The following is a 109,177-nucleotide window of genomic DNA, read 5'->3' on the forward strand; positions in this document are numbered from 1 at the left end:
TGGTACCAGGAATGCCACCGCGTCTTCCGCGAGGAAGAAGGGCGCGATCCCTATGATTTGATGGGACGGACCGCGGCTGCTGCGTGAATCCTCCCCCCACGGGGGAGGGGGACCATGCTCTGCATGGTGGAGGGGCAACCGCCGAAAGCGACATCTTATGCGGCCTGTGCCCCTCCACCACCTTCGGTGGTTCCCCTCCCCGTGCCGGGGAGGATTTCAGCGCTCCATCAATTCGGCGAAGAAGCTCTCATTTGCGGCGCGCAGGTCATCGAGCGAAATTCCCCGCATGGAGGAAAAGCCAATGAAATCGCCACCCGTAAAGCCGAGCAAAGTGACCGGTATGCGAGCAATGAACGCCGTCTGCTGGAGATTGTAGAAATCCCTTGTGGTAACGACATACCGACCCTGGTCTTCCGAAAACCAGTGGCGAGGATCATATCCATGGAAGGGCGCAGCCGTAAGCTGGGCGCCGATATTTCCTGACAGAGCCATTTCCGCGATGGCGACCAACAAGCCACCGTCGGATACGTCATGGACTGACGTCAGCAAGCCAGAACCGATCAACGAGCGAACGAACTCGCCGTGCTCTGCTTCCTGATACAAATCGACTGAGGGGGGCGGGCCGTCCTCGCGTCCATGTATTTCCCGCAACCAAAGCGATTGTCCGAGATCGCCGTAGGTTTCGCCGATCGCAAAAATGCCTTCCCCCTCCGCCTTGAACGCCACCGTCGCCATTGTCTCGATATCGTCGAGCAGGCCGATCGCGCCGATGGCGGGCGTTGGCAGGACGGGTGTCGCCTTGCCGTCGGCGCCCGTCGTTTCGTTGTAGAGCGAAACGTTGCCGCTGACGATCGGCATGTCGAGCGCGGCGCAGGCTTCGGCCATGCCTTCGATACAACCGACGAACTGACCCATGATCTCGGGCTTTTCGGGGTTGCCGAAATTCATGCAGTCGGTGGTCGCGAGCGGCTTGGCGCCGACGGCGGAAAGGTTGCGATAGGCTTCGGCGATCGCCTGCTTGCCGCCCTCGACCGGATCGGCCTTGCAATAACGCGGCGTGCAGTCGGTGGTGATGGCAAGGCCCTTGTTCGTGCCGTGGACGCGCACGACCGCCGCGTCGCCGCCGGGGCGCTGCACGGTGTCGGCCATGACCATATGGTCATATTGCTCCCAGACCCATTTGCGCGAGGCGAGATCGGGCGATGCCATGAGCTTGAGCAGGTCGGCGCCGATATCGTCGCTCTCCGGGATGTCGGTCAGCGGTTCGGGCTTCGGCGTCGGGACGTGCGGGCGATCGTAATTGGGTGCATCGGCGGCGAGCGGCCCGAGCGGGATGTCGCAGACGGTTTCGCCCTGCCAAGTCAGCACCATATGGCGGGTGTCGGTGACTTCGCCGATGACTGCGAAATCGAGCTCCCACTTCTCGAAGATCGCGCGCGCCATGTCCTCGCGGCCCGGCTTCAGCACCATCAGCATGCGTTCCTGAGATTCGCTCAGCATCATCTCATAGGGCGTCATGCCCTCTTCGCGGCACGGCACGGCGTCCATATTGAGGACGATGCCGACTTCGCCATTGGTCGCCATCTCGACGCTGGAGCTGGTGAGGCCCGCCGCGCCCATATCCTGGATCGCGACGATCGCGTCGGAGGCCATCAGCTCGAGGCAGGCCTCGATCAGCAGTTTTTCGGTGAAAGGATCGCCGACCTGGACGGTGGGACGTTTCTCTTCCGAATCCTCGCCGAACTCCGCGCTCGCCATCGTCGCACCGTGGATGCCGTCGCGCCCGGTCTTCGAACCGACATAGACGATCGGATTGCCGACGCCGCTGGCGGCCGAATAGAAGATCTTGTCGGTATCGGCGATGCCGACCGTCATCGCGTTGACGAGAATGTTGGTGTCATAGGCCGAGTGGAAATTGACCTCGCCGCCGACCGTGGGGACGCCGACGCAATTGCCGTATCCCCCGATCCCGCGCACGACGCCCGAAACGAGGTGCCGCGTCTTGGGATGGTCGGGCCGGCCGAAGCGCAGCGCGTTCATGTTGGCGACCGGTCGCGCGCCCATCGTGAAGACGTCGCGCAAAATGCCGCCCACACCCGTCGCCGCGCCCTGATAGGGCTCGATGTACGAGGGGTGGTTATGGCTCTCCATCTTGAAGATCGCCGCCTGTCCATCGCCGATATCGACGACCCCGGCGTTCTCGCCCGGTCCGCAAATCACCTGCGGCCCCGTCGTCGGCAGTTTCTTCAGGTGCCGGCGCGAGCTTTTGTACGAACAATGCTCTGACCACATGACCGAGAAGATGCCGAGCTCGACGAGATTGGGCTCGCGTCCCAGCGCCGCGAGGATGCGGTCATATTCTTGCGCGTTGAGGCCGTGTTCGGCAACGATTTCGGGCGTGATGTCGGACATGGCCTGCGCCTTAGCGGCGGCGCGCCGATCCCGCTAGAGCGAAGCGCCGCGAAGCTGTCAGAAGTTATCGCACGCGGACAGTGGACGATACGCGATTGAGGTCTTCCGTGGTCGTCTGCAACGCCAGAAGCTGGTTGATCAGCGACACGACCGACAAGGTCGTGCCGGTGTCGGCAGCATGGGTTCCGCCATGTTCGGGGATGAAATAGCGTGTCCCGCGATAGCCGACATCGACGGCGGCGCGGCCGCCGCCTTCCGACAGGCTGAAAAAGCGCGCCAATTGCTGGCGGACCGGGTCGCCCGCAGGGCGGGATCGCTGCTCGCGCAGGACTTCGCCGATATAGTAGATGACACCTTCGGTGGAACGGAAGACGACGCGAAGACGCGCGCCTTCGTTCGAGGATTCGGCGCTCTGCGCGACATTGGACTGGGCCTGGCAATGGTTCGCCAGGTCGCGCCGCTGCTCCTCGCTGAGCGCTTCCGGCAGGGCAACCTCGACCCCCTGGCGATCGCGCATGGCAATCGAGACATGTTCCCTGGTCGATTCGGCGATGGATTCGCGCCGCCCGTCCCGGCCGTTCCAGCCATGGGCGACGTCGAACTCGGCGCTGCGATCGGCGGCAAGGAATCCGGCAAGGTCGCTGCCCGCCAGCACGATGTCGTACCGTTCGCCGCTGCTGACGCTTTCGCGCATCTGGAGGAACCGGAAGAAATCGAAATCCCAGACGCCGTCATAATTTTCGGGGTCGTTCTCGATCACGAAAATCGGTGTTCGGGATTGCGAGGCTGCCGCGCTGCCCGCGGCGGGCAGGCACTCGATTCGCTCGATGAAGAGCGGCGCCAGCATGGAGCTGTTCCACCCTTGCGACAGGAGGAGGAGCATCGTGTCCTCGCGGATCGGAGACAGCGCGCCGCGGACGAATTCCTCAGTGTTGAGCGGGATGACGGTGAAGGAGGGATCGCTGGTGGCGCTGACGCCGATCGACCCGCCATAGGTGCGCGCCAGATCGATGCCATCGTCGCCGGTGATCGCGAATTCCGACCCCGCCCCGGCATTGGTGCTGAGCTCGATCGATCCGTTGATCTCCGAAACGCTCGAATAATAGATCGGCTCGCGATGCTGCGCTCGCAGGATATTGAGCAGGATCATCTGGTTGCGCGTATCGGCGATGGCCCGGTTATAATCGGTCGCGAAGTTCGTGATCGGCGTACGCAGCGATGTTGTGCACGCGGCAAGGCCGAGTGCGCAAGCTGCGGCCATCGTCGCCTTCGGCAAGGAAAGAGCCATCTGAATTCCCCCTTTTCAGATGAGATTGTGAATTCTGAAGAAGTTATGCCGGCCATCGGGCGATGGCAATATCGTCCGCCCCAGCCGGGGCGGAACGAAAAAGGGCCGGCACGCCATCGGCGGACCGGCCCTCGATTACGGGTTGGCTATGCCGATCAGGCGCTGCAGCTCTGTCCGTTATAGGTGATGGTATCGCCGGTCCCAACGAGCGTCTGGCCTTCGCCGGAGAAGGTGATCGGACCTCCCGTTTCGGCGGGAGCTTCCGCTTCCGCGTCGCCCTCGGCATCGGTTTCGGCCGCCGCTTCGTTCTGCAGGATCGTCTGCGGTTCGGCACGGTCGCCGCGAACGCCGACCTGCGTGTCACCGGTGTAGAAGGTCACATAGACGACGCTGCCATCGTCGCAGCGATAGCTGTTCGAGGCGCGCTCCATCGGGGGAAGATCGACAGGCTCGGCATCGGCAAGCTCTTCGGCCTGCGGATCAGCCATGTTGCCGACTTCGGTGGGTTCGCTCTCACCACAGGCGGCGAGAGAGGCGAGGGCGACAAGGGATGCCGCCGCGAGGGGGATCATTCGGTTTTTCATAGCGACGGGCTTTTCGCGAGTGCACAACGGGTCGTCAAGTGGAGAAATCGACGGAGTCTAAGGAAATTCGACGAATGCCATGCTGGGACGCAGCATTTGCCGATTGCTGGCTGTCTCGATCGCGCGGTGACGCAGGCGATGCGGGATGATAGCAGGCCGGCATGACTCACATTGCCAAAATCATGCTGTTGGGATCGGGCGAACTGGGGCGGGAATTCGTCATCTCGGCCAAAAGGCTCGGCGCTTATGTCGTCGCCTGCGATTCATATGCCCATGCGCCCGCGATGCAGGTCGCGGATGAGAGCGACGTCTTCTCGATGCTCGACGGGGACGCGTTGCGCGATGCCGTTGCGCGCCACGATCCGGACTTCATCGTGCCCGAGATCGAAGCGATCCGGACGGAGATCCTGGCCGAAGTCGAGGCAGAGGGCAGGGTGGTCGTCCCGTCGGCACGGGCGACGCAGATGACGATGAACCGCGATGCGATCCGCGACCTGGCGGCGAACGATCTCGGCGTGCGCACGTCGCGCTATCGCTATGCCGAGAATTTCGAGCAGGTTCGCGCCGGCGCCGAAGCGGTCGGGCTGCCGCTCGTGATCAAGCCGGTCATGTCGTCGAGCGGGAAGGGTCAGAGCACAGTGCGCGATGCGGACGAGCTCGAGGCCGCCTGGGATTATGCCGTCGCCAATATGCGCGGCGACCGCAAGCGCGTGATCGTCGAGCAGTTCATCGATTTCGAATACGAGATCACGCTACTGACCGTGCGGACGCGCGACGGCGTCATCTTCTGCCCGCCCATCGGCCATCGGCAGGAACGCGGCGACTATCAGGAAAGCTGGCAGCCCGCGCCGATGGATCCCGCGCATCTGGCCGAGGCGCAGGCCATGGCGCGCAAGGTCGTCGACGATCTGGGCGGCTATGGCCTGTTCGGCGTCGAGTTCTTCGTCGCGAAGGACGGCGTTATCTTTTCCGAGCTTTCGCCCCGGCCGCACGATACCGGAATGGTCACGCTGATTTCGCAGCATCTGAGCGAATTCGATCTGCATGCCCGCGCGATCCTCGGACTGCCCATCCCCGAGACCGAGATGAGCGCACCGGCTGCGGCATCGGCCGTGGTCCTCGCCGATCGCGACTCCGACTCGTTCCACTATGCCGGGCTGGCGAAGGCGCTCGCCGGAGAGCCGGACGCGTCCGATGCGCGCATCGATGTGCGGATCTTCGGCAAGCCCGTGACGCGGCCCTATCGGCGCATGGGCGTTGCGCTCGCGACCGGCCAGACACCCGACGCCGCGCGCAAATCTGCACGTGACGCCGCGAAGAAGGTTCGTATCCTCTACGATTGAGCGTGAAGCAGCCTCTAGGGGCGCCGTTGCGGCTCCGACGTCTCGCGATCGCCTTGCCTCGAATCGGTCGATGTTCCAGCCGGGCGCGATTGCGTGCGCGGCAGCCGGATATCGGGCAATCCGCGCTCGCGCAGCCGGTCGACCGCCGATTCGATCTGCTCGCGCGTCGGGAGGGGAACGCGTGTTCCGGGGTCGGGCGCTGTGCCGGGATCGGCCTGCGTGCCCGTTGCGCTCTCCGGGGGCGTGCTTGGCTCGCGCGGCGGGCGAGTCTCGGGCTCGGGCGGGCGGGTCGTCGCGCCGCCGTCTCGATCCGGCTGGACGATGGCGGGCGGCGGTTCGACGGGGCGGACATTCGGATTGACGACTCGCGGCCCGCCGGCAGAGCCGCCATTGCCGGGCTCTATCGGGTCGGGACCGCTCGGGCGGGGATCGGGCGGTTCGACGGTCTCGTCTTCCGGACCATCAATCGCCTCGATATCGGGTGGCGTTTCCACGACCTCGTCGGCGTCGTCCTGCCCGGCCGCCAGGGCATCGCGTTCCGCGATCAGCGCGTCGCGCTCGGCCTTCAGATCGGCAACGGCGAACACCGCCCATGCCGTCACGCCGATGGCGATCGCCGCCAGCAGCAATTGCAGCCAGAGCAGCCGGGTGCCGGTGCGAACGAAGCGCTCGAAACGATTGGCCATCGCTGTCATCCTCTCCGTGTCGCGGCGAGCGTGCGAACAAGTTTGAGGCCGATCATCATGCCACCCAGTAGTGCCGCGCCAAGCCCCGCCATCGCCGCGCCGCGATAGAGTTCGACGGACAGTGCGTCGCCGGCCAGCGCCACCGTCGCCAGCGCGAACAGGATCGCAACCAGCCCGAGCGCGAAGCCGATCACGACCGCCGGCCCCAGCCCCTGCATCTGTCCGCCCGGCACCGATGCGGCGCCAGGCGCTTCGGGCAACGATGCCGCGCCCGTCTTCTGCGCGACTTCGCGATCGAGCTCCGGCCAGGGCACGTCACCCGTCCCGCCGGGCCAGCGGCTGAAATCGATCATCTGGATCATGTTGAAGGGGAGCGGCATCCGGCTGCCATCGATCTTGAGCTGGACGAGCTTGCCGGTGTCGAGCGCCTCGGTCGCCTCGGCGCGGACCCAGAGCGATTCCTTGGCCTCGGCCGACCAGCAGACGACGACGCCGCTCGCCTCGGCGATCTCGGCCTCGATCACATTGGCATAGCGATCGCCGGCTTTGAGAAAATCGTCCCACCACAGCGAATAGCCGGTCGATTGCAGGCCGCCGGCGATCTGCGCGGCCCGATCCGCGTTCTTGCTTGCATAGGAAAGGAACAGCTGCGCCAATGATTTCCCCCTGCCGCGCTCATATCCTATCCACCCCGGCAAGTCATGTGAGCCGCGTCACAGATGGTCGGCGATCGCGGCCCAGCGCTCTTTCTTTTCCGCAAGCGGCATCGCGGCATAGGCGGGACTGGAAGAGGGGAGGTCGACCAGCCTGATATTACTCGCGCCATCGGCGAGAAGCTTGCGGCCTTTCATTCCGGCCTTGCGACCATTGAACGCGACGGCTCGCAGTTTCGGCAGGCTTGTCACCAATGCCGACAGATCATTGGGCGCAGCATCGCGGATCGCGCTGTCGAGGCTACCGGCGCGCGCCGCATGGGCGATCACATCCCACAGCCCGATCCGATGCCGGAGCAGGATCTGCAAGCGATCCGCATAGGGAAGCGGCCTGAGCGGCGTGCCGATGGCGGTTCCGACAAGTTCCCAGAACCGGTTTTGCGGATGGCCGTAATATTGGCCGCGCCGCAGCGATTCCTCGCCGGGCAGGCTGCCGAGGATCAGCATCCGGGTTTCGTCATCGGCGACCGGAGGGAAACAGGCCTTGCGCTCCATGGGTGGACGATGGGGCCGGACAAGGACGGGATCAAGCATCGCAAGACTGGAAACGGCCCCGCTCGCGCTTTGCGCCTGCCAAGCCAAGATTGCTTGCTCCGGCAAAGCGCGCTCGGCTAAGCTTCCGCCATGACCATCGTTCCCAATCCGCTCGCCCTCATCGGCAACACGCCGCTGGTCCGATTGGCCGGTCCTTCGGAAGAGGCCGGATGCGACATTCTCGGCAAATGCGAATTCGCCAATCCGGGCGGATCGGTGAAGGATCGGCCGGCGCTGTTCATCGTCGAAGAGGCCGAGGAGCAGGGGCTGCTCAAGCCCGGCGGCACGATCGTCGAGGGCACGGCGGGCAATACCGGTATCGGGCTGGCGCTCGTGGGCAACGCCAAGGGCTACAAGACGATCATCGTGATGCCCGACACACAGAGCCAGGAGAAGATGGATACGCTGCGCGCGCTCGGTGCCGAGTTGGTGCTCGTCCCCGCCGCGCCCTATTCCTCGCCCTGCCATTTCGTGCACCAGTCGCGCCGGATCGCCGAGGAGACCGAGAACGCGCTCTGGGCGAACCAGTTCGACAATATCGCCAACCGCCGTGCGCATATCAAAACCACGGCGAAGGAGATCTGGGAGCAGACGGGGGGCAAGGTCGATGGGTTCACCTGCGCGGTCGGCACCGGCGGGACGCTGGCCGGGGTCGGGCTCGGGCTCAAGGAATTGTCCGAAGATGTGACCATCGCGCTGACCGATCCGCATGGCGCGGCGCTGTATGAATATTACGCGCATGGCGAATTGAAGTCGGAAGGGTCTTCGGTGGCGGAGGGGATCGGCCAGGGGCGGATCACGGCGAACCTGGAAGGTGCGCCGATCGACGACCAGTTCCGCATATCGGACGAGGAAGGGCTCGCCTGGGTCCGCCGGCTCCTCAAGGACGAGGGGCTTTGCCTCGGTCTTTCATCGGGGATCAACGTCGCGGGCGCGGTCGCGCTGGGGCGCAAGCTGGGACCGGGCAAGACGGTCGTGACGATTCTGTGCGACAGCGGCTTTCGCTATCTTTCCACCCTTTTCAACGGCGACTGGTTGGCGCAAAAAGGGTTGACCGTTCCGCCATGGCTGGGACCGGAGGCTTGAATGAACGCCAGCCCGATCGAGACGCAACAGGACGTCCGGCACGAACGCCAGACGCGCATTCGCGTCGGCGCGACGGGGCTCGCCTTTATCGTCCTCGTCGTGCTGCTTGCCGCGACCTTTTCGGGAACGGCCAGCAACGAGCCTGAACTGACGCCCGAAGCGATGGCGGAAGACGCCGCCAGCGAGACCGCGGAGGCGGAAGTGCCGGCCGAACCGCAGGAGCCGCTCGCCGAAATCGGCGTCATGCCGACCACGACGCCCGAAGCCGAACCGGGCGGCCAGCAAGGCGGCGGCGAAGCGGCCCCGGACCCCGAGTGATTCGGCGGATGGCGCCGTGGCCATCCCACTTCATGGTTCCGGCTGCCTCGAGCGGGCAATTCAACGCAATTTTCCCTGACAAAAGGGCGATATCGTGCGCGGAAAATCCTCGTCGATCCGGCCATGAACAAAAAACGAACAACGGCAGTTTTCCACAGGTCCTTGATAGTATAGCCATCCATGGCGTGGTATGAAGTTCCTTAACTAACCCATAATTTCCCATTGCTTCCCCTAGGGAATCGCGATACCGAAACTGTTCTAAGTACGGGGCAGGGCTTTCCCCTTTTGTGTTTTTTAACGCCGGGCGGTGCGCGCTTCGGTGGACGGGAGAGCTCGCGCCGAGGGGAGCGTCGGCGTGGAAACACCGATTCCATTTTCGAGCTACGCGCTGAACGCGGTCGACAAGAAAGGCCGCGTATCGCTTCCTGCCGAGATGCGTTCGACCATCGAAGAGCGCGCCGGGCTGGCTGAAAAGCACGGCCTCCAGTCCAATCCCAATCTGCTGTTGATCCGGAAGGACCCGAGCGTTCCCTGCCTGCTCGGTGTCGATCAGACCGATCATTTCCGGATGGCGCAGCTGATGGAGCGGGCCGAAAGCGAAGCGTTCGTCCCGGGTTCGGACCCCTGGGCGCGCGGCAATGACGGCCGGTTCTTCGGTACCTTCGAGCGCACGCCGTTCGACAAGGCCGGCCGCATGGTGCTCAATGCCCGGCTGCGCGACCGGGTCGAGATCGGAGAGCACGCCTTCTTCCTCGGCACGCGCCGGGGTATCGAAATCTGGAACCCGAAGAACGCGCATTCGCAATATACGGCCGAAGGCGCGCTCGATGTCGTCGACATCATCGAATATCTGTGCGCCGAAAAGGAAATTGCGCTGTGAACGCCCCGGCGCACGATCCCCGGCACGACCCCGTTCTCCTCGCGGAGGTGATGGAAGCCCTGTCCATCTCCAAGGACGAACGCCATGTCGACGCGACGTTCGGCGCGGGCGGCTATAGCCGGGCGATGCGCGATCGCGGCGCGGTGGTCTATGCCTTCGATCGCGATCCGGATGCCATTGCCGAGGGCAAGGCGCTGGCCGAGGAGCAGGACGGACGGCTCATCCTGATCAATCGCCGATTCTCCGAACTGGCCGACGCGCTTGCCGAAGCGGGCGCAATCCCGGTCGACGGCGTGACGTTCGACATCGGCGTGTCATCGATGCAGCTCGATCGTGCCGAACGCGGTTTTTCATTCCAGGCTGACGGCCCGCTCGACATGCGGATGGGGCAGGATGGCGAAAGTGCCGCTGACTTCGTCAACGAAGCCGACGAAACCATGATTGCCGATATCATCTACGCTTATGGCGAGGAGCCGCGCTCGCGCCGCATTGCCCGCGCCATTGTCGCCGCGCGTCCGATCGAGACGACGGGCGAGCTCGCCGATGCCGTTCGCAAGGCGGTCGGCTATCGCAAAGGGGCGCCGAAGGATCCGGCGACGCGTACTTTCCAGGCGATCCGCATCCACCTCAACCGTGAGCTCGATGAATTGCGCGAAGGTCTCGATGCGGCCGAGCAGGTGCTCGCGCCGGGCGGGCGGATCGCCGTGGTCACTTTCCACAGCCTCGAAGACCGTATCGTCAAACGCTTCCTGCGCGAACGATCGGGTTCGACGCCCGGCGGTTCGCGGCATCTGCCCGATGCCGGCGATACCGCTCCCGTACCGACCTTTGCCAAACCGCCCAAGCCCGTTCGCCCCGGCAAGGACGAACTCGCCCGTAATCCGCGTGCTCGCTCGGCCACGCTGCGAAGCGCGACGCGCACCGCAGCCGCACCATGGCCCCAGCAAAGGAGTGTCCAGGCATGACCATCACCCGCAAATTCCGGTCCGTCACCTGGGCCGCCGCCGTCGCTTCGGCGGCGCTCACCTGCTATCTGATCTCCTATCGCGTCTCGGCCGAAAGGATCGCGCTCGAAGAAGTCGAGGCCGATATCGATGAGGCGCGCGGCGATATCGTCGCGCTGGCGACCGAATTCGAAACGCGCAGCCGGATGAGCCAGCTCGAACGCTGGAGCCGCCGCGATCTCGCGCTCGCCGCGCCCGATGCCGGACAATTCGTCGAGGGCAGCGTCGAACTGGCCTCGCTCTTCGGGCACCAGATGCCGGGCGGAAGCGATGTTCGCGCCGCCGCGGCGCGCGATACGCTGCGCGACGACCGGCGTGTCGACGAGGATGTGTTCGAAACCCCCGATCTCGATGCGCCGGCGCCCGAACGCGTCCATGCCGTCAGCTATACCGTGCCCGATCAAGGCGATGCCCGCGCGCGCCTCGCCCTGTTCGATGCGCGCGTCCAGCGCGAGATCGCCGCCGAGGCGGCTGCCGAGAATGCCGGGGAGACCGGCCCCGACTGATGCCAACCCCGCCCGCGCCTTCGACCGAAATTGCCCGATCCGGTCTGCGGCAGCAGATGATGGCGCTCGTCCAGCAGCGGCTGATGATGGTCATGCTGCTGCTGCTCTTCGGCGTGGTTGCTCTGACGGTGCGCATCGGCTGGCTGACGGCGACGGCCGGGATCAGCGCCAACGCCGCCGGCGCCGATGCGATGCTGCCCGCGCGCGCCGACATCACCGACCGCAACGGCGTGACGCTGGCGCGGACGATCGACGCCTGGTCGATCGCCGTCCACCCGGACCGGCTGCTCAACGATCCCGAAGTGCTCGCACCGCAGCTGGCCGAACTGATGCCCGAGCGGACCGAGGCGGAATATCTGGAAATCCTGCGTTCGGGCCGCAGCTTCGCCTATCTGGAGCGCCGCGCGCTTCCCGAGCTGGTGTCCGAGGTCAACGCGCTGGGCGAACCGGCAATGGAATTCCTGCGCGAGCCGGAACGGCTCTATCCGCAAACGAATCTGGCCGCGCATATCCTGGGCTGGGTCAACCTCGATGGCCATGGCGTCACCGGCATGGAACAGGTGCTCGAAGACCGGTTGATGGATCCCGCGCATCGCGGCGAGCCTGTGGCGCTGTCGATCGATGCGCGCGTGCAGGCTGCTGTGCAGGGCGAACTCGCCGCCTCGATGCAGCGGTTCGATGCGATCGGCGCTGCGGGGATCGTGCTCGATGTGCATACAGGCGAAATTCTCGCGCTGACCTCGCTCCCCAATTTCAATCCGAACGATCCTGACCGGACGAGCCACCGTGCGCGCTTCAACCAGGCGACGATGGGCTTTTACGAGCTGGGGTCGACGTTCAAGCCGATCACCGTGGCCGCTGCGATCGAAGCCGGGGTCGTGACCGACATCTCGCGCCGCTACAATGCCGAGGAGCCGTTGCAGGTCGGGCGCTACAGGATCAGCGACGATCATCCGCAACGCCGCTATCTCAACGTGCCCGAGACTCTCGTCCACAGCTCCAACATCGTTACCGCGCGTATTGCCGATGAAATGGGCGCCGAACGCATGCAGCATGTGTTCCGGCAACTGCATTTCGACGATCCGGTCGATATCGAGCTGCCGGTCAGCGGCCGTCCGATCTGGCCGGATTACTGGGCGCGGACGACGGTGATGACGGCGGGTTACGGTCATGGCATCGCGGTTTCGCCGCTGCACCTCGCCAACGCCTATGCGACGCTCGTCAATGGCGGCATCTACCGGCCGATCACACTCCTGCGCCGTTCCAGCGAAGAGGTGCCCGCAGGCGAACGCGTGTTCAGCGAGTCGACCAGCGACCAGATGCGCGGCCTGCTTCGGCTGATCGTCGAGGAAGGCACGGGCCGCAATGCGGATGCCGAGGGATATCGTGTCGGCGGCAAGACCGGGACGGCCGAGAAGGCGGCGGCCGGCGGCTATCGGGAGCACACACTCGTCTCGACCTTCGCTGCAGCCTTCCCGATGGACGACCCGCAATATGTCATCGTCATCATGCTCGACGAACCGCGCGGCGATGCCGGGACGGGCGGCGCGGCGACCGCCGGCTGGACGGCGGCGCCGACGGTCCGCAACATCGTCGAGCGGATCGGGCCGATGCTCGGCGTGATCCCGAGCGAGACGCGCGACATCGACACGGCGAACCTGCGCTCCATGCTCTGGCGCCCGCCATCGGAGCGTGAAGGATGAGGCTGGGTGCGTTGATCGGCGGCGAGGACGGCCCCGTAGTCACAGGTTTCGCGATCGATCATCGCAAGGTGGCGCCGGGCACGGTCTTCGGCGCCTTTCGCGGCGCAATGTTCAACGGCGAGGATTTCATCGCCGATGCGGTCAAATCGGGTGCGGTGGCGGTCGTCGCCCGGCCAGAAGCGGCGGTCGAGGGTGCCGCGCGCGTCGCGGATGAGGAGCCGCGCCGGGCTTTTGCGCAGCTAGCCGCCAAGTTCTTCGCGCCTTTTCCGGCGCATTGCGTTGCCGTCACCGGGACGAACGGCAAGACGTCGACGGTCGAACTGACGCGGCAGCTCTGGCGGATGGCGGGGCATCACGCGGCCTCGATCGGAACGCTGGGCGTCAAGACGGCGGACGAGGAAGTGAAGACGGGTCTGACCACGCCCGACATCGTCACCTTCCTCTCCACCTCCGCCGGTTTGCAGCGCGAGGGCGTAACGCACCTCGCCTTCGAAGCGTCGAGCCATGGCCTCTCGCAATATCGCACCGAGGGACTGCCCGTGCAGGCCGCCGCCTTCACCAATTTGTCGCGCGACCATCTCGATTATCACGGCACGATGGAGGCCTATCTCGATGCCAAGATGCGGCTCTTTGCCGAGGTACTCGACGATGACGGCGCGGCGGTTATCTGGGTCGATGACGAGGCGGGGCGCAAGGTTGTGGATCAGGTCCGGGAGCGGGGTCTCCGGGCGCTGACGGTGGGCGTGGGCGGCGAGACGATTCGCCTCGTTTCGCGCACGCCCACCAACCTTGGTCAGACGCTGGAGGTCGAGGCCGAAGGCGAAATGCGGACGATCGATCTGCCACTGATCGGCGCCTATCAGGCGAACAACGCGCTGGTCGCCGCGGGTCTTGTCTGGACGACGGACGGCGATCTCGCCGAAACGCTCCGCAATCTCTCTCGCGTCCAGCCGGTGCGGGGGCGATTGGAAAGGGCCGTCATCACCAAGACCGGCGCTCCGGTCTATGTCGATTACGCGCACACGCCCGATGCGCTCGAAGCGGCGATCGAAGCGCTGCGCTGGCACGCCAAGGGGCGGCTGATCACGGTGTTCGGCGCGGGCGGCGACCGCGACACCGGCAAGCGCCCGTTGATGGGCGAAGTGGCCGTGCGGCTGTCCGACCATGTCATCGTCACCGACGACAATCCGCGCAGCGAGGATCCGGCGGCGATCCGGGCGGAGATCATGGCCGGCGCGACCGGCGCGGTCGAAGTGGACGGACGGCGGGAAGCCATTGCCGCAGCCATCGCCGAAGCGGCGGCCGAAGACATCGTCCTCCTCGCCGGCAAGGGCCACGAACAAGGGCAAGAGATTGCCGGGCGCATGCACCCGTTCGACGATGTGACCGTGGCGCGGGAGTGCGCCTCGTGATCGCGCTTTGGACCTCGAGCGAAATCGCCCGCGCCGTGGGCGGCGAGGCGCATGGCGATTTCACCGTCAACGGCGTCGCCTTCGACAGCCGCGAGGTCGGCGAAGGCGATCTCTTCATTGCGTTGAAGGGCGAGGCCACCGACGGCCACAAATTCGTCGAGGGCGCCTATGCCAATGGCGCTGCCGGTGTGATCATATCGGAGGAGGTCGAGGGACCGCATATTCGCGTCGCCGACACGATGGATGCGCTGAACGCGCTCGGCGCGGCGTCGCGCGGGCGCACGGAAGCACGGATCGTCGGCGTGACCGGATCGGTCGGCAAGACCGGGACGAAGGAGGCGCTGTTCCAGTGCCTCGACCGGACGCTCCCCGGCGGTGCGCACCGGTCGGTCAAATCCTACAACAACCATACCGGCGTGCCGCTGAGCCTTGCCCGCATGCCGGCCTATTGCGACTATGGCGTGTTCGAGATGGGCATGAACCATGCCGGCGAACTGGCCGCGCTGACCCGACTCGTGCGCCCGCATGTCGCCATCGTCACCGCCATCGCGCCGGCGCACAGCGAATTCTTCGAAAGCGAGGCTGCCATCGCCGATGCCAAGGGCGAAATCTTCCAGGGGCTGGAGCCGGGCGGCACGGCGATTGTCCCGTTCGACAGCCCCCATCGCGACCGCCTGATCGCCGCTGCCGAACCACATGCCGGAACGATCTGGACCTTCGGTCTTGGCGAAGGTGCCGACATCCGCGCCCGCGAGGTCGCACGCGAGCGGACCGGGACGCTGGTGACGGCCGAGCTTCCGGGCGGCGAACTCACCTTCACCATCGGCCTCCCCGGCAATCATTGGGTATCGAACGCCCTCGCAATCCTCGGCGCGGTCGAGGCGGTCGGTGGCGATCTGGCGCAGGCGGGCCTTGCTCTAGCCGAAATGGCGGGACTGCCGGGACGCGGCGAGCGCCGCACGATTCCGCTTAACGGTGGCGAAGCGCTGCTGATCGACGAAAGCTACAACGCCAACCCCACTTCGATGCGTGCGACGCTGGCGACGCTCGCGCAGGAGGATGCCGGACGCCGCATCGCTGTGCTCGGCGCGATGAAGGAACTGGGGGAGCAGTCGGACGACTTCCATCTCGGCCTCGCCGAACCGATCCGCGAGGCGAAGGTCGACTATGCGGTGCTCGTGGGCGACGAGATGAAAGTGTTGGCGGGCGCCCTTCACAACTGGGTCGAATGCGTTCATGTGCCCGACGCCGCAGCGGCGCTCGAAAGCCTGGAGGGCCGGATCGGCCCCGGCGATGCCGTGCTGGTCAAGGGTAGCAACGCAATGGGGCTGGCCGCCGTCGTCGACGCGCTGGCCGCCGGGAAGATTACATGTTCGAACTGATCGCAGAGAGCCTCGATTTTGCCGGGCCGTTCAACCTGTTCCGTTATCTGACGTTCCGCGTCGGCGGCGCGACGGCGACGGCGCTGCTGATCGGCCTGCTGATCGGCCCGCGCTTCATCGGCTGGCTGCGGATCAAACAGGGCAAGGGCCAGCCGATTCGCGAGGACGGCCCGATCACGCACCTCAAAAAAGCCGGCACGCCGACCATGGGCGGGCTGATGATCCTCGCCTCGATGACGATCTCGCTATTGCTCTGGATGGATCTCGAAAATCCGATGGTCTGGGCCTGTCTCGCCGTCACGCTCGGTTTCGGCTTCATCGGCTTTCTCGACGATTTCGACAAGGTGACGAAGCGATCGCATCGCGGGCTTTCGGGCAAGGTGCGGCTGCTGGCCGAATTCGCGATCGCCGGGGTCGCCTGCTACATCATCCTGCGCAACACGGGCACCGATCTCTACCTCCCCTTCTTCAACGGGCCGGTCGGCGATATCGGCTATGTCTATTATCTCTTCGCGATGCTCGTCATCGTCGGCGCCGGCAATGCGGTGAACCTGACCGACGGCCTCGACGGCCTCGCCACCATGCCCGTCATCATCGCCTCGGTCGCCTTCATGATGATCGTCTATCTTGTCGGGCGTGAGGATTATGCCAGCTATCTCGGCATCCCCTATGTCGAAGGCGCGGGCGATCTCGCCGTGGTTTGCGCCGCCATCGTCGGCGCGGGTCTCGCCTTCCTGTGGTTCAATGCGCCGCCCGCGGCCGTCTTCATGGGCGACACCGGCAGTCTCGCGCTCGGAGGAGCGTTGGGTGCGATCGCCGTGACCGCGCATCACGAGGTCGTGCTCGGCATCATCGGCGGGCTGTTTGTGCTCGAGGCGCTCTCGGTCATCATCCAGGTGTTCTTCTACAAGCGGACCGGCCGCCGCGTCTTCAAGATGGCGCCGATCCACCACCATTTCGAACAGATGGGCTGGTCCGAACCGACCGTCGTCATCCGCTTCTGGATCATCTCCTTCATCCTGGCGCTGGCCGGGCTTTCGACGTTGAAGCTGCGGTGAAGACGGCGCGCGCCTTTGCCGGCAAACGCTATGTGGTGCTCGGCCTGGCGCGCACCGGCGTGTCGGTCGTCGACTATCTGTGGGATTCGAGCGCCAGCCTCGTCGCCTGGGACGATCGCGAGGAAGCCCGGGCACGGGTCGAGGGCAAGGCGCGGCTTGCCGATCCGATGGAGCTCGATCTCTCCAAGTTCGAAGCCATCATCGTCTCGCCGGGCGTGCCGCTCAACACGCACCCCCTCGCCGAAAAAGCCCGCGAGGCCGGGACGCCGCTGATCGGCGATATCGAGCTGTTCGCGCAGGCGCGGCCCGAACTGCCCGATCACAAGGTCGTCGGCATCACCGGCACCAATGGCAAGTCGACGACGACGGCGCTGATCCACCATATCTGCCAGACGGCGGGCGTGCCGTCTCTGATGGGCGGCAATATCGGCAACCCGATCCTCGCCGAGCGCGAACTGCCCGAGGGCGGCGTCTATGTGCTCGAACTGTCGAGCTTTCAGATCGACCTGACCTACAACCTCGATTGCGACGCGGCGATCCTGCTCAATATCACACCCGACCATCTCGATCGCTATGCCGATTTCGAGGCTTATGCCGCCTCCAAGGCTCGGCTGTTCGCGATGCAGGCGTCCGAGCATCCGGCGATCATCGCGGTCGACGATGCACCTTCGGCCGAGATTGCGGCCAGCCTGAACGCCGATCCCGATCCGGCGCTCTGGAAGAAGTTGCGCGGCCAGAAGCGAGCCATCGCAAAAGCCAAGGCCAAGGCGCGGGCGGCGAAGCGCAAGGTGATCAAATTCTCGGCCGGCGGTTGCATGGATCAATCGGCCTGGCCGGCGCTGCAGGGACCCCACAATGCACAGAACGCCATCGCCGCGATGACGGCGGCGCGCGAAATCGGAATTTCCGAAGACGCGATCGACGAAGGGCTTCGCACCTATCCCGGCCTGCCGCACCGCATGGAGCGGGTCGGCGATCGAAGCGGCGTTCTCTATATCAATGACAGCAAGGCGACCAATCCGGAATCGACGGCGCCTGCGCTTGCCGCCTATCCGCACGTCCACTGGATCGTCGGCGGGCGGCCCAAGGGCCCGGACCTGGATGCGTGTGCGCCCTATTTCGATCATGTGTGCGCCGCCTATACGATCGGCGAAGCCGCGCACATGTTCGAGGAACTGCTCAGGCCGCATATGGAAGTGCGCAACTGCTTCCAGCTGCGCAAGGCGGTCGAACTGGCTGCCGAAACGGCAAAGGACGGAGAGACCGTCCTGCTCTCGCCCGCCTGCGCCTCCTACGATCAATATGCCAGTTACGAGGAACGCGGCGACGAATTTCGCGGCATCGTGAGGGGGCTCGCATGAACATGGAACCGGTCACCGTCCGCCAGCGCCGCCAGTTCGGCGATTTCGTCGGCCGCTCGCAAAAAGGTCCGATCGGCGAATGGTTCTGGGAGATCGATCGCGTCCTGCTGCTGCTGGTCACGATCCTCATCTCGATAGGCCTGATCGCGATCGCCGCCGCCGCCCCGGCGGCCGCCGAACGCTATTCGGGCGCCGGCTTCCAATATGCCGAGCTTTATTATTTCTACCGCCAGCTGATGTGGCTGGGCGTCGCGATCCCGACGATGCTGGTCATCTCGACGATGCCCAAGGAATTGGCCAAGCGGTTCGCGCTGGGCGGGGCCGTGTGCTTCCTCGTGCTGCTGATCTTCGTGCCGTTCATCGGCAACGAGGTGAACGGCGCACAGCGCTGGCTCGGCTATGGCCTCGCGACCTTCCAGCCGTCGGAATTCCTCAAGCCGTTCTTCATCGTCGCCTGCGCCTGGCTGCTGTCGCTCCGGATCACGCAGGACCCCGGCCTCCCGGTTGTCGCGGCGACGGGGATACTGACGGGGATCATCGGATTGCTGCTGATGCGCCAGCCCGATTTCGGGCAGACGGTGATCTTCGGCGCGGTCTGGTTCGTGCTGCTGATGCTCTCGGGCGTGTCGGGCAAGCTGCTTGGTGCGCTGTTCGGCGGCGGGATCGGCGGGTTCGTCGCCGCCTATCTCTTCTATCCGGTGGCGACGACGCGCATCAACGCCTTCATCTATGGCGAGGGCGACACCTTCCAGACGGATAACGCGATGGGCACGCTGACCAATGGCGGCTTCTTCGGCACCGGTCCGGGCGACGGCGTGATGAAATACAACCTTCCCGAACCGCATACCGATTATATCTTCTCGGTAATCGGTGAGGAATTCGGGCTGATCGCGTGCCTTGCCGTGGCGCTGCTCTTCGCCGCAATCGTCGTGCGCGTGTTCGTCAAGCTGCTCAACGAAGAGAATGTCTTCTACCTGCTCGCCTCGGCCGGGCTGGCGACGCAGTTCGCGATGCAGGCGTCGATCAACATGGCGGTCAATCTGGGCATGGCGCCGTCCAAGGGCATGACGCTGCCCTTCATCTCCTATGGCGGGTCGTCGCTGATTGCGCTGTCGATCGGCTTCGGCCTGCTCCTCGCCTTCACCCGGCGTAATCCGCACATGAACGCGCGCGATCGGAGGATCGGATGAGCGGCGCACGGCATTTCGTTCTCGCCGCGGGCGGCACGGGCGGGCATATCATCCCCGCCTTCGCGCTTGCGACCGAGCTGAAGAAGCGCGGCCATCATGTCGCGCTGGTGACCGACGAACGCGGCGCGAAAATCCCCGGCGCGTTCGAGGGCGACGAGAAACACATCCTGCCCGCAGGCCGCGTGACGAAGAATCCGCTCAGCTGGCCCAAGGCGGCGAAGGCGATCTGGCAGGGCCGCGCGATGGCGCGCCGTCTGTACGAGAGCTTCAAGCCCGAAGCGGTGATCGGCTTCGGCGGCTATCCGGCGCTCCCCGCGCTGCTCGCGGCGATCAAGGATGACATTCCCTGCGGCGTGCACGAGCAGAACGCCGTGCTGGGCCGCGTCAACCGGCTGCTGGCGGGGCGGGTCGACGCGATTGCGACGGCTTACAAGCAGGTCGGGCGATTGGCCGAGGGGCATCGCGGCAAAGTCCATCTCGTCGGCAATCCCGTGCGCGGCGAGGTTCTCGATCTGCGGAGCAAGCCTTTCCCCGAACTGACCGAAGACGGCATCTTTCGCGTGCTCGTGACCGGCGGCAGCCAGGGTGCGAGCATCCTGTCGGACGTCGTGCCGGACGGGCTGGCGCTGCTCCCCGTATCCTTCCGCCGCCGGATGCAGGTCACCCAGCAATGCCGGGAAAGCGATATCGAAAACGTCCGTGCGCGCTATGCCGAGCTCGGCATTCCCGCCGACCTTGCCACCTATCTTCCCGACCTGCCCGAACGGCTGGGCTGGTCGCATATCGTGATCGCGCGCGCCGGCGCCTCGACGATCGCCGAACTGACGGTCGCCGGGCGCCCCGCGATCCTCGTGCCGCTCCCGATCGCCACCGACGATCATCAGACCGCGAATGCGCGCGAGATGGCGGCATCGGGCGGGGCGCGGGTGATCAAGCAGACGCAGTTCACGCCGAAGGAACTCGCCAAGCAGATGCAGAAGCTGGGCCTCGAACCCGAAGCGCTGATGAACGCCGCGGGACGCGCGCGCACCGCCGGCTATCCCGATGCGACGCGCGATCTGGCCGATCTCGTCGAGCGGCTCGGCAGCGGCCGGACCGGCGCCGATGTTCCCGTCGGCCGGGCGGAACCCGTGCGTGCGCGGATGGGACGGGCGACATGAAGGGGTTCGGCACCGATATCGGGACGATCCATTTCGTCGGCATCGGCGGCATCGGCATGTCGGGCATCGCGCGCGTCATGAAGAATCTCGGCTATAGTGTGCAGGGCTCCGATATTGCCGAGAACGCCAATGTCGTCGCGCTGCGCGAGCGCGGCATCACCGTTCATATCGGCCACGCGCCTGCCAATATCGACGGCGTGTCGGTCGTGGTCGTGTCGACCGCGATCCAGCGCGGCAATCCCGAGGTCGACGCGGCGCTCGACGCGCGTATCCCGGTCGTCCGGCGGGCCGAGATGCTGGCCGAGCTGATGAAGCTCAAGGCCACCGTTGCGATTGCCGGGACGCACGGCAAGACGACCACGACCTCGCTCGTCGCGGCGATGATGGACGCGGGCGGGTTCGATCCGACCGTCATCAATGGCGGTGTCATCAACGCCTATAAATCGAACGCACGGCTGGGTGAGGGCGACTGGATGGTCGTCGAGGCCGATGAGAGCGACGGCAGCTTCCTGAGGCTCGACGGGACGATCGCCGTCGTCACCAATATCGATCCCGAACATCTCGATCATTACGGTTCGTTCGACGCGGTGAAGGACGCCTTCATCGCCTTTGTCGAAAACGTGCCATTCTACGGCGCGGCCCTGCTCTGCCTCGACCATCCCGAAGTGCAGGCGATCATCCCGCGCGTGCGCGACCGGCGGATCGTGACCTATGGCTTTTCCGCCCAGGCCGATGTGCAGGGCGAAAATATCCGCCCCGAAAATGGCGGCAATGTCTTCGACGTCGTGCTGCGCGATCGCGATGGCGGCAAGCGACGGATCGACGGCGTGCACCTGCCGATGGCCGGCCGGCACAATGTGCAAAACGCGCTCGCCGCGATCGGCGTCGCGCTCGAACTTGGCATGGACGAAAGCGCCATTGCCAAGGGTTTTGCCAGCTTCTCCGGCGTCAACCGCCGCTTCACCAAGGTCGGCGAGGTCGCGGGCGCGCTGGTGATCGACGATTACGGGCATCATCCGGTCGAAATCCGTGCCGTGCTCGCCGCGGCGCGCGAACGCGCTTCAGGCCGCGTCCATGCCGTGATGCAGCCGCATCGCTATTCGCGATTGAACGACCTGATGGAAGATTTCGAAAGCGCCTTCAACGACGCCGATTCCGTCTATGTCACGCCCGTCTATGCGGCGGGCGAAGAGCCGATCGAGGGCATCGATTCCGAGGCGCTTGTCGCCGGGCTGAAGGAGCGCGGCCACCGGTCCGCCCGCACCATCGTCAACGACACCGAACTGGCGGCGGCCCTGGCCAAGGATATCGGCGAGGGCGATATCGTCATCTGCCTCGGCGCCGGCGACATCACCAAATGGGCAGCGACGCTGGCCGACAAGATCGCGGCGGTGCGCGGATGAGCGCGGCGCTGGCCGTCGAACAACTCCCCGCACTGGCGGGCGAGGCGAAGCCGGGCGGCAGCCTGGCCGACTTCATCTGGTTCCGCTGCGGCGGACCCGCCGAATGGCTGGTGCGCCCGCGCGATGTCGACGATCTCTCGCAATTTCTCGCCGCACTCGACCCCGAGGTTCCGGTGCTTCCCGTCGGCGTCGGCTCCAACCTGATCGTGCGCGACGGCGGCGTGCCCGGCGTCGTGATTCGGTTGCCGAAGAGCTTTTCACAGATTTCGGTCGAAGACGGCAGCCGCGTTCGCGCGGGCGGCGCAGCCATGGGGATCACCGTCGCCAGCAAGGCGCGCGATGCGGGGATTGCGGGGCTCGAATTCCTGCGCGGCATTCCCGGTACGACGGGCGGCGCGGTTCGGATGAACGCCGGCGCCTATGGCCGCGAGGCCATGGATATCCTCATCGAGGCAACGCTCGTGCTGCGCGACGGGACGATCGAGACCTGGCCGGTGGAGCGCTTCGGCTACACTTATCGCCACTCCGAAACGCCCGAGGGTGCGGTCGTCGTCGAGGCGCTGTTCGAAGGAACGCCCGGCGATCCCGCCGTGATTGCCGCCGAGATGGATCGCATCGCCGCCGAGCGCGAAGCCTCGCAGCCGCTGCGTTCGCGCACCGGCGGCTCGACGTTCAAGAACCCCGATGGCGACAAGGCCTGGCGGCTCGTCGACGAAGCCGGCTGCCGCGGGCTGACCATCGGCGGCGCGCAGGTGTCCGAAAAGCACACCAACTTCCTGCTCAACACCGGCGATGCGACGTCGGCCGATATCGAGGCGCTCGGCGAAGAGATCCGCCGCCGCGTGCGCGAGAGGAGCGGGGTCGAACTGCAATGGGAGATCCAGCGCGTGGGAGAGAGGGCATGACCGGCAAATTGCATATCGCCGTGCTCATGGGCGGCTGGTCGGCCGAACGCGAAGTGTCGCTGATGAGCGGCACAGGCGTTGCCGATGCGCTCGAAAGCCTCGGCCACAAGGTGTCGCGCGTCGATATGGATCGCACGGTCGCGGCGACGCTCGCGGCGCTCAAGCCCGATGTGGTGTTCAACGCCTTGCATGGTTCTCCCGGCGAGGACGGAACGGTGCAGGGAATGCTCGAAATCCTCGGCATCAAATATACCCATTCGGGCGTCACCGCCTCGGCCATCGCCATCGACAAGGAACTGACCAAGGCGATTCTGTGCCCGCACGGCATCCCCATGCCCGACGGCATGATCGTCGAGAGCGAGAGCCTCTACGCCGCCGATCCGATGCCGCGGCCCTACGTTCTCAAACCCGTCAACGAAGGCTCTTCGGTCGGCGTCGCCATCGTGACCGAGGACGGCAATTACGGATCGCCCATCGGCCGCGGCGTGACCGGCCCGTGGCAGGAATTCGACCGGTTGCTCGCAGAGCCCTTCATCAAGGGGCGCGAACTGACGACGGCGGTCGTCGGCGAGGAGGCGTTCGGCGTCACTGAGCTCATGCCGACGCGCGGCTTCTATGATTATGACGCCAAATATACCGAGGGGCTGACGCAGCATGTCTACCCCGCCGAGATTCCGGCGGACATTGCGGCCCGTTGCGAGCAGATCGCGATCGACGCGCACAATCTGCTCGGCTGCAAGGGCGCGACCCGCTCCGATTTTCGCTGGGACGAGGAGCGCGGCGCGGACGGCCTCTTCCTGCTCGAGGTCAACACACAACCGGGGATGACGCCGCTGAGCCTCGTCCCCGAACAGGCCAAGCACCGGGGTATGGATTACCCGGCGCTGGTCCAGCGTATCGTGGAGGAAGCGTTATGACGAGTGCCACCGTTCGCCGGGGATCGCAGCCGCGCCGACGCGCGCCGGCCAAAAAGACGACGCGAGCCAAGAAGAATGCGAGCTTCTCCGCACAGATGGCCGAGATCGTTCCGCTCAAGGAAGCGACGATCCGCCGCCTCGCCCATTGGGCGGTGATCTGCATGATCGCGCTGTTCCTGCTGATCGCGGCGATCTTCTTTCGCGTGCCGCAGATGATCGGCTGGCAGATCGGCGAGGGCGTGGGCAAGCTCGGCTTCACCGTCGAGCGCGTCGAGATCCAGGGCATCGACCGCATGGAGCGGCTACCCGTCTACGCCGTCGCGCTCGACCAGGAATCGATGGCGATGCCCAATGTCGATATCGACGAGATCCGCCGCCGCGTCGAAGCCTTTCCCTGGGTCGGCGAGGCGCGCGTCTCGCGCCGCCTGCCCGACACGCTGGTCGTAGCGATCACCGAGCGTGTCCCTTCGGCGATCTGGCAGCACAATCAGCAGCTCTTCCTCGTCGATACCGAGGGCGAAGTGCTCGAAGAGGTGCCGCTCGACGCGATGCCGGACCTGCCGTTGATCATCGGCCCCGGCGCCAACCGCCAGGTCGCCAATTTCGAAACGCTGATGGACCGCGCGCCCGCGCTCAAGCCGTTGCTCGAAGGTGCGACCTGGGTCGGCAACCGGCGCTGGGATCTGCGCTTCAGTTCGGGCGAGGTGCTGGCGCTGCCCGAGGGGCAGGAAGAGGCGGCGCGCGCTCTTGTGCGCTTTGCGCGGATGGACGGCGTGACCGGACTGCTCGGCGAAGGCGCGCAGCGGTTCGACATGCGCGTGCCCGAACGCTTCGTCGTCCGGGTGCCGCAGGAACAGGAAACGATCGCCGAACCGTCGGCGGAAACCAGCGAAGAAGAAACCTGACGGGGGAAGGGGGAAGCGAAGACCATGGCACAGGGTAAGAACGAAGAGATCATCACCGTCCTCGATATCGGGACATCGAAGATCTGCGCGATGATCGTGCGCAATCCCGATGGCGGCGATTTGCAGGTGCTCGGCACCGGGCAGCGCGAGAGCAAGGGCGTGCAGCGCGGCTATATCGCCGACATGGAAGAAACAGAGTCGGCGATCCGCGCCGCGGTCGAACAGGCCGAGCGGATTGCCGGCATGAATATCGAGCGCGCCTGGGTCGGCTTTTCGGCCGGCGGGCTCAAGAGCAAGGTCGAGACGATGGATGCCGATCTCGGCGGCCATCGGATCGAGGCGGCGCATATCCGCGACCTGCACCTTGCCGGGCTGCGCGCCATCGACCCCGAGGGGATGGAGCTGCTGCACGCGCATCCCACGCTGTATACGATCGACGGGCTGGGCGGGGTGAAGAACCCGCTCGGGCTTCATGCCGACCAGCTCGCGGTCGACATCCACGCGGTGCTGACCGAGCGCTCGCCGCTCAGGAATCTCGATCATTGTGTTCGCAGCGCCTATCTCGGCGTCGACGGCATTGTCGCTTCGCCGGTCGCGACGGGCCATGCCTGCCTGACGGCGGAGGAGCGCGAGCTTGGGGTTGCGCTCGTCGAGCTCGGCGCCGGCGTGACCAACGTCTCGCTGTTCGCCGGCGGGATGCTCGTCGGGCTGACTTCGATCCCCTTCGGCGCGAGCGACATCACCGATGCCATTGCCACCGAATTCGGGATGCGGCGCGCGCAGGCGGAACGGATCAAATGCTTCCACGGCTCGGCGACGACGAGCCCGCGCGACAATCACGACATGATCGATATCGCACCCGCCATGGCCGAAGAGGGCGCCGACCAGCCGCGGATCAGCCGCGCCCAGCTGATCACCGTCATTCGCGACCGGCTCGACTTTCTGATGGGTGAGGTCGGCACCGCGCTCGATGCCATGGGCTTCACCGGGCCGGTCGGCCGGCAGGTCGTGCTGACCGGAGGCGGGGCGGAGCTGAAGGGCGTTGCCGACTATGCGCAGGGCGCGCTGGGGCGGACGGTTCGCACGGGCCGTCCGGCGCCGTTGCCGGGCCTTCCGGAGGCGCATTCGGGACCGGCCTTCGCGACATTGTGCGGCCTGGCCCGCTTCTCCGCCGAAGGGCCGGCGGACCTGCGCGTCATGCAGAGCCAGGCGCAACTCGTGATCCAGTCCGAAGGCGGCAGCATGTGGTCGGGCTGGGCGGAACTGTGGCGGCGCTTCGTCGCTGCGTTCAGGAGTGAGTATTGAGCGATGAAGCGAGGAATATCCACGAGTCGCTGCGCATTAGGGGTAGCCCCTGCGAGTCACACTGTTGTAAGATTTTCTTAAGCCTAGGGCCGGAGCCGGAAAACCAAGGGGAGTCAGGCGCATGAGCATCGAATTTACGAGGACCGAAGTGAACGAACTGAGACCCAAGATCGCCGTCATCGGCGTCGGCGGCGCGGGCGGCAACGCCATCGCCAATATGATCGAAGCCGAAGTGCAGGGGGTCGAGTTCCTGGTCGCCAATACCGATGCCCAGGCGCTCAACAATTCCGACGCCGCGACGCGGATCCAGCTCGGTCCGAAGATCACCGAAGGGCTGGGCGCCGGTTCGCGTCCCGAAATCGGCCGCGCCGCCGCCGAGGAAACGCTCGCCGCGATCGACGATGCGCTCGAAGGTTGTCACATGTGCTTCATCGCTGCCGGCATGGGCGGCGGCACGGGCACCGGCGCGGCGCCGGTGATCGCGGAAGCCGCGCGCAAGAAGGGCATCCTGACCGTCGGCGTGGTGACCAAGCCGTTCAGCTTCGAAGGATCGCGCCGCGGCAAGGCTGCCGATGCCGGCATCGAGGAGCTGCAGAAGCATGTCGACACGCTCATCGTCATCCCCAACCAGAACCTGTTCCTGATCGCCAACCCCGACACCACCTTCAAGGACGCCTTCAAGATGGCGGACGAGGTGCTGCAGCAGGGCGTTCGCGGGATCACCGACCTGATGGTCATGCCGGGCCTCATCAACCTCGACTTCGCCGACGTCCGTTCGGTGATGGAGGAAATGGGCAAGGCGATGATGGGCACCGGCGAGGCCGAGGGCGACGACCGTGCGCGCGAAGCCGCCGAACAGGCGATCGCCAACCCGCTGCTCGACGGCGTGTCGATGCAAGGCGCCAAGGGCGTCATCATCTCGATCACCGGCGGCGAGGATATGCGCCTGATGGAGGTCGACGAAGCGGCGAACCACATCAAGGAACTCGTCGATCCCGACGCGAACATCATCTGGGGTTCGGCATTCAACAACGATCTCGAAGGCAAGCTGCGCGTGTCTGTCGTCGCGACGGGCATCGAGGCCGATGCGAGCGAGGCCGCGCGGCCCGAACCGGCCCGCGTCTTCACCTTCCCGTCGGCGCGCGACACCGCCGAGGGCGACGTTGCGGCGGACGAAAAGCCCGCCGAGGCCGCGCCGATCGCCAAAGACGACACGCCCGAAGAGGCAGAGGCGCCGGCTGCCAGCGACACTCCTGACGAAGCCCCGGCCATTGCTGCGGAAAGCGATACCGACGTCGCTGCCGCCGAAACGCCGGAGCCGAGTCCCGGCGTGACGACGCCCGAACCCGAGCCCGCTCCGGTGCGGATGTTCGACGATACCGCCGGTATCACGCCCTCCGATCGCCCGCGTGCTGCGCCACGCCCGTCGTTCACCGTCCGGGCTCGTGACGACGAACCGCGCACCGTAAGCAGCGCCGATGCCGCGAAGCCGGCGGCCGCGGCCCCGACGAGCACCGAGGACGACGAACTGCTTCTGGGCAGCGATGCGATCGTCCCCGAAGAAAAGCCTGCCGGTGCGACGAAATGGGCGCCGGCCGAGGAGGCGAAGACCGAAGAGGCCAAGCCTGCCCGCTCCGGCGGCACGCTGTTCGAGCGGATGTCGAACATCGCGCGCGGCGCGGCCAAGGTCGACGACGGCAAGAAGGCTGCGAGCGGCGGCGACCGTTCGTCGAGTGGCAAGGATTCGCTCGACATCCCGACCTTCCTCAACCGTCAGAACAATCAATAGGATAAGGTTTCCTCGGGCTTCCGAGGGTCGCAGGAAGGGCGCCTGCCGCAAAACGCGGCGGCGCCCTTTTTCTTTGCTGCGGAGAGACCACCCACAATCGTTACAATCAGACGAGCAGTGGCGACTCGTCGACCGGGCGCGTCGCTCTGCCGCGCGGGGCCTCCCGGTTCATGGTGCGTTTGGCGCAAAGCATCGCTAAGAATGTCATAATGTACCCTGTCAGGCGATTCCCTTCCCTTCGTTTCGCATTGCTGCCCCTGCTAATGGCGGGGACGGCGGCACCGCTTCATGCGCAGCAGAGCGCCGCCTTTCCGTTCATGAATCAGGGCGGGACGCCGCCCTCTTCGCGGCTGGCGGCAGCACTCAACCAGCTCGCCGACAATCCCAACAACGTCGAAGCGCTGATCGGCGCGGGGCGCGCGGCGCTGGCGCTCGGCGACGCGCAGGCAGCCGTCGGCTTCTTCGTTCGCGCGAACGATCTCAGCCCCCGCAACGGGCGGGTGAAGGCGGGGCTTGGCGGTGCGCTCGTGCGCTTGGAGCGGCCGCTGCAGGCGATGCAACGTTTCCGCGAAGCGGAACAATTTGGCGTGCCCCTGATCGAATATGTCGCCGATCGAGGCTTTGCTTACGATCTTCTCGGCCAGCCCGAACGCGCCCAGGCCGATTACCGGATGGCGCTCGAACGCGGCAACGATCCGGAAATCGTCCGGCGGCTGGCGCTCAGCCTCGCCATTTCGGGCAATCGCGACGAGGCGCTGCAATTGCTCGAGCCGCAGCTGCGCGAGCAGACCGTGGTCGCCTGGCGAACCCGCGCCTTCGTCATCGGCCTCACCGGCGATGTGCGCGAGGCGGTCGAGGCCGCATCCACGATCATGCCGCGCCGCGAGCTTGAGATCCTGACGCCTTATCTCGGCCAACTCGCCGGGCTGAGCGACGCCGGCAAGGCGCAAGCCGTACATTTCGGTACCTTCCCGACGAGCGGAACAGGGCCCCGCTACGCGCTGTCCGATTTCCCCGAACTGGCGGCGGCGAACACACCGGGTGCAGGGCTGGTTCCGCAGGGCGAAGCGTTCGGCCCACAGGCAGGAGCCGAGCAAACGCGTGTCGATCGCCGCGAGGAGCGCCGTCGCGCCCGCCAGCAGGCGCGAGAAGAACGCCGAGCCCAGCGCGCCAACCGCTCCCGCCGCCGCCCCGGCGGGTCGCAGCCGACCGAAATCGCACAGGCACCGGCACCGGCGCCTGTTCCCGCACCACCGCCTCCACCTCCACCACCTCCACCACCACCACCACCACCGCCGCCGCCACCGCCGCCGGCACCCGTCCCGGTGCCGCCCCCACCGTCGCCTCCAGCCCCGGCGCCTGTACCTGTCCCCCCGCCGCCGTCCCCGGCGCCCGCTCAAAGCGCGCCGGTTGCGACCGCCGCGACCGATCCGCGTCCCGGTTTCTCGGCAGCGCCCGTCCCTTCGACGGGCAGTTCGTCCTCCGCAGCGGACTCGGGCACGCTTTCATCGACGCGCTTCTCGCTCGCCGATTTGCGTTCCGAGCTGCAGCAGCGTGCCCAGCGCGAAGTCCGTTCCGGAACGGTCGCGACGACACCGTCCGCCGGGGCTTCCGCGCCACCTTCTTCTTCGCCGCCCGCCGAACGGCCTGAATCCATTCTGCCTTCGGCGCTGGCAAGCGCTCCGCTGCCGCCCGCGCCCGCACCCGTGCAGGCGGCCCCGGCACCACCGCCGCCGCCTCCGGCCGGTCCGACGCCCGAAGACATCGCCGCCCATCCGGCACGCCATTGGGTCCAGATCGCGACCGGCCCCACGATGGACGGTATGCGCTTCACCTATCGCCAATATGCGCGCGCCAACGCGGCCTTTCAGGGACGCGAAGGCTGGACGACGCCGCTTGGCCGGACCAACCGGCTGCTCGTCGGTCCGTTCGTGAGCGGCAGGGATGCCGACAGTTTCGTGGCCGCGCTGCGTGCCAACAACATCGACTCCTATCGCTGGCGCAGCGAGGCCGGGCAGGAGATTGCGCGGCTCTACGAGGCCGGGCAGTCCCCCCAGCCGACGGCGGAGGCGATGGCGCGGCCGGCGGGTGCAACGGCGGCCGAGGAAGCAGCGCCGGAGCCTGCTGCCGCCAGCCACCCTGCACGGCAATGGGCGCAGGTTGCGATCGGGCAGGATGTCAGCGCGCTCCGCTTTACCTATCGCCAGTTCACGCGCGCCGCGCCGCAGGCGTTCGAAGGCAAGACCGGCTGGTTCACGCCGCTCAATCAGACCAACAGGCTCCTCGTCGGCCCGTTCGACAATCGCGCCGCTGCGCAGGCGTTCCTGGATGCGGCGCGCGATGAAGGCGATATCCAGGGGCTGCTGTTCCGCAGTTCGGAAGGCCAGGAAGTCGAGCGGCTAAGTCCGAGATAGATTGTCAGAATTTTCCTGACGGAAAGTCGCCGCACCGGCCCTCTCCCCCTCCCGGCCTCCCACGAGCGTACACTGAATGGGAGGCCGGGTGGGGGAGAGGGCTGGTGCGGCGCCATGGCGATAGCCAAGGTCTCACAAATCAAGCCGGTCCGTCTCTCGTCCGTCCCCCTGTTCCCGTCTCCGCTCAACTCCCCTAGAGCCGGTCTCATGCCGCTCGCGCCATATGCCTCCGATCCCGCCGAGACGCGCGGCCGCCTGTACGATGAGCAGCGCGGAGAAACGCGGGGGCCGCGCGACGCCTTTCAGCGCGATCGCGACAGGATCATCCACTCGGTCGCCTTTCGGCGGCTGCGCGGCAAGACGCAGGTTTTCGTCGCGCCCGATGGCGATCATTTCCGGGTTCGGCTGACGCACAGCCTCGAGGTCGCACAGATCGGCCGGACGATTGCGCGCGCTCTCGGGCTCAACGAAGACCTGACCGAGGCGCTGTGCCTCGCGCACGATATCGGCCATCCGCCCTTCGGCCATGCCGGGGAGGACGCGCTGGAGGTTGCGCTCGCCGATCGCGGCGGGTTCGACCACAATGCCCAGACGCTGCGGATGCTCACGCGTCTCGAGCGGCGTTACCCTCGTTTCGACGGGTTGAACCTGAGCTGGGAAACGCTGGAAGGGCTGGCCAAGCATAACGGCCCCGTCGCCAATCCGCCTTGGGCGCTGGCCGAAGTCGATGCCGAATTTCCGCTCGATCTCAAGAGCTTCGCAAGCCTCGAAGCGCAGGTGGCGGCACTGGCCGACGATATCGCTTATGACAATCACGATATCGACGATGGCCTGCGCGCCGGGCTCCTCGATCTCGATGCGCTGATGGCGCTGCCGGAAATCGCGGACTTGTGGCGGCGGGCGGAAAGGCGTTTCCCCAATGCCCCGCGCGCGGTGCTCGCCTCCGAACTGATCCGCGAGCAGATCGGACTGATGGTCAACGACATGATCGGGGAGACGGAGCGGAACATAGCGGCGGCGGAAGTTGACGATGTTGCCGCGGTGCGCGCAGCGGATCGGGCGCTCGCCGCCTTTTCTCCGCCGATGGCGCGTCACGAACGCGCGCTCAAGCGCTTCCTCTACGACCATATGTACAACCATCCGCTGCAGGAGGAGGTCGCTTCGGCCGCGCGCGATATCGTGGCGCGACTTTTCGCCGCCTATCATGCCGATCCGGCGCTGATGCCGGCGGACTGGCGGCAAGCGCTGCCCGAAAGCGAGCCCGGCCGTTCGCGCCATATCGCCGATTTTATCGCCGGAATGACCGATCGTTACGCGATCGCGCAATATCGTGCGGCGGTCGGCTCGATCGAACTCCCCGAGGGGTTCTGACGCCACGGCCAGCCAATAGGCCGTTCAGCGCCGGTTGTGGTAAGGGCCTCAATATCGTCGCGTTTCCGCAGTGGAAGGTCGCCAATCCATGCCCAACAGCGTCATCGCGGTAAATCGCTTCGGTCTCGGCGGACGCCCGGATGACCGGCTGCCGGGCGATCCCGAGCGTTGGCTGCTCGATCAGTTCGCCCGCTACGACCCCGTCTCCGCTCCGATTGCCGCCGCCCCCCGGCATCGCGACGTCATGCGTTATTTCGGCGAAAGCACCGGCGAATTTCTGGTCGAGAGCGAGAGGATTCGCGAGATCAATCTCGCTGCGCGGGACGGCGAGGCCATGCCCGCCATGGACGACCGGCGTGCCGAAATGCGCCGCGCCATGCTTCGTCAGGGCCGCGATTTTCACGAGGCGCATATCGCCGCTCGCGTCGCATCCGCGCTGACCAGCACGACGCCCTTTATCGAGCGGCTCGTCCATTTTTGGGCCAACCATTTTGCGGTCTCGATCGATAAGCGCGAAACGCTCGGCTATGCCGGTCTGCTCGAGTTCGACGCGATCCGGCCGCATGTGCTCGGCCGGTTCGAGGATATGTTGCTGGCCGTCGAACAGCATCCGGCGATGCTGCTCTATCTCGACCAGACGACCTCGATCGGCCCGGCTTCGGAGTTCGGCGCCCGCCTCGGCAACCGCCCTCGCCGGACGCTCGGCCTCAACGAGAACCTCGCGCGCGAAGTTCTCGAACTGCACACGCTCGGCGTCGACGGCGGTTACGATCAGACCGACGTCACGGAGTTCGCCCGGGCGCTCACCGGCTGGACGGTCAACGGCCTGATGCGGCAGCGCTATATCACGCGCTTCCTCTCGCCCGACGCCGCCCCCGGCAGCTTCGCCTTCGCGCCCGAATTGCACGAACCGGGCGTGCGGCGGATCATGGGACAGAGCTACGACCAGGCCGATGCGGCGCAGGCGCGCGCCGTGTTACGCGATCTGGCGCGCCACCCGTCGACGGCCCGTCATCTCGCGACCAAGCTCGCCCGCCATTTCGCCGGAGACGAACCACCGCCCGCGCTGATCGACCGGCTCGCGTCGGCCTATCGTTCGATCGATGGCGACCTTTCCGCCGTCTATCGCGCGCTGATCGCATCGCCCGAAGCCTGGGTCGAGCAGCCGGTGAAGTTCAAGACGCCCTGGGAATGGCAGGTCTCGGCCTCGCGCGCGCTCGGGCAGGATGCTTTGCCCGATACCAATGTGACGCGGCTGTTCACCCAGCTCGGCCAGCCGGTATGGGAATCGGGCTCGCCCGCCGGATATGACGATCTGGCGGGGCCATGGGCCGTGCCCGATGCGCTTGTCCGCCGTGTCGAGCGGGCCGGAGCGATGGTGCGCGCGGCGGCGGACGGGCGCGACCCTCGCCAGCTGGCTGAAGCCTTGTTCGCCGACCGGCTGAGCACCGCCACAGCCCAGACGATCGCGCAGGCCGAGAGCAACGGGCAGGGGCTCGCGCTGCTGCTCGTTTCGCCGGAATTTCAACGGAGATGAGCATGATCGACAGGCGCCGTTTCCTCTCCCATTCGATCGCCGGCGGTGCGACGCTGGCCTTCGCGCCGCAACTCGCCTGGGCGCGCGCGGAGACCGATCGAAAGCTGGTCGTGATCGTGCAGCGCGGCGCTGCCGACGGTCTTGCGACCGTGATCCCGGCGGGCGATCCGCAATTTGCCTCGCAGCGGCGCATCTTCGCCGAAGAGGCCGATGCCGCGCTGCCGCTCGATGGAATGTTCAGGCTCCACCCCGCGCTCGAACGGCTCAAGACTTTCTATGATGGCGGCGAGGCGCTGTTCGCACACGCCGTCGCCTCACCCTATCGCGAGCGATCGCATTTCGACGGGCAGAATGTTCTGGAAACCGGCGGTGCCGAACCGTTCGAACTGCGCGATGGCTGGCTCAACCGGCTGCTGACGTTGTTGCCGGGCAGGGACAGCCGGGCGCTCGCGCTTGCCGTCACGGTGCCGCTGATCCTGCGCGGCGACAATCGGGTCGGCAACTATGCGCCCTCGGTGCTGCCCGATGCCAATGAGGATCTGCTGATGCGCGTCGGGCGGCTCTACGATGCCGATCCGGAACTGCATGCGTTGTGGAACGCGGCGATGGATACCGAAGCGCGGGCCGGGGAAACCGCCGCACGGCGCAGCAATCCGGCGTCGCTCGGCGCGCTCGCCGCGCGCCTGATGACGGGAGCGGATGGCGCGCGGATCGTGACGATCGACACCGATGGCTGGGACACCCATGCCAACCAGACCGGCCGGCTGCGGCGCGAACTGACCGGCCTCAACGCGATGATCGGCGCGCTGCGCGACGGGCTGGGGGACGAATGGCGCGACACGCTCGTCGTCGTCGCGACCGAGTTCGGGCGGACGGTGGCGCCGAACGGAACGGGCGGCACCGATCACGGGACCGGATCGGCGGCGATGCTGCTGGGCGGAACGGTCGTGGGCGGGCGCGTCCATGCCGACTGGCCCGGCCTTGCGACGGCGCAGCTATACGAGGGCCGCGATTTGCGGCCGACACTTTCGATGGATGCGCTAGTGGCCGGTGCGGTCGCGGCGCATTTCGGCATCGAACCGCAGCGCGCAGCGCGGGTCTTGTTCCCGGACACCAATGCGCGGCCGATCGAGGGGCTGGTGCGGGCCTAGCGCCATATCGACGATGGGCCCGCTCGCGATCACGCCGCTTCAATTGCGCGCCGCAATGGCCTATGCGCCCGGCTCGCTCGAACCAGCAACGGAAATGCCATTATAGTGACCATCTACGCCCAATTTGCCGCGCATATCGACGCGATTCTCGACAGGCTCGAAAGCGAGGGCACGATTCCGGCCGGGATCGATCGCCGCAATGTCGCGGTCGAGCCGCCGCGCGATGCGTCGCATGGCGACCTGGCGACCAATGCGGCGATGGTGCTCGCCAAGCCGGCAGGGATGAACCCGCGCGAACTGTCGATGAAGATCGCGCCGCTGCTCGCGCGCACGGGCGGCGTTGCCGGGACCGATGTCGCCGGGCCGGGCTTCATCAACATCCGGCTCGATCCGGACGCCTGGCGCGACGAACTGCGCGCCATTGCCGATGCCGGCGACGCCTATGGCCGGTCGGATATGGGGGCGGGCAAGACGGTGAACGTCGAATATGTGTCGGCCAACCCGACCGGGCCGATGCATATGGGCCATTGTCGCGGCGCGGTGGTCGGCGATGCGCTGGCGAATCTGCTCGAATATGCCGGGCATAAGGTGATCCGCGAATATTATGTCAACGATGCGGGCGGACAGGTCGATTTCCTCGCCCGGTCGGCGCATCTGCGCTACCGCGAGGCGCTGGGCGAGGATATCGGCGAGATTCCCGAAGGGCTCTATCCGGGCGACTATCTGGTGCCGGTGGGGCAGGCGCTCGCAGAAAAGCTCGGCGATGCCCATGCCGACGCGCCTGAGGAGGAGTGGCTTGCGCTGTTCCGGGCCGAGGCCGTCGCGGCGATGATGGACCTGATCCGCGCCGATCTCGCGCTGCTCGGCATCCATCACGACGTGTTCGCGTCGGAAGCCGATGTCGTTGCCGCGGGCAAGCCCGAAGCCGCCGAGGCCGAGCTGCGCGGGCGCGACCTGATCTATGACGGCGTGCTCGAGGCGCCCAAGGGCAAGGCGCCGCCCGAGGACTGGGAGCCGGTCGAGCTGCCGCTGTTCCGCTCGACGAAGTTCGGCGACGACCAGGACCGGCCGATCCGCAAGTCGAACGGCGCCTGGACCTATTTCGGCAACGACCTCGCCTATCATTTCCAAAAGGCGGAAACCGCCGACATGCTGATCGACATCTGGGGCGCCGACCATGCGGGGACGGTGAAGCGGATCAAGGCGGCGGTCGCGGCACTGACCGAGGGCAAGACCGAATTCGACGTCAAGCTCGTCCAGATGGTCCGGCTGCTGCGCGACGGCGAGCCGGTGAAGATGTCGAAACGGTCGGGCAGCTTCGTGACGCTTGCCGAAGTAGTGCAGGAAGTCGGCAAGGACGTCGTCCGTTTCACCATGCTGACGCGCAAGGCCGATGCGCAGATGGACTTCGATTTCGCCAAGGTCGTCGAAGCCTCGAAGGACAACCCCGTTTTCTACGTCCAATACGCGCATGCCCGCATCCGCTCGGTGCACCGCAAGGCGGCCGCCGAGGGGATCGAGCCGGGCGGCGCGGACCTGTCGCTGCTCGATGGCGAGGAGCTGGCGCTGGTGCGGCTGGCGGCGCAGTTTCCGCGGATCGTGGAAGCCGCGGCCAAGGCGCATGAGCCGCACCGGATCGCCTTTTATCTCAATGATCTTGCAGCGGAATTCCATGCGCTCTGGAATCGCGGCAACGACGTTCCGGAAAAGCGGCTCCTGCTCCCCGATAACGCGCCCTTAACCAAGGCGCGGCTAGCCTTGGCGGACGCGATTGGACAGATTATCCGTAACGGCCTGGCGATCATGGGAGTCGAGGCCGTCGAGGAGATGGAATGATGACCGAGGATACATGGGACCAGCCCGGCAACGCAGGCGAGGACCGCCTGCCCTGGCTCGAAGCGGTCGAGGAAGACGATGAGGACGGCATCGGCCTGGGCAAGCTGATCGCGGGGATTCTCGCCGCCTTGCTCCTGATCGCCGTGGTCATCGGCGGTATCTTCTGGCTCCGCTCGAACAGCGGCAATGACGGCGACGGCGCCGAACTGATCGCCGCGCCCGAAGAAGATTATCGCGTCGCGCCGAGCGAGGCCGGCGGCATGGAAGTCGAAGGCGAGGGCGATGCCGCCTTCGCCGCGAGCGAGGGCGAGAGCCCCGAAGGCCGGATCGATCCCGGCGCCGCGCCCGAAGCCCCGGTCGAAGGCCGTCGCATCGAGCGCTCCGAACAGGCGCGCCGTCCGGCCGCCGAGGGCGACGGCGATGGCGAGGCCAGTGCGCGCATTCCCGCCACCAACCGCCGCCTCGCCGAATCCGCGCCGCAAAGCGGTAGCGAGAGCAGCTCGTCCGGCAGCGTGTCCGCATCGAGCGGCCGGCTGATCCAGCTCGGCGCCTTCTCGTCCGAAGCGGCGGCGAACCAAGCCTGGTCGCAAATTCGCGGGTCGAACAGCGCGCTCGGCTCGCTCAACCGCTCGGTCACGACGGTGCAGGCCGGAGGACGCACGCTCTATCGCCTGCGCGCCGCCGCAAGCTCGCCCGACGCCGCACGGCAGATTTGCGCAACTCTGCGCAGCGCCGGTCAGGCGTGCAGCGTGGTGGTGAATTAGGGCCGCATTATTTCGTCATTGCGAGCGTAGCGAAGCAATCCAGGGCCAAGCAGCATATCGCTTGCGGCTCTGGATTGCCGCGTCGCCTTCGGCTCCTCGCAATGACGCACCGCCAAAGGGCTCAAAGCCTTCCCAACCCTGCGCCCTTCGCCTAACCCGCGCGCATGAAACCCGTGATTTTCGGTTGCGAGGGGCCGTGCCTCACCGATGACGAGCGCGCCTTTTTCAAGGATGCCGAGCCCGCGGGCTACATCCTGTTCGCGCGCAACGTCGAGGATCGCGAACAGCTCCGCGCGCTGACCGATTCGCTACGTGAAATCGCCGGTCGTGACGATCTGCCGATCCTGATCGATCAGGAAGGCGGCCGCGTTGCCCGGATGAAACCGCCGGTCTGGCCTGAATTCCCGGCCTGGGGCGTGTTCGACAAACTCTACGACGTTGCGCCGATGTCGGCGATCGAGGCGGCGCGGTGCAATGCGCACGCGATCGGGTTGACGCTGGCCGAGGTCGGCGTGACCGTCGACTGCCTGCCGCTCCTCGACGTGCGCCAGCCGGGCGCGAGCGACGTGATCGGCGACCGCGCGCTGGGCAGCGAGCCGATGCGGGTGGCGGCGCTCGGCCGGGCCGTGCTCGACGGACTCGCGCTTGCCGGGATCGCCGGGATCATGAAGCACATCCCCGGCCATGGCCGCGCGATGGTCGACACGCACAAGGACCTGCCCCGCGTCACGGCGAGCGCCGGGGAGCTGGAAAGCGATATCGAGCCGTTCGCCAAATTGTCGAACACCAGAATGGCGATGACCGCGCATATCGTGTTCGAGGCGTGGGATCCGGACCGCTGCGCCACCTTGTCGCCGATCGTGATCGAGAAGGTCATCCGCGAAAGGATCGGTTTCGACGGCCTGCTCTTCTCCGACGATCTCGACATGAAGGCGCTGAGGGGCGACCGGGCCGGACTGGCGGCCAAGGTGGTCGAGGCCGGTTGCGACATCGCGCTCAATTGCTGGGCGCGAATGGACGAGATGATCGCGACCGTCGAACGGCTTCCCGATATCGCCGAAAAATCCCGCAAACGCCTCGAAACCGCGATGGAAGGCATCCGGCCGGACTCACAGGCGGGCGACCTTCAAGAATTGATCGCCAAGCGGGATGCTTTACTCTCCCACGCATGAACGACCTGTCGATCGAGAATTTCGAGGACGCGCCCGAAATCGCCGAAAGCCAGCGGCTGACGCTGGATATCGACGGCTGGGAAGGCCCGCTCGACCTGCTGCTGAGCCTCGCCCGCTCGCAAAAGGTAGACTTGCGCGAAATCTCGATCCTCGCGCTGGTCGAGCAATATCTCGCCTTCATCAACGATGCGAAAGCGCTGAAGCTCGAAATCGCGGCCGATTATCTCGTGATGGCGGCGTGGCTCGCCTATCTCAAAAGCTGCCTCCTCCTGCCGCGCGAAGAGCAGGAGGACCCGAGCCCCGAGGAACTGGCGCTGCGGCTCCAGCTTCGCCTGCAGCGGCTGAACGCGATGCGCGAGGCCGGCGCCCGGCTGATGGCGCGCAACCGGATCGGCCGCGACGTCTTCCTGCGCGGTGCGCCCGAAGGCCTGCGCGTCATCCGCAAGAGCCAGTGGCAGGCCGATTTTTACGACCTGATTTCCGCCTATGGCCAGATCAAGGCGCGGACCGAGCCTGCCGTCCATGTCATCGCCCACCGCCCGGTGATGACGCTGGAAGATGCGCTGGTGCGGCTCGAACGGATGATCGGCACCGTGCCGGGCTGGTCGACGCTCAAGAGCTTCATGCCCGAGAGCGCCGATGGCGGCTATCGCAAGTCGGCGCTCGCCTCGAGCTTCGTCGCCGCGCTCGAACTGGCCCGGATGGGCAAGGCGCAGCTGCGGCAGGAAGAGGCGTTCGAAGACCTGATGGTCCGCGCGGCGTGACGGACGAACCCAACGACGCCATCCGCGCCGTCGAGGCGGCGCTGTTCGCGGCTGAGGACGCGCTGACGCTCAACGACATCCAGCAGGCGGTCGGCCCCGATATCGAGGTCAAGGCCGCGCTCGAAACACTGGCCGAACATTATGCCGGTCGCGGCATCCATCTCGTCGAGCGCGGCAAGCGCTGGCATTTCGAAACCGCGCCCGATCTCGCCCATATCCTGCGCCGCGAGCGCGAGGAACCTCGCAAACTGAGCCGCGCGGCGACCGAGACGCTCGCCATCATCGCCTATCACGAACCGGTCAGCCGGGCCGAGATCGAAGCCATTCGCGGGGTGCAGATTTCCAAGGGTACGCTCGACGTATTGATGGAGGCGGGCTGGATTCGCCCCGCCGGCCGGCGAGAAACGCCGGGAAGACCGTTAATTTACGCAACTACCCCTGTTTTTCTCCAGCATTTCGGGTTAGAGCATCGGCGCGACCTACCCGGTCTTGATGATCTCAAAGCTGCCGGGCTGCTCGATCCCGTGGATGAGGCGTTCGAATCGCTCGAACTGGAATCCGCCGAAGGGGACGACTAACTAGGCTGCGGATAAGGAGAAATTTTCAATGGCTATAGGTCCGTGGCAAATTGTGCTGATCGTTCTGCTCGTCGTCCTGTTTTTCGGGCGCGGCCGGATTTCCGAAATGATGGGCGATCTCGCCAAAGGCATCACCAGCTTCAAGAAGGGGCTGCGCGAGGATGAGGAAACGACGCGTTCGGACGGCAGCGAGCCGCCGCGTATCGCGCCGCAACCCGCTCCGCCGGCGCCCGATTCCGCCGAAACGCGGACGGAAGACCGTCAGGCCAGCTGATTTCGGCTGAACCGGCGAGGGGGTGAAGCGATCGGCGACGGTCGCCCTTCCATCCTTTTGCATTAGCAGGACGGCGCATTCGGCATGTTCGATATCGGTGCAACGGAATTGCTGCTTGTGGCGATTGTGGCTCTGGTCATCATCGGCCCCAAGGACCTGCCGCTCGCCATGCGCACGGCCGGTCGCTGGATCGGGCAGATTCGCGGGATGACCAAGCATTTTCGCGTCGGCATCGACGCGATGATTCGCGATGCCGAGATCGAGGAGCAGGAAAAGGAATGGGCCGCGCGCAATGAGAAGATCATGCGCGAGCATCCCGAGGGCGCGCCTGCCGAGGCGGCCGAAGGCGCCAAGCCCGCCAGCGATGCGCCGGTCATGAAGCCGCTCCCGGCGGATGCGGCTGCACCGGACCAGCCGTCCGGGGTGGAAAACAGTGATGAGCCCCTGCCGGATGGAGCCCAGCCGGAAGCGGATGCGTCGCCCGCGTCGCCCGCCAAACCGGCCGATAAAGGCGATCGGTCATGAGCGCGCGCGACGACGAACTCGACGACAGCAGCGCGCCGCTGCTCGATCACCTGATCGAACTCAGAAACCGGTTGCTCTGGTGCATCCTGGCCTTCGCCGTTGCCTTCGGCGTGTGCTTCTATTTCGCCAGCGAGATTTTCGAATTCCTCGTCCGCCCGCTGCAGGAGGCATTTGGCGAGGGTGAAGGGCGGCTGATCTATACCCAGCTCTACGAAGCCTTTTTCGTCGAGATCAAGGTGGCGGTCTTCGGCGCATTCGTGATCGCCTTTCCGCTGATCGCGATGCAGCTATGGGCGTTCATCGCGCCCGGCCTCTACAAGAACGAGAAGCGCGCCTTCCTGCCGTTCCTTTTCGCGACGCCGGTCCTGTTCACGCTTGGCGCGGCGCTGGCCTATTATATCGTCATGCCGACGGCATTCCGCTTCTTCCTCAGCTATCAGGGCGATGTCGGGGGCGTGGACCAGGAAGCGCTGCCTGCGGTCGGCGAATATCTCTCGCTCGTGATGCGCTTCATCATCATCTTCGGCCTGTCCTTCCTGCTGCCGGTGTTGCTGCTGCTGCTGAACCGCGCCGGGATCGTGCAGCGCCAACAGCTGGTAAAGGCGCGGAAATATATCATCGTCGGCGCGTTCATCATCGGGGCGATCTTTACGCCCCCCGATCCGATCACCCAATTGATGCTTGCAGTGCCGCTATGTCTGTTGTTCGAAATCACTCTGCTGATCATCCGGATCACCGACCGGCGACGCGCGAAAGCGGAGACGGCATGATCGCGGACGCCCTCTTCCTGAAAGAGGGCGAAGGGGGCGATACTCCCTATCCACCGCGCGACGGGTGCAAGGTCAAGCCGCTGATCGAAGCGGCCGAAATGTATCCGGTGCTCGAGCGCGAAATCCTGAATGCCGAAAACAGCGTCTGGATTGCCTTTCGCGTTTTCGATCCCACCACGAAATTGCGATCGGACGAGGCGAAAGCGGCGGGCCATGAGATCTGGGCCGACCTGATCGAGGCGTCGGTGAAGCGCGGGGTCGAGGTGCGCATCCTGCTCACCGATTTCGAGCCGGTTCTGGCCGACTATCTCCATGCCGAAAGCTGGGCGAGTTTCCGCGTGTTCAAGGACCGGATGGACGGGTTGCCGGACGAGGTGCGCCGCCGGTTCCAGATGATCGTGATCCAGCATGAGGGCGAGATCGGATGGACCTGGCGGCAGTTGCTCCGGCTGAACCTGCGCAAGCGGATACGGCGCAAGATCTCCAAGCTGCTCGGCCGCCACAAGGACGATGAAGAGGTGTTCCATACACGGCCCGGCCTGTGGCGCTGGCTCGGCTGGGACGGCGACAAGCCAAACCGCTGGAAGCCGGGCCCGCCGCCGCGGCTTTGGCCGGCCACCTATCACCAGAAATGCGCGATCATCGACAACCGGTGCGCGATCCTGGGCGGGCTCGATCTCGACGAGCGTCGCTGGGACGATGCGCGCCACCGGCAGCGCGCGGACGAAACCTGGCATGATGTCTCCTCGCGGGTCGAGGGCCGCATCGCCTGCGACGCTGCCGATCATTTCGTGACATTGTGGAATGAGGAGCTGCCGCGCTTTCGCGAGATTGTCGGCGAATGGACGAACGGTGCCGGCCGCCAGCTCGATCTCGATCCCCTCGACGAAATCGAACGGTGCGAATGGGAAGGCCAACCCGTTGGCGAGGCACGCTGCCAGTTGCTGCGGACGCGTTCGCGGTATTCGGGCTCGACATTCGCCATGGGCCCGGTTCCCCATATCCGGGAGCTTGAGGAAGCGCACAAGCGGATCATCCTCGGCGCCCGCCGCTGCCTCTATATCGAGGCGCAGTTCTTCCGATCGACAAAGGCGGCGAAATGGGTGATCGAGGCGCTGCGGCGCAATCCCGGGCTCGAAGTCATCATCCTGATCGCCAATGTGCCCGAAGAGATCGCGTTCGAAGGACAAAAGCGCCATCCCGTGCACAAGCACGGCGAATATCTTCAGGCACGCGCGCTGGGACGCATCTTCAAGGCGGGCGGGAAGGACAGGGTGGGTCTGTTCAGCATTGCCAAGCAGGAAAAGGCCAATGGCAAAGAGCGTCGCTACGAGAATAGCAGGGGAACGGCCTTCGGCTCCGGCGTGATCCATATTCACGCCAAATTGCTGATCGCGGACACCGATGCCTGCCTGTTGTCATCGGCCAATATCAACGGCCGCAGCTTCGAATGGGATACTGAACTGGGTTATCTCTGGACCGAAGCCGGCGATGCGATCGCGCAGTTCCGGCGGCGGCTATGGCGCCAGCTGTTCGATGGCGATGTGGGCGAGGGCGCCTGCCTCGCCGAATGGCGACAGGTTGCCGAGCAGAACAGGACGGCAGAGCCCGGCGCGCGTCAGGGTTTTGTCATTCCCTATCAGCGCGGCCGGGCCCGGCGTTATGGGAACCCCTATTTCTGGATCCCCGATCGGCTTGTCTAACGCGCGCCTATTCGGCTGCGTCCGTCACGGTTTCGCCGACGCTTTCGACATCTTCGCCCGCGCCTGCGATCGTGTTGCAGGCGGATACGAGAACGGCGCCGGCAATCATGGCGGCGGTGGCGATTTTCTTGATCATTTCGAACTCCTTGCGACCTTGAACGGGGCGACGGTGTCGCCTGTACCCATCAATGCGGGGATGCCGTGTTCGGTTCCCGCATACGGCAAGGAAATGATTGAAAAGGAGCGGAAAAATGTTGGGCCCGAAGGCGTTTCCGGGGGGAGGTAAACGCTTTCGGGCCCAATAAGCGGATAGCAAGAGCGGGGGGGCAAAAGGTCGCTATCCGAACAAGAAAACGAGCCTCGGCCCTGTTGGTTCCCCGGCAGCGCAAAAAAATCGCCTCAAATGCGAAATTTTTTAAAAAAACGCCATATTTCAGAGAATTAGAGTATTGGAATTTTGATCTCATAACGCGTTTCCGCGCTGTTCTGCTCGACCGGAGCGCGCAACTGGCGTGCCAGGCCCTCGATAACACGCCGGTATCGCGGATAGGCGGGAATATCGGGGGCCGCTTTGAGAGCCTCGGATTCGAGCGTCAGACTTGCGCACTCCTCGTCGATCGGCTCGAGCTTGATCGACAGGTCGACCGCCTCGGCGCAGAAGAAGGACAGTTCGACCAGTTCGGTCAGGTAGAAACAGACCGCCACGGCGATCTCCTGCGCCACCCGCACATCGACGATATCGAGCGATATCGATACCCGGACATGTTCGGGGCCGCCCTGTTGCAGCGTGGAAACCAGTTCTGAAACGATCGGCCGAAGCGACGTGCCGTCCGCCGCACCGTGATCGCCGAGCAGGTTGCGCTGGACGATCGCCAGCGCGTCGACGCGCCGTTTGATCGATGCATAGGCCGTTGCCGTGTCGGCGTTGACCGCCGAACGCGCGTGAAGGTTCAGCAGGCTCGCCACGATCTGCAGGTTGTTCTTCACGCGATGATGGACTTCGCGCGTCAGTCTCGCCTGCTCTCCCAGCGCGTTCGCCATCGCCGTTTCGTTGGCCTTGAGATCGCTGACGACGGCGTGGAACGCGGTACCGAGCTCGCGGATCTCGGCGGCGGGCGAGCGTGTCGCAGGCACGATAAAATCGCCTTCGTCATGGTTGAAGCGGGAGACCGCGCCCTGCAGCCGCGCCAGCGGCCGCAGGACAAGCCGGTTGACGGCGAACCAGCCGAGCAACGCGCCCGCCGCCCACATCAGCAGTGGCAAGATGATCGCCACCCATTCCGACGTTCTCAGCGGCACGACCTCGAACGCGGCGTCGAACTCGATCTGGCCGTCGGCGAGCTGCTGCGTGCTGCGGACGGGGTTGGATGGAGCATCGCTCGACCAGGGGTGGACGAGGAAGCTCGTATCGCCCTGGCGGAGAGTGAACAGGTAATTTTCGATCTGCTCGATCGGCCGGGTCCGTTCGGCGACCGTGGACCGCGGCAGGATGGCAAGCCCGAAGGTACGGCCGTCTTCGGAGTTGACCCGGATGCGGATCGTGCCGGTTTCGCTGTCGAGCTGGGTGACGGCGAGGCGTCCCGGCGGGGCATCGAAGCGCAATGCCGCCGGGAAATTGTTGCTCGCGCAGATGAGTTCGCCGTTGCGGCGAAAGATCGCCAGCCGGACCTCGGCCTGTTCGATGTTCGAGAGCGTCGCCAGCAATTCCCGGCATTCGCCCGGGCTCGCGGCGTCGGGATCGACCGCTGTCGAAGCGACGCGCAGGCTGAGCGTGCTTCGCTCGATCGTCTCGGTCATCCGCCGCGCGGCCAGTTCGGTGATCAACCGTGCCTCGTCGATCCGTTCGCCGCGGGCGTTGGAGGAAGCATCCCATGATGCGAACAGGGCGATCAGGCCGAGCGGAAACAGCGCCACCGCGAGCAGGATGAACGTCTTGATGCCTGTTGAAAGTCGACTCAGAAAGGAGATAGGACCGGGCCGCTCCTTCATCGCCAGTGGCGCCATGATGCAATGGCCGGCGGGTTAACTGAGCTTGCCGAGGAGGTCGAGCATTTCGCTGGGGATTTGTTCCTTGGCCGCCTCGTCATAGACGCTGCGCAGGGCACTGGAGATATCCGTCCTGCCATTCGTTCGATGCCGCCGCGTACGCGCTGCGGATTTCGCATCATTCGCACCCTGACTGGTACCTGCTTTGCCGCCTGTCGCCAATGCTTGTCCCCGTACCCTTACCTGATGCGATCTAACCCTAGCCGCATCTTTCCTAGCACCGCAACAGTCAATCGACCGTTACACAATACCGTTTTTTCGCAGACCCTGGAACGGATGAAACCATTTGCGCCGACGATTGTTCCATCCGGGAGCGGGACAATCTGCCCGCCGGCGATCCTGCCGGCAATGGGGACCGAGGAGATTGCATTCGCTCATCCGGCCAGCCATGTGGGAGGCCGTAAAAAAGGGAGAAACACGCATGTCATCGCTCGGCCAGCAACTCGCGCCGCATTTGCCTTTGCTCCGCAGGTTCGCGCGCGCCCTGACCGGCAGTCAGCACCATGGCGACACGTTCGTCCGGGCGACGCTGGAATCGATCGTTGCGGCACCCGACGAATTTCCCCGCGACGTCGATCCGCGTCTCGGCCTATATGCAAGTTTCCTGAAAATCTGGAGTTCGGCAGAATTGTCGGACGATCTGGCGGACACGCTGGCGGGCACCGGTGATCGCGCCGATGTCGCCTCGGCGCGCCTTGCGATGATCGACAAGCGGTCGCGGCAGGCGCTGCTGCTGACCGAAGTGGAGGGATTCTCCCGCGAAGACGTCGCCTATCTGCTCGAGGCCGATCTCGACGAGGTGTCCGGTCTGGTCGAAACGGCGCGCGAGGAAATCGACAATCAGCTGCGTACGCAGGTTCTGATCATCGAAGACGAACCGATCATCGCGATGGACCTGGAGGGGATCGTTCGCGATCTCGGCCATGACGTGGTCGGCATCGCCGTGACGCATCGCGAGGCCGTCGATCAGGCCAAGGGCGAAACGCCGGGTCTCGTGCTCGCCGATATTCAGCTCGCCGACGACAGTTCAGGGATCGAGGCGGTGCAGGAAATCCTGACCGACATCGATATTCCCGTCATCTTCATCACCGCTTTCCCCGAACGATTGCTGACGGGCGAACGCCCCGAACCGGCCTTCCTGATTACGAAGCCGTTCCAGCATGCTACGATCAAGGCGGCCATCGCGCAGGCATTGTTCTTCAACAAGACCACATTGCCGGCCTAGCGGCGGGCGACAGCCACGCCTAAGTCAGAACGAGAAAAGGACGCCACCATGACCGAAGAAGATCCGCATCTTTCGAAAACGGAGGCGCGCGCAGGCGCGACCCCGCATATGACGCGCGTGATCCTCGCCTTCTCGCTCATTCTGATCGTGGGAATTTTCGTGCTGCTTTACCTGTTCTGGAAAAACTAGATTTTTCCAGTAAATACAATGCACTGGGCTTTGTCATCGCTTGGGTTTATGACAAAGGGAACGCGCGCCGAATCGGCAAGCGCTAGGCGGGGCTGACGAATTGGCGAAAAATTCCAACACAGCCGATAAGGGCGGCGAGGCAAAGGAAAAGCCGACGCCGTTGCCCGATGACGAGTTCAAGGTCCAGCTGGGCCAGGTGATCCCGCATCTTCGCGCCTTCGGCCGGTCGCTTTCGGGCAACCGCGAGACCGCCGACGATCTGGTGCAGGAGACGCTGCTCAAGGCATGGGCGGCGCGCGAGCGTTTCCAGGCCGGCACCAATATGCGCGCCTGGACGTTCATCATCCTGCGCAACCTGTTCCTCTCCCAGATGCGGCGCGCCCGGTTCAAGGGCGAATGGGACGAAATGGCCGCCGACAAGCTGCTCGCGGCGCCGGCGAGCCAGGACCGTCATATCGAATTGAACGACATGCAGCGCGCGCTGCTGAAGCTGCCCGAACCCCAGCGCGAAGCGCTGATCCTCGTCGGTGCGGGCGGTTTTGCCTATGAAGAGGCGGCGGAAATCTGCGGCTGCGCGGTCGGCACGATCAAGAGCCGCGTGGCCCGGGGCCGGTCCGCGCTCGAAGCGTTGCTGGAAGAGGGCGATCTCAATCCCCGATCCGAAACCACCGGAAAATCCGATTTGAGCGCGCTTCAGGAAATCATGGACGAGGTCGACGAACTCAGCAACCGCTGAGCCGGCCTAGGTGATCAGGCCGAGCAGGCGGTCGAATTCCTGGGCGTTTTCGTCCTTGTTGTGCTGCTCGCCAAAGGCCTTGCGCAGCACTTCGCCTACCCGGTTCGTCGGTTTCGCTTCGAACCGGATATGGCGCGGGTTTTCGCGCCCGGATTCAGATCGGGATGGCTTTTCACGCATAGAGAACATTGGAACGCACAAATGGCGGTGAAGGTTTCCACTTTGCATGTTTGACCGGAACTGATGCACAAAAGCGACATGGAAACGAACGGCGATCCGCCCGATTTCGGTTCGGTCTGGGACAGGGCCCGGGCCCATGCGCCGTTCCTCGCGCGCCTCGGCGAACGCAACCCCGACATGCTCGAACGCGCGCGGGCCGGTGAGTGGGTGCCGGAATGGACGGACGCGGGCGATACGCCGGATCGCGTCGCCGAAACTCTGCGGCGCGACAAGCAGCGGCTCGCGCTCGGCGTGGCGCTCGGCGACCTTGCGGGCGCGCTCCCGTTCGAACGTGTCGTCCATGCGCTCAGCGACTTCGCCGATCATGCGACAGCGGCGGCGATCGCGGCGGCGATGCACGAGGTGACGGGTGCGGACGGTGTCGAGGGGATGAGCGTGCTCGCGCTCGGCAAGCATGGCAGCCGCGAACTCAACTATTCGTCGGACATCGATCTCGTCCTGCTGCTCGATCCCGATCGCCTTGCTTCGCCCAAGGGCGATCCGCGCGACACCGCCGTGCGGATCGGCCGCAAATTCGTGGGGCTGCTGCAGGACCGGACGCAGGACGGCTATGTCTTTCGCGTCGATCTGCGGCTGCGGCCCTCGCCCGAGGTGACGCCGATCGCGCTGCCGGTGAATGCGGCGATTTCGCATTACGAAACGATCGCGGAAGCCTGGGAGCGTGCGGCCTTTATCCGTGCACGGCATGTCGGCGGCGACGCGTCGATCTCGGCCTATTTTCTCGATGCGCTGCGGCCCTTCGTCTGGCGCAGCGCGCTCGATTTCGGCACGATCAGCGAGATACGCGGTATCTCCAAGCGCATCCGCGATCATCATTCGCGCGGCCAGACTTTCGGTCCGGGCTTCGATCTGAAGCGCGGCCGTGGCGGCATCCGGGAAATCGAATTTTTCGCGCAGATCCACCAGCTCATCCATGGCGGCCGCGATCCGTCGCTTCGCGAGCCGGCAACGCTCGATGCGCTGGCGGCGCTCGCCGATGCGGGCTGGATCGGCAATGGGGAGGCGGAAACGCTGTCCGCGCATTACCGATTGTTCCGGACGATCGAACACCGGCTGCAGATGGTGGAGGACCAGCAGACGCACAGGCTGCCCACCGACGGGGCCGCGCTCGACAATGTCGCCCGGCTCCATGGGCTTGCCGATGGTGACACGCTGATCGCATTGCTTGCCGACAAGGTGGCCTGGGTTGGCGATGCCTATGACCGGTTCGACGAAACGGACGAACCCCAGGACGCGATGCCCCGCGATCCGGCGGAGCTGGAAAGATGGCTGGCCGACACGGGTTTTTCCGACTCGGAAGGCGCCGTCCGCCGGATCGAGCGCTGGCGCACCGGCAGTGTCGGGGCGACCCGGTCGAAGGCCTCGCGCGAGGCGCTAGAGGCAATCCTGCCGCAGCTCATCTCCGATCTCGGCGCTTCGCCGGCGCCGATCACCGCGCTCAATCGCCTCGACAGCCTGCTCGATCGCCTGCCGAGCGCACTCAACCTGTTCCGGCTGCTCGAGGCGCGCCCGGGCCTGGGGGCTTTGCTGACCGACATTCTGGCGCATGCGCCCGCGCTCGCCGACGAACTGGCGCGGCGGGCGGAGCTGTTCGACGGCCTGATCGACGCGACCGCGCTCGACCCGCCCGAACCGGTCGGCGAGCTCGTGGAGATCTTTCGCGAGCGGACCGCCGGTCTCGACTATCAGGAGGTGCTCGACCGGATGCGGCAGCTCGTCGGCGAGGAACGGTTCGCGCTCGGCGTGCAGCTGGTCGAAGCCGCGAGCGATCCGCTCGATGTGGCAGCGGGTTATGCGCGCGTTGCCGAAGCCTCGATCGAGCTTCTCGCCGGCGACACCGTTGACGCGTTTCGCGAGGAACATGGCGAGGTGCCCGGCAGCGAGTTTGTGATCCTGGCGCTCGGCAGGCTCGGCGGCGGCGCGCTGACCCACGCCTCCGACCTCGACCTCGTCTATCTGTTCACCGGCGACCATGGCGCCGAATCGGACGGCGAACGCCCGCTCGGCGCGACGCGCTATTATCAACGGGTGGCCCAGCGGGTCACCGCCGCGCTGAGCGTCCCGACGGCCGCTGGCCCGCTCTACGAGGTCGACACCAGGCTGCGGCCCTCGGGCGGCCAGGGGCTGATCGCCGTGTCGCTCGACAGTTTCGAGGGCTATCAGCGGCAGAGCGCCTGGACCTGGGAGCATATGGCGCTCGCCCGCGCCCGGCCGGTCTACGGTTCGCCCGAAGCGCGCGAAAAGCTCAGCGGGATTATCCGCGAAACGCTCATTCGGCCGCGCGATCCGGAAAAGCTTCTGGCTGATGCCCGCAATATGCGCGCCGAGATCACCGCGGCAAAGCCGCCCGCCGGTGCGCTCGACGTCAAGCTCGTACCGGGCGGGCTCGTCGATCTCGAATTCTGCACCCATGTGGCGCAATTGCGCGAGGGCAAGGGGCTTTCGCCCTATCTGCCCGAGGCGATTGGTGCCCTGATCGAAGCGGGCGTGCTCGATCCGGGCATGGCCGCCGCGCATGATCTGCTGACGCGGATGCTCGTGACGCTCCGGCTCGTCTCGCCCGATTCGACCGAGGTTTCGCCGGCCAGTCGCTCGCTCGTCGCCAAGGCCTGCCATGTCAAGGATTGGGACGCGCTGGTTGAAGCCTATGACAAAGCCCGGCATTGCGTGCGCGAACAGTTCGAGGCGCTCGGCCTCGCCAGCGATGAGGAAGGACAGACCCGATGATCGAAGCCGGAGACAAGGCCCCCGACGTCACCCTGCAGATGACCGACGAGAGCGAAGCCAAACTGTCGAGTTTCAAGGGCAAGCCGCTCGTCCTCTATTTCTATCCGAAGGACGATACGCCCGGCTGCACCAAGGAAGCGCTGCAGTTCACCGAGCTTGCCAAGGAGTTCGACAAGGCCGGGGTGAAGGTGATCGGCGTTTCGAAGGACCCGCCGGCCAAGCACGAGAAGTTCATCGCCAAGCACGATCTCGCCATCGATCTCGCGACCGACGCCGATGGCAGCGTGACCGAGGCGTTCGGCGTCTGGGTCGAGAAGAATATGTACGGCCGCAAATATATGGGCATCCAGCGCGCGACCTTCCTGATCGATGCCAAGGGCAAGGTCGTAAAGGTCTGGCCCAAGGTGAAGGTCGCCGGCCATGCAGAGGATGTGCTGGCCGAAGCGAAGGCGCTCGACGCCTAGAAACGTTTTCCACCATGGAATCGATTGCCAGCGCGGCCCGTTCGGTCCTTCTGAGCGCGGCGCCGAACGAAAAGGTGATGCGCGCGCGGCAGGTGGCGCGCGCATGGCGGGGCGGTTTGCTGGCGCACCGTTTCGATGTCCCGATGCCCGACGAACCGGCGCGGCCCGAGGCGCCCGCGCTGCTGCCGCCCAATCGGATGCCCCGGCGGGGGAAGATCGGGTCGGAGCGCGGCCGTGTGGCGATGCTCCACGCGCTCGCCCATATCGAATTCGTCGCGATCGATCTGGCGTTCGACCTGATCGGCCGTTTCGGCGGTGAATTCCCGCGCGATTTCGTCGACGACTGGATCCGCGTCGGGGCGGAAGAGGCGATGCATTTCGCGCTGCTCGACCGGCGACTGAAGTCTCTGGGGAGCGGCTATGGCGCGCTGCCCGCCCATGGCGGCCTGTGGGAATCGGCGCAGGATACAGCGCATGACAGGGTGGCGCGGCTTGCCGTGGTGCCGATGGTGCTCGAAGCACGCGGGCTGGACGTCACCCCCGCAACGGTCGACCGCTTCCGCGCCGCAGGCGACAAGAGGTCGGCAGAGATCCTCGAACGCATCGCCCGCGACGAAATCAGGCATGTGCATTTTGGCGTGAAATGGTTCGAATCGTGCTGCGCGGAGCAAGATTTGCTCCCTGAGGCGCACTGGCAATTGCTCGTAAAACGGTACTTTAACGGCCGGCTGAAGCCTCCGTTCAACGCTTCGGCGCGTCGACAAGCCGGTTTGTCCCGCGAATACTATCTTCCGCTTGCTTCGGTGGAACCTTGTTAACAAACAGGCTCCAGACCGGTTGCGGGGAGGGCATTGCCGCCTCCGGAATACAAGGTTTCACAAAGGCGTAGACGGTTAATTAACCATCTTCGCCAAGTACGAACGGGTTGCGCATGATGAACATTACTCGCCTTTTCCATTTCACGCGCCAGTCGCTGGCGCAGCCAATCTTCGCCGCGGCGGCATTCGTGTCCGCCGCGTTTTTTATGGCTGCCGCTCCGGCACAGGCACAGACGCAGGGCAATAACAGCGAAGTTCGCGCGCTGTTCGCCAACTGGCAGCAGGACGCGCGTCAGCGTCAGGGCGTCATGGCGATCCCCTCGGGACGCCCCGTCGAAAATTACCGCCTCACCAGCAGCTTCGGCACACGCAGCGATCCGTTCGGCGCCGGCCGCCGCCGGCATAACGGCCTCGACATGGCAGGTCCGATCGGCACCCCGATCTATGCCACCGCCGACGGCATCGTCGGCCGTGCGCAGTGGGTCGGTGGCTATGGCAATTATGTCGAAATCAATCATGGCGGCGACATGCAGACGCGCTACGGCCATATGTCGCGCATCCTGGTCGAGCCGGGCGCCCGCGTCACCCGCGGCCAGATGATCGGCCATATGGGCTCGACCGGCCGTTCGACAGGCAGCCATCTCCATTACGAGGTCCGCATCGCGGGACGCCCGATCAATCCGGTGCCGTTTCTGACCTCAAACGAATATCTCGCCTCGCTGCCGAACACGCCCAATGCGGTCGAAGGCACGCAGGTCGCGCTCGGCGCCAGCCAGTAGCGCCTAACCGCTACGCTTGTACTCCCAAGCGCTAGAACGGGTCGCCCGCTTGTCGCGAGCGGCCCGTTTTCCTATCTAGGGTCTATGAGCGAGGTTCAGCCCATCGAAAAGGATATCGGCCTGTCCGAAGCGGCGGCGAAACGCGTGGCCGCGATCGCCGAGCGTCAGGGCAAGCCCGCGATCCTTCGCCTTGCCGTCGATGGCGGCGGCTGTGCGGGCTTCCAGTACCGTTTCGAAATGGCCGAAAGCGTCGAGGATGACGATGTCACCGCGGAAACCGGCGGCGTGACGCTGGTCGTCGACACGATCAGCCTCGATCTGGTGCGCGGCAGCGAAGTCGATTTCGTCGAAAATCTCGGCGGCGCGATGTTCCAGGTCAACAACCCCAACGCCCAGTCAGGTTGCGGCTGTGGAACCAGTTTTTCGATCTAGCGGCGACGCGTCTCCATATGAGCGGTTTATAGTTGGTGAGGCGGCCACGCCTCGATCGAGCGCTTAACGCATGCGAAAGACAGCCAATCGATTTCTGACCCTTGCGGCGGCCCCCTTACTGGCCTGCGCGGCACCTCTCGACGCGCAAACAGGGAATATCGGGGCCTTGATGAACGCGCCGATCGCCATAGAGCGCGCGGCGCCCGTAACGTCGGTTCCGCTTGAACAGCGGGACGGCAAGTATTTTCTGGTCGCCTCTGTCGATGGCATAGAGCGCGAATTCGTGTTCGATACCGGCTCGCCGACGATCCTCTCGCGCGAATTGGCCGAGGCGCTGGAGCTCGAAATATTGGGGCAGAATACCGGAACGGACGCGCACGGTGCGGCCGTTACGATGGATATCGCTCGCACCGGGACGATCGCACTCGGCGATATCGTGTTTCGCGATGTTCCCGTATTCGTTTACGATTTCGGCGCAATGCCCCTCGGCCGCTGCTTTTTCGATGGTGGCGTGCTGGGTTCGGAAATCTTTGCCGGCAGCGCCTGGCGGATCGACGCCGAAAACGGGCGGCTGGAGATCGCCGAGTCGACCGATGCCATCTCCATAGCCGATGATGCGTTGACGGCGCGGCTCCACGATATCGGATATCCGCATGCGCCGGTTGTCGACTATGCCATCGGTAGCCAGCACGACCGGGCGCTGTTCGACACGGGAAGTGAGGTGCCGCTGTCGCTCTATGCGCCGCTGTTGACGAATCCGGCGGTGGAAGATCGCCTGCACGCAGTCCAGCGCGGGCGGGGCTCGGAAGGCGTTTCGGCGGGCGGCCGCGGCGCGGTCGTGGATCTTGCGCGATTTCGTCTTTCTCGTATCGCGCTAGGCGATTCCGGGATTTCGAATATCGGCGGAATCTCGCGGAGCGTTCCGCCCACATTGCTGGGTGCCGGTTTGCTCGATCGTTTCGTTGTCACGCTCGATTATCCGGGCGAGCGCTTCGTACTCGAATCCAGAGCCGTGCCTGCCAATACCCGTCCCGAACCCGGCTATCGGCTGGCCCTTGTGGACGATCGCGTCGAGGTTGTGCAGCTGTTCGAAGGTTCGGCGGCCGATGACGCCGGTCTGCGTCTCGAAGATCGCATTATCGGGATCGACGGCCGGGTCGTGGATGTTGCCGGGGAGCAGGATCTGTGTGCCCTTGTGCGTTTCGTTTCCGGCCGGCCTTTCGAAGCGCGTGCCCTGTCACTGGAAATCGATCGCGACGGAAGCACCGTGTCGCTCAGAATTCCGGCGCCGGAGAGCCCTGCCGGCGCTGCGCGGTGATGGCCGGAACATGATCGGCGGCGAGCACCTGACGGACTAGAGCCGTAGGATCATGGCGATCCGCCGCGCCATGTCGAACCCGTCGGCTTCCTCATCGGCCAGTTCCGCCAGGATCGCGGCTTCGGGCTTATCCCATTCGACGAAGCCCAGAGTGGCATAGAAGGGCGCGTTCCACGGCAAGGTCCGGTCCGTGATGAGTGAAACCGCCGAGAAACCGTGCCGCGCCTCTGCGATCGCCGTCTCCATCAGGCGGCGGCCGATGCCGTGCCCCTGAAAGTCCGCGCCGACCGCAAGCTCGTCGATATAGAGCGATTTCTGCATTGCATGGGCGCAGCATAAACCCGCGATGGCATCGCCTTGCTCCTCGACCCAGTGCGCCCCTTCTGCAATGGCGCGCGCATGCTTGTCGGGGTGCAGCGTCTCGCCGCCGATGGCGCTTTCGAAATGCGTGCCGAGAAACAGCTCCGCCGCCGACCGTTCCACCGCGGCGAGCGCCTCGATATCCCCCATCCCCGTCTTTCGGATCGTCACGCGGCAAACTCCCGTCTGGCCGTGGCGGCCGGTTCGCGGCATAACGCCGCCCATGAAAATCGCCACCTATAACGTGAACGGGATCAACGCCCGGCTTCCCCGGCTGCTCGAATGGCTCGACGAGCAGAAGCCCGATGTCGTCTGCCTGCAGGAACTGAAGGCCGACGACGACAAGATCCCCAAGGCGAAGATCGAGGAAGCCGGTTACGGCGCGGTCTGGCACGGGCAGAAGGGGTTTAACGGCGTCGCCATCCTCGCCCGCGATGCCGAGCCGAAAGAGCATCAGGTCCGCCTGCCCGGCAACGAGGAGGACGAACAGAGCCGTTATGTCGAGGCGGAAATCGGCGATGTCATCGTCGCCTCGATCTACCTGCCCAACGGCAATCCGGTGCCGGGGCCGAAATTCGATTACAAGCTCGGCTGGATCGACCGGCTTCATGCGCGCGCAGACTATCTGCTCGGCCTGGAAAAGCCGGTGGTGCTGGCGGGCGATTACAATGTCATCCCGACCGACGAGGACGTCTATTCGGTCAAGGCGATGCAGGACGACGCGTTGATGCAGCCCGAAAGCCGCGCCGCCTTCCGCCGTCTGCTCTACCAGGGCTGGACCGATGCGATCCGGGCGCGGATCCCGACCGGACCCGTCTGGACCTTCTGGGACTATCAGCGCGGCGCCTGGCAGCGCGACGCGGGCTTCCGGATCGATCACCTCCTGCTGTCACCGGTGGCGGCAGACCGCCTTCGCGCGGCAGGCGTCGACAAGGAATATCGCGGGCGGGAAAAGGCGTCGGACCACACGCCGGTCTGGATCGAACTGGCGGACTAGCTCGCGGTATCCTTTTCGGGCGGCATCGCGTCGATCGTGCGGGAAAAGGCGTCGACCATCTGTTTGAGGACCGGCGGCAAGCGCTTCATGTCGAGTGCGCCGGCGAGCGGGTCGTAGCGTTCGGGTGCGAAGCCGAAACCGATCATCAGGTCGATCCAGCTCTGGTGGTCGAACATTTCGCGATCGAAGGTGACGAAGCGGCCGCGGCTGCGGAACTGGTCGAGCCGCAGCTGGAGCGTATCGGGTGCAGGGGCGTCGGCAATGGTTGTCCACACCGCCTCGTCCCTGCCGTTGAGCACGAACGGCAGCAGCGCGAAATCGCGGAGCTGCCGGACGATTTGGTGGTGCTTGGCGTTGAAGGTGCGCGCCTCGACGGTCATGGCGGGGCCTGCGGGGAGCAAAGCGACGAGATCGAGCGCCTGTTCCTGAAGCAGGATCGCATCGGCCGAATGAAATGGGCCGAGCCGGGCCGATGCGGGGCCAAGCCGGACGCAGTTCCCCGTCCAGGGTGTGCCGCAATGGATGTAAGCGAAGGGTGCTATGTCGAATGGCGCGCCCATCGTTTCTGCCACGGCTTTGGCTTCGTCGGCGCCGGAGCCGTGCCAATATTCGCGGACCAGTCCACCGCCGACCGGCGTTTCGACGAGCACGCCGCCGGGCAGGGCTTTCGCGATCGTACAGCCATGGCCTGCCCTGGTACCGCCTTCGATAAATGCGCATGCGATTCGATCGAATGGCGGGAATCCGTTCAGCGGTGAGGATTCGGGGCGACCATCGCCCGGCATCAGGGCGGAGAGCGTTCCCGAGACATCGATATAGAGATCGGCCGCGACGGCATCGCCGCTCTCGAGCGTGACGGTTGAGATCGCGCCCTCCGGCTCGCAATCGACGCTTGCCGGTGTCGACCGAAGGCGCTCGGCGTCTCGCACGAAGGCTTCGAAAAAGTCCCCATAACGCGCCCGGTCGACCTGAATCGTCGGGCCGAGCAGCTGCAGCGGCGATTCGCGATCGTCCGGTGGAAAGGCGAATTTACCGGCCATCGCGGCGCGCGCGGCGAAGCGGAAGGGGCGGAGGAGATAGGCGAGCGATTCCGGCTCGCCGCGCTCTATCGCCGCGCGCAGCATGATGTGGTGCAGTTCGATATCGTTGATCTTCGGCAGCGTACCCGAGGGCGCGGCGAAGAACTGGCTGTCCTCGCCCTGCCAGCCCTGCAGGTCGATGCCGAGGCCGAACCGGGCCCCGGCGGCGCCCGCCAGGGCCTCGACATCGATATTCAGGCGCTGGTGAAACGCGCTGTTGCAGGGGAGCGTCAGCGCACACGGTCCGTCGTCGCGGGCAGGCTGCTCGACAAGCGTCAGCGCGGCATGCGGCGGCAGATTGGCCCACAGCGCGGCGGCCACCGGCCAGAGCGCATGCGCTTCGCCGAAGACCGCAATGCGCAGCGAAGGGCGGTCTGCGTTCGTCATGCGGTATCCGCCAGTTCGATCGACGCGCCATATTCGCAGATGAAATCGAGATGCGCCGGCGTCTGCTCGACATGGGCGTCGATCGACCGGCGCATCGTAGTGAACGCCTCGTCCAGCTCGGCCTCACTCATTCGGTCGGCGCGGGGATCGTATCGCTCGGGGATCACATTCTGCCCGATAAAGACCGACAGCCAGCTCGGCGGCTGAAACAGCCCGCTTTCATATTCGGGCACGAGACCGCGCCGTTCGAACGCCTCGATCTTCTCCGCCAGGCTGTCGGGCAGATCCTGATTGCGCATGTCGCGCCAGAAGGGGGCGTCGTCGCGCTGGTTGGCAACATAATGGAGCATGAGGAAATCGCGGATCCGGCTGAATTCCAGATCCATCAGCCGGTTATACTCGGCGGCGTCGGCCTCGGCGCAATCGCGCTCCGGGAACAGCGCGATCAGGTTCAATATGCCGCTCTGGATCAGGTCGATGCTCGTCGATTCGAGCGGCTCAAGGAAGCCGCCCGAAAGGCCGATGGCGACGCAATTCCGGTTCCACAATTTGCGTCGCTTGCCGGTCTTGAAGAACAGCCTGTTGGGCTCGGCCAGCGGCTCGCCCTCCAGAGTCGTCATCAGCTGGTCGAGCGCCTCGTCGTCGCTCAGATAGGCGTCGCAATAGACATGGCCGTTGCCGATCCGGTGCTGCAGCGGAATGCGCCATTGCCAGCCGCCCGTCCGCGCGGTGGCACGGGTGAAGGGGCCGGTGGGCCCGTTGATCGCGCAGGGAATGGCGATGGCGCGGTTGCACGGCAGGTAGCGGCTCCAGTCGTCATAGCCGGTCTGAAGCTCCTGCTCGATCAGCAACCCGCGAAAACCCGAGCAATCGACGAACAGGTCGCCTGCGATCTCTTCGCCCGATTCCAGCATGACCGATTCGATGAAATCCGTTTCGCCGTTGGAGGAAGCGCCCACGATCTTGCCCTCGACCCGCTTCGCGCCTTTCCTCGTAGCGAAATCGGCGAGGAAGGCGCCATAGCGGCTCGCATCGAACTGGAAGGCATAGGAAAAGGCGGAAAGGCCCGATGCCACCGCTTCGTCGGGCAGCGCGAACCTGTCGCGCCGTGCGGCGACGATCGGGTAGCAATAGCTGCCGAACTCGTCCGCCTTGCCGCGCTGGTGCTGGCGGACCCAATAGTGATGGAAATCGGCGGGGCCGATCCGCTGACCGAACGCGCCGAAAGGATGGGTGTAGCGGTCGCCGATCGCACCCCAGTCGCAAAATTCGATGCCGAGTTTGATCGTCGCGCTGGTGCGCCTCATCATCTCGGCCTCGTCGATGCCGAGCGCGCGGTTGAAATCGCGAATCTGCGGCAGCGTCGCCTCGCCGACGCCGACGGTGCCGATGGCGGCGGATTCGATCAGGGTGATCTGGACACCGATGGGACCGAGCTTGTGCGCCAGCGCGGCGGCGGTCATCCAGCCTGCCGTGCCGCCGCCGACGATCACGACATCGCGGATGCGCCGATCCGGATTGTCGTTCACATCGTCTCTCCCGCGGTACTGTCCTGCCATACCCCGAATGGAGGGCAGGCGCCGCCGATCCTGTTGCTACAGACCCGCCTTCTCGTAAACCGCGTAGATTCGATTGGGATCGCCTTCGATCGCATCGGCAATCGCATTCATTCCCTGATTGTCGTCGAGAATCCAGCCGACTTCGGCGCGCGTCGCGTGCATCGTCCCCACGCCCCAGCGGCGGATATATTCGATCATCATGAAGGCGAGCTGGCTCGCCAACCGGCTGTTCTGGTGCTCGGGCAGGACCCCCATCAGCGGCACGCGCCCGCCATTCCAGTCCTTGCGTTTCAGCTTCCAGAGCAGCTTCGCCCAGCCAAAGGGCAACAGCGAGCCCTTCATGCCGATCAGCGCCTCGTTGATATCGGGCAGCGCGAGCATGAAGGCGGCGGGCTTTCCGTCATATTCCGCGATCAGGTTGATCGGCGGATAGATGACGGGTTTCAGCTTCTTCTTGATGTACTGGACTTCGGTATCGGTGATCGGGACGAAGCCCCAATTCTTGCTCCAGGCCTGGTTGAGGATGGAGAGGATGAGGCTCGCTTCCTCGTCATAGCGGTCCATGTCGATCGGCCGGATGGTGATCCTGTCATTGCGTTCGCCGGAGGCGACGATGCGATCGATCAGCTTCGGGAAACCGTCGACGATGGGAATGTCATAGGTGAAGAGCTGCTTGGCTTGGCTATAGCCTGCGCCCTCGATCCAGCCCCGATAGGCGGCCTTGTGATGCCCCATCATGATCATCGGCGCGTGGTCGTGACCTTTGATGAGCAGGCCCGGCTCGTCCCAGACGGACAGGCTGAGCGGACCGAGCGCCCGCGTCATGCCCTGTTCGCGCAGCCATTGTTCGGCCGCCGCGATCAGCGCGTGCATGACGGCTTCGTCCTCGGCCTCCATCAAGCCCCAATTGCCGGTGCCGGGGCCCATGCCCTGCTCGACGGGCTGTTCGAGCGCCAGATGATCGAGATGCGCCGAAATCCGTCCGACGACGCGGCCATCGCGTTCGGCCAGGAAGAGCTGGACCGTGGCATGCTCGAAGAACGGATTCTTTGCCGCGTCCAGCAGCTCGTACACGTCGGATTTGAGCGGCGGCACCCAGTGCGGCGTATCGGCGTTCAGCCGGTAGGCGAGTTCGACAAAGGCCTTGAGATCCGCCCGGCCATCGACCGGGCGGATGGTGATCGCGTCCGCCATCGGTCCGTGGCTAGCTTTTCATCCGTTCGACGGGATGGCCCGTGGCGACACCGCCCGACAGGTCGGCAACCCAGGGATAGCGCTTCGCCACTTCGGGCGTGTAGCCGAGGTTGAAGACGGTCTCGCTCTTCTCCTTGCGATCCTGCCGCTCGTAAAAGGTGCCGAGCAACCTGTCCCAGAAGAAGTTGGTGATGCCGTAATTGCCCTGCTCGTCATGGAAATGGTGCGCCATGTGACGGGCCTTCATCCGGGCGAGCCACTTGTTCTTCGGCTTGTACTTCAGGTGCTGCACGCAGTGGCAGAACTCGTAGAAACAGGTCGTCAGCAGGCCGGCGCCGATCGCCATCGCCATGCCGCCGATGCCGCCGATCAGCCAGCCGATCGGTGCGAGAATGACGATAATCGTCGGCAGCGTCGTATAGAGCGCGCCGAACAGCACCTCGAGATGATTGGGGTCCTGGTGGTGGTCGTAATGGATACGCTTCCAGACCGAGGCGAGCGACTTGTGCTTGAACATCCAGCGGCCGTGCAGCACCCAGCGGTGCAGCGCATACCAGGCGAGCGGATAGGCGGCGACGGCAATCGCTGCGGCCGCCAGCGACGGCAGCAGCGGCGCCGGATTGTAATAGAAAACCACGCCGCAGATCAGCGTCAACGCCAGATAGGCGATGATGGCCGGATACTGGAAATAGGCGACGACCAGTTCCCTGAGCGTCATCTTGTCGAGATAATGCGACCGGTTCCAGATCCCCGGACGCGCCATTGTTGCGGCTTTCACGTCAAAAATCCTCAAAAAATTGTTCTGCGGGAAGCGCGCTGCAAGCGCCCCGACCCGCCGCTCTAAGTGGATGGATATGAACGTGCAATGAGGCAGCTTTGCGACGAGAATCGCGCGCGCAGAAGGGGATTCGTCGCGGATTCAGACCAGTTTGGCGGTGCGGGCGGGTCTGCCCAGCGCCTCGCGATCCTCTCGATCGAGGCCAAGCCGTAGCGTCACCCAGCAAAGCGGCAAAAAAGTGACGATCAATATGGCGGCACGAATCGGCGCGCCCAGCGGTTCCACGGCCCATCCGATCGCAGCCAGTGCGGCGAATCCCGCCAGGCCCGCGGCGAGCCCGCGCAGGAAGAGGCCGTCGAACGGGTGCAGCCGCTCGGCGAACCAGAGCTCGCATACGGCTGCCCAGGCGACCGCCACCGCGCCGACGGCAACCGCGATGGCCATGCCTTCGCCGCCCATGGACGGGGTGAGCAAGATGGCGAGAAGCGCCCAGCTGCCGATACCGATCAGGCTGTTGACGAGCGGCCAGCCGCGATGGCCGGTCATCTCGACGATCGGCGTCGCCGGTCCGATCACCGCCTCGCCCATCCGCGCGGCGACGAGGATCGTCAGCATCATGATCGCCGCGCCGGCGCCGGGTGCGAACAGGCTCAAGATTTCGCTCCCGAGCAGGATCAGCAGCCCGCCGATCGGAATGACGAGCGCGGCCGAGATGCGCGAGGCGAAGGCGTAGAGCGGCGCGATGCGTTTGCGGTCGCGCGCGGCCTGCGCCGAGCTGAGCGGTGCGAGCACGTAGAGGAAGGCCTGGCGCACGATCAGCGGGATCGAAGCGACCTTGCGCGCAATGCCGAACAGCCCGGCCGCCGTCGCGCCCTGCGCGCCCGGCAGCATGACGTTGAGGAGCACGGGCGGGAGGTCGTTGAGCGTGCGGCGGGTGACCGCGCTGGGAAGCAACGCGACGCCGGACCCCAGCAGGTTGCCGCGCAGCGCGCCGGTCGTTGGCGCGGTGAGCAGCAGGCGAAGGTCGTAATAGCGGCCGAGCAGGCGGACCGCGAGGATGGCAACCAGCGCGAGCGAGAGGAGGTGTGCGACGAGCAGGCCGATGCTCGTCATCCCGGCGAAGAAAAGGGCCACCGCCAGCGCCAACCGCACCAGCTGTTCCCAGAAGATCCGCAACCGGATTTCCGGCCCGAAGGCGCGGCGTGCGCGGGCCGCCGCGGTTGCCACCTCGATAAACGTCCAGAGCGGCAGCGCCCAGGCGAACAGCGCGATGATGAAGGGCAGGCGGGGCGCGTCTTCGGGCGCGACCGAGAGCAGCCCGGCGATCGCTTCGGCATTGAGCGAGACGGCAAGCGCGATCAAGGTGGCGGGAATCACCGTCACCGTCAGCGCGAAGCGCACCGCCGCATGCGCGGCGTCCTCTTGCTGTGTCGGCACGACGCGCTGCAGGGCTTCGGTCAACGACAGGTCGACAATCTTTTCCGCCATGTTCACCGCCGACCAGAGCACGATGTAGATGCCGTAGGTCGCGATGCCGAAGAGCCAGGTGTAGATCGGCTGCGCGACGACCTCGATCACTGCGCCGAGCCGCGCAAGCGCCGCCATGCCCGCCCCCTGGGCAACGTCGCGGCGTTCGATATCTGTGTCCTGCCCCCCGGGCACTTACCTATTCCTCGGTTCGGATCAGCACGGCCTCGCCGATCAGCAGGAACAGGAAGAACGGCGCCCAGGCTGCGAGCATTGGCGGATAGGCGCCGATATTGCCCATGGCGAGCGCGAAATTGTCGGCGACGAAATAGGTGAAGCCGAGCGCCATGCCGATGATCGCGCGGATGAAGAGCTGCCCCGACCGTGCCAGCCCGAAGCCCGCGATCGCACCGAGGAGCGGCATCAATATCGTCGAAAGCGGGCCGGAAATCTTGTGCCAGAGCCCTGCCTCCAGTCCCACGGTTGGCCGGCCCGCCGCCTGCAGGTCGGCAATCGCCTCCTGCAATTGCGGGAAATTGAGCGCGCGCGCCTCGACATTCGACAGCGTGAACTGATCCGGCGTCACGCCTTCGGCCACGGTGATCGTGCCGAGTTCCTCGCGCTCCACGCCGTCGACCTCGAAGCGCGTCGCGTTCTCCAACCGCCAGGCCTCGCCGTCGCGCCGCGCGATATCGCCATGGACGATCGTGTGCAGCGTGCCGTCGCGACGGTCGTAAATCGTCACGTCGCGCAGCACCGTGCCGTCGCGGCGCCCGCTGGCCGATGCCGCGTTGATCAGGTCGTCGCCGTCGCGCACCCAGACATTGGTGGAACTGCTGCTGTCCGGGATCGGGCCGTATTCGACCGCCTCCCAGGCGCTCAGCGTCGCATAGGCGGGCGCGGTGACGCGCTCGTTGAAGACGAAGAGCAGCCCGGCGATGACGAGGCTCGACAGGATCAGCGGCGCCAGGATCTGGTGCGCCGATGCGCCCGCCGCCTTCATCGAGATGACCTCGCTATTCGCGTTGAGGGTCGAGAGGGCGATCAACGAGCCCAATAGCGCTGAAAAAGGCAGGAAACGCTCAATCAGTTGCGGTACGCGCAGCGAGACATAGAGCCACAGTTCGGCTTCGCCATTGCCGGGCTGGGCAAGAATCGCCCCCGATTCGCCGAGCAGGTCGAGCGCCATCAGGATGACGACGAGCCCGGCAAGCACAGCGAAGACGCGCGTCACGAAAACGCGCGCCATATACCAGGCGATCGTCCGCGACGGGAAGAATTGAAGCGAGACGGCGGCCATCGACTAGTCGGCTGCCACGGTGCGGCGTCGCCGGAAGAGCGATTTCACTGCGCTGAACGTTTTCGAGAAGGCGCGTTCGAGTGCGCCAATCGGCTGGCCGCCGGGCACATAGGCGATCTGATAGTACATCCAGGCGATCATCGCACTGAACACGACGAACGGTACCCATAGCGAAATCCAGGGGCTGACAAGGCCCAGCGCCGCCGCATCTTCGCCATATTGGCAGATCTTGTGATAGGTCACGACGATCACGATCGACAGGAACACGCCGAGCGCCGAACTCGATCGCTTGGGCGGCACGGCGAGCGCCACCGCCAGCAACGGCAGCAGGAACATCATCGCCACCTCGGCGAGGCGGTAATGGAAATTCGCCCGGCTCGCCATGCGCAGGTCCGGGGGCGCGCGTGGATCGTCTCCGACGCGAACGAGTTCGGGCAGGGTCAGCTCGCGATGAATGCCGCCGCGGCCGCGAAAGGCGTCGACCCGGGGCAGGTTGATGGGCAGGTCGTGGCTTTCGAAGCTCAGCACGCGGGGGCGGCTGAAATCGGCCTCGTCATGGACGAGGCGGCCATTGGTCAGGCGCAAGAGGATCGTGTCGGGATCGTCGGTGCCCATGAACGTGCCCTGCTCGGCGGCGACGGCGAGGTCGCGGCCCTCGTCGGTCGTCGTGCGGACGAAGATGCCATAGAGATCGGTGCCTTCATTCTCGCTGCGTTCGACGCGCAATGTCATGCCGCTGCCCAGCCGGTTGAACTCGCCGACCTTGATCGAGGCGCCGAGCGCGCCCTGGCGCAGCTCGAACTGGAGATTCTCGTACGAGTATCGCGCCATCGGCTGAAGATAGCCGACGATGACGAGGTTCAGCAGCACGAAGCCGATGGTGAAAAGATAGGGGACGAAGAGCAGCCGCCGATAGCCGAGGCCGACGGCGCGAAAGACGTCGAGCTCGGACGAAAGGGCGAGCTTGCGGAAGGCGAGCAGGATGCCGAGCAGCAGGCCGACCGGGATCGCCATCGACAGATATTCGGGAACGAGATTGGCCAGCATCTGCCAGACGACGCTGACCGGGCCGCCCTCCTTCGCCACGAAATCGAACAATCGCAGCATCTTGTCGAGCACCAGCAGCATGGCGGCAATGACCAGCGTTCCCACCAGCGGCAGGATGATGAGCCGGAACATATACCGGTCGGTGGCGGTAAAAAGTTGCAACTTTCAGTCGTTCCATGACCACAATTTGGCCGCAAGGCTCGGCGATAGAAGGCAGAAATAGGGGAATAGCCTGTGTTTTGCCATGGCCGATATTGGGCGATCGGGCCGAGGCGCGTAATTTTTGGAGTTATTGATGCTGAAAAGCAAAATCGTCCCGATCCTTGCCGCGACCGCACTGACCGCTCTTTCGAGCGGCGCCAATGCGGGCACGCGTGTGCCGAACGACCTGTCCAACTGCCGCTCCGGCGCTTCGGGCACGGCGGTGCTCGTCAACGTCCAGGGCTTTCGCCAGGGCACCGGCCGCGTCCGCGTGCAATCCTATAGCGGCGCGAACAACTGGCTGGAACGCGGCCAGTGGCTGCACCGCGTCGACATTCCCGTACGGCTGCAGGGCAATGACATGACCGTCTGCCTGCCGCTTCCTGGTCCCGGTTCCTACGGCATCGCCGTGCGGCATGATCTCAACAATAACGGCCGGTCGGACCGGCGCGACGGCGGCGGGTTCTCGCGCAATCCCAACATCTCCTTTCCGTTCAACATGGAGCCGAACTATTCGGAGGTTTCGTTCCGCGCCAATGCGGGCGTGAACCGCCTGAATATCGTCCTGAACTATCTTCAGGGCGCGTCCGTGGAGCCGATCCAGTTCTAGCCGATGGTGTGCGTCGCCCTCCTCTCCAATCCGCGATCGACCGGAAATGTGGCCATGCTGCCGCGGATCCGGAAATATTGCGCGGAGAGGGCCGACATCTTCCATTATGAAGTGGAGGATGTCGACCAGATCGGGGCGGCGCTCGCGACCATCGCGCGGGTGAAACCGCAGATCCTGGCGATCAACGGCGGCGACGGCACGGTGCAGGCGGCGATGACCGAACTGCACCATGGCGCGCATTTCGGCGATACGCCGCCGCCGGTCGCGGTCCTGCCCAACGGCAAGACGAACCTGATCGCGCTCGATCTGGGTGCCGAGGGCGATCCGATCGCCGCGCTCGACAAGATCATGGAAATCGCGCGCACGGGCCTCGACGGTCACATCGTCGGGCGCGAGCTGATCTCGCTGTCGGGCGGAACGGCGAACGGGCGGCCGGTGATCGGCATGTTCGTGGGCGGGGCCGGGCTGTCGGACACGATCCTCTATTGCCGGCACAAAATCTATCCGCTCGGCCTGCCGAACGGGATCAGCCATGTGCTCACCGCCATTGCGCTGATCTTCGCCTCGTTCTTGCGGATCAAGGCGCGCTTCCTGCCGCCGCCGGCCCGGCCGGTCAGCATTTCGATCATGCAGCAGGGGGAATATCAGGGGAAATATGCCCTGTTGATCATCACCACGCTCGAACGGCTGCTGCTGAAGACGCAGACCAATCATGACGACGGCACCACCGGCCCGCTGAAGCTGATGGCGGTCGAACAGCGCCCGCTCGCGATGATGCGCGCGCTCTGGGCCAGCCTGATGGGCAAGCTCGGCCGGTCGAAAATGTCGGGCGTGCACCTGTCGCGCGGCACCGAAATCCGCATCGAAGGCGCCCATTCCAGCGTGATCTTCGACGGCGAACTGTTCGAGACCAATAACGACCGGCCGATCGTCCTGACGCCGACACGGCCTGTACCGTTCGTCTCGCTGGCGGCGTGACCTCGCTTCCCGAACTGGTCGCGGCCGAGCTCGGCGAGCCGGTCGATCCGCGCGTATCGGCCTTCGCCGCGCACATCGCCGGCGAATATGGCGAGGCTGCGCGCGCCGTGCTGTTCTACGGCTCTTGCCTTCGCAGCGAGCAGCTCGATGGCGAGATGCTCGATTTCTACCTGATCGTTTCCGATTATCGCGCCGCCTATGCCAAGCGCTGGCTGGCGACCGCGAACCGCCTGATCCCGCCCAACGTCTTTCCGGCGAACTATGACGGGTTGCAGGCGAAGATCGCCGTGCTCAGCGAAGCCGATTTTCTGCGCGAGATGGGCGATGATGCGCGCAGCGTATCGGTCTGGGCGCGCTTCGCCCAGCCTTCGCGGCTGGTCTGGGCGGCCGACGAAGCGGCGCGGCGGGATGCGATCGAAACCGTCGCGCAGGCTGCGCCAACGCTCTTCCGGCACACATTGCCCATGATGGACGAGGCCGATGCGGCCGATGCGCTGGCGATATGGCGCCGCGGCTTCGCGCTGACCTATTCCGCCGAACTGCGCGCCGAACGCAAGACGCGGTCGGGTTCGATCGTCGATGCGACGCCCGATCGCTATGCGCGTTTCGGCGAGGCGGCGCTGGCGGCGATCGGAGACGAGGCGGCGAAAAACCCGAAGCGGATGGCGCGCTGGTGGCGGTCGACCCGCCGCAAAGGCAAGGCGTTGACCCTGCTACGCCTCACCAAGGCAAGCGCGACCTATGCCGGCGGCGTCGATTATCTCGCCTGGAAGATCAACCGGCATGCCGGCACCGATATCCGCGTCAAACCCTGGCAACGGCGATGGCCGCTGCTCGGCGCGGTCGTGCTGCTGCCGCGACTCCTGATTAGGGGCGCCGTCCGCTAGGCGCCGGTGCGGTTCGCCCCTATTCCGCCGCGATCTGTGCCCGGGTCCGCTCGCGAAGCGCGGTGCGGATCGCTTCGGCAAGTTCGGCCATGGTGAACGGCTTTCGCAGCACCATCCGGTTTTCGAGCTGATCGAGTTCGCCGCCCTCGCCGACATAGCCGGTCACGAAAACGACAGGCAGATCGGGATGATCGGGGGCGATATGGGCGACGAGTTCGGGCCCGGTCATATCCGGCATCACGACATCGGTGAGCAACAGGTCGATCGGCTGCGACCCGCTGAGAGCAGCAAGCGCGGCTTGCGCACCGTCGCACGGAATGACGGCGCATTGCAGCTCCTCAAGCGCCTCGGACGTCGCGCGAAGCACCCTCGGATCGTCCTCGACGACGAGGATTGTGTGGCCGGCAATGTGCCGCTCGCCTGCTTCGGGACCGAGCGAACCGGCATCGGCCGACGCCTTTTGCACCGCGCCGCCATGGCGCGGGAGATAGATCGAAACCGTCGTTCCCTCGCCGACGGTGCTGTCGATCCCGACATCGCCGCCCGATTGCCGGGCGAAACCGAAAATCTGGCTCATCCCGAGGCCGGTACCCTTGCCGACCTCCTTGGTCGTGAAAAAGGGTTCGAACACGCGCTCGATCACCTCGGGTCCCATACCGCAGCCATCGTCGCTGACGGCGATGCGGACATAGTCGCCCGCCGGCAGCTCGTTGATCTGCCGATCGTCGAGCGGGCAATTGGCGACGGCGATCCGCATGGCGCCGGTGCCGTCCATCGCGTCGCGGCCGTTGACGGCGAGGTTGACGATGGCGCTTTCCAGCTGGCGCGGATCGACCCAGACCGGCCAGCAATCGGTTTCGCAATCGATCGACACCTCGATCCGCTCGCCGATCGTCCGTTCGATCAGCCCGGCCATCTGATCGACAAGCTCGGCCGGATCGGTCGCCGCGGGCAATAACGGTTCGGACCGGGCAAAGGCGAGCAGGCGTCGCGTCAGCGCGGCGGCCCTGTCGGCGCCGTCCGCCGCATTGTCCAAATGCCGCCGGATCGCATCGTCGTCATCGTCCAGCTTGCGCCGGGCGAGATCGATTCCGCCGACCACGACCGACAGCATATTGTTGAAATCGTGCGCGATGCCGCCGGTCAGCCGGCCGACGGCTTCCAGTTTCTGCGCCTGGCGGAGCTTCTGTTCGGCGGCGACGCGCTCGGTCACCTCGGCGCGCAATTCGGCGTTGAGCGTTTCGAGTTCGGCGGTGCGCTGGCTGACCGCTTCTTCCAGTTCATCGGCACGCTGGTCGGCGCGGTGGCGGTCGCGAAATGCCCGTACCGTGGCCCATGCAAGGGCCAGCGCGACGATCCCGAGGATCACGCCCGCAATCGTCAACAGTGTCGCGAGCAGGTTCGACTTTTCGGTGGTCTCGATCCGTGCTGCCGACAGCTCGGCGAGCCGGGCACGCTCATTGTCGGCGATCCGGTCGAGCGTACTGGTGATGCCCGCTCCCGCACTGCTGACGGCGGTCTCGTTATGCAACGACAGAGCCTCCCAATTGCGCCGGGCATTGGCGTAGCTGGCCGTCCGTGAAAGCTCCCGGCCATATTGATCGTAGAGCAGACCGACCTGACGCGTCAGTTCGAGTTGCTCGGGCCGGTCGTCGAGCAATTGTTCGAGCCGGCCGATCTGGCGGCCCGCAATGCGCCATTCGTCGCGATAGATTGTGCCGAGCCGACGGTCGCTGTTGATGACGAACCGGCCGAGCGCCGCTTCCGAGCGCGATCGCGCGCCCTCGATGGCGCGGGTCAGCATGATGATCTCGTAGCTGCGGCGTTCGCGATCCGCCGCCGCGTCGCGCTCGCTGTTCGACTGGGCGACGAGATAGAGCAGCCCGGCCATCATCAGCGCGAGCAGCAGTGCCCCTGCGCTCAGCAGGCCGCGACGCCAGGCCTGGCGGGAACTATTCTCCCCGCCGCCGAAAAGCCAGTTTTCTTCCACCATTTAAGCGCCCCTTATAGGGGCTGATCGCCGATCGGGGTAGTTATGCGGAGCTTAACGCGCCTGCGCCCGGTCCATTGACCGCAGCGGCAGCGCGCTCTGCCGCGCGACACGCGGTCAGCCGATCGCGCCGGTCGCCTTGCCCGCGGATTCGAACATGCCGAGGATCTGTTCGACCTGTTCGGCCGAATGCTCCGCACATAGCGAACAGCGCAGCAGGTAGATGCCCGCAGGCGTCGCAGGCGGCCGCGCCATGTTCACATACAGCCCTTCTTCGAGCAGCGCCTGCCACATCCGCACGGCCTGTTCCTGGTCGTCGAGCAGCACGGCGAGGATCGCGCTTTCGGGTTCCTCTGTCGCGAGCCGGAAACCGAGATCGCGCAACCCCTTGTGCAGCCGCTTCGAATTTTCCCACAGATGCGCGCGCTTGTTCCCGGCGTGCATCAGCTTGCGGATCGAGGTCGCGGCGGTGGCGACCACCGATGGCGGCAGCGAGGCCGTGAAGGTGTAGGGACGGCAGACGAGCCGGAGAAATTCGGTCTTGGGATGGTTGGACACGCAGAAACCGCCGACGGTGCCGACGCTTTTGGAGAAGGTCCCGATCACGAAATCGACCTGGTCGAGCACCCCCTGCGCTTCGGCGACGCCGCGGCCATGTTCGCCGAAAAAGCCCATCGAATGCGCTTCGTCGACCAGCACCATCGCGCCGAACTTCTTGGCCACCGTCACCATCTTGTCGAGCGGCGCGATATCACCGAGCATCGAATAGACGCCCTCGAGCACGACGAGTTTGCCGGCCTCGGGCGGCAGGCGGCCGAGACGCTTTTCGAGGTCTTCGACATTGTTGTGGCGGAAGCGGACGATATCGGCATTGCCGAGAAAGCAGCCGTCATAGATGGAGGCATGGCTGTCGGCGTCGAGGATGACATAATCGCCCTTGCCGGCGAGCGTGGAAACGATGCCGAGATTGGCCTGGTAGCCGGTCGAAAAGACCATGGCATGGCCCATGCCGTAGAATTCGCACAGCGCCGCCTCGACATCCTTGTGCCCGACATAGGTGCCGTTAAGCACCCGGCTGCCCGTCGTGCCCGATCCGAATTCCTTGAGCGCGTCGACACCGGCCTGGATGACATCGGGATCGAAGGTCATGCCCATATAGTTGTAGGTGCCGAGCAGGATCGTGTCCTTGCCCTGGATCACCGCTTCGGTCGGCGATTTCACCTCGTCCATGACGATGGCGAAGGGGTCGCGCACGCCCGTTCCGAGCAGCCGGTCGCGTTCCTGGATCAGCGGTTCGAATTTTTCGAACAGGTCGCGCGATTGTGGTCCATCCGCGGCCAGCACATCGGCTGCGGTCTGGCTTCCGGCCATACTCATTGCTGCAACTCTCCCACGGCGTCGACCAGCTGGCCCACCGTCTCGATTTCCGCCTGCTGGTTCATCGTGATGATGATATCGAATTCGTCCTCGACCGAGGCGACGAAGTCCATCACGGTCAGGCTGTCCCATTCGAGGTCGCCGACGAAGGTGGTTTCTTCCTTGAGGTCGACGCCCTTTTCATTGAACGGCTCGATCAAGCCCTTCACCTTTTCGAACGTCGCGGTGCGATCTGTCATATTGCGTCCCTAAAAGCCAAGATTCGGGCTTGGCAAGAGAATTGGGCGGCAAAGCGGCGAAGGCTTGTTGATTTGAGCGCGCCGTGGCAGATCGCCGCGATGACGCAAACGCCCGAAAATGCCGAGGATGCGTGGCCCGAGGCGATGAACTACCTGCTTCGCACCGCGCAGCAGAACCACGTGCATTGGAGCCTGATTGCCGACCAGAAGGCGAGTGTGCTCGTCGGCGCGAGCTTCGTCGTGTTCACACTGGCGCTGCGGGAGGGGATGGGCGCGTCGCCGAGCATCGCCTCGTTCATTCTGGCCGCCGCATCCTTCCTTTCCGCCGTGCTCGCCGTGATGGCGATCATTCCTTCGACGAAAAAGGCGCCCGGCACGCCCAATCTGCTGTTTTTCGGCGGTTTCGCGGGGATCGGCGAGGATGAATATATCACCGACATGCTGGAAAGGACGAAGGACCGCGAGGAGATCTACCGTCTCATGCTGCGCGACATCCACCAGAATGGCAGCGTGCTTCACCGGAAGAAATACCGCTTTCTCGCCTATGCGTTTCGGGCCTTTCTTGTCGGCCTGGTGCTCTCCTTCGGCGCCTATATCGCCGAACTCGTGCTGCGCGCGGGCTAGAGCCAGCCCTTTTCGCGATACCAGTTTGCGGTCTGGGCCAGTCCGTCGTCGTCCCGATAGCGCGGCGCCCATAGATCGGCTGGCGGCGCGCGATCGGGATCGACCGCCCAGTCCGGATGGCAGAAATAACGGGCGCGGTCCGGCGTCAGCTTCGCATTCTTTCCCCGATACAGCCGGTCCGACCGGGCGGCGAGACGGACGAGCCAGGCGGGCATCGAATAGGTACGCACCTTTCGCCCGACGGCGCGGCCCAGCGCTTCGCCGAATTCGCGGTGCGTCAGCCCGCCCTCGCGCCGGTCGTCGGGTTCGTAAAGAGCGCCGATCGTACCCGCCGCGTTGACGATAGCGGCGATGAGCTCACACAGGTCCGCGACATGGATGAGCGAGATCCGGCCCGGGGGCGGGAGAATGATTCTGCCCTTCGCCGCCATCTTGAACAGCTCCAGCGTTTCGCGGTCGCCGGGGCCGTAGACGGCGGGCGGGCGGATGATCGTCCAGTCGAGCCCGCTCTCGCGCACCCGCTCTTCGCTCCCCGCCTTCGACCAGCCATAGAGCGAAAGGTCGGGCTCACGCGCGGCGAGCGAGGAGATATGGACGAAGCGCCGCACGCCCTTCGCCTGCGCCGCCGCGATCATGCGTTCGGTGCCGGCGATATTCGCCTCGGCAAAGCCCTCGCGATCGGGCGCGGAGATGGCGCCGGCGATATGGACCACCGCACCCGCGCCCTCGCAGAGCTTTTCGAGGGCCGGGGTGTCGCCGAGATCGCCTTCGATCCAGCAAACGCCGTCGCGCGGCTCCTGCGGACGGCGCGTCAGGGCGCGGAGCGTGTGGCCGCTGCCGAGCGCCAGGTCGAGAAAGTGCCGGCCGACGAAACCGGTGCCGCCCGTAACGGCGATAACGCTCACAGCAGCACCATATGGTCGCGGTGGACGAGCGCGGCGCGCGGGGCGTAGCCGAGCAGGTCTCCCAGTTCGTCCGAGCGGTGGCCGACGATGCGCGCCGCCGTGTCCGCATCATATTCGGCGAGGCCATGGGCGATCTTCGCGCCGTCCGGCCCTGCGATCTCGACGACATCGCCCCGCGCGAACGCGCCCGTGACACCGGTCGCGCCCGCCGGCAGCAGGCTCTTGCCCGACCGCAGCGCATCCACAGCACCGGCATCGATGGTGATGCAGCCATGCACGGTCAGCCGCCCGGCGAGCCAGGTCTTGCGGGCATTCGCGCCGGCCTCGGCCGTGAACACCGTGCCGCGCCTGGTTTCGGCGAAGCGCGCCAGCGGATGGTCTTCGATGCCCGAGATGATCGCGAGCGGGATTCCTGCCGTGGTCGCGATCCGGGCGGCCTCGACTTTCGATGCCATGCCGCCCGACCCAAGACCCGATCCCGATGACGAACCGGCCATGGCCGTAATATCGCCGTCGATCGCGTCCACCGTTTCGATCAGCCGCGCATCGGCGTCGCTCGCCGGATCGGCGGTGAAAAGGCCCTCGACATCGGAGAGCAGGATCACGCCGTCCGCGCGTGCGGCCTGGCCGATCCGCGCGGCGAGCCGGTCATTGTCGCCGAAGCGGATTTCCTCGGTCGCGACGCTGTCATTCTCGTTGACGATGGGGATGGCGCCAAGGCCGATCAGCCGGTCGAGCGTCGCCGCCGCGTTCAGGTAGCGCCGCCTGTCCTCGAGATCGCCGAGCGTTACGAGGATCTGCGCCGCCGCGATATCGTGTGCACCGAGCAGCTCGGCCCAGCATTGCGACAACGCGATCTGGCCGGCCGCCGCCGCCGCCTGCGCATCGTCGAGGCTCCGCCGCCCGCCATGCGACAGCCCGAGCCGCCGCGCGCCGAGGGCAATGGCGCCCGAGCAGACGATGACGATCTGCTGCCCGGCGCTGCGCCGCTCGACCAGGTCGGCGACCAGCGTCTCCAGCCACTCCCGCCGCACCGCGCCTTCGTCGCCGACAAGCAGCGACGAGCCGATCTTGACGACAAGGCGGGGGCAGGCGGTGGGGGTGAAGGTCATTATAATCCTCCCCGGTACGGGGAGGGGGACCGGCGAAGCCGGTGGAGGGGCGCTTTCCTCTTCAGCGAAAGGCTATGGGAGGGTGCCCCTCCACCCCGCCGCTTCGCGTCGCGGTCCCCCTCCCCGTACCGGGGAGGACCTTCCGCCCTCACGGCCGCCATGCCGCGTCTTCCCCGGTATCCTCGTCTTCCTCCTCACGCTCGCCCAGCGCCTCGATCAGCTTGTCGAGCACCGCCTCCAGCCCCGCGCCGGTCGCGCCGGACAGCGGCAGCACGGGCCGCCCCGTCGCCTCGGCCACTTCGCTTGCGACATCCGCCGCCAGCTCCTCGCCCAGCACGTCGCACTTGTTCAGCGCGATGATCTCCGGCTTGCCGTCGAGCCCGGCGCCATATTGATCCAGCTCCTCGCGCACGACATGCCAGTTCTCGACCGGGTCGTCCGCCGTCCCGTCGACCAGATGGAGCAGCACGCGGCAGCGTTCGACATGGCCGAGGAACCGGTCGCCGATCCCCGCGCCCTCGGCCGCGCCCGCGATCAGGCCGGGAATGTCCGCCATCACGAAATCGCGGCCCTTGTGCTCGACCACGCCGAGCTTTGGATGGATCGTCGTGAAGGGATAGGCGCCGACCTTGGCCTTGGCGTTCGACACGAGGTTGAGGAAGGTCGACTTGCCCGCATTGGGCATACCGACCAGCCCCGCATCGGCGATCAGCTTCAGCCGCAGCCACACCCAAAGCTCCTCGCCCGGCTCGCCCGGCTGGTGCTGGCGCGGCGCGCGGTTGGTGGAGCTTTTGTAGGAAAGGTTGCCGCGCCCGCCCATGCCGCCTTCGAGCAGCGTTTTGGTCTGCCCTGCCCTGGTGAAGTCGGCGAGGACGATCTCCTTGTCCTCGGACAGGATCTGCGTCCCCACCGGCACCTTGATGACGAGGTTCTTGCCGCCCGCGCCGGTCTGCTGCTTGCCCGCCCCGCCCTTGCCGCGCGGCGCCTTGAAATGCTGGGTGTAGCGAAAGTCGATCAGCGTATTCAGCCCCTCGACCGCCTCGAACACGATATCGCCGCCCTTGCCGCCATCGCCGCCGTCCGGCCCGCCGAACTCGATATATTTCTCCCGCCGGAAGGAGACCGCCCCCGGCCCGCCCGCGCCGGACTTCACGAAAATCTTGGCCTGATCGAGAAAATGCATGGCCGCGATGTAGGCGAGGGGAGGGGGATTGGCGAGGGGGAGGGCAAAGATGGTGCGGCCCGGCCATTTCGGCGACGGCCGAACACGAAATCGCTGGCGCTCAAGGCGAGTTCCGACGCATAAGGAGGCGGGATCGTGTCGCGGTTTTCGACAAGGGGGAGACGGGCATTGAACAGATACATCATCGCCGCCGTCGCGCTGGCCGGGGCGGCGCTGCCGATACAGTCGGCGGTGGCATGCCGCGGGGATTTTCTCGGCGCTTACAACACGGCGATCACGCCGCAGGATACGCGCAGCAGTTCGGGCGCGCGGCTTTCGTCGGTCGCCGCGATCATCCAGCAGGACCGGGCCAATTATCATCGCTTCGGCCGTGCCGACGGGCCCGATCAATATGACGACATGTTTCTTTCGGCGGAATCGCGGGCGTTGATCCCGCGCTGGATGAGTCCTGTTCCAAGACCGCTGGCGACCGCGATCCGGCGCGGAGACGCCTATATCAACGTCCAGGTCTATGAAGGCTGCATCGCCGTTTCCGCAGGCTGACGACGGCTAGGGCGCGACACGCTTCATCGCCACCGTACGGCCCGCCGAACGCGATAGACTTTTCCCGCCGGAAGCCGACCGCCCCCGGCCCGCCCGTGCCGGACTTCAGGACAATCCTGACCTGATCGAGAAAATGCTTGGCCGCGATGTAGGCGAGGGCGTGGGAGTGGCGAGGGGTGCGTATCCCTTTGGTCCAGCCATCGCCAAGTTTGAGCTTCTAGGGTGCGAGTTCGGGAATTCGGTCGCTGGACAGCATAAGTGGAGAAATGGGTGTCCGATATTGGGTGGAAAGCGGACTTTTGCTTCAGTTCATGCGATGCCCGTTCGGAGGCAATTCAAGGCTTTTACGGAAGGCTTGTGCATCATCCGTGGACTGTTTCATCGCCTTGCGAAAAAGCTTTGTAAGTTCGGCTCGAAGATCATCCTTGCCGTGCCAGTCCTCCTCATCCAGATGAACCAGCGCGGAAAGAACATCACCGGGATAATAATCACCTTCAATCAGAGGATCGAGCCGAAGCCGTTCGATTGCTAGCTCCAACAAGTAGGGCAAGCTGACCTTTTGACCGATTGCAAGGCGCACCTCTCCATCTGAAAGAGTGTGGAGAGGTTTGCGGCGAAGAGCCAGGACACGCCCAATCATTGGCGTTTCTGCCGTTTCTGGATCACCCCAATCTTCCCCTTCTAACTCTTGAAGGGTTTTGAATCGGTCGATGTGATTCGAAGTGGACACGGCCAAATACCTACAACAGTGGTGAACGACCGCAATTGGGTCGTTAGCAGACTGTCCGATTTGATGACGAATGCAGATTGCGGTCTCGGCGCCGGGATTTGGCTCCGGTTCGGAAAATTTCTGTCCTACACCACCAAATTCTGTTTCATCCTATTGGATGAAGCACACTCCCTCTCCCACAAACCCACCCGCTCCCCATCCGCGCACGGCCGCCGCGCAACCGCACCGCGTCCGTAGCATCCCCGCCTTCGCGCCCGTGCCGGTTCGCGCGCGGACCGATGGGTGGACGGGGGCGCGGCAGGCGACGTTTATCGGCTGGCTGGCGGAGACGCGGTGTGTGGCGACAGCGGCGGCGCGGGCCGGGATGAGCCGGGAGAGCGCCTATCGGCTGCGGCGGCATGAGGGGGCCGAGGGGTTTCGGCTGGCATGGGACGCGGCGCTCGGCGATATAGAGGCGGCGGCCGCGCTCCGGCGGAAGGTCACACTCGACGAGGCGTTTTCGCGGGTCCGGACGGGCGTTTGGCGGCCGGTGATGCGTGCCGGGCGCTTCTCCCATGCCGTGCACGAAGCCGACAAATCCGCGCTTTTTCGCGCCCTGTCGCATATCGATCGGGTCGCCGAGGGGCGGTTGCGCGCCGGCAATCCGTTGCGGGGTTTCGGGGCGTGAAAAAGGGCGTTCGGTGTCAAGCGGGCGGCACGTTGTGCGGGCGAGCCAGCGATCCTCCCCTGAGAGGGGAGGTGGCGCGCGTAGCGCGACGGAGAGGTGTCACTACAGGCGAAGCGTGAAACCTCAACGCCGATACCCCTCCACCGGCTTCGCCGGTCCCGCTGTTGCTGCGCAACGCCTTCGGCTCCCCCTGCAGGGGTGGAATTACCGCGCAGCTCGCACGCGTGGAGGCGGGACTTGTGCGACTTCTGGTGGCTTCGGTCCTACCGCCTCGTCATTGCGAGGAGCCGAAGGCGACGCGGCAATCCAGAGCCGCGCGTGCTGCCCCGCGTGGCTCTGGATTAGTTGACCTTCGGTCGCCTTCGGCCCGCTTTGCTCGCAATGACCTGTTGCTCAGGGCGTCGCGCCTCAGCCGCCGTTCCGCACCTCAAGCGATTGCGCCAGCCGCCGCTCGGCCAAATCCCGCGCCGTGCCGCGTTTCAACCCGAGCGAACCCGCCAGCTGCCGCCCCATCAGCGCGTCGCCCAGCGCCAGCAGGACGAGTTCGAACGTGTTCTCATGGATCGCGGCATCGGCATGGCCTTCCTCGCCCAGATCGTCGACCAGCTCGTGGATCGTCTCGACGATCGGGTCGAGCGCGTCCTCGTTTCCCGACACGAGCATCCAGCTGGCGAGCGCGCCGGCGCCCTCCTTGTTGAACGCGTCGAAGGTCAGGTCGACGATGTCGCGCGGGCGGCCTTTGCCGTCGCACAGGGCATGGAGCTTGGAGTTCAGCCCGCCCCTGGTGCGCCCGATACGTCGAGGAAGACCACCCTTTTAGAAGGCTCGCCGCCGTGCGGTGTGCCTTGGGTGGCATCGATCATGATCGCATCGGGCTCCCCTGCCTCGCCCGCCAGTTCGGCGAAGATGCGGTTGAACACGCCCATTTTGCTCCAACAGATGAGCCGGTCGTAGATGGTCTTGTGCGGCCCGTAACCCTTGGTGCATCGCGCCACATCAGGCCGTGCTTGTGACGTAGACCATCTCCGATACGATCCGCCGGTCGTCGACCCTCGGGATGCCATGCGACAACGGGAACAACGGCTCGATCCGGCGCATCTGCGCACGGCTCAGCATAAACGGAACATGCATCGGTAGCGCTTCTTCGACACCGTCCTTGGATCAACCTATCCTCTATCATGCAAGCTAATTAATAGGTCCTGAGCCTAGGACTTTTGCCGAATTTCGGAAAGGCTGGCGGAGAGGGTGTCCGCCATACTGGCGGCTCAAAGCTGGGATAGCGGGCGCGAACATACGTCGACCCCTGATCTAACCCCCCGAAAAACAATTGGGTACGAACTCAGCGAACCACTCTTGCCAACATTGAGGCCGACGCTCATACGAGCAGAGTTGTGCAGTCGGAAGCGTTAGGAGGCAACCGCAGGGACTGCTTAAAAAACTGAAATGTCTCCGATGCTGGCCTTATGCGTGGTTTTCGGCTCATCAAGAGGTCCGCGCACGATAGAGGAGGATATGCTTATGCATTTCACCTTTTCCATCGAAGCCGGCCAGTCCAGCGGCACATCGTTCCGCTTGGCCTTGGGAATTTCGGTTCCCGTTGGTCTGGTATGGGCGGTGTGCAGTTTTTTTGGACTGTCCTGATGATTGGGGCGTCTCGGCAACGAGACGTCCCTTTTTATGTGGCCTGTCGTTGCGATCCTAACAATTTTTCGTAGCCCTTCTGATCTAGGGTGCAATCGACAAGCTCCAAAAATTTCTTTTTTGGAAGCTTGATCTGCCGAGCCATTACGGTGAGCAAAGAATCATCGATATCCTTGTGCTGCGTGCCATGACTGAGCTTCGTCCTCTTAGTCGTTTTTCGCCCGCTAAGATCATGGTATATATAGTAGGAATGATCGTTCTCGCTCTTTTTGAATCCCTTTTTTTGTAGCGCCTTATCAATGTCTCTTCTCTTACGCTGCGCCATTTCCCCTCCCTAGGCGATTTAGCAATTTCTTCTTAAGACCGATGGCGTCCTTATCGAGCGCTTCATCTTCCGCCATGGCGTATTCAAGCCACAAGATTTTAAGGTCCGACAATATCTCGTCGCGAATTTTTTCGTATGAGCTTGATATCACATCAATACCAAGCTCTTCGTCCGAGTATACAAATATTCTATTTTGCCAATCAAACTCTACCGGAATTGAAAGAGGTTTATTAAAAAATATCTCCTCTTTATCAATATAAAACGATTTTATAGCGGGCAATGAAGGCTCAATTTCGCCGAGCAATTTAATATCAGAGAATGAAGTGATATCACCCTTTTGGTCATAATTCGGATCGCCTACGACGCGCACACGCTTACGCACATTCGCCTGCAACCACGCCTCAATCTTCATGGGGTAATCGAAGCGGACGGCGCGGTTTGCTCCCGGCTTAACGGTAATAATCGTCCGCTGATAATCGATAGTGTGGAGCTTTCCGACCAGTTCGTGCTCTTCGCTCTCCGGAAATTTCCCCTCGCGCAATCGCTCAATGATAACGCGCGCTCTGTCAGCCCTGAAACTAAATGGGCCGCGTTTGCCCGGCCTAATTGAGATCGTAAGCTCTTCATCATCAGGGGGAAGCAGCCCCTTGGCGGCATCGGCCATGAACCAACGCTCCCGCGCGTTGGGCAACATAGCGATCACACGTTCTTCTTCACCGCTGTCGAACGCTTTCAGCGTCTTCAGCAGCTCCTCACGCGCAACCAGTGTCTGGGTCGAAATATCACCTGTGTGCGAACACACACTTACGGGTTGAACATGGCTCCCTTTTTCCGGCTCTCGGCAGACAACGGAGTATTCGCGCCGAACTTTCGCGGTCGGTCGTATACGCTGACCCAGTGCTCGGCCCTCTTTGCGCATTCCAATGATATGAACCATGCGTTGAAGGGCCCAAAGCGAGCTAATTACGGCTTCCGCTGGCGCGCCATCAAGGTTCCGGACTAGCTTTCCGGAAAACTTTACCTGAATGTCGTTTGGATATTCTTCCACGATTTGCCCGGTGCCTAGCCCCTCGAAAAGCGGCTATCGCAAGAAAGTATTAAAATGTCTATTGACGCGCCATGCGACGCGTCACCTAGCCCTGCGGCGCGACGCGCGGCGATCCCTTCACTGCCACGGCCGCAATCGGCGTCCCCGTTCCGTGGGCGCCGGAGAAATCGGCGAGCAGCTGTAGGTAGCGGAGATTGCCCTTGTAGCCGAAGCGATAGCTCGCCGGATCGGCGTGTTCTTCGTTCAGCGTCATGATGATGCCGTCCGCGATGCCCTCCATGCCGATCATGTCGGCGTCGGTGACGGCCTCATAGGCCTGCCCGTCTTCGGAGTGCGTCAGAACGAACTCAATCTTGTTCGCGCCGTCGAAGACAATGCCGCCTTCGCCGATGGCGAGGATGATTTCCGCCGCCTTGAAGCCCGATAGGTCCACGGCGACCGGCACGTTGTCCGCATCCAGCGTGGCGTTGCCGATGAGCGTTTCGACGGCGATGTTCGAGTGCAAATCCTTCATGGGGATATCCTTTCGGTGTCGCCGTTACGCGGCGGAGAATTTCAGGAACTTGATGGCGTTCGTGTCCAGTGGAGCGCCGCCCGTGCGCTTCGAGAAATAGAACTTGGTCCAGCCCTTCTTCGTGACGTTGTCGCGAATGAGGGACATGCCGGGCCGGTCCACGATGGCGTAGCCGCGCTTCCAGTTGCCGAAGGCGATGGCGAGAGCGCCCGCCTCGATATCGGGCATGCTCTCGTCGATCCCGACCGGATAGCCGAGCAGCCGCGCAGGTTCGCGGGCGTCGAGAGCCTCTCTCCACAGCAGCCTTCCGTCACCATCTCTAAACTTCATTACGATGCTCGCGGTCAGTGAGTTCATAAGCCAGCCTACACCTTGACCCGATCGGTAGGGCGCGGGCAGCGAGAAGATGAGGTCGATCAGGTTGTTCTGGAAACCGCCGTCGCCATCGGCGAGGAAATCGCCGTCCACGCCCGAAACGACATGCTGATAGGTGCCGAAGGCGCGAACCGCATCCGCCTCGTCAGTGGTGGCGCGATGCACCAGGCCGAGCGGCTTCTTCACGCCGTCGCCGCCGATGAACGCTTCGTTCTCGGCCAACACGAACTCCGCCGCCACATCTTCGTCGAGAAAGGCTTTGAGGTCGAAGCTGCTGTCGTCGAGAATAAAATTCGTGATTTCTGGGATGGCATATACTTCGCTGGGCGTAATTTCGACTGCTCCCAGAACGGGCGTGTCGGTGTCTTCGCGGGTCTCCAATTCGTGAGCCCATCGGGACGATCCGCCCGTGCGCTTGACGATTTTACGCCAGCTTCCCGATCCTTTGCCGAGCGTGACCACGGTGGCCATGCTGCGTAGAGGAGAGCGGTCTCGCAGAAGCGACATGATCGCTCCGTCCACCTGCGTCGGGACGGTGAAGCCGCCATCGGGATCGGAGCCGATCTCCATCGCCGCCTGCGGCGCGCCACGGAGCGCCGAAACGAACTGGGAGCGGACCTCGCCGGTGAGGGGATCGAAACCGGACGGGCCGTTGCTTTGGTTTGCGAGCCGATCAGAAAAATTGTTGAGCGCCGTTTCGGCGTTGTCCATCGCCGTTTCGATTTCCGTGATCCGGCGCGCGTGATCGGTGCGAATTTCTTCGACCGCGGCGTTGATGCGCTGGACGAGAGCCTTGGGATCGACCTCGGCGTGGACGGTGCCGATCAGGGCGCGGGGGACATTGGGGTGAAGCACGGATCAACTCCTCGGATTGGTTTCGAGGAGGGTCGTCCATCGCTTTTGGCGAAAATTGCATTTCTGCCAGCGATAGTAATAAAAACCGATAACCATGTTCGACGGTGAAAATTCTGGTCAATACCCGCGAAGGGTCAAATCTCTGAGAGGGAAGGCTCGTTGGTTGGCGAGCGATGGGCATAGCTACAAATCAAAGACTGATGCCAAACGCGCTTCCAAAGGCACTCTAAAGAGAAGCTATGAGCAGTGGAATTCACGCCCAGAGGACAAAATTGCGCGTCCCGGTATGCTATCAATCGCATTGTCGTGTTTGGGGTCTGCGCTGTTGGCATTTGCAATCTATGCAATCGCCAACGGCACAATCTCGTCCAATTCGTGGATTCAATTGATCGGGATAATCACGTTTTCGATCTTGCTTCTCTATTGCATCGCTATATTCGTTGTCTCAGTCCAAGCGATCTCGGCAGGCAAGGCTAGCGAGACCGATCTAGATCAAGAGTCAGAAAGCTTGGCTTGGGCTATCGGTTGCTTCAGTGTGATCGCTGTCATCGGTGTTGCTGGCCTCGCCAAGTTACCAGACCTATTTGAAGGCGTTTCCAGAGGCCAAACAATCATAGCGGTGCTTCTATTCGCCATCCTCATGGCGCTCATCGCGTTGCTCGGAAAACACCGAACCTAGGCCCGTAACTGTCGAATGTAGCGCTGCGATAGTCGCCGCTCTATTCGGTCAAGGATCGCTGCCAGTTCCACGCATTGGCCTTCCGGGGAGAGATACTGGCCAGAACGGGCTTCGAGGCGTTCGCGGCGCATCTTCATATAGTCGCCGTGGACATCGATCTCAGGACACGTCGCGAGCGTCACGAAGGGAGACGGAGCCACGTTGCGCTCAAGCTCCGTGAGCGCAGCGCTCAGGCGGTCGTCGGGATCGCTCGCCAAGTCGCGGCGCAATTCTTCGACTACGCGGCGGGCAATCTCTGTGCCGAGCGCGTGTGCCTTTGATTTGTCGGTTTCCATTTCGACGATCACCGCCGCCTCGCGAAGTGCGACTAGCTCCGCAGCGGGGCGTGCGGGCCGGGCCATCGCCATCACGGGGCTACGAAGGGCGCGAGGCGGGGTCATTGATCCGGCACCAAGGCAATCACATTGAAGCCTTTCAGGCTCTTGGTCATCTCGCGGGCCTTGGTCCGGGTGAACCCAGCGTCCATGAATGCGCGGTCCAGATCGCGAGGGCTCATGGGGCGGCTCACCTCGTCCAAAAGCTCAATTGCCAAGGCCCGGCTGTCACTTGGTGCGTTCACGAGTCTTTGAATTCCAGATTGCATGGTGATGTCCTTACGCGCGCGGGCGCGCGAGTTGGTTTGCCGTTAATGGTGTTTGCATTTTTCATCCTCACCGCCGTCCGGTCGGGGAAGCCGGAAGCGTAAACTTTCGAGGCCCCCGGTCGTCAGGCTCCAGCCCGCATCCTTCCGGCACGGCCCAAGTGAAGCTCCGCATCACTGGATCCCAGCGCAGAGCCGGATCGCGTTTAAGTGAGCGGATCGTGCGCGAGGGGAGATGAGCGACTGCCCCGCGAAGCGCCCGGTGGCGTTGAGCGTTCTTTCGCCCGGCTCCCACAAGCCGCTTGTAGTCTACGCGAGGAGGATGGGTGCGCGGACAAAAGCCCTCGTGGATTGGGACGCCGTGCTTGGCGGCCCATGCGCGAAACTCACTGTATGTCATCGGTGCCTCCTATCGAAGCGCGAACCTCCCTCGCTCCGGGGAGGGGGTTCGGAAGAAAGTGTGGTGTCTCGGTGACTTAGCTGGTGCCGAACCCCCCGAACCTCCCGAACCGGGTTAACCCGAGAGAGGAGCTCGCCGCCTCTCCTGCTTCTCTCGCTATCGGCTTCTTTTAGAGAAAGAGGGGGTTCGGGGGGTTCGGAAGGCGAAAGATCCAGCTTTTCCGGGCAAAAGCGCGAACCCCCTTGGCGGGGTTCGGAGGGGGTTCGACGGGGGCGCGGAAGGATCACATCGGCCTCCCATTGTCGCCTTGATCTGTTTGGCCCAGCACAACACGACGCGGCACTTCCTCGAAGGCCGATACCGACGCTCCCTCATCGCCCTTGACCCATGCGTGCTGCGGCGGTCCACCGAAGCGGAGTTTTGATTTCGGTCGTCGCCAGCCGATCTTTTGCATCGCTGAGCTGAGACGGACATTATGATCCTGGGTCCGCTTGCCGGCGTCCCCAAGGCCGACAGCCTCCCATATATCGCTCGCACGTATCTTACCCTCTAGGCCGTCGAGCCGCTCGCTAAGAAGCTCGTGCCACGGCTCTCGCACCTCACGCTGGCTTTGCTGAAGGCCAGCCGCTGACCATAAATTTTCAGGCAATCGGATCGGCTCACCATCAGCCTCGCGCATCGCCGCCTCGGCCCACAGTTGGTCGCGATCAGCCCGCAGCCTCTTGATGTCGAATTGAGAAACCTTCACCGGCCAAAAGCGGCGATTGCCGGTCATGTCGCGCAGATATTCATGATCGTTGGTCGTGCCGATGAAGATCGATTGTCTCGGCTGTTCGGTCGTCATGCGGCCATAAGCCAAGCGAGCCTTATCGATGCGTCGGCTCAGCATGGATTTGACGTGCTCGATTTCGCCCCGCTTCATGCCTTTCAATTCTGCTAACTCAGCAAGCCAGCACCCGGCGATGCGTTCCATGAGCACCTTACTATCGGCGTCCAACGGCACGTCATCCGTGAACCAATCGTCCCGCACCGCCAGAACTCCGAGCGCGGTGCTTTTGTTCGTTCCTTGCGAGCTTTCGAGGACAAGCATCTCGTCATACTTGCATCCCGGCTTCCGCACCCGGCGCACCGCCGCGATCAGACAGATCGCGCCGACACTTCGCACATACTCGCTGTCTTCCGCGCCGCCATATTCGTGCAGCCAGCGGTCCAGTCGCTCGATGCCGTCCCATGTCAGCCCGTCCAGATACTCGCAGACCGGGTGACAAGAATTATCCCGTGCATGGTCGAGAACAATGTCGCAAAAGCGTTCCTTTGCGAACGCCAACAGAAACCGTTCCTCAATTGAGAGCCGCAGCCTCGTAAGCGCGGCGTCGTCGAGCGCCGGGCCGAAGCCCTCAAGCCCCGACAAGAGATACCGATTGGCAAAAGTGTCATAGCTCACCGACACGCCGAGCATTTGCAAAGCACGACGCGCATTAGGTGGCGATCGATAGGGAATGTCGTTTTGATCGCGGTTGAAATCGTCGGCTTCCGATATCCAAGTGCCGCCGGTGACCGGCGGCGACTCCTCCACGATGGCCAAAAGGTCACCTTTGGTATTTCCTGCTTCGAGCCAATCGGTCACGTCGCCGTGTTCCGGGAGGCCGGGCAGCTCGATCACCTTTATCGAGCGCGCGACTGGGGCGAGGGCAGCGTAGATCGTGCGCGCCCGCTGCCGACCGCGATCATCGTTATCGACCATGATGACGACATCGCGGTCCGCGAAATATGAATTGAATTCGTCTTTCCAGTTGAGCGCACCGTTGGGATTGGTTGTCGCGTTCAGGCCTAGCGCGATCAGCGTGTCGGCATCTTTCTCACCCTCGACGATGAACACCGACCCATCGTCCGCAGCCGTCGCGGCGGTGAGCTTGTCGAGCGCGTAAAGCAGGTCGGGCGCGTCGCCCTTTCCCTTCAAAATGAGTGTCAGGCCGGGATAATTGTAGAAGGCACGTGGATCTTCGGCCTTCGCAATTTGAAGGTCGTTCGAGTTGTCGATCCGCCGCCCGATTACGAAGACCTTTTCACCATCAGGGCGTTGCCCCTTGAACACGAAGTAGGCATCGCGGCCATTGGCGTCGCAGTAGCGAAATTTGGCCTCTATGGTCGTGGCGCTATCCCACAAGGGCCTATCTGGATCGTCGTGCGAATAGGAGCCGGAAGGGGCTTTATTCTGAATTGTCGTTGGCGGAGAAGGATCGCGAGGGTTTTCATCGTCCCCTTCGGCGGCCCCGGATTCATCGTCCGGGGCCGTTTCCGTATCTCTAGACATTGGCGACCGCCCGGCGCTGGCCCGCCTTTTCGAGGGCGGTATCTACGCGAGCGGCGAGGTTGCGAACGTCGATCATCATCGTAAACGACACGAGGCCGCCATTGATGAATCCGCTATCGAAATTGAGGCCGTCGGTCGGCTGGATTGAAATCGCGCCGCTCTGAATTACGGTCATGGTGAGTTGGGGCGCGTCGGGATATTCGCGGACGGCGATCATGAACCGTTCGGCGATCCGAAGCGCGAGCGGCGATTTCATCCCGAAGTGCATCAGGTCATCGACCAGCATCATCATTCCCGCCTGCCTCGGCGAGAGGCAGCGGGCCTTTCCGAGTTGGGCCTTGTCGCCGCACACGGGACTGCCGGGGTTTTGCTCGAAGATGCCCTGTTTCTGGGGCCTCGTCATACGCAGCGCGTCGTCCATGACGCGCGGCAGGACTTCCGGGTGGGATTCAAAAATGGACATAAGACTTCTCCTTCCGAAGGCGGCTCTCGGCTGCGGCTATTTCAAAGCCGACAAGAAAAGCCGGTCGGTTTTTCAGATTGGGAGAGACGCTACGAGCGGATCGCCGACGCCTCACAGGGCGCAGGGGCGCTCCGGGCGTTCACGTTCAATGCGTTCGGCGGCTCTCTGGTCAAGCCAAGCGTGCACTTCCGCAGCCAGCCATCCCTTGGATCGGGAGGACAACTTGATGGGGTGCGGTAGACCTTCAGCTTCCATGAGGCGTTCTATTGCGTTGCGCGAAAGCCCCAAGAGTTGCTGTAATTCCTTTTGCCGGTAGATCAGCCGCGACGGGGGCGGCTCCATTTCGGCGGTGTCGAGATCGGACATGGCTGCATTCCTTCATTAAGGGGTGCCGAGGCACCAGGAAGGCGCTCGAAAGCGCGCAGCCCTTCAAGAATACCGAGCCTATTACAGTGTAAAGTGTTTTCTTTTCTGCATAATATCAGTGAGTTAGTGAAGAAGATTGCGAACTCGCTCCGAATCACCCCGCAGTTCGGATCGGTTCGACGTTTTCGGCACGCGGCTCGATCACCTCGCAATAAGCCGCCCAGTCATCCATCAGCCGCCGCCGCTTCTCGAAAAGATCACCCCGGCGATAAGCCGCTTCGACAGCGTCGCTGATCGCATGGGCCAGCGCCATCTCGGCCACTGAATCGGGATAGCTGGTCCGCTCCGCCGCCCAATCGCGGAATGTCGAACGGAAACCGTGAGCGGTGATATCGGTCCGGTCCATCCTGCGAAGCACGGCCAAGAACGACATATTGCTGAGCGGCTTTCCCTTCGACTTGGGACTGATGAAGACGAAATCATTGCCGTCTTCGCGCGGAAGCTCCGACAGGATTTGGACGGCTCGCGCCGAAAGTGGGATGCGGTGTTCACGCCGTGCCTTCATCCGCTCTGCCGGAATCGTCCAAGTCCGCTGTTGCAGATCGATCTCACTCCAAGTCGCGCCGATAGTCTCACTAGTGCGGGCGGCGGTCAGAATAGTGAACTCGAATGCGCGGGCAGCCACACCCTCTCGCGCCCGTAGATCGTGCAGGAACATAGCTACATCGTCGAAAGGTAGGGCGGCGTGGTTCTTTACTCGCTTCACCTTCGAGAGGGGCGCTAGCAGATGGTCGAGATTGCCCTTCAGTCGCGCCGGGTTTTCACCGGTGCGCAGCTTTCGAGCCTTTGCCCGATCCAGCACTTTTTCGATCCGCGACCGAACGCGCCCGGCTGTTTCAGACTTCGTGGTCCAGATCGGCTCTAGGACCGCATACACATCGTCGGTCGATATGTCGGCGACGCTCATATCTCCGATTTTCGGAAATGCGTGCATCTCCAGCGAGGATCGCCACTGCTTCTCGCTCTTGTCGTTCGTCCAGCTGGGAGCGAGCGCCTTGATGCAATCTTCGGCCATCTCGCGAAACGTGGTTTGCTTCTTGCGACGCTTCGCTTGATTGCCTTTCCGCTCTTCGATTGGATCCACGCCCTCGCGCACGAGCTTGCGAAGAAGGACGGCTTGATCCCTCGCTTCGTCCAGCGTCACCAAGTCGAGCGGACCAATGCCCATCTCGCGCGGCTTCCCGTCGAACGAATATCGGAACTCCCATCGCTTCGCCCCGGTCGGCGAAACGATCAGCCACAGGTTGCGGCCGTCGCCGTGTTTGCCCGGTTTGGCCTTGTCGATCCTCGTTTTAGTCAGCTTCATTTGAACCGCCCTCCAGAGCAAGCCTGTGATCTACCGACCCCTGATATAACCCCTGATTTGTTCGGTAGTCTACAGGTAATTCGAGGGCGCTAGAGGCACAAGGCACACCGCAAATGGTTCAAAAAATCTCGGAAAACCGTGATCTAGAGGTCTGTTCGAGGATAGGAGCTATCGGGCAGGTGGCGGAGAGGGTGGGATTCGAACCCACGGTACCCATAAGGCACAACGGTTTTCGAGACCGCCCCGTTCGACCACTCCGGCACCTCTCCGCAAGACTTGAGGGGCAACCCGGCGATGCCGGGCGGGCCGTTCAGGGCGCGCGCATTAGCCGATGCCAACACGCTTGCCAAGCCGGTGCTTGTCTCTCCGGGGCCCCACGCCTACATTCCTGGGCAATGAATAGCGAAACGCCCTCCCTCCCCGGCCGCGCCGCGCTTGGCGCCGATGCGCCGCCCGTGGCGCATGCGAAGTTCAATATCGGCGATGTGCTGAAGCACCGCCTGTTCGAATTTCGCGGCGTCGTGTTCGATATCGATCCCGTCTTCGCCAATAGCGAGGAATGGTATGAGGCGATCCCCGAACATGTCCGCCCGGCCAAGGACCAGCCCTTTTATCACCTGCTCGCCGAAAACGAGGATTCGAGCTACGTCGCCTATGTGAGCCAGCAGAACCTGCTCCATGACGACAGCGACGAGCCGATCGACCATCCCGCGATCGGCGGTATCTTCGACAGCTATGGCAGCGGCCGATACACGCTGCGCCCCGAACACAAGCATTGATCCTGCCGTGACGCGGTACGACGGGACGAAACGACAAGAGCCGCGACACGGGTAGGAGAGACAATTTGGCAACCGCTGCACAACCGGCACCGCGTGAGGTGTCCCGACCATCGCGCCTGCTGACCTTTTCGGAGCTGCACCGCGCGATGTTCGAACTCGGCACGCTGCCGCTGGCATCGCCGCTGCTTTATTCGGCGCCGCGGGGCGACGGGCATCCGGTGCTCGTCTTGCCCGGCTTCATGACGAGCGACCGTTCGACGCGGATCCTGCGGCGCTATCTTCGCCGCCTCGGCTATGACGTGCATCGCTGGGAGCTGGGGCGCAATCTCGGCCCCCGCGCGGTGGGCGAGAATGGCGAGCTGCTGCACGAGCGGCTGCACGAAATCATGGACAATTGCAGCGGACAGAAGGTCAGCCTTGTCGGCTGGAGCCTTGGCGGCGCGATGGCGCGGCAGCTTGGCCAGCGCTTTCCCGATACGGTGCGCCAAGTGATTACGCTGGGTTCGCCGCTGCAGGGCAGCCCGCGATCGACGACGGTGTGGCGCGTCTATGAGGCGGCGACCGGCGAAAAGGTGACGAGCGACAAGGTGCGTGAGCAGATGGCGGAGATCGCCGCGCCGCCGCCCGTTCCGACCACCGCGATCTTCAGCAAAGGCGATGGCGTCGTCCCTTGGCAGAATTGCTGCGTCGCAGAGGGCGAGCAGAGCGAGAATGTCGAGGTCTATGGCAGCCATTGCGGGCTCGGCGTCAACGGCACGGTGCTTTACGTCGTCGCCGACCGGCTCGCGCAGCCCGAAGGCGAGTGGTCCAAGTTCGACAATTCGGGATTGCGCCGCCTGATCTATCCGTCGGGTGCCATGCACTAAATCCTCCCCGGAACGGGGAGGAATTAGCCCGCAGCCGCCTTCTTCCGGCTCGCCGTCTTCTTCGAGGATGACTTACGCTTGGGCTTCGGCAGCGCCGCCGCCTTCAACTCCTCGAACGCTTCGCGCAGGCAATCGGCATAGCGCTCCGGATCGTTCACCGTATCGCGATCGGCGGTGAACGAGACGCAGATCGTGCCGTTATAGCTGTACACCGGGTGGATCAGGCCCATGCCGTCGAAGATCGGGCCGGTGCCGTATTGCTCGATCAGCTGCGCGCCGGCGAAATAGAGCGGGACGGGCGGGCCCGGCACGTTGGTGACGACGCAGTTGAAGGCGGGGTCGTGGGCATTGGCGAGACCCGCACGCGAATAGAGCCGCGCGCCGAGCCCCATCAGCCCGCCGGGCGAAACCTCGCTGAACTGGGCGAGGTTGCGCGCGCCGATGGCGTTGGTGAGCGCCTTCGCGCCCTTCGACTTGTCGTGCACCAGCCGCAGCCGCTCCACCGGTTCCTCGACGCTCGTGCCGAGATTGACGAGCATGCCGGAAACCTGGTTGCCGAGCGCGCTTTTCTCTTCCTCGGTCCGCACGGAGATCGGCGCAAAGGCGATCAGGTCCTTCTTCGGCAGGTCCTCATGATGCGTCAGATATTTGCGCAAGGCCCCGCCGACGACCGACAGGATAACGTCGTTCACCGTCGCGCCTTCGACGGCGTTCTTGATCGCCTTCACCTCGTCGAGATCGAACCGCACGCCATCGACGACGCGGTGCGAGGAGACCGTCCGGTTGAACAGCGTCTTCGGCGCGCTTCCCGTCGTAGGCAGGTTGAGGTCGCGCGACAAAAGCCCCGTCGACGCCTTGGCCATGCCGGGGATCGAGCGAGCGATGATGTCGGCGACTTTCAGCGGCTGCCGCACGGCGTTGACCTGTGCGCGGATCAGCAGTTCGGCATCGCTCGGCTTGGTGTCCGCCTTCCAGCTGACGTCGAACTTGCGCTCCGGCACGTCGGGCGTGAGATCGTGGATCGCCGTCGTCATCTCGACGCCCGACATGCCGTCGATCGCGGCATGGTGCACCTTGGAAAGGATGGCGATGGAGCCCTTGGGCAGCCCGTCGATATTGTCGAGGCCTTCGATGATCGTGAATTCCCAGAGCGGCTTGTTGAGATCGAGCGGCCGGGCATGGAGCCGGGCGGCGAGGATGCAGAGTTGCCGCCAGTCGCCGGGCTCGGGCAGCGCGATATGGCGGACATGATATTCGAGATCGAAATCGGGGTCTTCGATCCAATAGGGATGATCGAGATCGAACGGCACGCGCACCAGCCGCCGCCGGAACGCCCAGGCGCCGTCGAGCCGGCTCTCCACAAAGGCAAGCACCTCCTTGAAGCGCAGCCTGCCATTGGGCGAAGTCGACGGATCGTAGATGGCGAGGCTGCCGATATGCATCGGCGTGTTCGGCGTTTCGAGATAGACGAAGCTCGCATCGAGCCCGGTCAGTTGCTGCATGTCACCTCTCCCCGCCGACTCGTTTTGGGTGCGGTCGGCTTTGTTCGCCAACGGCTAGCATGGACGGCAGCGATCCCCAAAAGCACGGCCGCCGCAAAATGGGACGTCCGCAAGCGCAATCCGCATTTGACATGGCCCGGCTTTCCGTCGAATCTTGCCCGCTGAGAGAGGAGACATCATGGCAACCAGGGGTCCGGATATCGGAGAGGAAGCCGCGCAATCGACCATGGCGCTCGGCCCGCTAGTCGGGCTGGCGCGCGAGGATTTCGTCGGCGCGATCGCGCTGATGCTGCGGCAGACGGCGGCCGATCCGGCGACGACCTTCAAGCATATGCGCGGTTTTTCCGACGATGTCGTCCAGATCATGACGGGCAAGTCGGAGCTTGCGCCCGAGCCGCGCGACAAACGCTTCAAGGACCCCGCCTTTCAGTACAACCCCTTCATGAAGGCGGGGATGCAGTATTTCCTTGCCGTGCAGAAGGGCATGAAGAACTGGATCGACGAGCTCGAGCTCGATGCGATCGAGCGCGACCGGGCAAGCTTCATCTCGCAGATCATCATCGACGCCTTGTCGCCGACCAACACGCTCGCCGGCAATCCGATGGCGCAGAAACGGCTGATCGACAGCGGCGGAATGTCGCTGATCAAGGGCCTCAAAAACGCCTATGAGGACATCACCCAGAATGAGGGGATGGTCAGCCAGGTCGACAAGAAGCCGTTCAAGCTCGGCGAGAATGTCGCCACGTCGGAAGGCGCCGTCGTCTACCGCAACGAGATGATGGAGCTGATCCAGTATGCGCCGCAGACCGACACGGTCCATGCGATCCCGCAGCTCACCATCCCGCCGCAGATCAACAAGATGTACATCAACGACCTGTCGCCCGACAAAAGTGTGGTGAAGTGGCAGGTCGACAACGGCATCCAGACCTTCGTCATCTCGTGGCGCAACCCGCAGCCCGAGCACGGGGACTGGGGCATGGACGAATATATCGAAAGCTGTATCGAGGCGCTCGACGCGATCCAGGAGATTACGGGGTCGGACACGATCAACCTGTCGGGCGGCTGTTCGGGGGGGCAGACGCTGTCGGTGCTGCTGTCCAAACTCGCGGCAGACGGCGACAAGCGCGCCGGTGCGGCGACGATCATGGTCTGCGTGCTTGAACCCAAGCCCGGCGATACCGAGGCCGCCTCGCTGGTTTCCAAGAACAGCCTCGAAATCGCCAAGCGGCGCGCCGCCAAGGGCGATGTCATTCCGGGCAGCGATCTCGCGCGCGGTTTCGCCTGGCTGCGTCCCAACGACCTGATCTGGAACTATGTCATCAACAATTACCTGATGGGAGGCGATCCGCCGGCCTTCGACGTGTTGTTCTGGAACGCCGACGCGACCAATCTCTCGGCGACGCTGATGGGCGATTTCCTGAAAATCTACGAAAGCAACGGCTTTGCCGAACCCGGCGCGCTGCATATCGCCGGTCACGATCTCGACCTGACCAGGGTGAAGAGCGACCTCTTCATCCTGGGCGGCGTCACCGATCATATCACGCCCTGGCGCGCCTGCTATCGTTCGACGCAACTCTTCGGATCGAAGAGCGTCGAATTCGTGCTGTCGCAATCGGGGCATATGCAGGCGATCCTCAACCCGCCCGGCAATCCCAAGGCGAAATATTTCAAGGCGGGAAAGAAGGGCCAGCCGCCGGCATCGGTCGACAAGTGGCTCGAGGGCGCCGCCGAAGTCGGCGAAAGCTGGTGGCCCTATTGGATGGAATGGCTGCAGACGCGATCGGGCGACAAGGTGGACGCACCCAAATCGCTCGGCAGCAAGAAGCACAAGCCGATGGAGCCCGCGCCGGGGACATATGTCTTTGACTGAAGTAGAAGACCCGCAGCTGGACACGACCTTCTCCCCTCCCGCTTGCGGGAGGGGCCGGGGGTGGGTCCTGTCTAAAGCGACATACCCGTCTACGACCGGCACACCCACCCCTAACCCCTCCCGCAAGCGGGAGGGGAATTGAAATTTTCAACGGAGACCCAATGCCCAAATCGCACATGGCCGCGCCGGAATGCCGGCTCGAAAAGGTCGACGGCAAGACGCTGAACGTGGCGCATTGGCGCTATACGGGGCCGGAGAACGGCAAGTTGCCGATCCTGTTCTTCAACGGCATCGGCGCCAATACCGAAGTCGTCGCGCCGCTGCCCGACATGCTCGGCGACCGGGACTTCATCACCTTCGACATGCCCGGTATCGGCGATTCCCCCGATCCGGTCATCCCCTACACTCCGATCTGGATGGCGCGGATCGCGGCGCTGATTCTCGATCGATACGAGATGGAAGCCGTCGATGTGATGGGCGTCAGCTGGGGCGGCGGGCTGGCCCAGCAATTCGCGCTCCAGCATCCCGAGCGCACCTACCGGCTCATCCTCGTCGCGACGACGGCGGGAATGGTGATGGTGCCGGGCAAATGGGAGGCACTGTCGAAAATGGCCGACCCGCGCCGCTATATCGACCCGAAGTTCATGGAGACGCATTTCGAAACGCTCTACGGGGACCGGCGCAAGGATTCGCAAGGCCATACGCTCCGGATCAAGCCACCGTCGAAGCGCGGCTATTTCTATCAGCTACTCGCCATGGCGGGCTGGACGAGCGCGCCCTTCCTGCCCTTCCTGAAGGCGCCGACGCTGGTGATGACCGGAGATCGCGACCCGATCGTGCGCCCGATCAACGGCCAGATCCTGCATACGTTGATCCCCGACAGCCAGCTCGAGATCATTCCCGATGGCGGCCATCTGTTCATGCTCAGCCATGCCGAAGAATTCGTCGCCCATGTCCGGCGTTTCCTCGATGCAGAGGCTTCGGAAAAGGCGGCGCAAGCGGCCTGATTTATCGCGCCGCGTCGGTTGACATCGGCGGCACCTTCCCATATTTGGCGCGCTTTCCCGCGCGGGGGATGGGCCGTGGCCGATTCTGCGCGCGATATCAAAATTGAAGAGAAGACCAGGACCATGTTCGCAGTCGTGCGCACGGGCGGCAAGCAGTATCGCGTCGCCGAAGGAGATATGATCACCGTCGAGAAGATCGCCGGGGAAGCGGGTGATTCCGTTTCGCTGGGCGACGTCCTGATGGCGGGCGATGGCGGCGATCTGAAGGACGTCAAGGACCTGACCGTGGCGGCCGAGATCGTCGAGCAGGGCAAGGGCGACAAGGTTCTCGTCTTCAAGAAGAAGCGCCGGCACAATTATCGCCGCAAGAACGGCCATCGCCAGCAACTGACGACGCTGAAGATCACCTCGATCGGCGGCGCCGCGAAGAAGGCCGCGCCGAAAAAGACCGCTGCTGCGAAGGATGAGGGCGACACGGCCGAGACGGCCAAGGCCGCCCCCGCCAAGAAGGCCCCGGCAAAGAAGGCTTCGACTGCGAAGGCCGACGAAGCCGCTGCAACGAACGACGCCAAAAAGGCTCCGGCCAAAAAGGCACCCGCCAAGAAAACGGCGGCGAAGAAGACCGAAGATAAGGACGCGTAACCATGGCACATAAAAAAGCTGGCGGTTCGTCGCGCAACGGCCGCGATTCCAACCCGAAATATCTGGGCGTCAAGAAGTTCGGCGGCGAAGTCGTCGCGGCGGGCAACATTATCGTGCGCCAGCGCGGGACCAAATGGATTCCCGCGGACAATGTCGGTCTCGGTCGCGATCATACCATTTTTGCGCTCGTAGACGGCACGGTCCGCTTCAAGAAAGGCCGCAACAGCCGAACCTATGTCGGCGTGGAAATGGCCGAAGCAGCCGAATAGGGACCTGCCGATAAAGGGCGGTCCCATGGAGGGGCAGCCCGAAAGGTTCTGAAAACAGGATCAAAAGAGGGAGACGGGGCTGCCCGATCTCCCTTTTTTGTGGTCTCCCTCACAGAAACGTCATCGGATGTCCTTAAGGCTCCGGCGCGTGAAGGAGTGAGAGAGATGTTCGCGGTTACGAAGCGGTTGTTGCTGAGACCCGGCTGGGTCGAAGATGCCCCCGAACTGGCGGCGGCGATCGGCCATAAGGCGGTCGTGCGCAACCTGGCGCGCGCGCCCTGGCCCTATCGGCTGGAGGACGCCGAGGGTTTCCTCGCGTCGGACCGCGATGCCCGCTTCCCGAATTTCCAGATCGTCGACCGGAAGAGCGATCCCGTGCGCATGATCGGCGGCGTCGGCTTCCAGCCCGACGAAAATGGCGACATTGAATTCGGCTACTGGATCGAGCCCGGCAGCTGGGGCAAGGGCTATGCGACCGAAGCGGGCCGCGCGGCGCTCGATGCGGCGCGCAGCTGGCTCGGCTATGGCCGCATCGTCGCCGGCCATTTCATCGACAACCCTGCATCGGGCAAGGTTCTCCGCAAGCTCGGCTTCCGGCCGACGGGGCGGATCGTGCCGCGCTACAGCCGCGCGCGCGGCGAAGAGGCCGATTGCATCCTGTTCGCGCAGGAACCGGACGACAGCGACGATGCGATGCCATCGGCCGACCAACCGGCGCTTGCGGCATAGCTGATCCTCCCCAGCGCGCAGCGCGTTAGGGGGAGGTGGCACGAATGTGCCGGAGGGGTGGCGGCGGGACATCAGCGGTTAGCAATGACGCTGGCGTCATGCCCCACCCCTCCGCCGCGTTCGCGGCACCTCCCCCAACGGCCCTTCGGGCCTGGGGAGGATCGTTCCTAAGCGGCGAGCGCCTCTCGGCGCCCTTCGCTCTCGCCCTGCGGCATCCGCGCGTCCTCATACTCGCTGTCGACGAGCTGGATCAGCTGCCGGTCGTCGCGGTTCCACGGGTGGAAGCCGGGGAGGAAATAGGAGAGCCAGCCGGGGATCGCCTTGCGCAAGATGCCGGGCGAGATCAGCAGCCGCTTGAACAGCCCCCAACCCGCGCGCCAGCCGGTGATGCCGTCCTGCTTCAGCAGGTAGAGCATCCCCGAAATCCGCCGCTTCCAGAAGATCACCGTGATGATCGCCATCACCCGCGATTTCACGCTCCACCGCTTCCAGCGCGACCAGTCCTTCGTCGCGTGCAGCCAGGTGTCATAGGCGACGCCCTTATGCTCGATCTCCTCGATCGCGTGCCAGCGCCACAGATCGACCCACTCCTTGTCCGCGCCCTCGAACCATTCGGGGTTCTTCAGAATGCCCTCGGCGAGCAGCGCAGTATAATGTTCGAGCGCCATGGTGACGCACAGGTCGATGATCGGCGCGCGGCCCTTCACCTGCTCCATCGAATCGATGACCGCCTGCTCGAGCGGCTGGATGTCATAGCCCGTCTCGGCAACCTTGCGGTTGAAGACGACATGTTCGCGGCTGTGCATCACCTCCTGCTGCACAAAGGCGCGGATCTCGCGCTCCAGCTTGGGCGGCACGCCGTCGCGGAACGCCTTCACCGATTCGACGAAATAGGCCTCGCCGCGCGGAAAGGTCACCGACAGCGCATTCAGGAACGCCGTCTTGAACGGATCGCCGGCGAACCACCAGCGATCCTGCTTCGCATCGCGCCCGAAGCGCCGATCGCGCGGCGTAATCGTCAGGTCGACAGGGGTCTTGTCTTTGGCCATGGTGCGACTCCAAGGAAAAATCATGTTCCGAACTTTTCTGTGATCTGGATCTTACTTACATAAATGTCAATAGCACGTAAACGCCTGAGCCCCGAAGAAAGCCGCCTTGCTGCGCTGCAGGCCGCGCGCGAGCTTCTGATCGAGACCGGCCCGCAATCGGTGACGCTGAAGGCCGTTGCGACGCGGATCGGGCGCACCCATGCCAATCTGCTCCACCATTTCGGCTCCGCATCGGGCCTGCAAAAGGCGCTTGCCGGCTATCTCGCCGAAACAATCTGCGACACCATCGCCCAGGCGGTGATGAAATCGCGCGCCGGCGAAGGCAGCCCGCGCGACATCGTCGACCTGACCTTCGACGCGTTCAACAAGGAAGGCGCCGGCGCGCTCGCCAGCTGGATGCTGGTGTCGGGCAACGAGGACGCGCTCGACCCGATCGTCGAGACGATCCACGAGCTGGTCGACGATCTGGGCGAGGAAGGCCATGCCGATGCCGGGCTGCATGAAGACACGTTCGAACTCGTTCTGCTGGCGCTGGGCGACGCGCTGATGGGGCGGCAGCTGGCGGGATCGCTTGGACTGAAGCGCGACACGGCGCGCGATTTGGCCGAGCGGCGCTTGGCGCAATCGCTGGAGGCGCGAAACGGCGGCTGAGGCGCTCCGCGCCGCCACAAGTCGCACAGATCCCGTCTCTCGCGCGCGGATCGGCACGGGAGCCAACGCCACTGCGATATCGCCAAGACCGATGCCGATGTAACTCACGCGCCGGCGGAACAAGATCGAGATGGTCTTCGTCCACCCAAACACATTGGCCAGTGCGGGCATCATCCCCGGTGTCGACCGGCAGTCGATCGACCAAATCTGTTACTCAAGCGACATGGCGGCTAGCCGCCCTGTCGGCCTGTCCAACCTGACGCCGGACGGACGAGCGATCAGCGATCATTTTGGTCTGCACGCTAAAATCAGCACGCACGATGACGAAGAGTGGGTTGAACGCCTAAATGGGGAAACGCCACATTGACGGCGTTGGTATGCGCAGCAGCGTCGCCACCGAAGCTGTCAAACCAGTCCGCACAGCTAGCATGGGCTTACCCGACACATATTAAGCGTCGAATTTTGACAGTGACTAAGCCTCAATGTGCTTACTATGTGATTACATTTCTGAAGCGGCTAACCTACTGATCGCCCTAAGCTATTGAGAATATGGCGCACCCGACAGGATTCGAACCTGTGGCCTCTGCCTTCGGAGGGCAGGGATTGCCGATAATCTCAGACAAGCCCGGACGCTAGGAAGCGCACAAAACCGCTGCTTTCTGTCTTGGCATGTCCGGCCGCATCCGGTAATGTTTTCCGTACGCATTCCATACGTACATAACGAAGGGCGGCCGGGCATGGCGTTGGACCTCAGCAAGATTGGCGAGCGGGAGCGGTTGAAGGCGCGGCGGGAGCCGCATTGGCAGCGGTTGCGCGCGGGCTGCTTTCTCGGCTTCCGGCCGTCGAAGCGCGGCGGCAAGGGAACGTGGATTGCTCGCGTCTATGACGAGGATAATCGGAAGTACCGGCTCAAATCGCTTGGCGACTTCGGCGCACTGAAGGGAAATGAGATATTCACGGCTGCGCGGAAGGAAGCAGAGGCGCTTGCCGAACTGGTCGAGAGCGGCGGGGAGGTGCGGGCCAAGGTTGAAACCGTGGCCGATGCCTGCCGCGAATATGCGAAAACGAAGAGCAGGCATGGGAATTTGCGAACAGAAGCCGAACCCCGTTTCAAGCGCTATGTTTACTACGATCCTGTTGCCAAGGTGAAGCTGACGAAGTTGCGTAAGCGCCATCTGAAGGAGTGGCGAAAGCGACTGGAGGCACGGCCTGCCCTTGTGAGCCGAAACAAGACTGGTGAACAGAAGATGCGCGAGCGTGCGCCATCTACAATAAACCGCGATATGACGGCTCTACGGGCAGCACTGATGGAGTTTGTTGCGCCCGGTACACCTAAGACGGAAGGGGCCTGGCAAGAAGCGCTCACGCCCATTCCGAATGCAGACCGGCGGCGCAGTGTCTATCTAAATCGCGATCAACGACGGTCATTGCTTGAGCATATCGAAACCGAAGCAGAACCATTCGCGCGGGCGCTTTGCCTTTTGCCGCTCCGGCCGGGTGCGCTGGCGGGATTGACCGTAGGCGACTTTGATCGGCGCACCTCCGAACTGACGATTGGCAAGGACAAGACCGGGAAGCCGCGCCGCATCCAACTTCCGGCCGAAGCGGCGGGCTTGCTCGCCGAACAGGCAGCGGACAAGCTACCGAGCGCGCCGTTAATCATGCGAGCGAACGGTAAGCCGTGGGACAAGGAAACTTGGAAGCGACCCATTGCCGCTGCCGTCGCTGCCGCAAAACTGCCGGGTGAGGCGACAGCTTACACCTTGCGGCACAGCACGATAACCGACCTTGTGAGTGCCGGACTACCCTTGCTCACCATAGCTCAAATCTCCGGCACCAGTGCCGAAATGATCGAAAGGCATTACGGGCACCTTGCGAGCGATGCGGCGGTGACAGCACTTGGAAAGCTTGCGTTGTGAAAAAGGTGCTACTGCCAAGATCGGCACCAAATTACTTCATCGATTCTCAAGCCGGTGTTTATCGCATCCGGCCAAGGGAAAAGTTGCTAGAGACAATTGAGCCGACAGAAAGTCGCATCGTGGCTTTCAACCGGCTGCATGAAGGCCTTGCTGTAGCAACCGAGCTTTTCCAACATCATGGTGATAGCGGACGCACCGGTGTATATCGCGCTATGGGCTACGTGATGGAGTACCTCACGAGCAGAGGTATCCCGCCCGCGACATTGCGACCTATCGAAGCGGTAATTTCCGCCATTGTCGACGCGAAGCGCGGAACGTCTAGTCCGATCTTTGAGCCAACACGGGTGGGCAAGGCAGGTGCGCCGCCAAAGCCAATTTCTCAACTCGAATTTGAAGGGCTTGTGGCGGTCGTGGTCGAGTGTTGCGTGCGCCATTGCCGCGAAGAAGGGCAGCGTCCTTACGTAAAACCGGGTGTTCAACTCGCAGCGCGCTTGATCAATGAATCCGATTGGCCGGTTCAGGTTACAGGCCGCGAAATGGAAGAACTCAGAGAGCGAGTGCGCCAACGTAAAAATCGCCGATCTCCGGATCGTATCGCGCTAGACAACATGCTTGCAAGCCATGTGGCTCAAGAGCGACCCCTAGACTGGGCAAGACTTTTGCTGGTTCACCAGTGGGTTAATCCGCCACCCAAAAATTCCAGCTAAACCCTGCTTTTATTCGGAATGACAGTCAGGCTTCACCGTCCCGCAACGCCGTCCACAATCCCGTGCGGTGTTGCGGGAGACAGAAAATGGAAGCACCTCTGGCGGTCACCATTCCGGACGCCGTACGAACCACCGGACTTTCACGCAGCGCAATCTATTTGGCCTTGCAACGAGGCGAACTGAACGCCCGAAAGGCGGGGCGGCGCACGCTAATCCCCTTCGCCGAATTGGAAGCCTATCTCGCCAACCTCCCGACCTATCAGAGGGAGGCATGAACCATGACGCCACATATGCAAAACCCCGGCGTGCAGGCCGGGGTCTCGCGCGATCAACTTGGCTGCTGTTCGCGCGTTTCATTTACCGCGCCCGACTGGCGCTGGCAACATATTGCGGAGCGCTATCACCTGCCGCCATCGATGGCGCAGCAAGTCGTTTTGCAATGTTTTGGGGAGGCAAGCGATGACTAAGCATGCCTATCCCGACCACCGCCGCGCGGCGCTCGCCTTGCTTGGCGAAAAACCGGATCTGAAGCACAAGGAAGCCGGATTCCTGGGCCATGTCTGCGTAGCGGCTGATTTGACTCCGAAGCAACGCGATTGGCTGGTGAAGCTGTTGGAACGGCATGGCCTGCCACCGGTAGCAACGGGAGGCGCAAAATGAGCACCTATCCCAACGCGCCGGGGCATCGGCGTGTCGATACATCGGTTGCCGCTGCCGAAGCAATTGCTCCCAAACTGGGACGGCTACAGCGTATGGCGCAATGCGCGATCGACGCGGCGGGCGAGCAAGGGCTGACGGCGGATGAATTGGCGGCGCGGCTCACGCTCGATCGCTATTCGATCCAGCCGCGCACAAGCGAGTTGAAGCGCAGGGGTTTGATCCGCGACAGTGGACGGCGAAGGCCCAATGCGAGCGGAAAGCAAGCTATCGTCCGGATTGCCAGCTGATGGCCTGCACCCTATCGACCCTTGCAAGCAATCGCGGGATCGATGCTTTTGAAACTTCACCGGTCTGCGGATTCGGTGAAGTTTCAATGCTCCCGCCACCCTTCGATAGCGGCGAAAAACGGGCGCTTGGCGAAGCTGGCGCGGACCTTGCACTTAATTACCCTAGGATAGGTGTTGCACCAGATTTGCCTTGCAGTACCGGCCGGGGAGGTGCGCGCAACCGTGCCGACCGGGAAAGCCATGCACTGACACTGGCGCAGATTGCCAATCTGACGGCCGCTGAGCGCCATGCAGAGGCGATCGGGCTTCCCTTTACCCGTTTCACCACAATCCATTGGGAAGGCGCTGGCGTGCCTCTGAGCGGCATGGTGCGGGCAACCGGCCGGTATATCGATTTGCTGACTAAAGCACTGGCGCGGCGCAGCTGCCGGACGGCATGGATTTGGGTGCTTGAAAACGGCGAGGGCAAGGGCGGGCATTGCCATCTGCTGGTGCATATCCCGGCCGGTCTAGTTGGCGACGTGACAGCCCTTCAACGGCGTTGGCTTCGGTCCATCACCGGCAACGCATATCGCAGTGGCGTCATTCGCAGCGTTCCGATTGGAGGCCGGTTGGGATTGGAGGCGAGCCATCCCGAATTGCACGCAGTCAATCGGGAGGCGGCGCTCGCCTATCTGCTGAAGGGAGCAGATGCGGAGGCGGCAAAACGATTCGGCCTGGAGCGATTGGAGCCGGGCGGCCGGATCATCGGGCGGCGTTGCAGCACATCACAGAATATCGGCGCGAAGGCGCGCGGGGAAAGGAACTGAGCATGGCCAAGGCGAAAAAGAACACGGTGCAACCAGAGGAGCAAACGGTGACAATTCCGTACCCCGACACGGACAGCGAGCATGAGGCGAAAGCCATTCTGGCGAAGCAAATTCCGGGCTGGGCTAGTCTGGCCAAGGACGAGCAAGCGGAACTGTTGCAGCTCATTCGTGCGCTTCGAGCACGTGGCGCTCCCGCCAAGGTGAAACTGACGCGGAAACCCGACGGCGGCTTGAGCATCGAACCGGCCGGAGACAGCGAGGTGCTGGGGCTGCTGAAGCTGTATGACGCCTTCGCCGCCAATTCGATCGATCCGGTGAACGCCCGCGCGCAGGAGTTGCTCAAATATCTGGGATCGGTCGGTGCTGATACCGAAAACCGCTACAATGCGGCGCTGTCATTTATCGAGAGCATGAAGCCACGGGATCAGGCGGAAGCGCTTTTGCTGGTTCAAATGTACGTCACCCATGACGCCGCCATAAGGGCGCTAAGCCAGCTGGGATCGGCGGAATGGGTGCCAACGGCGCAAACGTTCGGAAACCTCGCGACAAAGCTGCTGCGGACCTCTCAGGCACAGATGGAAACGCTGGCCAAGATGCGGCGCGGCGGCGAGCAGGTTATTCGGCACGTGCATGTCGATAACCGGGGCGGGCAAGCCGTCATTGCGGAAAATGTACAGACGGGGGGAGGGAAAGCGAAAAATGACAAACAATCTCATGCAACCGGCTCAACTGGCCAAAGCGCCGCGATGCTTGGCCATGACCCGCAAGGGAACGGCGTGCCAGTCCCCGGCCGTGAAAGGCAAGCGGCGATGCAGGATGCACGGCGGGACTAATCCGGGCGCGCCGATCGGCAATCGACATGCGTGGAAGCATGGCGGCCGGTCGGCTGAAGTCGTTTCCGCAGCACAATATCTGAGGCAAATCGCGAAACTAGTGGGAGAGCTTGACCGCTAGCGTCCGCTTCGCGGAGTTTCCTCTCCCGGTGTCATTTGACCGTTTTTGGGTGGATTGCGGATATGTGAGGCTACCAATGGGCCGATGGCAAGCGAACTGCTTACGCATTACCGTGAGATAGTGACACCAACCACAAACTGAAATAATCTCTTCGTATGCCAATCACCGAACTGGATTCCGCGACAGCGATTGACACTATGAAGGCGAACGGCGCGGCGACGTGGCCAAAGCGTGGTTCGCCAAACCGGCTTTCCCCCATCGCAAAGCCCCGATTACAATCGAGATTCGAGCTTGAAGGGGGTGAATCGGTCTTCACCATCGGCTCATGTTTTGCGCGCAACGTCGAACGGGAGCTTGCGGCTCGGGGATTTGTGCTTCCGGCGAATGATGCGATTAAGGACGATCCTGATCTTGTTGCGATGGGAACGGGAGTGCTCAACAATTACGGCACTCCCTCAATCTATAACGAGATATATTGGGCGCTGGAGCGCGATTACCGGGATGAGGAGTGTTTTTACCCGGTCGGATCGAAATGGGTGGATATGCACCTTCTCCAGAAATTGCGGCCGACCGACCTTGATACCTGCAGGTTGCGACGGAGAGCCATCACCGAAGCCTATCGCGAGATCCCGAATAGCCGGGTGATTGTCATTACACTAGGCCTTTCGGAAGTCTGGCTCGACACGAAAACAGGGGTGTATCTCAACAACCCGCCCCGCCGGGGAATGCTCCGCGACGATCCCGATCGTTTCAAGCTGCATGTCTTGACCTTCGACGAGGCGATGGGATTCATGCGCGGCGCGATGGAACTGATCGCCAAACACGGCAGGCCGGACGTACGGGTGATGATGACGGTCTCGCCGGTCCCGCTGTCGGCGACGCATCGCGACATGGATGTCATGGAGGCCAACGCATACTCGAAGGCTGTTCTTCGTGTCGTTGCAGAGCACATCCGGTCAGAGTTCGATTTTGTCGATTACTATCCGAGCTTCGAAAGCGTCACACTTTCCGAACGTCATGTGGCCTGGCAAGACGATGAGGTGCATGTCACGCCCGATATTGTCTCTGTAAATATCGGGCGAATGGTCAATGCTTACACAGCAACGACGAAGCTGACGTTGGATGAGCTAAAAGACCGTGTGCGGTCGGAAAAGCCAGCCGAGCGCTGGAGGTTGATCGAAGAAAACAGCGAGCACCTATCGGACCGGGAAATTGTCTCGGCATATGTCGATTCGGCCATCCGAACGAACAGATTTGCGGAAGCCGAAAAGTATCTCGACTTGGCCGACGATCCTCTAGGTCTGCACCACGCGGCCATTGCGTATCGTAAGGATGATTTTCAGGCATGTCTCGACAGCCTCAAACCAACCGATCGTCCGACAGTGGCGTGGTTTCGTTACAAACTGCGCAGTTACATTGGGCTGGGAGAGATCGAAAACGCAAAAAAGGTGCTCCGGGAATGGTCGGCAAGGACGCCGCAGTCGTTCGACGGCCATATTTATATTGCCCATGGCATTGACGATTTCTGCGAGGCCGCTCCGTACTACGAAAAAGCCATCGAGATTTCGGGAAATGCGCCAAAGCCGAATGTCGAATATGCCGAACGGCTGCTTCGCGAGGGTAAGGTCGCGGAGGCAAAGCGGCAGATAGAAGGCGTCGTTCCCGACACCTCGCCACTTCGCGACCGGATCGAGAGAATCATCGCCGCTATCTGACGGCGTAGTTCCAGTAACGAGTAGTTTGCAGCGCGGGGGCGCCTCCGTCAGAGAATGTCGTCGTGCTGGCGGCGACAACGCCCTCAACATCAAGTTGAGACGTGGCAGCATGGTCAGCGCCGCATTTCGCTGAGCTAGTATCCTTGCCGATGAGAAATAGCATCCCGTTATGGGTCGATAGCTGACCGGCCGGTTGCGGTTCCAGATTCCATAAAACTGCCCGTCCTGCCCGGCATAGCGACTGAGCGCGGCTATCTTGCCAAGTCGTTCCCACTTTGTTCACTTGGGCGCATGGCGCGATTCACCACCCGGCAATTAGAAGCGAAGGCGCTCGACATTCTCGAAACTGCGCTGCGCGAAGGCGTGGAACATTGCTTCCGGCCGTTGGGAACTGCGTTTGCGCTAGCCTATCTCGCAAACGAAAAAGAGGATCGGCGGCTGTTCGATCAGTTCTGGCGTGCGCTCACGCTCGACAGTCGGCAGGAGCGGGTCAAGCGTGCCAGCTATTCCCTAGAAGCGATCTACATTCTGACAGGCCATCAGCGGCCGGAATCGCGGCGACGAAATTTCTACCAATGCCTGAACTGGTATGAGCGGCAGCTGGTCGATCGATGATCTGCGATGACACTTGCGATGTTTCGTGTCAGACAGCTGTAATAACAGCCTGCAGCGATACGGGAGAGGGAGACCGAAGATGGCATTTTGGAATCGCAAGACTCCGGCGGAGCCATCCGCGCTTGCGCAGGTGCCACTTCCAGACGAACTGCGTGAAAGACATCCCAATATCGCGGCTTGGCAGGAAGGTCTCCGAGCTTGGCAGGACAACCTTGAGAAACGCAGAGACGAGTTGGACGCGCGAAAGGAGCGCCAAGATGCCCGCGTCGCCGAAATTGCAGAAATGTCTGAAGCGCTAGAACGGCAAAAGACCGAAGCTAAGAGCACGATAAAGGCGCTTGAAGCCGAAATTGACATGCTGTCGGAGCGCAAGCGCGCACTGGCGAAAGGCGTGCCGATGGACGAGGCGTTGGCGGGGCACTCTAATGTCATTCCGGTACGCCGAACTGGCCCGAAGTCCTACGAGTTTGAACTGCTGCGCTTTCAACAAGGAGTCTGGGACGACAGCTTTCGATACATTGTCGACGTTGACGAGGAGGGAGAGGTTTCCAGTCGCTATGAGAAAATCGAACCGGAGGATTCAGCAACACTCAATTAGCGCCCGTCCTGACTGAGCGGAGGCAATAAAGTTTCCTATCATGGAGAGTTCATCGTCGAGCGGACAGATGCGCCTTGGGCGCAGCGACAGTTCGCAGACGCGGGCTATATGATAGCCGCTCGGAAAAACTCCTGAATTGATTTGCGTTTTCAGAGTTATTGGGGAATCGTTCTTTCGGGGATTCCTTACGGGGGCATTAAAATGAAAATAATCTGTGCAGCATCCGCTGCAGTTTTGCTTTGTGCGTCACCTTCACTCGCGCAAGAGCCTGTTCCTGCTTCGGTGCCAGTGCCGGTCCAAGCGGTTGCGGCGCAACAACATCAGCACGTCCTTCCGGCCAATACCGAGATCGTTCTCAGCATGAACGAGGAGATCACGACACGCCGGAATGAGGAAGGCGACACGTTCAATCTATCGGTCGTGCACAACGTGATGTTGGGTGATTACGTCGTCATTCCAGCCGGGACGCGTGCCGTTGGCGAGATCACCTGGATGACCGGCAGAGGGATGTTCGGCAAGTCCGGCAAGATGGATGTCGAGCTGCGCTATATCGACCTGAATGGCCGCCGCATCGACATTGAAGGATCCTACCGTCAGGAAGGCGAGGGAAACACGGTTGCGACTGTGGCCGGGGTTGTCCTGATCCCAGTGGCGGGCCTGTTCATCACGGGCCGTAGCGGCGTCATCCCGGAAGGGCGGGAATTGACGGCGCGTCTTTCAAGCAATCTACCGGTGGCCTTGCCTGCCGGTGCCGTTATTCGGGAGAATGCAGCAGTTGTGGCCCAGCCTGTGAGCGCCGTTGCTCCGGCCGCTGTTGCCGCACAGCCTGCTGTCGTGACAAACGCGCCCGCGCCACAAGCGCAGCCGGAAACGCCGCAACCCAATTTTCCGGGGTTGGAAGACGTGGACATGAGTGTCGAGCGCGACGAGCAATAGGCTGCTGTGTCGCGGTGGCCCGATCTCGACGAACCACACGAAGGCGAAGCGTGGCTGACGTTTGAGTTTGTGGGTATCGCGCTGGCGATTACGTTCGTGGGCGGTTGGGCGCTTTGGAGCTGGCTGGCTAGTTGAGCTTGCGGCCAGCGAACCATTCCCGCGTCATCCGCATTTCCGAAACGGCATCACGCAATTCCTCGCTCACGTCGTCACCCGCGATATGTTTGGCGAGAATTTCGAGCGTCTGTTCCGTAATGACGCGGCATCGCTCTAACCCGTCTTTCACTGCTTCCAATTCGAGATAGGGATTTGTGGACATTGCGCGTTGCTCCTGCTGGCGTGCTATTGATCTACCATGCTTGCTGAGATTGTCGCCGCCGGTCTGACATTCGCCTGCACGCCCATCAGCGTCTGGGATGGCGACGGGCCGATCCGGTGTGCTGAGGGCTATGATGTGAGGCTGTGGGCTATCAGCGCGCGCGAGAGAGACGAAACGTGCCGTGAGGGCCATCCATGCCCCGAAGCCGGGGGAATGGATGCAGCGCGCCATCTGGCGGAACTAACGGGGGAGATCGTAGGCGAAGGCCCACACGGCCATTTTCTCGTCGATGGTCCGGCGATTTGGTGTGAGTCGAAAGGCCAGAGTTATGGCCGCATCGTTGCTCGCTGCGAATCATTGGAGCACGGTGATCTGGGATGCCGCATGGTGATAGATGGCTTTGCGCTAGAGTGGCGGCGATACGGGCGCGTATGCGTATTTTCCATGCCTGGCATCGGCAATCCTCAGTGAGGTCTGTTCCGGTCAGCTAGCCGATCTCAAACGGGAGCAGGTGTTGCAGGGCGCAACAAACCCGGGCGAGCCTGTTGGGCACCACAATGTCAGAAAGCATGACTGGCGTTGACGTCAGATTGTCGCCCCTTCAGCCGGTTCATCATCATCGTCATCCTGCTTTAAGCGGGGAGCAGGAGCCTGCCATGCCCTAATCCTGCTCAGAACTTGCTCATAAAACGCTAACGCGATCTCCTCTAGTTCCGCGATAAATGTATTTCGGCCTCCGAACTTTCGTCCATCCTCCAAGCGCATGGCGACCGTGAAGGTGTGTGGGAGCATGTCTTTGCCAGAATGAGAATGGATTCCGGGATCGCTTCTCGCCTCGTTCAATGAACTCTCGATTACGGCTGCCCGTCCGGGCCAATGCGATTGTATCCGAACCGCTTCGCCATCTGCGTCGTTGAGTTGCCTTACCAGCCAGCTCAAGCGTGAAGATGGCCTAACTTTGTCAAGGGGAGCAGGCAGTTGCGAAAAGATACGCAAGGTTCTGCTCGATAGGTCTGCTTCGATCTCAATGGCTGTTGCTGCATTCGGCACAACGAGGGCAGCTTGCAAAAGCTTTTCCTCGGACACCAATCTACAGTCCATATCTACGCGGGCCTGCGCGTCGTTCCGTAACTTTGGCGACAACTTTAGGTCCACTATAGCGCCAGTGCGTCTGCTCAACAGAAGGCAAAGGTCGCTAATTTCGGAATGCCAACTAGACACCACGTCCGATACCTCTTCGCTGGATTTGGAAAGCCCCAATCCGCCCCGAATACGGTCTAAAACTGCCGTCCAAGCGGGAGACATCTGCGTAAAACGTTGCAGGCCCGCGCTCGGATGCAACAGGAAGCGCTCAAGCTCGGTCAGAACAAACCGATGATCCCGGTCTTCAACTGTTCCGGCGCTCTCTAGCAATCTAATTGCAGTGAGAAACGAAAACCAAGATAGGTGAAAAAGCTCGGTCTTGCGCAACAGGCGCTTGTCCACGTTAATGGGATGCTTACCGGGCATAAGGGTGAAGTCGTTCGAGATTGTGATAAGTGCGTCCGCTCCAACTTCCCGAGCAATTCCGAGATATTTTTCCACCTGATCTGCGCGTAGTTTGCCATTGCCAACCTTGGCCTCAATCAAGGCGCGCCAAACCGTCTTGCCGGTTTTGACGACCAGGAGACCATCAGGGCGGCAATGCGGGTCGCTGCATGTCTCAAAACTTACTTCTGAAAAAGCTTCCACCACAGTCCGCGAACCGACAGGGCGTCCGAGTGGCCTCAAGACCGCATCTGCAAATTCGGTAACGTGAGACATCGTGGCTAGCAGTATTGAAAGTGTACGACCCTCTTTTGAACTGTCGGCCAACACAGGGAATAGCCTTGCTGACTCGCCTTTGCCCTTCAATTCCGTCAAGCTCTCGAAATTCATTTTCCCCGCCCCCAAACTGCTTCAATAGTTTGGAGTTATGGAGAACGTCGAACTTCCCGAAAAGAGGAATCCGAACCTAACTTTCCCGTACGGATTCCGTACTGAGCTGGAATGGGTTCTGTAAGCCATTGAAAATGTGGCGCACCCGACAGGATTCGAACCTGTGGCCTCTGCCTTCGGAGGGCAGCGCTCTATCCAGCTGAGCTACGGGTGCGTGCACGCTGTGCGAGGGCGCCGCTTAGCAAAGGGCGGGGCGGGTCGCCAGCCCTGAATTGCCGGCGGCCCGCCATGGCCGGCTCAGCCTTCCGGGATCTCGATCGGCACGAACTGGCCGAGGCCGCAGCGCGCGCCGGGAATGCCGCTGCTGACCGGTTGGGGCAGCACGGTGATGATGTCGGTCGAGCACAGCCGGCTCAGGCTCGTCGAATAGGAGATCGCGTCCGATCGGCTCATCCCGCCGCACGGGTGCGACAGCGTGTTGCGATAGGTCCGATTGCCGGTCATTTCGAAATCGATCGTCTGGTGGTCGCGGATCCGCGTTTGGCGGATCTGCACCAACGGCACGCAGCTTTCGGGCTCCCCGGTGACGCGGGCCTGTTGCCAGGGCGCGAGTTCGTCTTCGGCGGCGGAACTGGCCGGCAGCGATAGCGCGGCAACGCCGGCCGCAGCGGCAATGGCGGTCAGGGAATAGAGGGAATTGCGCATGATCCTTCTCCTTGAGTCACCGACGATGCCCCGATCCGCCTGAACGCAGCTTTAAGCCTTCGCCTTGCCCTTCTTTTTCGGCGCCTCGGTCTTGGGCTTGTAGCGGCAGAATTCGGCCACCGCGCATCGCCAGCATTCGGGCGTCCGCGCCTTGCAGACATAGCGGCCGTGGAGGATCAGCCAGTGATGTGCGCCGAGGCGGAAGTCCTCGGGCGTCACCTTTTCCAGCTTCTTTTCGACCGCTAGCGGCGTCTTGCCCGACGCGAGGCCGGTGCGGTTCGACACGCGAAAAATATGGGTGTCGACCGCGATCGTCGGATGGCCGAACGCCTCGTTCATGACGACGTTCGCGGTCTTGCGGCCGACCCCGGGAAGCGCCTCGAGCGCTTCGCGATCCGCCGGCACCTCGCCGCCATGCTCATCGACCAGGATCTGCGCCGCCCTGATGACGTTCTTCGCCTTGGTGTTGAACAGCCCGACCGTCTTGATGTGCTCCTTCAGCGCTTCTTCGCCGAGATCGAGCATCTGTTGCGGGGTCTGCACCTTTTCGAACAGCGCGCGCGTCGCCTTGTTCACGCCGACATCGGTCGCCTGCGCCGAAAGCGCGACGGCGACGACGAGGGTATAGGGGTTGGTGTAGTTCAGCTCGGTCTTCGGTTCGGGCCGTTCCTCGGCGAGCCGGGCGTAGAATTCATAGCGATCGGCAGCTTTGACCATGTTTGTCAGACCTCGCCTACGGCTCGGCGCCGCACCAGCCCTCTCCCCCACCCGGCCTCCCATTCAGGATACTCACGT

Annotated in this window: 113 protein-coding genes, 2 tRNA genes and 2 pseudogenes; 71 read left to right on the forward strand and 46 right to left on the reverse strand. The window is 63.7% G+C overall.

The genetic code is table 11. From position 1 onward, the window contains the following. Positions 1 to 216 precede the first annotated feature (216 nt). The 3 genes from purL to Q0139_RS04385 all read right to left on the reverse strand — a co-directional run bounded on the left by purL (position 217) and on the right by Q0139_RS04385 (position 4,272). Positions 217 to 2,412, reverse strand: a complete 2,196-nt coding sequence (purL, locus tag Q0139_RS04375) for a phosphoribosylformylglycinamidine synthase subunit PurL (protein ID WP_298018032.1) — start codon at positions 2,410 to 2,412, stop codon at positions 217 to 219. A 64-nt stretch (positions 2,413 to 2,476) separates the two neighbouring features. Continuing rightward, positions 2,477 to 3,700: a hypothetical protein gene (locus tag Q0139_RS04380; RefSeq protein ID WP_298018036.1), complete on the reverse strand. Its 1,224-nt coding sequence runs from the start codon at positions 3,698 to 3,700 to the stop codon at positions 2,477 to 2,479. A gap of 155 nt (positions 3,701 to 3,855) precedes the next feature. Then, entirely contained in the window at positions 3,856 to 4,272 is a 417-nt protein-coding gene (locus Q0139_RS04385; RefSeq protein ID WP_298018039.1) for a hypothetical protein, read from the reverse strand. 173 nt (positions 4,273 to 4,445) lie between these two features. Here Q0139_RS04385 and purT point away from each other — a divergent pair, with 173 nt between their 5' ends. Next, a complete protein-coding gene (purT, locus tag Q0139_RS04390) occupies positions 4,446 to 5,627 on the forward strand; it encodes a formate-dependent phosphoribosylglycinamide formyltransferase (RefSeq protein WP_298018043.1) in 1,182 nt (393 codons plus the stop codon). 14 nt (positions 5,628 to 5,641) lie between these two features. On the opposite strand, the gene Q0139_RS04395 is transcribed toward purT, so the two are convergent. From Q0139_RS04395 to Q0139_RS04405, 3 genes are read right to left on the reverse strand one after another with little or no spacing between them, the layout of a single operon-like run. Continuing rightward, positions 5,642 to 6,313, reverse strand: a complete 672-nt coding sequence (locus tag Q0139_RS04395; protein WP_298018045.1) for a hypothetical protein — start codon at positions 6,311 to 6,313, stop codon at positions 5,642 to 5,644. A gap of 5 nt (positions 6,314 to 6,318) precedes the next feature. Further along, on the reverse strand, positions 6,319 to 6,969 hold the full coding sequence (locus tag Q0139_RS04400) for a toll/interleukin-1 receptor domain-containing protein (RefSeq protein WP_298018047.1): 651 nt from the start codon (positions 6,967 to 6,969) through the stop codon (positions 6,319 to 6,321). Between the two features lie 57 nt (positions 6,970 to 7,026). After that, positions 7,027 to 7,560 carry a DNA-deoxyinosine glycosylase gene (locus Q0139_RS04405; RefSeq protein WP_298018051.1) on the reverse strand — a complete coding sequence of 178 codons (534 nt, stop codon included), beginning with the start codon at positions 7,558 to 7,560 and terminating at the stop codon, positions 7,027 to 7,029. 90 nt (positions 7,561 to 7,650) lie between these two features. Between Q0139_RS04405 and Q0139_RS04410 the strand changes: the two genes are divergently transcribed. From Q0139_RS04410 to Q0139_RS04560, 31 genes are all read left to right on the forward strand, one after another. Next, on the forward strand, positions 7,651 to 8,646 hold the full coding sequence (locus tag Q0139_RS04410; RefSeq protein WP_298018054.1) for a cysteine synthase A: 996 nt from the start codon (positions 7,651 to 7,653) through the stop codon (positions 8,644 to 8,646). Next, positions 8,647 to 8,964 (forward strand): hypothetical protein, encoded by a 318-nt coding sequence (locus Q0139_RS04415; protein WP_298018057.1) that lies wholly within the window; start codon positions 8,647 to 8,649, stop codon positions 8,962 to 8,964. A 355-nt stretch (positions 8,965 to 9,319) separates the two neighbouring features. Next, the gene (locus Q0139_RS04420) at positions 9,320 to 9,844 is read left to right on the forward strand and encodes a division/cell wall cluster transcriptional repressor MraZ (RefSeq protein ID WP_298018061.1); all 525 of its coding nucleotides are present in this window, start codon (positions 9,320 to 9,322) and stop codon (positions 9,842 to 9,844) included. Beyond that, the gene (rsmH, locus tag Q0139_RS04425) at positions 9,841 to 10,809 is read left to right on the forward strand and encodes a 16S rRNA (cytosine(1402)-N(4))-methyltransferase RsmH (protein ID WP_298018065.1); all 969 of its coding nucleotides are present in this window, start codon (positions 9,841 to 9,843) and stop codon (positions 10,807 to 10,809) included. Before Q0139_RS04420 ends, rsmH begins: the two co-directional genes overlap by 4 nt. Next, a complete protein-coding gene (locus Q0139_RS04430; RefSeq protein WP_298018069.1) occupies positions 10,806 to 11,354 on the forward strand; it encodes a hypothetical protein in 549 nt (182 codons plus the stop codon). Before rsmH ends, Q0139_RS04430 begins: the two co-directional genes overlap by 4 nt. Beyond that, the gene (locus Q0139_RS04435; protein WP_298018071.1) at positions 11,354 to 13,057 is read left to right on the forward strand and encodes a penicillin-binding protein 2; all 1,704 of its coding nucleotides are present in this window, start codon (positions 11,354 to 11,356) and stop codon (positions 13,055 to 13,057) included. The genes Q0139_RS04430 and Q0139_RS04435 overlap by 1 nt, the downstream gene beginning before the upstream one ends. Further along, entirely contained in the window at positions 13,054 to 14,469 is a 1,416-nt protein-coding gene (locus tag Q0139_RS04440; RefSeq protein WP_298018074.1) for a UDP-N-acetylmuramoyl-L-alanyl-D-glutamate--2,6-diaminopimelate ligase, read from the forward strand. The genes Q0139_RS04435 and Q0139_RS04440 overlap by 4 nt, the downstream gene beginning before the upstream one ends. Continuing rightward, positions 14,466 to 15,851, forward strand: coding sequence for a UDP-N-acetylmuramoyl-tripeptide--D-alanyl-D-alanine ligase (gene murF, locus Q0139_RS04445; protein ID WP_298018345.1), 1,386 nt, complete (start codon positions 14,466 to 14,468; stop codon positions 15,849 to 15,851). The genes Q0139_RS04440 and murF overlap by 4 nt, the downstream gene beginning before the upstream one ends. Continuing rightward, entirely contained in the window at positions 15,839 to 16,909 is a 1,071-nt protein-coding gene (gene mraY, locus Q0139_RS04450; RefSeq protein ID WP_298018076.1) for a phospho-N-acetylmuramoyl-pentapeptide-transferase, read from the forward strand. The genes murF and mraY overlap by 13 nt, the downstream gene beginning before the upstream one ends. Next, complete coding sequence (gene murD, locus Q0139_RS04455; protein ID WP_298018080.1) at positions 16,906 to 18,270, forward strand: UDP-N-acetylmuramoyl-L-alanine--D-glutamate ligase; 1,365 nt, start codon at positions 16,906 to 16,908, stop codon at positions 18,268 to 18,270. The genes mraY and murD overlap by 4 nt, the downstream gene beginning before the upstream one ends. Continuing rightward, positions 18,267 to 19,460, forward strand: coding sequence for an FtsW/RodA/SpoVE family cell cycle protein (locus Q0139_RS04460; protein ID WP_298018083.1), 1,194 nt, complete (start codon positions 18,267 to 18,269; stop codon positions 19,458 to 19,460). Before murD ends, Q0139_RS04460 begins: the two co-directional genes overlap by 4 nt. Next, positions 19,457 to 20,620, forward strand: coding sequence for an undecaprenyldiphospho-muramoylpentapeptide beta-N-acetylglucosaminyltransferase (gene murG, locus Q0139_RS04465; protein ID WP_298018086.1), 1,164 nt, complete (start codon positions 19,457 to 19,459; stop codon positions 20,618 to 20,620). The genes Q0139_RS04460 and murG overlap by 4 nt, the downstream gene beginning before the upstream one ends. After that, positions 20,617 to 22,023: a UDP-N-acetylmuramate--L-alanine ligase gene (murC, locus tag Q0139_RS04470; RefSeq protein WP_298018090.1), complete on the forward strand. Its 1,407-nt coding sequence runs from the start codon at positions 20,617 to 20,619 to the stop codon at positions 22,021 to 22,023. The genes murG and murC overlap by 4 nt, the downstream gene beginning before the upstream one ends. Beyond that, positions 22,020 to 22,928, forward strand: coding sequence for a UDP-N-acetylmuramate dehydrogenase (gene murB / locus Q0139_RS04475; protein WP_298018094.1), 909 nt, complete (start codon positions 22,020 to 22,022; stop codon positions 22,926 to 22,928). Before murC ends, murB begins: the two co-directional genes overlap by 4 nt. Further along, positions 22,925 to 23,845: a D-alanine--D-alanine ligase gene (locus Q0139_RS04480; RefSeq protein ID WP_298018096.1), complete on the forward strand. Its 921-nt coding sequence runs from the start codon at positions 22,925 to 22,927 to the stop codon at positions 23,843 to 23,845. The genes murB and Q0139_RS04480 overlap by 4 nt, the downstream gene beginning before the upstream one ends. Beyond that, positions 23,842 to 24,750, forward strand: a complete 909-nt coding sequence (locus tag Q0139_RS04485; protein ID WP_298018099.1) for a cell division protein FtsQ/DivIB — start codon at positions 23,842 to 23,844, stop codon at positions 24,748 to 24,750. The genes Q0139_RS04480 and Q0139_RS04485 overlap by 4 nt, the downstream gene beginning before the upstream one ends. A 24-nt stretch (positions 24,751 to 24,774) precedes the next feature. Continuing rightward, positions 24,775 to 26,055, forward strand: coding sequence for a cell division protein FtsA (gene ftsA, locus Q0139_RS04490; protein WP_298018102.1), 1,281 nt, complete (start codon positions 24,775 to 24,777; stop codon positions 26,053 to 26,055). Between the two features lie 121 nt (positions 26,056 to 26,176). Continuing rightward, positions 26,177 to 27,844, forward strand: a complete 1,668-nt coding sequence (gene ftsZ, locus Q0139_RS04495) for a cell division protein FtsZ (RefSeq protein WP_298018104.1) — start codon at positions 26,177 to 26,179, stop codon at positions 27,842 to 27,844. A gap of 263 nt (positions 27,845 to 28,107) precedes the next feature. Next, complete coding sequence (locus tag Q0139_RS04500) at positions 28,108 to 30,258, forward strand: tetratricopeptide repeat protein (RefSeq protein ID WP_298018108.1); 2,151 nt, start codon at positions 28,108 to 28,110, stop codon at positions 30,256 to 30,258. A gap of 207 nt (positions 30,259 to 30,465) precedes the next feature. Further along, positions 30,466 to 31,629 (forward strand): deoxyguanosinetriphosphate triphosphohydrolase, encoded by a 1,164-nt coding sequence (locus Q0139_RS04505; protein WP_298018111.1) that lies wholly within the window; start codon positions 30,466 to 30,468, stop codon positions 31,627 to 31,629. An 88-nt stretch (positions 31,630 to 31,717) separates the two neighbouring features. Then, the gene (locus tag Q0139_RS04510) at positions 31,718 to 33,166 is read left to right on the forward strand and encodes a DUF1800 domain-containing protein (protein WP_298018114.1); all 1,449 of its coding nucleotides are present in this window, start codon (positions 31,718 to 31,720) and stop codon (positions 33,164 to 33,166) included. A 2-nt stretch (positions 33,167 to 33,168) separates the two neighbouring features. Continuing rightward, positions 33,169 to 34,317, forward strand: a complete 1,149-nt coding sequence (locus tag Q0139_RS04515) for a DUF1501 domain-containing protein (protein ID WP_298018117.1) — start codon at positions 33,169 to 33,171, stop codon at positions 34,315 to 34,317. A 105-nt stretch (positions 34,318 to 34,422) separates the two neighbouring features. Then, the gene (argS, locus tag Q0139_RS04520; protein ID WP_298018120.1) at positions 34,423 to 36,153 is read left to right on the forward strand and encodes an arginine--tRNA ligase; all 1,731 of its coding nucleotides are present in this window, start codon (positions 34,423 to 34,425) and stop codon (positions 36,151 to 36,153) included. After that, a complete protein-coding gene (locus tag Q0139_RS04525; RefSeq protein ID WP_298018123.1) occupies positions 36,153 to 36,917 on the forward strand; it encodes an SPOR domain-containing protein in 765 nt (254 codons plus the stop codon). The genes argS and Q0139_RS04525 overlap by 1 nt, the downstream gene beginning before the upstream one ends. A gap of 164 nt (positions 36,918 to 37,081) precedes the next feature. Next, a complete protein-coding gene (gene nagZ, locus Q0139_RS04530) occupies positions 37,082 to 38,089 on the forward strand; it encodes a beta-N-acetylhexosaminidase (RefSeq protein ID WP_298018126.1) in 1,008 nt (335 codons plus the stop codon). After that, positions 38,086 to 38,853, forward strand: a complete 768-nt coding sequence (locus Q0139_RS04535) for a ScpA family protein (protein ID WP_298018129.1) — start codon at positions 38,086 to 38,088, stop codon at positions 38,851 to 38,853. Before nagZ ends, Q0139_RS04535 begins: the two co-directional genes overlap by 4 nt. Further along, positions 38,850 to 39,431, forward strand: a complete 582-nt coding sequence (gene scpB, locus Q0139_RS04540) for an SMC-Scp complex subunit ScpB (RefSeq protein ID WP_298018132.1) — start codon at positions 38,850 to 38,852, stop codon at positions 39,429 to 39,431. Before Q0139_RS04535 ends, scpB begins: the two co-directional genes overlap by 4 nt. A gap of 28 nt (positions 39,432 to 39,459) precedes the next feature. Further along, positions 39,460 to 39,705, forward strand: a complete 246-nt coding sequence (locus tag Q0139_RS04545; RefSeq protein WP_298018135.1) for a twin-arginine translocase TatA/TatE family subunit — start codon at positions 39,460 to 39,462, stop codon at positions 39,703 to 39,705. An 84-nt stretch (positions 39,706 to 39,789) separates the two neighbouring features. Next, entirely contained in the window at positions 39,790 to 40,230 is a 441-nt protein-coding gene (tatB, locus tag Q0139_RS04550; RefSeq protein WP_298018137.1) for a Sec-independent protein translocase protein TatB, read from the forward strand. After that, entirely contained in the window at positions 40,227 to 41,000 is a 774-nt protein-coding gene (gene tatC / locus Q0139_RS04555; RefSeq protein ID WP_298018140.1) for a twin-arginine translocase subunit TatC, read from the forward strand. Before tatB ends, tatC begins: the two co-directional genes overlap by 4 nt. Further along, positions 40,997 to 42,703: a phospholipase D family protein gene (locus Q0139_RS04560; protein WP_298018143.1), complete on the forward strand. Its 1,707-nt coding sequence runs from the start codon at positions 40,997 to 40,999 to the stop codon at positions 42,701 to 42,703. Before tatC ends, Q0139_RS04560 begins: the two co-directional genes overlap by 4 nt. A 7-nt stretch (positions 42,704 to 42,710) precedes the next feature. Here the strand turns inward: Q0139_RS04560 and Q0139_RS04565 are convergent, their stop codons facing one another. The 3 genes from Q0139_RS04565 to Q0139_RS04575 all read right to left on the reverse strand — a co-directional run bounded on the left by Q0139_RS04565 (position 42,711) and on the right by Q0139_RS04575 (position 44,911). Further along, positions 42,711 to 42,839 (reverse strand): entericidin A/B family lipoprotein, encoded by a 129-nt coding sequence (locus tag Q0139_RS04565; RefSeq protein ID WP_298018146.1) that lies wholly within the window; start codon positions 42,837 to 42,839, stop codon positions 42,711 to 42,713. 305 nt (positions 42,840 to 43,144) lie between these two features. Next, positions 43,145 to 44,707 carry a histidine kinase dimerization/phosphoacceptor domain -containing protein gene (locus tag Q0139_RS04570; RefSeq protein ID WP_298018148.1) on the reverse strand — a complete coding sequence of 521 codons (1,563 nt, stop codon included), beginning with the start codon at positions 44,705 to 44,707 and terminating at the stop codon, positions 43,145 to 43,147. 18 nt (positions 44,708 to 44,725) lie between these two features. Next, complete coding sequence (locus Q0139_RS04575) at positions 44,726 to 44,911, reverse strand: NepR family anti-sigma factor (RefSeq protein WP_298018150.1); 186 nt, start codon at positions 44,909 to 44,911, stop codon at positions 44,726 to 44,728. A gap of 259 nt (positions 44,912 to 45,170) precedes the next feature. Between Q0139_RS04575 and Q0139_RS04580 the strand changes: the two genes are divergently transcribed. From Q0139_RS04580 to Q0139_RS04590, 3 genes are all read left to right on the forward strand, one after another. Next, a complete protein-coding gene (locus Q0139_RS04580; protein WP_298018152.1) occupies positions 45,171 to 45,974 on the forward strand; it encodes a response regulator in 804 nt (267 codons plus the stop codon). Positions 45,975 to 46,022: 48 nt separating this feature from the next. Then, entirely contained in the window at positions 46,023 to 46,163 is a 141-nt protein-coding gene (locus tag Q0139_RS04585) for a hypothetical protein (RefSeq protein WP_298018155.1), read from the forward strand. Positions 46,164 to 46,323: 160 nt separating this feature from the next. Further along, a complete protein-coding gene (locus Q0139_RS04590) occupies positions 46,324 to 46,899 on the forward strand; it encodes a sigma-70 family RNA polymerase sigma factor (RefSeq protein ID WP_298018348.1) in 576 nt (191 codons plus the stop codon). A 6-nt stretch (positions 46,900 to 46,905) separates the two neighbouring features. On the opposite strand, the gene Q0139_RS04595 is transcribed toward Q0139_RS04590, so the two are convergent. Next, positions 46,906 to 47,079 carry a hypothetical protein gene (locus tag Q0139_RS04595; RefSeq protein WP_298018158.1) on the reverse strand — a complete coding sequence of 58 codons (174 nt, stop codon included), beginning with the start codon at positions 47,077 to 47,079 and terminating at the stop codon, positions 46,906 to 46,908. Positions 47,080 to 47,142: 63 nt separating this feature from the next. On the opposite strand from Q0139_RS04595, the gene Q0139_RS04600 reads away from it, so the two are divergent. From Q0139_RS04600 to Q0139_RS04625, 6 genes are all read left to right on the forward strand, one after another. After that, a complete protein-coding gene (locus tag Q0139_RS04600) occupies positions 47,143 to 49,866 on the forward strand; it encodes a bifunctional [glutamine synthetase] adenylyltransferase/[glutamine synthetase]-adenylyl-L-tyrosine phosphorylase (RefSeq protein WP_298018161.1) in 2,724 nt (907 codons plus the stop codon). Continuing rightward, positions 49,863 to 50,330 (forward strand): thioredoxin-dependent thiol peroxidase, encoded by a 468-nt coding sequence (gene bcp / locus Q0139_RS04605; RefSeq protein ID WP_298018164.1) that lies wholly within the window; start codon positions 49,863 to 49,865, stop codon positions 50,328 to 50,330. The genes Q0139_RS04600 and bcp overlap by 4 nt, the downstream gene beginning before the upstream one ends. A gap of 14 nt (positions 50,331 to 50,344) precedes the next feature. Further along, entirely contained in the window at positions 50,345 to 51,148 is an 804-nt protein-coding gene (locus Q0139_RS04610; RefSeq protein ID WP_298018167.1) for a ferritin-like domain-containing protein, read from the forward strand. Between the two features lie 113 nt (positions 51,149 to 51,261). Beyond that, on the forward strand, positions 51,262 to 51,927 hold the full coding sequence (locus tag Q0139_RS04615; RefSeq protein WP_298018170.1) for a M23 family metallopeptidase: 666 nt from the start codon (positions 51,262 to 51,264) through the stop codon (positions 51,925 to 51,927). 84 nt (positions 51,928 to 52,011) lie between these two features. Then, positions 52,012 to 52,359 (forward strand): iron-sulfur cluster insertion protein ErpA, encoded by a 348-nt coding sequence (erpA, locus tag Q0139_RS04620; protein ID WP_298018173.1) that lies wholly within the window; start codon positions 52,012 to 52,014, stop codon positions 52,357 to 52,359. Positions 52,360 to 52,528: 169 nt separating this feature from the next. Further along, entirely contained in the window at positions 52,529 to 53,677 is a 1,149-nt protein-coding gene (locus tag Q0139_RS04625) for an aspartyl protease family protein (protein WP_298018175.1), read from the forward strand. 36 nt (positions 53,678 to 53,713) lie between these two features. On the opposite strand, the gene Q0139_RS04630 is transcribed toward Q0139_RS04625, so the two are convergent. Continuing rightward, a complete protein-coding gene (locus Q0139_RS04630) occupies positions 53,714 to 54,208 on the reverse strand; it encodes a GNAT family N-acetyltransferase (RefSeq protein ID WP_298018177.1) in 495 nt (164 codons plus the stop codon). A 52-nt stretch (positions 54,209 to 54,260) separates the two neighbouring features. Between Q0139_RS04630 and xth the strand changes: the two genes are divergently transcribed. Then, entirely contained in the window at positions 54,261 to 55,034 is a 774-nt protein-coding gene (gene xth, locus Q0139_RS04635) for an exodeoxyribonuclease III (RefSeq protein WP_298018180.1), read from the forward strand. Here the strand turns inward: xth and Q0139_RS04640 are convergent. The 7 genes from Q0139_RS04640 to Q0139_RS04670 all read right to left on the reverse strand — a co-directional run bounded on the left by Q0139_RS04640 (position 55,031) and on the right by Q0139_RS04670 (position 63,977). Then, positions 55,031 to 56,500: a tryptophan 7-halogenase gene (locus Q0139_RS04640; RefSeq protein ID WP_298018183.1), complete on the reverse strand. Its 1,470-nt coding sequence runs from the start codon at positions 56,498 to 56,500 to the stop codon at positions 55,031 to 55,033. The two genes, xth and Q0139_RS04640, sit on opposite strands and share 4 nt — an antisense overlap. Beyond that, the gene (locus Q0139_RS04645; protein WP_298018186.1) at positions 56,497 to 58,029 is read right to left on the reverse strand and encodes a tryptophan halogenase family protein; all 1,533 of its coding nucleotides are present in this window, start codon (positions 58,027 to 58,029) and stop codon (positions 56,497 to 56,499) included. The genes Q0139_RS04640 and Q0139_RS04645 overlap by 4 nt, the downstream gene beginning before the upstream one ends. Positions 58,030 to 58,095: 66 nt before the next feature. Next, positions 58,096 to 59,253, reverse strand: coding sequence for an N-acetyltransferase (locus Q0139_RS04650; RefSeq protein ID WP_298018189.1), 1,158 nt, complete (start codon positions 59,251 to 59,253; stop codon positions 58,096 to 58,098). Between the two features lie 10 nt (positions 59,254 to 59,263). Beyond that, positions 59,264 to 60,016: a sterol desaturase family protein gene (locus tag Q0139_RS04655; protein ID WP_298018351.1), complete on the reverse strand. Its 753-nt coding sequence runs from the start codon at positions 60,014 to 60,016 to the stop codon at positions 59,264 to 59,266. Positions 60,017 to 60,172: 156 nt separating this feature from the next. Then, positions 60,173 to 61,693, reverse strand: a complete 1,521-nt coding sequence (locus Q0139_RS04660) for a lipopolysaccharide biosynthesis protein (protein ID WP_298018192.1) — start codon at positions 61,691 to 61,693, stop codon at positions 60,173 to 60,175. Positions 61,694 to 61,697: 4 nt separating this feature from the next. Further along, the gene (gene lptG, locus Q0139_RS04665) at positions 61,698 to 62,798 is read right to left on the reverse strand and encodes an LPS export ABC transporter permease LptG (protein WP_298018197.1); all 1,101 of its coding nucleotides are present in this window, start codon (positions 62,796 to 62,798) and stop codon (positions 61,698 to 61,700) included. Positions 62,799 to 62,801: 3 nt separating this feature from the next. After that, positions 62,802 to 63,977 carry an LptF/LptG family permease gene (locus Q0139_RS04670; protein WP_298018354.1) on the reverse strand — a complete coding sequence of 392 codons (1,176 nt, stop codon included), beginning with the start codon at positions 63,975 to 63,977 and terminating at the stop codon, positions 62,802 to 62,804. Positions 63,978 to 64,140: 163 nt separating this feature from the next. Between Q0139_RS04670 and Q0139_RS04675 the strand changes: the two genes are divergently transcribed. The 3 genes from Q0139_RS04675 to Q0139_RS04685 are packed head-to-tail and all read left to right on the forward strand — an operon-like array spanning position 64,141 to position 66,521. Beyond that, positions 64,141 to 64,656 carry a DUF2141 domain-containing protein gene (locus Q0139_RS04675; protein WP_298018200.1) on the forward strand — a complete coding sequence of 172 codons (516 nt, stop codon included), beginning with the start codon at positions 64,141 to 64,143 and terminating at the stop codon, positions 64,654 to 64,656. Positions 64,657 to 64,659: 3 nt separating this feature from the next. Next, positions 64,660 to 65,634, forward strand: coding sequence for a diacylglycerol kinase family protein (locus tag Q0139_RS04680; protein ID WP_298018203.1), 975 nt, complete (start codon positions 64,660 to 64,662; stop codon positions 65,632 to 65,634). Continuing rightward, positions 65,631 to 66,521 (forward strand): hypothetical protein, encoded by an 891-nt coding sequence (locus Q0139_RS04685; protein WP_298018205.1) that lies wholly within the window; start codon positions 65,631 to 65,633, stop codon positions 66,519 to 66,521. Before Q0139_RS04680 ends, Q0139_RS04685 begins: the two co-directional genes overlap by 4 nt. Before the next feature lie 19 nt (positions 66,522 to 66,540). On the opposite strand, the gene Q0139_RS04690 is transcribed toward Q0139_RS04685, so the two are convergent. The 3 genes from Q0139_RS04690 to Q0139_RS04700 all read right to left on the reverse strand — a co-directional run bounded on the left by Q0139_RS04690 (position 66,541) and on the right by Q0139_RS04700 (position 70,127). Beyond that, complete coding sequence (locus tag Q0139_RS04690) at positions 66,541 to 68,514, reverse strand: ATP-binding protein (RefSeq protein ID WP_298018208.1); 1,974 nt, start codon at positions 68,512 to 68,514, stop codon at positions 66,541 to 66,543. A gap of 114 nt (positions 68,515 to 68,628) precedes the next feature. Continuing rightward, entirely contained in the window at positions 68,629 to 69,882 is a 1,254-nt protein-coding gene (locus Q0139_RS04695; RefSeq protein WP_298018357.1) for an aminotransferase class I/II-fold pyridoxal phosphate-dependent enzyme, read from the reverse strand. A gap of 2 nt (positions 69,883 to 69,884) precedes the next feature. Continuing rightward, on the reverse strand, positions 69,885 to 70,127 hold the full coding sequence (locus Q0139_RS04700) for an acyl carrier protein (protein WP_298018211.1): 243 nt from the start codon (positions 70,125 to 70,127) through the stop codon (positions 69,885 to 69,887). A 72-nt stretch (positions 70,128 to 70,199) separates the two neighbouring features. Here Q0139_RS04700 and Q0139_RS04705 point away from each other — a divergent pair, with 72 nt between their 5' ends. Continuing rightward, positions 70,200 to 70,751, forward strand: coding sequence for a Pycsar system effector family protein (locus tag Q0139_RS04705; RefSeq protein WP_298018214.1), 552 nt, complete (start codon positions 70,200 to 70,202; stop codon positions 70,749 to 70,751). On the opposite strand, the gene Q0139_RS04710 is transcribed toward Q0139_RS04705, so the two are convergent. From Q0139_RS04710 to obgE (Q0139_RS04720), 3 genes are all read right to left on the reverse strand, one after another. After that, complete coding sequence (locus Q0139_RS04710; protein WP_298018217.1) at positions 70,748 to 71,656, reverse strand: NAD(P)-dependent oxidoreductase; 909 nt, start codon at positions 71,654 to 71,656, stop codon at positions 70,748 to 70,750. The two genes, Q0139_RS04705 and Q0139_RS04710, sit on opposite strands and share 4 nt — an antisense overlap. Next, positions 71,653 to 72,768, reverse strand: a complete 1,116-nt coding sequence (proB, locus tag Q0139_RS04715; protein ID WP_298018220.1) for a glutamate 5-kinase — start codon at positions 72,766 to 72,768, stop codon at positions 71,653 to 71,655. Before proB ends, Q0139_RS04710 begins: the two co-directional genes overlap by 4 nt. 148 nt (positions 72,769 to 72,916) lie before the next feature. Next, positions 72,917 to 73,951, reverse strand: coding sequence for a GTPase ObgE (gene obgE / locus Q0139_RS04720; RefSeq protein ID WP_298018224.1), 1,035 nt, complete (start codon positions 73,949 to 73,951; stop codon positions 72,917 to 72,919). A 168-nt stretch (positions 73,952 to 74,119) separates the two neighbouring features. On the opposite strand from obgE (Q0139_RS04720), the gene Q0139_RS04725 reads away from it, so the two are divergent. Next, positions 74,120 to 74,494, forward strand: coding sequence for a hypothetical protein (locus Q0139_RS04725; protein ID WP_298018227.1), 375 nt, complete (start codon positions 74,120 to 74,122; stop codon positions 74,492 to 74,494). Positions 74,495 to 74,519: 25 nt separating this feature from the next. Here Q0139_RS04725 and obgE (Q0139_RS04730) read toward each other — a convergent pair. Together obgE (Q0139_RS04730) and Q0139_RS04735 are read right to left on the reverse strand one after the other, a co-directional pair. Beyond that, positions 74,520 to 74,642: pseudogene (obgE, locus tag Q0139_RS04730) on the reverse strand (GTPase ObgE); the annotation flags it as partial. A gap of 156 nt (positions 74,643 to 74,798) precedes the next feature. Then, positions 74,799 to 75,224 carry a contact-dependent growth inhibition system immunity protein gene (locus tag Q0139_RS04735; RefSeq protein WP_298018230.1) on the reverse strand — a complete coding sequence of 142 codons (426 nt, stop codon included), beginning with the start codon at positions 75,222 to 75,224 and terminating at the stop codon, positions 74,799 to 74,801. A 256-nt stretch (positions 75,225 to 75,480) separates the two neighbouring features. Between Q0139_RS04735 and Q0139_RS04740 the strand changes: the two genes are divergently transcribed. Next, positions 75,481 to 75,891, forward strand: a complete 411-nt coding sequence (locus Q0139_RS04740) for a hypothetical protein (protein ID WP_298018235.1) — start codon at positions 75,481 to 75,483, stop codon at positions 75,889 to 75,891. 408 nt (positions 75,892 to 76,299) lie between these two features. Here the strand turns inward: Q0139_RS04740 and Q0139_RS04745 are convergent, their stop codons facing one another. The 6 genes and pseudogenes from Q0139_RS04745 to Q0139_RS04770 all read right to left on the reverse strand — a co-directional run bounded on the left by Q0139_RS04745 (position 76,300) and on the right by Q0139_RS04770 (position 80,649). Then, positions 76,300 to 76,548 (reverse strand): hypothetical protein, encoded by a 249-nt coding sequence (locus Q0139_RS04745; RefSeq protein ID WP_298018359.1) that lies wholly within the window; start codon positions 76,546 to 76,548, stop codon positions 76,300 to 76,302. A gap of 72 nt (positions 76,549 to 76,620) precedes the next feature. After that, positions 76,621 to 77,022 (reverse strand): annotated as a pseudogene (locus tag Q0139_RS04750) (IS5 family transposase); the annotation flags it as partial. Positions 77,023 to 77,566: 544 nt separating this feature from the next. Next, on the reverse strand, positions 77,567 to 77,857 hold the full coding sequence (locus Q0139_RS04755; protein WP_298018238.1) for a hypothetical protein: 291 nt from the start codon (positions 77,855 to 77,857) through the stop codon (positions 77,567 to 77,569). Further along, positions 77,844 to 78,905 carry a hypothetical protein gene (locus Q0139_RS04760; RefSeq protein ID WP_298018240.1) on the reverse strand — a complete coding sequence of 354 codons (1,062 nt, stop codon included), beginning with the start codon at positions 78,903 to 78,905 and terminating at the stop codon, positions 77,844 to 77,846. Before Q0139_RS04760 ends, Q0139_RS04755 begins: the two co-directional genes overlap by 14 nt. 85 nt (positions 78,906 to 78,990) lie before the next feature. Next, positions 78,991 to 79,419: a hypothetical protein gene (locus Q0139_RS04765; protein WP_298018241.1), complete on the reverse strand. Its 429-nt coding sequence runs from the start codon at positions 79,417 to 79,419 to the stop codon at positions 78,991 to 78,993. A gap of 24 nt (positions 79,420 to 79,443) precedes the next feature. Continuing rightward, entirely contained in the window at positions 79,444 to 80,649 is a 1,206-nt protein-coding gene (locus Q0139_RS04770; RefSeq protein WP_298018244.1) for a phage major capsid protein, read from the reverse strand. 94 nt (positions 80,650 to 80,743) lie between these two features. Between Q0139_RS04770 and Q0139_RS04775 the strand changes: the two genes are divergently transcribed. Further along, entirely contained in the window at positions 80,744 to 81,328 is a 585-nt protein-coding gene (locus Q0139_RS04775) for a hypothetical protein (RefSeq protein WP_298018247.1), read from the forward strand. Here Q0139_RS04775 and Q0139_RS04780 read toward each other — a convergent pair. The 7 genes from Q0139_RS04780 to Q0139_RS04810 all read right to left on the reverse strand — a co-directional run bounded on the left by Q0139_RS04780 (position 81,325) and on the right by Q0139_RS04810 (position 87,146). Next, complete coding sequence (locus Q0139_RS04780; RefSeq protein WP_298018250.1) at positions 81,325 to 81,735, reverse strand: hypothetical protein; 411 nt, start codon at positions 81,733 to 81,735, stop codon at positions 81,325 to 81,327. The two genes, Q0139_RS04775 and Q0139_RS04780, sit on opposite strands and share 4 nt — an antisense overlap. 29 nt (positions 81,736 to 81,764) lie before the next feature. Further along, a complete protein-coding gene (locus Q0139_RS04785) occupies positions 81,765 to 81,971 on the reverse strand; it encodes a hypothetical protein (protein ID WP_298018253.1) in 207 nt (68 codons plus the stop codon). A 680-nt stretch (positions 81,972 to 82,651) separates the two neighbouring features. Beyond that, positions 82,652 to 84,682, reverse strand: a complete 2,031-nt coding sequence (locus tag Q0139_RS04790) for a VapE domain-containing protein (RefSeq protein ID WP_298018257.1) — start codon at positions 84,680 to 84,682, stop codon at positions 82,652 to 82,654. Continuing rightward, on the reverse strand, positions 84,675 to 85,145 hold the full coding sequence (locus tag Q0139_RS04795; protein WP_298018259.1) for a hypothetical protein: 471 nt from the start codon (positions 85,143 to 85,145) through the stop codon (positions 84,675 to 84,677). Before Q0139_RS04795 ends, Q0139_RS04790 begins: the two co-directional genes overlap by 8 nt. A gap of 111 nt (positions 85,146 to 85,256) precedes the next feature. Continuing rightward, positions 85,257 to 85,511, reverse strand: coding sequence for an AlpA family transcriptional regulator (locus tag Q0139_RS04800; protein WP_298018262.1), 255 nt, complete (start codon positions 85,509 to 85,511; stop codon positions 85,257 to 85,259). A gap of 154 nt (positions 85,512 to 85,665) precedes the next feature. Continuing rightward, positions 85,666 to 86,898: a site-specific integrase gene (locus Q0139_RS04805; RefSeq protein WP_298018265.1), complete on the reverse strand. Its 1,233-nt coding sequence runs from the start codon at positions 86,896 to 86,898 to the stop codon at positions 85,666 to 85,668. Between the two features lie 159 nt (positions 86,899 to 87,057). Then, a tRNA-Ser gene (locus Q0139_RS04810) sits at positions 87,058 to 87,146 on the reverse strand. A gap of 126 nt (positions 87,147 to 87,272) precedes the next feature. On the opposite strand from Q0139_RS04810, the gene hspQ reads away from it, so the two are divergent. Together hspQ and Q0139_RS04820 are read left to right on the forward strand one after the other, a co-directional pair. Beyond that, positions 87,273 to 87,656: a heat shock protein HspQ gene (gene hspQ / locus Q0139_RS04815; protein ID WP_298018268.1), complete on the forward strand. Its 384-nt coding sequence runs from the start codon at positions 87,273 to 87,275 to the stop codon at positions 87,654 to 87,656. 65 nt (positions 87,657 to 87,721) lie between these two features. Further along, the gene (locus Q0139_RS04820; protein ID WP_298018271.1) at positions 87,722 to 88,522 is read left to right on the forward strand and encodes an alpha/beta hydrolase; all 801 of its coding nucleotides are present in this window, start codon (positions 87,722 to 87,724) and stop codon (positions 88,520 to 88,522) included. Between the two features lie 23 nt (positions 88,523 to 88,545). On the opposite strand, the gene Q0139_RS04825 is transcribed toward Q0139_RS04820, so the two are convergent. Beyond that, on the reverse strand, positions 88,546 to 90,024 hold the full coding sequence (locus Q0139_RS04825; RefSeq protein ID WP_298018274.1) for a wax ester/triacylglycerol synthase family O-acyltransferase: 1,479 nt from the start codon (positions 90,022 to 90,024) through the stop codon (positions 88,546 to 88,548). Positions 90,025 to 90,202: 178 nt separating this feature from the next. Between Q0139_RS04825 and Q0139_RS04830 the strand changes: the two genes are divergently transcribed. From Q0139_RS04830 to Q0139_RS04850, 5 genes are all read left to right on the forward strand, one after another. Continuing rightward, positions 90,203 to 91,894 (forward strand): alpha/beta fold hydrolase, encoded by a 1,692-nt coding sequence (locus tag Q0139_RS04830; protein ID WP_298018276.1) that lies wholly within the window; start codon positions 90,203 to 90,205, stop codon positions 91,892 to 91,894. A 161-nt stretch (positions 91,895 to 92,055) separates the two neighbouring features. Then, a complete protein-coding gene (locus tag Q0139_RS04835; RefSeq protein ID WP_298018279.1) occupies positions 92,056 to 92,901 on the forward strand; it encodes an alpha/beta fold hydrolase in 846 nt (281 codons plus the stop codon). Positions 92,902 to 93,024: 123 nt separating this feature from the next. Then, the gene (gene rplU / locus Q0139_RS04840; RefSeq protein ID WP_298018282.1) at positions 93,025 to 93,543 is read left to right on the forward strand and encodes a 50S ribosomal protein L21; all 519 of its coding nucleotides are present in this window, start codon (positions 93,025 to 93,027) and stop codon (positions 93,541 to 93,543) included. A gap of 2 nt (positions 93,544 to 93,545) precedes the next feature. Next, complete coding sequence (gene rpmA / locus Q0139_RS04845; RefSeq protein ID WP_298018285.1) at positions 93,546 to 93,812, forward strand: 50S ribosomal protein L27; 267 nt, start codon at positions 93,546 to 93,548, stop codon at positions 93,810 to 93,812. Positions 93,813 to 93,977: 165 nt separating this feature from the next. Continuing rightward, positions 93,978 to 94,541, forward strand: coding sequence for a GNAT family N-acetyltransferase (locus Q0139_RS04850; protein ID WP_298018288.1), 564 nt, complete (start codon positions 93,978 to 93,980; stop codon positions 94,539 to 94,541). Positions 94,542 to 94,708: 167 nt separating this feature from the next. On the opposite strand, the gene Q0139_RS04855 is transcribed toward Q0139_RS04850, so the two are convergent. Then, positions 94,709 to 95,590 (reverse strand): metal-dependent hydrolase, encoded by an 882-nt coding sequence (locus Q0139_RS04855; protein ID WP_298018290.1) that lies wholly within the window; start codon positions 95,588 to 95,590, stop codon positions 94,709 to 94,711. A gap of 63 nt (positions 95,591 to 95,653) precedes the next feature. Between Q0139_RS04855 and Q0139_RS04860 the strand changes: the two genes are divergently transcribed. From Q0139_RS04860 to Q0139_RS04925, 15 genes are all read left to right on the forward strand, one after another. Further along, positions 95,654 to 96,241, forward strand: a complete 588-nt coding sequence (locus Q0139_RS04860; RefSeq protein WP_298018293.1) for a TetR/AcrR family transcriptional regulator — start codon at positions 95,654 to 95,656, stop codon at positions 96,239 to 96,241. A 130-nt stretch (positions 96,242 to 96,371) separates the two neighbouring features. Next, a complete protein-coding gene (locus tag Q0139_RS04865) occupies positions 96,372 to 96,608 on the forward strand; it encodes a hypothetical protein (RefSeq protein ID WP_298018296.1) in 237 nt (78 codons plus the stop codon). Positions 96,609 to 96,978: 370 nt separating this feature from the next. Continuing rightward, positions 96,979 to 98,160, forward strand: a complete 1,182-nt coding sequence (locus tag Q0139_RS04870; RefSeq protein WP_298018299.1) for a tyrosine-type recombinase/integrase — start codon at positions 96,979 to 96,981, stop codon at positions 98,158 to 98,160. Further along, positions 98,157 to 98,867 carry a hypothetical protein gene (locus tag Q0139_RS04875; protein ID WP_298018302.1) on the forward strand — a complete coding sequence of 237 codons (711 nt, stop codon included), beginning with the start codon at positions 98,157 to 98,159 and terminating at the stop codon, positions 98,865 to 98,867. The genes Q0139_RS04870 and Q0139_RS04875 overlap by 4 nt, the downstream gene beginning before the upstream one ends. Positions 98,868 to 98,953: 86 nt before the next feature. Further along, entirely contained in the window at positions 98,954 to 99,142 is a 189-nt protein-coding gene (locus tag Q0139_RS04880; RefSeq protein ID WP_298018305.1) for a helix-turn-helix domain-containing protein, read from the forward strand. Positions 99,143 to 99,145: 3 nt separating this feature from the next. Beyond that, positions 99,146 to 99,334, forward strand: a complete 189-nt coding sequence (locus tag Q0139_RS04885; protein ID WP_298018308.1) for a hypothetical protein — start codon at positions 99,146 to 99,148, stop codon at positions 99,332 to 99,334. After that, positions 99,327 to 99,527 carry a hypothetical protein gene (locus Q0139_RS04890; RefSeq protein WP_298018311.1) on the forward strand — a complete coding sequence of 67 codons (201 nt, stop codon included), beginning with the start codon at positions 99,327 to 99,329 and terminating at the stop codon, positions 99,525 to 99,527. The genes Q0139_RS04885 and Q0139_RS04890 overlap by 8 nt, the downstream gene beginning before the upstream one ends. Continuing rightward, entirely contained in the window at positions 99,524 to 99,814 is a 291-nt protein-coding gene (locus tag Q0139_RS04895; RefSeq protein ID WP_298018314.1) for a hypothetical protein, read from the forward strand. Before Q0139_RS04890 ends, Q0139_RS04895 begins: the two co-directional genes overlap by 4 nt. Next, positions 99,814 to 100,623: a hypothetical protein gene (locus Q0139_RS04900; protein ID WP_298018317.1), complete on the forward strand. Its 810-nt coding sequence runs from the start codon at positions 99,814 to 99,816 to the stop codon at positions 100,621 to 100,623. Before Q0139_RS04895 ends, Q0139_RS04900 begins: the two co-directional genes overlap by 1 nt. A gap of 2 nt (positions 100,624 to 100,625) precedes the next feature. Continuing rightward, positions 100,626 to 101,456 carry a hypothetical protein gene (locus Q0139_RS04905; protein WP_298018320.1) on the forward strand — a complete coding sequence of 277 codons (831 nt, stop codon included), beginning with the start codon at positions 100,626 to 100,628 and terminating at the stop codon, positions 101,454 to 101,456. Further along, positions 101,380 to 101,577, forward strand: coding sequence for an HGGxSTG domain-containing protein (locus tag Q0139_RS15505; RefSeq protein WP_367180729.1), 198 nt, complete (start codon positions 101,380 to 101,382; stop codon positions 101,575 to 101,577). Before Q0139_RS04905 ends, Q0139_RS15505 begins: the two co-directional genes overlap by 77 nt. Positions 101,578 to 101,732: 155 nt before the next feature. Continuing rightward, positions 101,733 to 103,292, forward strand: coding sequence for a GSCFA domain-containing protein (locus Q0139_RS04910; RefSeq protein ID WP_298018323.1), 1,560 nt, complete (start codon positions 101,733 to 101,735; stop codon positions 103,290 to 103,292). Between the two features lie 291 nt (positions 103,293 to 103,583). Beyond that, positions 103,584 to 103,907: a hypothetical protein gene (locus tag Q0139_RS04915; protein ID WP_298018326.1), complete on the forward strand. Its 324-nt coding sequence runs from the start codon at positions 103,584 to 103,586 to the stop codon at positions 103,905 to 103,907. A 79-nt stretch (positions 103,908 to 103,986) separates the two neighbouring features. Next, positions 103,987 to 104,505 carry a hypothetical protein gene (locus Q0139_RS04920; protein ID WP_298018328.1) on the forward strand — a complete coding sequence of 173 codons (519 nt, stop codon included), beginning with the start codon at positions 103,987 to 103,989 and terminating at the stop codon, positions 104,503 to 104,505. A 360-nt stretch (positions 104,506 to 104,865) separates the two neighbouring features. Continuing rightward, complete coding sequence (locus Q0139_RS04925; RefSeq protein WP_298018331.1) at positions 104,866 to 105,441, forward strand: hypothetical protein; 576 nt, start codon at positions 104,866 to 104,868, stop codon at positions 105,439 to 105,441. Positions 105,442 to 105,568: 127 nt separating this feature from the next. Here Q0139_RS04925 and Q0139_RS04930 read toward each other — a convergent pair whose 3' ends face one another. From Q0139_RS04930 to nth, 5 genes are all read right to left on the reverse strand, one after another. Then, the gene (locus tag Q0139_RS04930; RefSeq protein ID WP_298018333.1) at positions 105,569 to 105,760 is read right to left on the reverse strand and encodes a hypothetical protein; all 192 of its coding nucleotides are present in this window, start codon (positions 105,758 to 105,760) and stop codon (positions 105,569 to 105,571) included. Between the two features lie 585 nt (positions 105,761 to 106,345). Next, the gene (locus tag Q0139_RS04935) at positions 106,346 to 107,677 is read right to left on the reverse strand and encodes a hypothetical protein (protein ID WP_298018336.1); all 1,332 of its coding nucleotides are present in this window, start codon (positions 107,675 to 107,677) and stop codon (positions 106,346 to 106,348) included. 137 nt (positions 107,678 to 107,814) lie between these two features. Then, positions 107,815 to 107,891, reverse strand: a tRNA-Arg gene (locus Q0139_RS04940). 83 nt (positions 107,892 to 107,974) lie between these two features. Next, positions 107,975 to 108,382, reverse strand: a complete 408-nt coding sequence (locus tag Q0139_RS04945) for a hypothetical protein (RefSeq protein ID WP_298018339.1) — start codon at positions 108,380 to 108,382, stop codon at positions 107,975 to 107,977. 51 nt (positions 108,383 to 108,433) lie between these two features. Next, positions 108,434 to 109,099 (reverse strand): endonuclease III, encoded by a 666-nt coding sequence (gene nth / locus Q0139_RS04950; RefSeq protein ID WP_298018342.1) that lies wholly within the window; start codon positions 109,097 to 109,099, stop codon positions 108,434 to 108,436. Between the last annotated feature and the right edge of the window lie 78 nt (positions 109,100 to 109,177).

It is taken from the genome of uncultured Parasphingopyxis sp., assembly GCF_937129435.1.
GTDB lineage: Bacteria > Pseudomonadota > Alphaproteobacteria > Sphingomonadales > Sphingomonadaceae > Parasphingopyxis.

Coding starts and splice junctions, on each gene's coding strand:
- lptG (WP_298018197.1), bottom strand. CDS start 62,798: ATGGCCGCCGTCTCGCTTCAATTCTTCCCGTCGCGGACGATCGCCTGG.
- Q0139_RS04755 (WP_298018238.1), bottom strand. CDS start 77,857: ATGGCGCAGCGTAAGAGAAGAGACATTGATAAGGCGCTACAAAAAAAG.
- proB (WP_298018220.1), bottom strand. CDS start 72,768: ATGACCTTCACCCCCACCGCCTGCCCCCGCCTTGTCGTCAAGATCGGC.
- Q0139_RS04615 (WP_298018170.1), top strand. CDS start 51,262: ATGATGAACATTACTCGCCTTTTCCATTTCACGCGCCAGTCGCTGGCG.
- Q0139_RS04835 (WP_298018279.1), top strand. CDS start 92,056: ATGCCCAAATCGCACATGGCCGCGCCGGAATGCCGGCTCGAAAAGGTC.
- Q0139_RS04595 (WP_298018158.1), bottom strand. CDS start 47,079: ATGCGTGAAAAGCCATCCCGATCTGAATCCGGGCGCGAAAACCCGCGC.
- Q0139_RS04505 (WP_298018111.1), top strand. CDS start 30,466: ATGCCGCTCGCGCCATATGCCTCCGATCCCGCCGAGACGCGCGGCCGC.
- Q0139_RS04415 (WP_298018057.1), top strand. CDS start 8,647: ATGAACGCCAGCCCGATCGAGACGCAACAGGACGTCCGGCACGAACGC.
- Q0139_RS04535 (WP_298018129.1), top strand. CDS start 38,086: ATGAACGACCTGTCGATCGAGAATTTCGAGGACGCGCCCGAAATCGCC.
- Q0139_RS04680 (WP_298018203.1), top strand. CDS start 64,660: ATGGTGTGCGTCGCCCTCCTCTCCAATCCGCGATCGACCGGAAATGTG.
- Q0139_RS04480 (WP_298018096.1), top strand. CDS start 22,925: ATGACCGGCAAATTGCATATCGCCGTGCTCATGGGCGGCTGGTCGGCC.
- mraY (WP_298018076.1), top strand. CDS start 15,839: ATGTTCGAACTGATCGCAGAGAGCCTCGATTTTGCCGGGCCGTTCAAC.
- Q0139_RS04600 (WP_298018161.1), top strand. CDS start 47,143: ATGCACAAAAGCGACATGGAAACGAACGGCGATCCGCCCGATTTCGGT.
- murG (WP_298018086.1), top strand. CDS start 19,457: ATGAGCGGCGCACGGCATTTCGTTCTCGCCGCGGGCGGCACGGGCGGG.
- Q0139_RS04440 (WP_298018074.1), top strand. CDS start 13,054: ATGAGGCTGGGTGCGTTGATCGGCGGCGAGGACGGCCCCGTAGTCACA.
- Q0139_RS04585 (WP_298018155.1), top strand. CDS start 46,023: ATGACCGAAGAAGATCCGCATCTTTCGAAAACGGAGGCGCGCGCAGGC.
- Q0139_RS04910 (WP_298018323.1), top strand. CDS start 101,733: ATGCCAATCACCGAACTGGATTCCGCGACAGCGATTGACACTATGAAG.
- Q0139_RS04690 (WP_298018208.1), bottom strand. CDS start 68,514: ATGGTGGAAGAAAACTGGCTTTTCGGCGGCGGGGAGAATAGTTCCCGC.
- nagZ (WP_298018126.1), top strand. CDS start 37,082: ATGAAACCCGTGATTTTCGGTTGCGAGGGGCCGTGCCTCACCGATGAC.
- Q0139_RS04460 (WP_298018083.1), top strand. CDS start 18,267: ATGAACATGGAACCGGTCACCGTCCGCCAGCGCCGCCAGTTCGGCGAT.
- Q0139_RS04920 (WP_298018328.1), top strand. CDS start 103,987: ATGGCATTTTGGAATCGCAAGACTCCGGCGGAGCCATCCGCGCTTGCG.
- rpmA (WP_298018285.1), top strand. CDS start 93,546: ATGGCACATAAAAAAGCTGGCGGTTCGTCGCGCAACGGCCGCGATTCC.
- Q0139_RS04500 (WP_298018108.1), top strand. CDS start 28,108: ATGGCGGGGACGGCGGCACCGCTTCATGCGCAGCAGAGCGCCGCCTTT.
- Q0139_RS04885 (WP_298018308.1), top strand. CDS start 99,146: ATGACGCCACATATGCAAAACCCCGGCGTGCAGGCCGGGGTCTCGCGC.
- Q0139_RS04675 (WP_298018200.1), top strand. CDS start 64,141: ATGCTGAAAAGCAAAATCGTCCCGATCCTTGCCGCGACCGCACTGACC.
- Q0139_RS04560 (WP_298018143.1), top strand. CDS start 40,997: ATGATCGCGGACGCCCTCTTCCTGAAAGAGGGCGAAGGGGGCGATACT.
- Q0139_RS04650 (WP_298018189.1), bottom strand. CDS start 59,253: ATGGCGGACGCGATCACCATCCGCCCGGTCGATGGCCGGGCGGATCTC.
- Q0139_RS04785 (WP_298018253.1), bottom strand. CDS start 81,971: ATGCAATCTGGAATTCAAAGACTCGTGAACGCACCAAGTGACAGCCGG.
- Q0139_RS04515 (WP_298018117.1), top strand. CDS start 33,169: ATGATCGACAGGCGCCGTTTCCTCTCCCATTCGATCGCCGGCGGTGCG.
- Q0139_RS04580 (WP_298018152.1), top strand. CDS start 45,171: ATGTCATCGCTCGGCCAGCAACTCGCGCCGCATTTGCCTTTGCTCCGC.
- Q0139_RS04895 (WP_298018314.1), top strand. CDS start 99,524: ATGAGCACCTATCCCAACGCGCCGGGGCATCGGCGTGTCGATACATCG.
- Q0139_RS04385 (WP_298018039.1), bottom strand. CDS start 4,272: ATGATCCCCCTCGCGGCGGCATCCCTTGTCGCCCTCGCCTCTCTCGCC.
- tatB (WP_298018137.1), top strand. CDS start 39,790: ATGTTCGATATCGGTGCAACGGAATTGCTGCTTGTGGCGATTGTGGCT.
- Q0139_RS04930 (WP_298018333.1), bottom strand. CDS start 105,760: ATGTCCACAAATCCCTATCTCGAATTGGAAGCAGTGAAAGACGGGTTA.
- Q0139_RS04510 (WP_298018114.1), top strand. CDS start 31,718: ATGCCCAACAGCGTCATCGCGGTAAATCGCTTCGGTCTCGGCGGACGC.
- rplU (WP_298018282.1), top strand. CDS start 93,025: ATGTTCGCAGTCGTGCGCACGGGCGGCAAGCAGTATCGCGTCGCCGAA.
- purT (WP_298018043.1), top strand. CDS start 4,446: ATGACTCACATTGCCAAAATCATGCTGTTGGGATCGGGCGAACTGGGG.
- obgE (WP_298018224.1), bottom strand. CDS start 73,951: ATGCATTTTCTCGATCAGGCCAAGATTTTCGTGAAGTCCGGCGCGGGC.
- Q0139_RS04825 (WP_298018274.1), bottom strand. CDS start 90,024: ATGCAGCAACTGACCGGGCTCGATGCGAGCTTCGTCTATCTCGAAACG.
- Q0139_RS04380 (WP_298018036.1), bottom strand. CDS start 3,700: ATGGCTCTTTCCTTGCCGAAGGCGACGATGGCCGCAGCTTGCGCACTC.
- Q0139_RS04430 (WP_298018069.1), top strand. CDS start 10,806: ATGACCATCACCCGCAAATTCCGGTCCGTCACCTGGGCCGCCGCCGTC.
- Q0139_RS04765 (WP_298018241.1), bottom strand. CDS start 79,419: ATGAAGGATTTGCACTCGAACATCGCCGTCGAAACGCTCATCGGCAAC.
- Q0139_RS04865 (WP_298018296.1), top strand. CDS start 96,372: ATGGTCTTCGTCCACCCAAACACATTGGCCAGTGCGGGCATCATCCCC.
- Q0139_RS04570 (WP_298018148.1), bottom strand. CDS start 44,707: ATGGCGCCACTGGCGATGAAGGAGCGGCCCGGTCCTATCTCCTTTCTG.
- Q0139_RS04915 (WP_298018326.1), top strand. CDS start 103,584: ATGGCGCGATTCACCACCCGGCAATTAGAAGCGAAGGCGCTCGACATT.
- nth (WP_298018342.1), bottom strand. CDS start 109,099: ATGGTCAAAGCTGCCGATCGCTATGAATTCTACGCCCGGCTCGCCGAG.
- Q0139_RS04565 (WP_298018146.1), bottom strand. CDS start 42,839: ATGATCAAGAAAATCGCCACCGCCGCCATGATTGCCGGCGCCGTTCTC.
- Q0139_RS04610 (WP_298018167.1), top strand. CDS start 50,345: ATGGAATCGATTGCCAGCGCGGCCCGTTCGGTCCTTCTGAGCGCGGCG.
- Q0139_RS04850 (WP_298018288.1), top strand. CDS start 93,978: ATGTTCGCGGTTACGAAGCGGTTGTTGCTGAGACCCGGCTGGGTCGAA.
- bcp (WP_298018164.1), top strand. CDS start 49,863: ATGATCGAAGCCGGAGACAAGGCCCCCGACGTCACCCTGCAGATGACC.
- Q0139_RS04880 (WP_298018305.1), top strand. CDS start 98,954: ATGGAAGCACCTCTGGCGGTCACCATTCCGGACGCCGTACGAACCACC.
- Q0139_RS04410 (WP_298018054.1), top strand. CDS start 7,651: ATGACCATCGTTCCCAATCCGCTCGCCCTCATCGGCAACACGCCGCTG.
- Q0139_RS04525 (WP_298018123.1), top strand. CDS start 36,153: ATGACCGAGGATACATGGGACCAGCCCGGCAACGCAGGCGAGGACCGC.
- Q0139_RS04545 (WP_298018135.1), top strand. CDS start 39,460: ATGGCTATAGGTCCGTGGCAAATTGTGCTGATCGTTCTGCTCGTCGTC.
- hspQ (WP_298018268.1), top strand. CDS start 87,273: ATGAATAGCGAAACGCCCTCCCTCCCCGGCCGCGCCGCGCTTGGCGCC.
- Q0139_RS04890 (WP_298018311.1), top strand. CDS start 99,327: ATGACTAAGCATGCCTATCCCGACCACCGCCGCGCGGCGCTCGCCTTG.
- Q0139_RS04435 (WP_298018071.1), top strand. CDS start 11,354: ATGCCAACCCCGCCCGCGCCTTCGACCGAAATTGCCCGATCCGGTCTG.
- Q0139_RS04905 (WP_298018320.1), top strand. CDS start 100,626: ATGGCCAAGGCGAAAAAGAACACGGTGCAACCAGAGGAGCAAACGGTG.
- Q0139_RS04485 (WP_298018099.1), top strand. CDS start 23,842: ATGACGAGTGCCACCGTTCGCCGGGGATCGCAGCCGCGCCGACGCGCG.
- Q0139_RS04700 (WP_298018211.1), bottom strand. CDS start 70,127: ATGACAGATCGCACCGCGACGTTCGAAAAGGTGAAGGGCTTGATCGAG.
- Q0139_RS04775 (WP_298018247.1), top strand. CDS start 80,744: ATGTTCGACGGTGAAAATTCTGGTCAATACCCGCGAAGGGTCAAATCT.
- ftsZ (WP_298018104.1), top strand. CDS start 26,177: ATGAGCATCGAATTTACGAGGACCGAAGTGAACGAACTGAGACCCAAG.
- Q0139_RS04925 (WP_298018331.1), top strand. CDS start 104,866: ATGAACGAGGAGATCACGACACGCCGGAATGAGGAAGGCGACACGTTC.
- Q0139_RS04860 (WP_298018293.1), top strand. CDS start 95,654: ATGTCAATAGCACGTAAACGCCTGAGCCCCGAAGAAAGCCGCCTTGCT.
- Q0139_RS04670 (WP_298018354.1), bottom strand. CDS start 63,977: ATGTTCCGGCTCATCATCCTGCCGCTGGTGGGAACGCTGGTCATTGCC.
- purL (WP_298018032.1), bottom strand. CDS start 2,412: ATGTCCGACATCACGCCCGAAATCGTTGCCGAACACGGCCTCAACGCG.
- Q0139_RS04900 (WP_298018317.1), top strand. CDS start 99,814: ATGGCCTGCACCCTATCGACCCTTGCAAGCAATCGCGGGATCGATGCT.
- Q0139_RS04945 (WP_298018339.1), bottom strand. CDS start 108,382: ATGCGCAATTCCCTCTATTCCCTGACCGCCATTGCCGCTGCGGCCGGC.
- Q0139_RS04640 (WP_298018183.1), bottom strand. CDS start 56,500: ATGACGAACGCAGACCGCCCTTCGCTGCGCATTGCGGTCTTCGGCGAA.
- Q0139_RS04780 (WP_298018250.1), bottom strand. CDS start 81,735: ATGGCGATGGCCCGGCCCGCACGCCCCGCTGCGGAGCTAGTCGCACTT.
- Q0139_RS04800 (WP_298018262.1), bottom strand. CDS start 85,511: ATGTCCGATCTCGACACCGCCGAAATGGAGCCGCCCCCGTCGCGGCTG.
- Q0139_RS04395 (WP_298018045.1), bottom strand. CDS start 6,313: ATGGCCAATCGTTTCGAGCGCTTCGTTCGCACCGGCACCCGGCTGCTC.
- tatC (WP_298018140.1), top strand. CDS start 40,227: ATGAGCGCGCGCGACGACGAACTCGACGACAGCAGCGCGCCGCTGCTC.
- erpA (WP_298018173.1), top strand. CDS start 52,012: ATGAGCGAGGTTCAGCCCATCGAAAAGGATATCGGCCTGTCCGAAGCG.
- Q0139_RS04870 (WP_298018299.1), top strand. CDS start 96,979: ATGGCGTTGGACCTCAGCAAGATTGGCGAGCGGGAGCGGTTGAAGGCG.
- Q0139_RS04795 (WP_298018259.1), bottom strand. CDS start 85,145: ATGTCCATTTTTGAATCCCACCCGGAAGTCCTGCCGCGCGTCATGGAC.
- Q0139_RS04790 (WP_298018257.1), bottom strand. CDS start 84,682: ATGTCTAGAGATACGGAAACGGCCCCGGACGATGAATCCGGGGCCGCC.
- Q0139_RS15505 (WP_367180729.1), top strand. CDS start 101,380: ATGACCCGCAAGGGAACGGCGTGCCAGTCCCCGGCCGTGAAAGGCAAG.
- Q0139_RS04655 (WP_298018351.1), bottom strand. CDS start 60,016: ATGGCGCGTCCGGGGATCTGGAACCGGTCGCATTATCTCGACAAGATG.
- xth (WP_298018180.1), top strand. CDS start 54,261: ATGAAAATCGCCACCTATAACGTGAACGGGATCAACGCCCGGCTTCCC.
- Q0139_RS04855 (WP_298018290.1), bottom strand. CDS start 95,590: ATGGCCAAAGACAAGACCCCTGTCGACCTGACGATTACGCCGCGCGAT.
- Q0139_RS04830 (WP_298018276.1), top strand. CDS start 90,203: ATGGCAACCAGGGGTCCGGATATCGGAGAGGAAGCCGCGCAATCGACC.
- Q0139_RS04935 (WP_298018336.1), bottom strand. CDS start 107,677: ATGAATTTCGAGAGCTTGACGGAATTGAAGGGCAAAGGCGAGTCAGCA.
- murB (WP_298018094.1), top strand. CDS start 22,020: ATGAGCGCGGCGCTGGCCGTCGAACAACTCCCCGCACTGGCGGGCGAG.
- ftsA (WP_298018102.1), top strand. CDS start 24,775: ATGGCACAGGGTAAGAACGAAGAGATCATCACCGTCCTCGATATCGGG.
- Q0139_RS04405 (WP_298018051.1), bottom strand. CDS start 7,560: ATGCTTGATCCCGTCCTTGTCCGGCCCCATCGTCCACCCATGGAGCGC.
- Q0139_RS04695 (WP_298018357.1), bottom strand. CDS start 69,882: ATGGCCGGAAGCCAGACCGCAGCCGATGTGCTGGCCGCGGATGGACCA.
- Q0139_RS04625 (WP_298018175.1), top strand. CDS start 52,529: ATGAACGCGCCGATCGCCATAGAGCGCGCGGCGCCCGTAACGTCGGTT.
- murC (WP_298018090.1), top strand. CDS start 20,617: ATGAAGGGGTTCGGCACCGATATCGGGACGATCCATTTCGTCGGCATC.